This window comes from Ralstonia sp. 22111 (assembly GCF_052045895.1).
GTDB classification, from domain to species: Bacteria; Pseudomonadota; Gammaproteobacteria; order Burkholderiales; family Burkholderiaceae; genus Ralstonia; species Ralstonia wenshanensis.
The window spans coordinates 55,383-169,188 of record NZ_JBQEPR010000009.1 but is presented as its reverse complement, the minus strand read 5'-3'; the positions used below and the strand labels follow the sequence as shown (position 1 = coordinate 169,188).

Genomic DNA, 113,806 nt, shown 5'->3' with positions numbered 1-113,806 from the left:
GCGGTCCCGACGGCGCCACGCTCGATACCGATACCGCAGCCGGCGCGCACTGGATGCGCATCCGCCCCGGTACGCTCGCGGCGCGCTCGGCCGCCTATGTCTGCGGCCGCCGTTAGACACCGCGGCGACTCGACATTGATCGGCGGGCATAGCACTATGGTGTTTGCCCTCACACCACAACAAGACGCCGGCCGCGAGGGGCGCCGGCGCCAGCCGACCGTTTGATGAAACTGACCCTGAAGTCGCAGGCGGCCATCATGGCGACCGTCATCAGCGTGACGGTGGTGAGCGTGTTCGGCTGGTCGCAACGCGAGCCGATCCGCCGCGAGGTGATGGCGCAGATCAAGGCGCAGCAGACGGCCATGGTTAAGGAGTCGGCGGAAGACCTGAAGCAGCGGCTGGACACATACCTGGGCGTGCTCGAGCGCACTGCGCAGCAGATGCGCACCGTACACTTTGACACGCCGGCGCAAGAAGCGGCGTTCTACCGCTCCATCCAGCCGGCCAGCGGCCTGTTCGATGGCGTGTTCCTGGCCTCGGCTGACGGCAAGGTGACAGCCACCTCGCCGCACCGCGCGGGCGTGGTCGGCATCGACATTTCGGATCGGGATTACTTCAGGCAGGTCATGGTGGTCGACCAGCCGACCATCTCCGCTCCGCTGCGCAACCGTGTGGGCGGCGAGCCCATCGTCATCATGGCCGCGCCCGTGCATGATCAGGACGGCAATCTCGTCGGGCTGATCGGCGCGTCGCTGTACCTGCTCAAGCCGAACTTTCTGGGCGACATGCGCGATATGCGCGTGGGCCAGACCGGCCATGTCTACCTGGCTACGCGAGGTGACAACCCCGTTTATATCGTCCACCCCCAGGCCGACAAGACGCTGGCGCCGCTCGATGCCGATCCGGCGGTGGCCGCAGCCTTTTACGCGAATCCGGACGCACTGCCTGATCGCGGTGGCGACGTGGTCACCACGCAAGACATCACCTCGGCCGGCTGGACCCTCGCTGCGGTGTTGCCCGGCGCCGAGGCCAACCGGCAGCTCTTCCTCATGCGCCAGCGTTTTCGCTGGTCGCTCCTGGTGCTGGCGGCGATGATCGGCGCATCGGTGTGGGCGGCGATGCTGTGGCTGTTGCGCCCGCTTGGCCGGTTGCATTCAGCCATGACGCAGCTTTCGGCCACGGACTTGCGCAACGCGCCTCCGCTCGAGCTGGGCAGTACCTCTGCGGAAATCGACGCAGTATCAACGGCGTTCCATAAGCTGATGGACGAGGTCGTCCGCCAGCGCGCTGAACTCGAAGCCGTCAACGATGCGTCGCCGCTCGGGTTGTTCCGCTCGGATGCGGAGGGGCGGACTGTCTATACCAACGAGGCGTATCGCCGGCTGCTCGGTGCAACGCATGAAGAGGCGCTGGCCGACGTGTGGCTTGCACGTCTGCATCCGGACGACCGCGATGCCACCATGGCCGGTTGGCGCGACGCGGTTGCACGCGGGGCCGGCTACAACGCCGAGCAGCGCGTGATCGTGCCAGGCCTGGGTGAGCGACTGCTGGTGGTCACGACAGCGCCGGTGCGGGTGGACGGCGAGGTGGTCGGCCACGTTGGGGCCATGGAAGACATCACCGTGCGGGCGCGGGCGCAACAAGCCTCGCGCGTGCTGACCAAGATCCTCGACTCCACCACCGACTTCGTTGCGCAGAGCGACGTACAGGGCAACGTCACCTACATGAATCCGGCCGGCCGCCGCTTTGCCGGCATTGCGCCGGGTGCCAATCTCCATGGCCTGACGGTTGCAGATTTCTACCCCCCCGAGACAATGGGCTGGCTGCGCGAGGTGGCCGTACCCGCAGCCTCGCGCGATGGCGTATGGATTGGCGAAACCACCGCGCGAGGTGCCGAGGGTCAGGTCGTGCCGATCAACCACATGATCATCGCGCACCGCGATCCTGCCGGGCGTATGGAGTATTTCTCGTCGGTCATGCGCGACATCACGCAGGACAAGGCCGCCAAGGAAGCGCTGCAGCGCAGCCGCGAAACGCTGCAGACCGTGACCGATGCGCTGCCCGCGCTGGTGGCCTTCATCGACACCGAGGAGCGCTTCCGCTTCCTGAATGCCGCCTACGAGAAAGCGTATGGACGATCGACCGTGAGCATGCTCGGGCAGACGCTGCGCGAAGTCGTGGGGGACGACGCTTACAGCAACCTCCGCGATGCGTTGCAGCGTGCGCTGGGCGGAGAGACGATGGTCTTCGAGCGCGAGACCGGGGCCCTCGATCAATACCGGTGTGAAGAGGTCAGCTATCTTCCGCAGTTCGATTCGCAAGGCCGCGTGGCGGGTGTGCATGCGGTCACGCTGGATATTACGGAGCGCAAGAAGCAGGAGCTGCGCCTGCGCGCGCTGACCACCACCGACCACCTCACCGGCCTGGCCAACCGTGCCGGCTTTGAAGCGCGTTTGCAGGCGGCGCTGGACCAGGCACGTGTGAATGGATCGACCGGAGCGCTCCTGCTGATCGATCTCGACCACTTCAAGGTGGTCAACGACACGCACGGGCACGCCGTTGGCGATGCGCTGCTGCGCACCTTCGCGCAGCGCTTGGCGCGCGCCGTGCGCCCGTATGACGGCGTGGCGCGTTTTGGCGGTGACGAGTTTGCCGTCATCCTGGAGCACCTGTCGCACCCGGGCGACGCAAAGACGGTTGCCGCGAATATCCTTGCCGCATGCAACAAGCCGTTTCGCCTGCGTGAGGCGATGGTGCAGGTGGGCGCGAGCATCGGTATCGCAACCTTCGACGCGCGTACGCTGGCGCAGAGCGTCGTCTTCGAAGCCGCCGACGAGGCGTTGTACGAAGCCAAATCGCGTGGCAAGGGCTTGTTTGTCAGCGCCGACGAGCTGCCCACGGGCTGATTTCGCAGTGCGGCAAGGCACGCAGAAACGGGTACGCTCCACGTCGATCTGACGGTGTTGCGCAGGCAATGTTGCGCCGCAATGACTGCCCCCCAGGCCGGGCGGCGGACAATCCCCTATCGCACGGTCGTGCGCTTTCCGGTAAAGTCCCGCGACTGACTGCACGCGCCGGCCACCCCGGCGCGTCGCACAAGAGCGCTGTACCCATGGCGCCTTCGCTTCACACTCCGACGCACTTCCGGTGCACGCATGCCCGATCCGGCATCGCTCGCCCGGCAGGTCTTCCGTCGTTTCGCCAACGTTGTCTTGTCTTCGTGGCGCGAAACCCGGCAGGCGAGCGTCCGGACGCGATGCAGGGCGCATGCGGGGGGAGCGACGGTGTTGGGCCAGCGCATCTTCGAGACGCATCGCATTCAAGCAATCGCGACGGACAAACAAGGAGCAGGTTCGCATGCAAAAAATGATCAAACGGCTGCTGTTGACGGCAGTGGCTGCGGGGGCGGCAATCGCAACGGGCGCGGCAACTGCGGCCCAGGACATCAAGATCGGTGTGGCAGAAGCGCTGTCGGGCGGCGCAGCCCAGTATGGCGTGGCCATCCGCAACGGCTTCCAGTTGGCCGCAGACGAAATCAACGCCGCGGGCGGTATCAACGGCAGCAAGATCGCACTGGTGATCGAAGACGAGCAGGGCAAGAAGGAAGAGGCCATCAACGTCTTCAAGAAGCTGATCTTCCAGGACAAGGTGGCGATGGTGTTCGGCCCCACGCTGTCGAACTCGGCACAGGCGGCCGACCCGATCGCGCAGGCTTCCAAGACGGTCGCCTTTGGCACCTCCAACACCGCAGACGGCATCACCAGCATCGGCGATTTCGTCTTCCGCAATTCCGTGACCGAAGCCGACGTGCTGCCGGCAACGATCCAGACCGTTGTGAAGAAGGCCGGCGTGAAGAAAGTGGCCGTGCTCTACGGCAACGACGACGTCTTCACCAAGAGCGGGTACGACAACTTCAAGAAGGCGCTCGAAGACCTGAAGATTCCGGTGACAACCACCGAGACCTTCGCCAAGGGCGATGTCGACTTCAAGGCGCAACTCACGAAGATCAAGGCGACGAACCCGGATGCGATCGTGCTGTCGGCGCTGATTGCCGAAGGTGGTCCGATCATGGTGCAGGCGCGTCAGCTCGGCCTGAATGTGCCGGTCATCGGCGGCAATGGGATGAACTCGGTCAAGGTGTTCGACCTGGCCAAGGATAAGTCCGACAACCTGTGGGTGGGCAGCCCGTGGTCGATCGAGAACCACACGGCCGAGAACAGCAAGTTCATCACCGCCTACACCGCCAAGTACAAGGCCGCGCCGGACCAGTTCGCCGCGCAGGCGTATGACGCCATGTACATCGCGAGCAAGGCGCTGAAGACGGTCAAGTTCAGCGGCAACCTCGAAGCCGATCGCAAGGCAATCCGCGATGCACTGCCGGCAGTCAAGCACACCGGCGCGACGGGCGCGTTTGCCTTCCGCCAGGTGACGGCACGCGGCAAGCCGGCCGGCTACGACGCCGTGCAGACGCCGATCGTGAGCGTGACCAAGAACGGCAAGTACACCATCGAGAAGTAATCTTCGGTTCTCGTTGAAACCCTTTGAACGAGACAGGCGGGGCGTAGCTAAACCTACGCCCCATCGCTTTTTTTGCGGCTGCTTTGGTGACTGCTTTGGTCCCCTTCGGCCGCACCTCACTCTGATTCATCATGCTGGAACAGCAACTCGTCAATGCGCTGTCGCTCGGCTGCGTGTATGCGTTGTTCGCCCTGGGGTTCACGCTGGTTTTCGGCATCCTGGGCGTGATCAACCTGTCGCACGGCGCGGTCTTCATGCTCGGTGCCTATGCGGCGCTGCAGGTCGTCCTCCACTTCGATCTGCCGCTGTGGGCGGCGCTGGCCGTCGGTTTTGCCGTGAGCGGCGTGGCCGGCCTCATCATCGATGTGCTGCTGCTGCGCCCGCTGCGCCGGCGCAACGCGCCGCACCTGATCCCGATGATCGGCACCATCGGTGCGGGCATCGCCATCAATAACGCCATGCAAGGCGTGTTCGGGGCGGAGAACCTGCGATTCCCGGCGGGGCTTGTGTCTGACGCCTCGCTGGACCTGGGCGGCATTCATCTCACGCCGCTCGAGCTGAGCATCATCGTGCTGTCGTTCGTGCTGATGGGCGCGCTCATGCTGCTGCTCAAGCGCACGCAACTCGGCCGCGCGCTGCGCGCGATTGCAGAGTCGCCGAAGGCGGCGGCGCTGCTCGGCATCAATGTCGAAGGGCTGTTCTTGCTGACCTCGTTTGCGGCCGCGGCGCTGGGCGGGTTGTCGGGCGTGCTGATCGGCCTGTACTCCAACGCCGTGTTCCCGTTGATGGGCCAGCCGATGCTGCACAAGGGCATCGCGGTCATCATCCTGGGTGGCCTGGGCGATATTCGCGGCGCAATGTTGGGCGGCCTGTTCCTCGGTTTTGCCGAAGTGCTGTCGGTGGCCTACATCGGCTCGACCATGCGCGACGCGGTGGCGTTCGGCTTGCTGTTCCTGATCCTGCTGGTGCGGCCGCAAGGCCTGTTCGGCAAGGTGCTGGAACGCAAGGCATAAGGAGACCGACGACATGGAATGGTTCGACAACTTCTGGTCGGTCTACAGCAACCTGGTGCTCACGCTGGGCATCAATGCGTTGCTGGCGCTGTCCATTTACCTGACGCTGTCGTGCGGCTTGCTGGCGATGGCGAATGCGGCCTTCATGGGCATCGGCGCCTACACGGCGGCGCTGCTGACGATGAATGCCGAGATGCCGTTTTCGGTCGCCCTGCTGGGCGGCATGGTGGCACCGGCCGTGGTGGCCGTTGTCATCGGCCGGCCGACGCTGCGTCTTTCCGGCGTGTATCTGGCCATGGCCACGCTTGGTTTTGGCGAAGTCGTGCGCGTGCTGATCCTGAACACCGAAGACTGGACCGGCGGCGCGCTGGGCCTGAACGGCATTCCGCAGCTGACCGAGTGGTGGCACGTGGCGCTGGCCGTATTGGCGACGCTGTTCGTGCTGGCGCGCATGCGTCGGTCGAAGGTTGGCCGCGCTTTCGAGGCCATCAAGGAAGACGAAACCGCTGCTGGCCTCATGGGCATCAACGTGGCCGGCACCAAGCTGCTGGCGTTCACGCTGGGTGCGGCCATCGCCGGGCTCGCGGGTGCACTCAATGCGCATCTGACGTTCTTCATTGGCCCGAACGAGTTCGGTTTTGATCGCGGCGTGGAGATTCTCACGATGACGATCCTGGGCGGCACCAACGGCCTGACGGGCCCGGTGCTCGGCAGCCTGATCCTGTCGCTGCTGCCCGAGTTGCTGCGTGCGTTCAAGGATTTCCGCCTGGTCGTGAACGGCGTGATCCTGATGGTGATCGTGCTGTTCCTGCCCAAGGGCATCTGGGATCCGGCGCGTTTCGCGCGCTGGTTCGGCATCAAGCGCGGCGGCACCATGCCGGGCACGGGCAACACCCCGGCTGCTTCCAATGAATCGCACTGAGGCCGCCATGCTGAAACTCACCTCCATCTCCAAGCGCTTTGGCGGCCTGTCGGTGCTGCAGGACGTCAACATTGAAGTGCCGCAAGGCACCATCTTCGGCTTGATCGGCCCGAACGGCGCCGGCAAGACGACCGTCTTCAACCTGATCACCGGCCTGCTGGCACCCACGGGCGGCTCGCTGACGTTCGCCGGCGAAAATCTTGTCGGCAAAAAGCCGCACCAGATCACGCAGATGGGCATCGCACGCACGTTCCAGAACATCCGCATCTTCAAGGAGATGACGCTGCTGGAGAACGTCGTGGTGGGCATGCACCGGCATCTGGACTACGGGGCACCAGGCCTGCTGCTGTCGCTGCCCAAGTACCGCGCTGCCGAGCGCCGCGCGCGCGACCGGGCGCTGGAGCTGCTCTCGTGGGTCAAGCTCGACCACAAGGCGCACGACATTGCCGACAACCTCTCGTACGGCGACCAGCGCAAGCTCGAACTCGCGCGGGCGCTGGCCACCGAACCCAAGCTGCTGTTGCTCGACGAGCCCGTCGCCGGTATGAACACCGGCGAGAAGGTCGACCTGATGGCCGAGATCGAGAACATCAAGGCGCGCGGCTACACGATCTTCATGATCGAGCACGACATGCGTTTCGTGATGGGCCTGTGCGAGCGCATTGCGGTGCTCAACTTCGGCCGCATCATCGCCGAAGGGCCGCCCGAGGCGATCCGCAATGACCCGCAAGTCATCGAGGCGTACCTGGGCCGCGATGACGACGATGACGCGAACGGCGATGCCGCGCAGAAGGAGACGGCATGACCACGTTGCTGGAAGTCAAAGGGCTCGATGTGTCGTACGGGCACATCGCAGCCGTCAAGGGCATCGATTTTGCGCTCAAGGCCGGCGAGATCACCTCGCTGGTGGGCGCAAACGGTGCGGGCAAATCGACCACGCTGCTTGCGCTCTCGGGCCTGATCCCAAAGTCGCAGGGTGACGTGCGCGGCCAGATCCTGTTTGAGGGCGAAGACGTCACGCAGTGGTCCGCCCACAAGCGTGTGGAGCGGGGCATCGTGCAGGTGGCCGAAGGGCGAGCCACGCTCACCACGATGACGGTGCGCGAAAACCTGGAGCTGGGCGCCTACACGCGCAAGGACAAAGGCCAGATCGCCTCGGACCTGGAGCGCGTGTTCCACCTGTTCCCGCGCCTGAAGGAACGCATCGACGGGCTGGCGGGCAACCTGTCGGGCGGCGAGCAGCAGATGCTGGCCATTGGCCGCGCGCTGATGGCTCGCCCGCGCGTGCTGCTGCTGGATGAGCCCTCGATGGGCCTTGCGCCGATCATCGTGCAGGAGATCTTCCGCATCCTGCGCACCATCAATGCCGAGGGTCTGACGATTTTCCTGGTCGAGCAGAATGTGCGTCAGGCGTTGAAGATCGCGCAGCACGGCTACGTATTGGAAACCGGCGAGATCGTGCTGGCTGACAGCGGCAAAAACCTGTTGGGCAATCCGCGCGTGCTCGAAGCCTACCTGGGCGGCTGAGCGTTCCGAACACGCCTCGGCATGCAATATTGCCGAGGCGTAAGAACCGCATATCCATTGGGTTTGCGGTTCATTTTCATCCAAAAGCGTACCCGTTTCTGCGTACGTTCAAATCCCTGCCAAGACGTGGCGCTGTGCGTCGAACAGCGCGATCAATGCGTCGGCCACGGCCCGCACGCGCGGTGATCGTCGAACGTCGGGGTGGATCACCAACCAGATTTCTCGATGCAACGCAGGGTCGTCGATGGGCAATCGGCGCAAAAGCGTACCCGTTTCTGCGGGCGCGCCGAGCAGGTGAGGCAGCGCCGCGACACCCAGTCCGGCCAGCGCCGCCTGATGCATTGCGGCCAAGTCGCTGCAGCGTAAGACCACGCGACGTTCGCCTGCGTAGTTGTCCAGCCAGCGCTGTTGCGGGACGTGGCGGAGGTTTTCGTCGTAGCCAATGAATTCCCATTCGGCTTCGGGGCGTGCGAGTACTTCTGCGGTGGCGTACAGGCCGTAGCCGAGGTCGCCCAATGGCCGTGTCGCCAAGGTCGACGACGTCGGACGCGACAAGCGCACTGCCAGGTCGGCTTCGTGCGCCATCAGGTTGGCGTTGCGCTTTTCGCCCAGCAGCACGAGGTCGATGCCGGGCCATTGCCGGCGCAGTGTCGCCAGGTTTGGCGCAATGATGTGGCTGGCCACCGTGGGTGGCGCGGAGATACGCACCGTCCCGCGCAAGCTGCCCGCGCCCGCTGCCGCACGCGCAAAGCCGGCGGCTTCCTGCTCCATGCGCTCAGCGCGCTCGGCCAGTGCGTTGCCTTCAGCGGTCAGGCGCCAGCCGCGCGGCAGGCGGTCGAACAGGCGCACGCCCAACGATTGCTCCAAGGCATCGGCACGCCGCGCTACCGTGGTGTGTTCCACCGCCAGCCGCCGTGCGGCGGCCGACAAGCTGCCCTCGCGCGCCAGCACGAGAAAGTAGCGCACGTCATCCCACTGCAAGGAAGAGGAAGGTTCGGCCGCCGCCGCACGCGCCGGGGCGCGCGCATTTTTTGGCCGACCTGGGCTTTTTTGCACAGAAGCTGATCGGTTTTTGTGAATTCCCGGGTGATTCTGAACGGATTACGCTTCTTTCACAACGTGACGAACGCAGTACCCGTCATCCACCAAACCGAAAAGCGTACCTATTTCTGCGAGGACTTTTGTCATGCATGCCAAGGTGATCCAACTGCGCGAACCCGGACCGGCATTGGGTTTGCGGCCCGCCAGCCTGATGTTGGCGCCGCCTGCGCCGAACGCGTTGACGGTGCGGCACACGGCCATCGGCGTGAACTTTGTCGACGTGTATCACCGTGTCGGGCTGTACCCGGTGCCGGCATTCCCAGCGGTGCTCGGGGTAGAGGGCGTTGGCGTGGTGGAAGCGATGGGGTCGGAAGTGCGCGGCTTTGTCGTTGGACAGCGCGTGGCCTGGGCCGGCCTGATGGACGGCGCACCCGGCGGCTACGCCAGCCACCGCAACATCCCGGCCGAACGGGCGATTGCCTTGCCCGATGCGCTGGATGACGAAACCGTGGCAGCCACGTTGGTCCGCGGCATCACTGCACACATGCTGCTGACGCGGGTACGGCAGACGCGCGCCGGCGATACGCTGCTTGTACACGCTGCAGCCGGCGGCCTGGGCGTGTTGCTGGTGCAGTGGGCCAAGCGCCAGGGTGCGCGTGTGATCGGCACGGTTGGCAGCGAAGCCAAGGCCGCCGTCGCGCTGGGCCACGGCGCAGACCACGTTGTGCTGCATCGCCAGCAGGATGTGCGCGAAGCCGTGCTGCAGCTCACCGGCGGGGAAGGCGTCGACTACGTGATCGACGGCATTGGCGGCGCGATGCTGCAGACCTCGTTGGCGGTGACGCGGCCGTTCGGCGTGGTGGCCAGCATCGGTCAGGCGGGCGATGTCGGCAACGCCCAAACGGATGTCGTCGATCTTGCGGCGCTTGGACCGTCGCGCTCCATTGCGCTGGCGCGGCCGGGCGTATTCCGCTACATGGCCAATCTGTCGAACTACCGGGCAGGAGCGCAGGCGGCATTGCAGCGCATGCTGGATGGCGTGCGCGTGCCGGTGGGCGGTACCTATGCGCTGGAAGATGCGGCCGCCGCGCACGCCGCGCTGGAAGCGGGACAGACCTCAGGGGCGTTGCTCTTGCGCCCTTGAGAACCCCGCGCGCCGAAGGGTTTCCGTACAAAGCGTACCCATTTCTGCGGGACACTCAGCATCGTTGCTTCACGCTGCCAGGTCTCGCGTTTCGAAGGTTTGACCTCATCCCACAAGGAGCCATCGCATGCCGTACCTGATTCTTTTCAACTACACCGCACCGCTCGAAGCACTCGATCGGGTGCTGCCTGCGCACCGCGCGCATCTGGACGCGCACTATGCGAGCGGCCACTTCCTGATGTCGGGGCCGTTCTTCCCGCGTGAGGGCGGTGGCATCCTGGCGCGTGCCGAATCCCGCGAAGAGATCGACGACATCGTCGCGCGCGACCCTTTCGTCATCGAAAACCTCGTGCAGGCGCGCGTCATTGCCTGGGGCCCGAATCGTCGGAGTGCTGATACACCGCAGGCGTGGTTGCCAGACGCCCTGGTCGCGACGTCGACTTAAAACCGGTGCGGCGCCGCCGCTATCATGTCGGCTTGTCCTTGCGCGAACCGACATGACCGACACGCCGCCGCCTCAATCTGAAGTGCCGCGCCAGCCATGGTGGCGGCGCGCGACTGCCCGGCTGCCGTTCGGTCGCGAGCATCTGGTGTTCGTGATCGCCGGGGTGATCGGCTGCGCAGGCGCCTTGTCGACGATCCTGTTTCGCGAGTGCCTGCGCCATCTGCAATGGTGGCTTTCCGGTACGGACCAGGGTTTGGTGGCCACGGCACGCGCGCTGCCATGGTGGGCGCGTCTGTTGGTGCCGACGGTAGGTGGACTGCTGGCAGGCATCACCTTGCAGGTGGGCCTGAAGTGGATCCCCCGAAAAGGCTCGGAAGACTATATGGAAGCCATTGCCGTGGGCCATGGCGTGCTCAGCGCGCGCCAGAGCCTGGTGCGCAGTGCGTCGTCGTTGTGCTCCGTGGCCAGCGGCGCGTCGATCGGGCGCGAAGGGCCGATGGTGCAACTGGCAGCAATGTGCGGCTCGCTGGTCGGCCGGGTACTGCGGCGCTGGACGCCGGTGCCGGTCGAGCAACTGCGTCTGCTGGTCGCCTGCGGTGCGGCCGCTGGCATCACCTCTGCCTACAACGCGCCCATCTCGGGCGCCGTGTTTGTCTGTGAAATCGTGTTCGGCGTCATCACCACGGCAACGCTCGGGCCGCTGCTGGTGGCGGCTGTCACCGCCGATATCGTGGTGCGCCAGTTCTTCGGGTACGGGGCGGTCTACGAGATGCCGCACTTCGATTTCGTCTCCGGCTGGGAAGTGCTGACGTATCTGGGCCTTGGTTTGGCGGCGGGGATGGTGGGGCCGCTGCTGCTGGGGCTGATCGACCGCGCGCGTGATGCGTTTGCACAGACCAAGCTGCCGCTCACGCTGCGATTGGCGGCCGGCGGGTTGATTGTCGGTGCGCTGTCCACGGGCGTGCCCGAGGTCTGGGGCAACGGCTACAGCGTGGTCAATAGCTTTCTGCACGAGCCGTGGCTCTGGCAGACGGTGGCGCTGGTGCTGATCTGCAAGGTGGTGGCGACGGCGTCGAGCGCGGGCTCTGGCGCCGTGGGTGGCGTGTTCACACCCACGCTGTTCTGTGGCGCTGCGCTCGGTTTGCTGTACGGCACGGGCATGCACGCGCTGCTGCCGGGTGCTGCGCCGGTGCCGGTCAGCTACGCGGTGGTCGGTATGGGTGCGCTGCTGGCAGCCACCACCCATGCGCCGCTCATGTCGATCCTGATGATCTTCGAGATGACGCTGTCGTATCAGGTGGTGCTGCCACTCATGTTGGCGTGTATTACCGGCTATGTGACGGCACATGCAGCCGGTGCGCCGTCGGTGTATGCGCGTGCGCTGGCGCGCAACCGTGCAGATGCCGGCGACGATGCGCAGCACCTTCCATCGCCGTCACCGAGCACGCAGAAATAGGTACGCTTTGCTGGTTTGGGAGGCGCCTGACCACAGATATTCCTTGAGGGCAAGCTTGCCAAGTCAGCTAAATCCAAGGAAAAGCGCTCTATAAGCCTCTTTGAATTGTGCGTTTCCGGGAACTTTCAGGAGTTTTTGCGACATTTTGTTGCTGTTGCGAATCGTTATCATTTATATTTGCGTCCGCAATTCGTAGTGCGCTCTCGTGCACGGCGGCACGGGCGCAGGAGGGCGTTCCGGAGCGGCTGGCACTCAATAGAAGAGCGCCGCCGGAGAAACCACGCAATGAACCGCCGCACGCCCGTCGCCAGCGCCCTGTTGGCCCTGTTTGCCACCCCCACCGTCGCACTTGCCCAGCAGGCCACGCTTGCGCAGGCACCCGCCACCGCCACGTTGCCGGAAGCCGTTGTAAAGGGCGCCGCCCCGCGCGACGACTACAACGCCGCCAAAAGCTCCATCTCGAAGCTGCCCGAGAACCTGCGCGATGTGCCGCAATCGGTGACGGTCGTGCCCAAGGCGCTGACCGATGCGCAAGGCGGCAGCTCGCTGGCCGATGCGCTACGCAACGTGCCGGGCATCACCATCGGTGCGGCCGAAGGCGGGCAGATCGGCAACAACATCAACCTGAACGGGTTCTCGGCGCGTACCGACATCTACCTTGATGGCTTCCGTGATCGCGGCCAGTACTACCGCGACCTGTTCGCCCTCGATTCGGTGGAAGTGCTGATGGGCCCATCGTCGATGCTGTTTGGCCGCGGTTCAACGGGCGGCGTCATCAACCAGGTGACGAAGAAGCCGAAGCTGAAGGCGGCCACGGAAATCACCGGTTCGGTCACGACCAACGGCCTCGTGCGCGCCACCGCCGACGTCAACACGCCGACGTCCGATACCTCCGCCTTCCGCATCGCCGCGATGGCGCAGAACGGCAAGACGAGCACGCGCGACGAAATGACCGCGCAGGATTTCGGCATCGCGCCGTCGTGGCGTTTCGGCATCGGCACGCCAACCGAGGTGACGCTGTCCGCGCTGCTGCAGCACAACCGCGACATGCCCGATTACGGCCTGCCCAACCTCAACGGCCACCCGGTCAACGTCAGCCCCAAGACGTACTACGGCTACACCGATGACCGCACTACACAGGACGTGGCGTCGTTCTCGGCCAATATCGATCACAAGTTCTCGCCCAACCTGCGGCTGCGCAATCAGACGCAGTTCAATTACGTACAGACCGATGCGCGCGAGACGGCGCCCAACGCGGTGGGTACGGTCAATTCGTCAGGCGTGTTCACGGCATTGACCAACAGCAATCTGCCGCTCTCGGCGCTGTCGGTGCGTCTGCAAAGCCATGACCGCCGCATCCGTGACTATTCGCTGTTCAACCAGACCGAGCTGACAGCCAAGTTCGATACGGGTTCGGTCAAGCACACGCTGCTGGTCGGCACCGAGTTCGGCCACGACGGTTACGACAACCAAAACTATTACCGCAACGGCTCGTGCAACGGCACGCCGCTGGCGCAGTCGAGCATGACAAGCGGCTTCGTCTCGTGCGAGCCACTGGTCAGCCCGAGCTACACCACGTCGCCGGCCAGCACGCCGTCGAGCCTGGGCAACCTGCAGGGCGGCTCGGCCAACACGGTGGCTGCGTACTTCAACGATTCGATCGAATTCACCAAGCAGTGGAAGGCGGTGGCCGGCCTGCGCTACGACCGCTATGTGGCGAGCATTTCGAACTCGCTGAATTCGGCGAACACGCCGGCGTCGGCCAAGATCACCGCGCTGCCGTATGCGCAGCAGACCGTGAACTTTGTCAGCACGCGCCTGGGCGGCATCTGGCAGCCGACGGACTGGCAGTCGTACTACGTGTCGTACGGCACGTCGTTCAACCCGTCATTGGAACAACTCGTGGGCACCACGGGCCAGCAGGGGTTGGACCCGGAGAAGAACAAGTCGTATGAAGCCGGTGGCAAGTGGGATCTGCTCAACGGCGATCTGTCGGTCAGCTCGGCGCTGTTCCAGATCACCAAGGACAATGCCCGCACGCAGATCGACAGCACGACGTACACGTCGGCCGGCAAGATCCGCGTGCGCGGTGCGCGCCTGGGTGCCACGGGCCATGTCACCGACAAGCTGCAGATCTTCGCGGGCTATACGTATCTGGATGCGCAGATCGTCAATGGCATTGCCGCGGGCACGCAGGGCATGACGCCGGCCAACACGCCCAAGCATTCGGCCACAGTGTGGACGAGCTACGCCTTTGTACCGAACTGGGAAGTGGGTGCGGGCGCGTTCTACATGTCCCAGCGGTATGCCAACAACACCAACACCGTGCAGACGGGCGGCTTCGTGCGTTGGGACGCAATGCTGGCCTACCATCAGCCGAAATACGACGTGCGGCTGAACCTGTTCAACGTGTTCAACAAGACGTATTACGATGCGCTGATTCCGTCCGATGGCGGTCGCGCCGTGCCGGGCACCGGCCGTGCGGCGATGCTCTCGGTGGTGTATCGGATGTAATGGCTGGGGGATGGGCCCCCGGCTGCATCCCCGTTTCTTTCGAGCGCCATGCTTGTCTGCATTCCGAACGTTTTCAACGCCGCGCAGGTGGCTGCGCTGCGCGATCTGCTCGATAACGCGGGCGATGCCTGGGTCGATGGCCGCGTGTCGGCCGGATATTCGGGGGCGCCAGTCAAGGTCAACCAGCAGATTGATGAGGGCGCAGAAGTGGCCCTGCAGTGCCAGCAGCTCATCCTGAGCGTGCTGGAGCGGCACCCGCGCTTCATCAGCGCGGCGTTGCCGAACGTGGTGTACCCGCCCATGTTCAACCGCTACGGCGAGGGCATGACCTTCGGCGCGCATGTCGATGGCAGCGTGCGCATCCACCCGCACAACGGCACAAAGCTGCGCACCGACATTTCGGCCACGCTGTTTCTGTCAGACCCCGCCAGCTATGACGGGGGCGAACTGCAGATTGAAGACACGTACGGCATGCACAGCGTCAAGCTCAATGCCGGCGACTTGGTCATCTATCCGGCAACGAGCCTGCATCAGGTGACGCCCATCACGCGCGGGGTGCGCGTAGCGAGCTTCTTCTGGATCCAGAGCCTGATTCGCGATGACGCGCAGCGCGCCATGCTGTTCGACCTGGACAACGCCATCCAGACGCTCAACCAGACCGACGCGGATGCCACCGCGCGCCGCACGCTCATCGGCGTGTATCACAACCTGATGCGGCAGTGGAGCGAGACCTGATCAGCGTCTGCAGCGCCGCACCCGAGATGGAGCGGCGCAGTATTCGCACGAACTGTGCGCTTCGGCTTAGTGGCCCGAACGGCGATACAGCTCGGCCATCATGCCGCAGCTTTCCACGTGCAGCGCGACGGCGCGGCTGGCTTCACGGCGCACGATTTGCCAGAAACGGGCGAGGCGCGAGGCGGGGGCGGCTTTGAGAGCGACGGTGTTCATGGCGATTCCTTCTGAGGACTGATTTAGGGATAACCCTAGTAGGGAATACCCGAATGTTAGTCCGAATATTGCGGCGCAGCAAATCGCATTTGCCAGTGTCGCCTCATCGCCACATATGCGTGCCTAATCGGCCACTCTGCTGACCGTGCCGGCATTGCCGTCCACGCAGATCGTCTCGCCGTCTTCCAACTGTGCCCGGATGCCGGGCAGGTTCACCACCGCCGGAATCCCGAACTCCCGCGCCACGATGGCGCCGTGCGAGAGGTAGCCGCCGGTTTCCATGACGAGCCCGCCGGCCTTCAGGAAAAGCGGCGTCCAGGCGGGGTCGGTGCTGGGGGCGACCAGGATATCGCCCGTTTGCAGCGCGGTGCCGGCAGCCGCGTGATCGACGAGCCGAGCCTGCCCCCGTGCCGAGCCTGCGCCTACGGCGGTGCCGCTCCACGCATCGCCTGTGAGGGCGATTGGCGCGCTGGTCCCGACCCGCGCCTCGCCATGTTCGGTGAGGATGTCCGGCTCCTGCGCGGCGGCCCAATCGTCCAATTGCTGGCGGCGTTCACGCGCGCGCTGGGCGGCGAAGCGCACAGGCAGCGCGCCGGTGCCCGCGGCAACGCATTCGTCCAACGTCAGGTTGAAAATGTCTTCGGGCGTATCGAGTCCTTCTTCGCCGACAAGCCTGTCAGCCAGTTTCAACAGACCGATGCGCAGCGCGTCCAGATACGCCACCAGCGCGCTGCGCGCGGCTTCGCGCTGGTTGCTATCGCGCACGGCACCCTTGAGCATCCCCCGCACAATCGGGCGCAGCCAGAACGGCAGGCGCGCCCACGCACGCTTGGAGGCAGCCAGCTGCCGTTGCCGCACGGCATTCGCGTCGCTGCCGATCAGCCCGACGACGAGGTCGAGCACATAGTCGGGTTGCTCGCGCCAGCGCGGGCGGCGGAAGTAGCTCTCTTCAATGGCGCGGTGCCCGTAGCGCTCCAGAAACGTACTGAAGTGCTGGCGGAACGGGCTGTGCGCCGGTAGTTGCAGCGCCCATTGCGTGCCGATGCGGTGGTGGGCGCGAAGCCAGGCGAGCGCCTCGGCATCGGCGGCGGCCGTTTGCGCCAGGGCCATCAGTTCGTAGCTTTGCTGCGCAGTCACACTGGGTTCAGCGCCGGCCATGAGCGCGGCGGCCAGGGCGTGGCCCTCATCAGGGCACTGTTTTTCGATCACGTCGACCAGGCCCGAAACGGAGCCGCCCGCCGAGCCTTGCAGGAAGAACAGGCCGTCTGCGCGGCGCGCGATGTTGAAGCGTTCGCGCAGGCAGGTGGCCAGCTCTGCGGTCGATTCCGGCCACGCGTCTTCACGCCATTGCGCAGCTTGCTTGCGGGCGCGGTTCAGATCGCTTTGTGCATGGCGGCGCGCGGCGCCGGCGCTGCACAGATAACGCACAAGCCGCGCGCCACGCGCCAGCCGTTGCGGCCATGTGGCGCGCGGCAGCGCAATCTCGGGCTGCGTGCCGCCCAGCATGCGGTTGATGGCCTCTGGTGCAATGCCGAACGCGTCAAAGGCCTCCCACTGCATCAACGAGACATCCAGATACACGCGGCCACCAAACAGCCTGGCGCGCGCCAGCCCTGGCAGCAGTGCGTAGCCTGCCAGCGAGTACGCCAGCATCAGCATCCGGTTGGCCGCGTGACCATAGAGCGTCCAGTCGATGGGCGACAGCGGCGCGGGAAACACCTCGCGCGTGTTGCCGCGCGTCCAGAACGTCGGCTGAGTTTGGAGCGCAGCGTAAGTCTGGCGGGCGGCCGTGGTGATCGGGCGCGCCTGCACGATCCAGAAGCGTTGCCCGTCCCAGACCCATTCGATGTCATAGCGGGGCTGGGCAAAGTCGAGCGCACGGGCCGTGTCGCGCGCGACCGTGGCCAAGGCGATGAGCTGCGCGTCGTCCAGCACGGCGCGGCGGGCGTCTGCAGTCGCGGTGTCTGCGAGTGCGGTGCCGCCTTCGGACAGCGCCCGCGTCATGCGGTGCTTCGTGCCGATCCGGCGTTCGACCACATGCAGCGTGTCGTCTTGCGGCGCAACTTCCAGCCGGTCGACGTCGCCATCGGCATGGCCGCCCACCAGCGCTTCGCCCAGGCCCCAGTGCGCGTTGACGACGATGTGGTCGTCGCGGCCCGTCAGCGGGTCACACGTAAACGCGATGCCTGCGGCCAGTGCCGGCAGCATCGGCATGATGACCACGGCCATCGCCAGGTCTGTCGTGTCGATGCCAAAGCGCTCGCGGTATGCCAGCGCTTGCGGTGCATGCGCCGAGTCCCACACTGCGCGCACCGCGTCCGCCAGCCCCTGCATGCCCATCACGTTCAGTCGCGTCTCGTGAATGCCCGCGAACGAGCGTCGCGCGGAATCCTCCTGCGGCGCGGAAGAGCGCACAGCCAGCGGCGTGTTTTGCCAGCCGCGCGCGGCCAGCGCTTGCGCGATGGCAGCCAGCACCGTATCGGGCACCGCCTCTCCGTGATTCCGCCGGAGGGTGGCGTCCGCGGCCAGCACGAAACCATCGGGCACCGGCACGCCGAGTTTTGACATCCGGCCAAGCTGCCAGCCCTTGCCGCCCGCCACAGCGGCACCAGCCGCCGCTGCAGCCGGCCAATCGAGCACGAGCGGGTTCATCAAGCCTCCTTGCGGGCCATGCCGTGCAGGAACAGGTCGATGACGGCGGAGAAACCCGCGTGCAGGTCTGTCTCGGGACGTGCCAGCCAGCGCATGAGCGCGCCGAGATACAAATACTCGAACAGCCCCGCGAGCTGCTCGGCATCGAATCGGGTGTCGAGCTCGCCCGAGCGCTGCGCCGCGTCGATGAGCGCCATGAACACCGCTTCCAGCCCGCTGCGCTTGTCGCTGTCGCGGTTGCGGGCGGCCAGGTCGGCGCTGGCAAAGCGGTAGCGGAAATACGCGGCCAGATAGGGCCGGCGCACGTTGCACCAATCGGCCGAGGCGGAAAGCAGCACCGCCAGGCGGGAGGCGAAATCCGGCTGTCCCTCGATCTGCGCGCGCAGTTGCGTGCCGCCTGCCGCCAGTTCGGCGTGGAACTGGTGCGCCAACAGGGCTTCCTTGACCGGAAAGTGGTTGTACAGCGTGCCCTTGGACACATCGGCCTGCGCTGCAATCTGCTCCATCGTCACCGCGTCGTAACCGTGCTGCTCGAACAGGGAGAAGGCGGTGGCCGCCAGGTGGTCCAGCGTCTGGTTGCGCTTGCGCTCGCGGCGGCCGGCTTCAATGGGGATCGGGTTGGACGACATGATGGGCACACCATTGTTTAAACGATGTGCAATTTTATACGTCGTTCAAAAATATGTGCAAGCGAGAGCCCCTCTGTAGAATCAGCCCATTCTTCCGGCAACCTTTTGACAGGACCGACCATGACTGCACTGCGCACGCTATATCCGCCCATCGAGCCCTATGCAACCGGCATGCTCGACGTGGGCGATGGCCACACGGTTTACTACGAGCGCGTTGGCACGCCCGGTGCCAAGCCTGCGGTGTTCCTGCATGGGGGGCCGGGTGGCGGCGTTTCGGTTGATCATCGCCGCGTGTTCGATCCCGCACGCTACGACGTGATGCTGTTCGACCAGCGCGGCTGCGGGCGGTCGACGCCGCACGCGGGGCTGGAGGCCAACACCACGTGGCATCTCGTGGCCGATATCGAACGCCTGCGCGCCATTGCCGGCGCCGAGCGCTGGCTTGTCTTTGGCGGCTCGTGGGGTTCGACGTTGGCACTCGTTTACGCGCAGAAGTATCCGCAGCACGTGAGCGAACTTGTGCTGCGTGGCATCTACACCGTCACGCAGGCCGAGCTGCGCTGGTACTACCAGTACGGCGTATCGGAGATGTTCCCCGAGAAATGGGCCCGCTTTCAGGCGCCCATTCCCGAGGCCGAGCGCGGCGACATGATCGCCGCCTATCGCAAGGTGCTCACCGGCAACGACACCGCCAGGCAGATCGAAGCCGCCCGCGCCTGGAGCGTATGGGAGGGCGAGACCATTACGCTACTGCCCGACCCGAGCAACAGCGCCAAGCACGCCGACGACCATTTCGCCCTGGCCTTCGCGCGGCTGGAGAATCACTACTTCACGCATCAGTGCTGGCTGGAAGAGGGCCAGTTGCTGCGCGAGGCGCACAAGCTGGCGGGCATTCCCGGCGTGATCGTGCATGGCCGCTACGACATGCCGTGCCCCGCGCGCTATGCGTATGCATTGCATCAGGCGTGGCCCGATTCAGACTTCCACCTGATCGAAGGTGCCGGCCATGCGTGGTCCGAACCCGGCATCCTCGATCAGCTGCTGGCCGCAACGGATCGCTTTGCCGGCAAGTAACCCATGACGGATTCCGCCGACCTGCGCTTCCTGCTGGCCATCCAGGACAACGGCAGCCTGGTGGCGACGGCGCGCGCGTTGGATGTGACGCCCTCAGCCGTGTCGCAACGCCTGCAGCAACTGGAGAAGAAGCTGGGCACACGGCTGGTCGATCGCACCGCACGCAGCCTGCGCTTTACGCAAGAGGGCGCGCTGCTGTGCGAGCGCGGCGCAGAGCTGATTCGCCAGCTCGACGCATTGTCAGAGGATTTGCACACGCGCCGGGGCGGCTTGGTCGGTACGCTCAAGGTGAATGCGCCGCTAGGGTTTGGGCGACGTTACGTGGCGCCTGTCATTGCCGATTTCCAGCAGCAGCACCCTGATGTCGACATCGAACTGGCGCTGTCCGATGCACCCCTTATCGAAGCGGCGGACCGGTTTGACGTGGTGGTGCATATTGGCGCGCTGCAGGTGTCGAACCTGGTCGGCCATGCGATTGCACCGAACGCACGCTTTGTCTGCGCGTCGCCCGCATTTGTGAAGCGCTTCGGTTTGCCCGAAACGCCCGATGACCTTGCCGCGCTGCCTTGCATCGTGCTGCGCGAGAACAAGGAAGACGTGTCGCTCTGGCACTTCAGCAAGGGCCGCACGAGCCGCAGCGTGCGCGTGCCGAGGCAACTCATCTGCAACGACGGCGATGTCATCCGCCAGTGGGCGTGCGAAGGGCGCGGCGTGATCCTGCGCTCCGAATGGGATGTCGCCGATGATCTGCGTGCGGGCCGCCTCGTGCGATTGCTGCCCAGCTGGAAGGCGCCGGATGCCAACGTGATCGCGCTCACGCACAACCGCGCGGGGTTGCCGCAACGTACGCGTCACTTCATGCAGGCGCTGCAGAACCGCTTCAAGCCGCAGCCGCCGTGGCGCGCATGATGCAGCGTCACTGAATCGTTGATTCAACCTGGCTTCACCGAAAGCCGCTGCGCGGTACCTACAATCGGTGGCATCGATCTCCACCGATTTGCAGGTGACAAGCGTGAACGCTTCCACGGTTTCTCCCGACGCCCGCTATCCCAAGGCCATCCTGTTCGATCTGCTGACCGCGCTACTCGATTCGTGGTCGTTGTGGAACCGTGCTGCGGGCTCCGAGCAGGCAGGCCGCACGTGGCGCGCCGAGTATCTACGGCTGACGTACGGCTGTGGCGCGTACGTTCCGTATGAAGCGATGGTGCGGCAGGCCGCGCAGAACGCTGGCTTGCCGGCTTCCGCCCCGGAAGCACTGGAAGCCAACTGGTTGCATCTCGCACCGTGGAGCGGCGCAGCGCAAGCGCTGGCCCAGCTGCAGCCGCACTGCAAGCTGGCCGTTGTCACCAACTGCTCGGAACGACTGGGCCGGCAAGCCGCCGCGCTGTTGCCTGTTTCCTGGGATGTCGTTGTCACGGCCGAGCAGGCTGGCGTGTACAAGCCCGATCCGAAGCCCTATCGCATGGCGCTTGAACAACTTGGCGTGGATGCGGCTGACGCGGCATTTGTTGCGGGCTCCAGCTACGACATGTTCGGCACGGCGGCCGTCGGTCTGCGCACGTACTGGCACAACCGCATCGGCCTGGCGCCGGTGGAGGGCGCCCAGTTGCCTGAGATCACCTCGCCCACGCTCGAAGATCTGCTGCCCTGGGCCCGCCGTTTTGCCGCATGAGGATGCAAACCATGACCGCCGACACGCACACGCTTGAAACCCTCGACACGCCGGCTGCGCTGATTGACCTGCCGCGCATGCAGCACAACATCGCCCGCATGCAGCACCGCATGAACGCGCTGGGCGTGAAATTCCGCCCGCACGTGAAGACCACCAAGTGCCTAGACGTGGTGCGCGCACAGGTGGCGGCCGGCGCGCAGGGCATTACCGTATCCACGTTGAAGGAGGCCGAAGCCTTCTTTGCCGCGGGCATCAGAGACATCCTCTACGCGGTCGGCATTGTCGCCACCAAGCTGCCGCGCGCGATGGCGCTGCGCAAGCGGGGCTGCGATCTCAAGCTCGTGGTCGACAACGCAGAGGCCGCCCACGCTGTGGTCGACCACGCCCGCGCGCACGGTGAGCGCTGTGAAGTGTGGATCGAAGTTGACACCGATGGCCACCGCTCCGGTATCACGCCCGAGCAAGATGCGCTGCTGGAAGTCGGCCGCATCCTGAAAGACGGCGGCATCGACGTGGGCGGCGTGATGACGCACGCCGGCTCCAGCTACGATCTGAGCGACCGCGCCGGGCTGGCCGCATTGGCTGAGCAGGAGCGTGCCGGTTGCGTGCGCGCCGCGCAGCGCCTGCGCGAAGCCGGGGTGCCGTGCGCGGCGGTGAGCGTGGGCTCCACGCCCACCGCGTTGGCCACCGAGCACCTCGAAGGCGTGACGGAAGTGCGCGCGGGCGTCTACGTATTCTTCGATCTGGTCATGCACAACGTGGGCGTGTGCGCGCTGGACGAAATTGCACTGAGCGTGCTGACCACGGTGATTGGCCATCAGCCCGACAAGGGCTGGGTGATTGTGGATGCCGGATGGATGGCGATGAGCCGTGACCGCGGCACGGCCAAGCAGTCGCAAGACTTTGGCTATGGCCAGCCGTGCACGCTCGATGGCACGCCGCTCGACGGGCTCATGCTGATTGGCGCAAACCAGGAGCACGGCATTCTGGCAGCGAGCGATGGCTCGGTACAAGACGACCTGGTGGCGCGCTTTCCGGTCGGCACGAAGCTGCGTGTACTGCCGAACCATGCGTGCGCCACGGGGGCCCAGTTCCCGGAGTACCAGGCGGTGTCGTCGCGGGGCATGGTGCAGACGTGGGGGCGGTTCCACGGGTGGTGAGTGGTGCGGCCGCGCCCAGCATGAAACCGCGCAGGAGCAGGCTTGACGCGAACAGAGCGGGTGGCCGGCGGTGCCTCGTCGCTGCATCGCTGCGGAGCACAAGCCTCGGCATGCCGAACCCGTCCGGACAACAAAAAACCCGCGAGGCTCATCGCCACGCGGGTTTTTGGTCGCCCCTGAACTGCTTGGGACTGTGTTTGGTGCCCAGGAGAGGACTCGAACCTCCACGGAGTTACCCGCTAGTACCTGAAACTAGTGCGTCTACCAATTCCGCCACCTGGGCTAGGTGAGCGGCGCATTTTACCGACCGCCAAAAAATTTGCAAGCCCCTCTTTTCTGATCGGCTATTCCACCGGCGCGCCGGCGTTACAGCCGTTACGCGTGTGGCGGTCCGCAGGACGGCAACCTCGCTGCTACGCTGCCACGCAGCTATTTGCATTCCCCCCAACATGAGGTTGATTGATGATGAAACTCCGCCACGCCGCCACCGGCGCCCTGCTGGCCGCGCTTGCCACCTTTGCCCACGCCGAGCACCCGATCTGCACGATCGTGGCCGATGCCGCCACGGGCAAGGCCGTCTTGCACGAAGGCAAGTGCGACGAGCGCGTGACCCCCGCTTCCACCTTCAAGCTGGCGCTGGCCGTCATGGGGTTTGACCACGGCTTCCTCAAGGACGAACACACCCCCGTCGAGCACTTCAAGGGCGGCGACCCCGACTGGGGCGGCGAAGCCTGGCACCAGCCCATCGACCCGGCGCTGTGGCTCAAATATTCGGTGGTCTGGTATTCGCAGCGCATTACGCATGCGATGGGCGCGCAAACCTTCCAGGCGTACGTGCGCAAGCTCGGCTACGGCAACATGGACGTGAGCGGCGACCCAGGCAAGAACAACGGCATGGACCGCTCGTGGATCACCTCGTCGCTGAAGATATCCCCGGAGGAGCAGGTCGACTTCATGCGCCGGATCGTCAACCGGCAGTTGCCGGTATCTGCGCGCACCTACGAGATGGTCGACCGTACCGTGCAGACCTGGCAGGTGCCGGGCGGCTGGGCGGTGCAGGGTAAGACGGGCACCGCCGGCCCGGCGCCGGGCAATACGTCGCCCGACGGCACGTGGGACCAGGCGCACGCTTACGGCTGGTTTGTCGGCTGGGCCAAGAAGGGTGACAAGACGTATGTGTTTGCCAACCTGATCCAGGACGACAAGGTTGAACCGACCTCGGGCGGCATCCGCTCGCGCGATGCGCTGCTTGCCCGCCTGCCGGAAGTGCTGGCCTTCGCCGGGCACTGACCAACGACGTCATTCATGCATGACGGTGCGCGGCTTCGCTGCGCACCGTCGTCTCATCCACGCCCAGGCGCTGATGCAATTCCTGCCAGCCCTTGGGCGTGACCAGCACCGCGCGTGAATCCCGTGCGCGCAGCATCCAACCGGCATCGCACAGGCGCCGCAGGAACTGCACCCCCAGCGGACCCGCCAGGTGATGCGTGCGCTCCGTCCAGTCCAGGCATTGCCGCGCCAGACCGCGCCGCGTGGGGCGAATGGCACGCACATCGAGTCCCACATCGCCAAACCAGGTAATGCCAGCGGGCGTGATCTCGTATTGCTTATCTGGCATCGGCAGCAGATAGCCGCGTGATTGCAGCGCGTGCGTGACAGCCACGCCCACCTGGCCCGCAAGGTGGTCATAGCAGCAGCGGCAGAAGCCCAGTTCGCGCGCTTTCGGGCTGGGTGTGGTGCGTCGCACGGCCGCGGCGGGCGTGATGGCGGCAAGGTGCTCCAGCGCTTGTGCCACATGTGCCCCGGCCAGCCGAAAGTACTTGTGCCGTCCCTCGGTTTCCACCACCACCAAGCCACCGTCGAGCAACTTGGCCAGGTGCGTGCTGGCCGTCTGTGCGGTGACGCCCGCAGCATGCGCCAGCTCCCCAGCAGGCAGCGCGCGCCCATCGAGCAACGCCGTCAGCATGGCTGCCCGTGCCGGGTCGGCGATCAGGAAGGCCGTGCCGGAAAAACTGTTCGGATGCGACATGTCGGGCTCCTCGTCATGTGGCCATTCTAGGGAGCCGCGCGCCGCGATGCTTCGACACGCATCGAAGCGTTGCCCAGGGTGCCGGCACTACGCTGGGGCCATCGCTTGCTAAAGCAAAAGCCAGAGGCTCCCAGATGGATGGAATCACGATGCAACAAGCGCATGCCGACACCACGACACATAAACGCGTGGTGCTGTGCGTGCTGTCGATGGCCGTGCTGGTCGCACAGATCGACACCGCCGTCGTCAACCTGGCGGTGCTCCCGATAGGCCAGTTCTTCCACGCACAGGTCGGCCCGCTGCAGTGGGTGATCGACGCCTACAACCTCGCCTATGCCGCGCTGCTGCTCAGTGGTGGCCTGCTGGCGGACCTGTACGGCCGGCGGCGGGCGTTTGTGTCGGGTGCGGCGGTGTTCTCGGTGGCATCGGTGCTGTGCGCGCTGGCGCCGTCGATCGGGTGGCTGATCGGCGCGCGTGCCATGGCGGGGGTGGGGGCGTCGCTGTTGCTGCCGGCATCGCTGGCGATCTTGCGGGTGGTGTGGCGCGACGCAGGCGAACGTGCGCATGCGCTGGGTGTCTGGGCAGCATGCAACGGCCTGGCCATGGCGATCGGGCCGACGGCCGGCGGCGTGCTGGTCACGCACTTCGGCTGGCGCGCCGTGTTCTGGGTGGTGGTGCCGGCCAGCGTGGCCATCATGGTGCTGGCCGTGCGTGTGGTGCCGGAATCGTCCGACGCCGCGCATCGTCGTTTCGATGCGCTGGCCCAGTTGTTAGGCGCGATCACGCTGGGTGGGCTGGCCTTTGCTGCTATCGAGGCGCATCACGCGCCTGCTGTGGCGGCGGCTGTGCTGGCCGTGGCGCTCGTCGCGCTGGCGTGGTTCATCCGCGTAGAGGCACGCCACGGCAGCGAGGCGCTGGTGCCACTGGATCTTTTTCGCGTGCGCGCGTTCCGCGGCGCCATCGTCGCCACGGCCGGCATGACGTTCGGCATGTACGGTGCGCTCTTCCTGCTGCCGCTCATGTGGCAGAGCACCGGCCGCTTCAACGTCATTGGCGCGGGCCTTGCGCTGATGCCGATGGCGCTGGTCTTCATGGCGGTGTCGCCCATGTCGGGCACGGTGGCGCGCCGCCATGGCGTGCGGCTGGCCACGGCGGGCGGGGTGGGCATCATCGCGCTGGGGCTGCTCACGTTGGGGGTATGTGCCGGCGCGGCATCGGTGGTGCCGGCAGCCGTCGGGCTGGCACTCACGGGGCTCGGCATGGGCTTTGCCACCGGGCCGCTGATGGGCGCGGCAGTAGGCGCCGTGGGGCCGGAGCGTTCCGGCACGGCATCGGCGCTCGTCAACGTGGCGCGCATGACAGGGGCGACGTTGGGCGTGGCGATCCTGGGCGCGGTATATGCCGTGTGCGGCAGCGGCGCATCGGGGTTGCGCGTGGCCATGTTGTGCGGTGGCGCGGTACAGCTTGCGTGCGCTGCGGTGGCGTGGCGGCATGGCACTGATCGCCGCTGAGGGTTCTGCAATGTCCCCCGCTTTTACGGCAGATTGGCGCAGGCAAGGCCATCTGACGCGCGGCCAAAAAAATGCCCAGCGAGGGGATTGCCGGGCAAAGTGGGATCTGAATTCGTACGATAGAACTACCTTACAAGTATTTCTTCAATCAGATTGAAAACAAATTCAAAACACCACACGTTTTTGAGGGTTTGCTCTAAAGAAACGGGCGCTTGAATATCCATGCATGTGCGGGTTTCTCCTGATGGCTGCGCCATTTGCGGGTGGATGGCAAACGATTTCTTTTTGAAATGGAAAATCCAATGGCGGTACCTTTCAATAAAAGAGGAATCTAAAAAATGCCAAATGAAACAGACGTTATTGGATTGAAATGAATTGACGAGTGAATTCAATTCTTTCCGAATTGAATTGTCGCTTCGGCCGGGTATGTTGGCCGCCAGTCGCCGTCGGTACGCACACCACTGCATGGGCAGGCATTTGCATTGATCGAATTTCGGGGCGCGTCAGCCGTCAGGAATTCGGGGTTCTGTGTGTTCGTCCAGCACCGAGGGTTTCAGCTGGAAGCACTCGCACGAGCGCCTGCGCGGCGACGACGGCAAGCTCGGCATGCGCTGGAACGGGTAAGCCGGCAGCAACGAATCAGTGCGGCACGCTGCAGAAACCCTGGGCGCGCCAGGGCTTATGCTGCATCACAACAAACAAGGGCCAGCCCCTGCGGTTTCCCTCGGTGCTTGGCGCCATGCGGCACCGTGGTCGCTTGCGAGTTTTGTTCACGCGTTTTGCAGTTGTCTGTCATGACAGGAATTCGTGAAAACCCTAGGAAACCCGCGCCCACCTTAGCGATTGGTTATTTCATGCGAAAAGCCTACGCTTACTACGTAGTACTACGTGTGGCTGCTGCGTACAGGTGCGGATGGTTTTCCAGAAGGCGCTCGATCACAGTGCGCCGGATAACTACAAAGGCGGAAAGCAATCCGTCAGACATCCGTCTGGTCACGCATCGGGCGTGGCGCCTCACCTGTTCAAAACAACATCCGAAGTCCCCGAACTAGGAGACAACCCATGAAGTTCTTGCTCGCACTGCCTTTCATCGGCCTGCTGTGGGTGCCGTTCTACAACCAGGAAATGCCGGCGCTCTTCGGCTTTCCGTTCTTCTACTGGTACCAGTTCCTCTGGGTGCCGATCACCTCGCTGCTGATCTGGATCGTCTTCAAGAACGGTCAGAGCAAAGGAGAAGAATGATGGACGGACAAATCAACTGGACTGCGCTGGCGGTCTTCATCTTTTTCTTCGCGCTGGTCACGGTGATGGGTTTCATCGCCTCGCGCTGGCAGCGTGGCAACTCCGACAAGGGTGCCCACATTGAAGAGTGGGGCCTGGGCGGCCGCAACTTTGGCACCTGGATCACGTGGTTCCTGGTGGGCGGCGATTTCTACACCGCCTACACCGTGATCGCCGTGCCGGCACTCGTGTATGCGGTGGGTGCGTATGGCTTCTTCGCGCTGCCGTACACGATCCTGGTGTACCCGATCGTCTTCCTGATCATGCCCAAGCTGTGGAAGGTGGCGCATGCCAAGGGCCACGTCACGGCGGCCGATGCCGTGTACGGCCGCTACGGCTCGCGGCCGCTGGAGTTTGCGGTGGCGCTGACGGGCGTGGTGGCGACGATGCCCTACATCGCCCTGCAGCTCATCGGCATGGAAGTCGTGATCAAGGCCCTGGGCTTGACGGGTGAGCTGCCGCTGGCGGCCGCCTTCGTCATCCTGGCGCTGTACACGTACTCCGCCGGCCTGCGCGCGCCTGCGCTCATCGCCTTCGTCAAAGACATCATGATCTACATCGTGGTGCTGGTGGCGGTGGTGCTGGTGCCGGCCAAGCTGGGCGGCTACGGTGCCGTGTTTGCCACCGCGCATGATGCGTTTGCCTTGAAGGGTGGCGCCACGGGCCTGACGCTCAAGCCTGCGCAGTTCCTGCCGTTCGCCACGCTGGCGATTGGCTCGGCGCTGGCGGCGTTCATGTATCCGCACACGCTCACGGGCATCTTTGCCGCGCGCAGTGCAGATACCATCCGCAAGAACGCTGTCTTCCTGCCGGCCTATACGGTGCTGCTGGGCCTGATTGCGCTGCTGGGCTTCATGGCCTACTCGGCAGGCATCAAGGTCACCAACAACAACGACGTCGTGCCCGCGCTGTTCAACGCGCTGTTCCCGAGCTGGTTCACGGGCTTCGCGTTCTCGGCCATCGCCATCGGTGCGCTGGTGCCGGCGGCAGTCATGTCGATTGGTGCCGCCAACCTCTTCACGCGCAATTTCTGGAAGCCTTACGTGGCTCCGGACCTGTCGCACGCGGGTGAAGAAAAGGTGGCCAAGGTGATCTCGCTGATCGTCAAGGCGGGCGCGCTGGTGTTCATCCTGTTCCTGCCGACCAAGTTCGCGCTGGATCTGCAGCTGCTCGGTGGCGTGTGGATCGTGCAGACCTTCCCGTCGGTGGTGTTCGGGCTGTTCAACATCTCGAACCGCTTCCGCGCACCGGCGCTGCTGGCCGGCTGGGCGGCGGGCATGATCGCCGGCAGCTGGCTGGCGTTCTCCGATGGCATCAAGCCTGTGCACACCTTCGTGATCGGCGGTGACAAGTACACCATCTACACGGGCCTGGCAGCACTGGCCTTCAACATCATCGTTGCGGTGGTGGTGCAGTTGCTGATGGGCAAGCGCGGGCAGGAAACGGCCGCGCTGCGTCAGGCAGGCTGATCGACGCTGCAACTCGCAGAAGCACGAGAAAGGGCCGGTACCTCAGGGTGCCGGCTTTTTCTTTGGGCGACCGGCACGCCGCGCAGCCGGGAGGTTCAAGCGGACACCAAAAGAGGAATCCGCACCGTGAACGTCGTGCCGTGTTCCGACGATTGCACATCGATCGTGCCGCGATGTGCCTGCACGATGCAGCGGCAGATATACAGGCCAAGCCCAATCCCGGCAGCGCTTCCCCTCTGGTCGGGTTGCGTCGCGCGGGTGAGCGGATCGAACAGGGTTGGGAATGCGGCGGGCGGGATGGGGTTCCCCTCGTTTGAAACGGCAATCGTCATCTGCCCATCGCGCCCGGCCGCTTCAACGGCGACCCGCCCCGACCCATAGCGCACCGCGTTGGTCAATAGATTGACCAGCAACTGGCCGATCCGGCTGCCGTCCCACTTGCCACGCAGTTCGCCGGCCAGGCGCAGGTCGATCTGCGCGTCGGGGTACGACGCACATACCTCGTCGATGGCATCGCTGCACAGTCGCCCCATGTCCTGGGTGCTGAAAGCCGCGGGCAGGAAGTCGCCCAGGCGTGTGCGTGTGAAGACAAGCAGATCGTCGGTCATCTGTTGCACGCGCATCGCCCCGCGCTGGATGAACGCGACCGCCCGCACGCTGCGCGAAGACAGGCCATCGTCGTGCAGCAGCGTTTCTGCCGAAGCCAGGATCGCGCCGAGCGGGGAACGCAGGTCATGCGCTAGCACCCCGGCAAACAGGTCGCGCATGCGCTCGGTTTGCTGGGCATGCTGGCGCACCGATTCGGCAAGCATCTGGTCGATGGCTTCGTTGAACCGGATCATCTCTTGCAGCGCCAGCGCGGGAGCCTGCGGGTCCTGCTGCCACCGGCGGAGCACGCTGGCGCGCAACGCGCGGTATTCCGCCACCAGATCGTTGATGTCGAAGCCATGCGAGAGACGATCGTCTGCATGCTCGTGGGCGGCTTCATTGAAGCCCGAATCGGACGGCGCACGGTCGCCCCACGATTTGGCGTGTTGTTGTGCAGACGTCTGCCCCTCGCGCATATCGGCAGCAATCCGCAGGAGAAGGTCGCGCGCCGAGTTGCGCAGCTGCTGTTCAGACAGACGAGGGCGGCCACCGTTGAGCTTGCGCGCGTAGCCCGTCCAGTCCTCGATGAGGCCCGCCAGGTTTGCCTCGATAAAGTCGGATAGGTTCATGGGTTTCCTTGATGGTGGCGAAAGCCATGGTGGAAAGCCGTCTCGTGCGCCGCGCCGCTGTCATCCCGAGCGTTTGCGGGAACGGCCCATGCTGCGCTTTTGGCTACAAGGTATGCAAACGGCGTTCCTCTTGCCAGCCATACCGGTGTGAAGGAGTGGCGTTTCAGTCGCCCATTGCGCTGGTTTCGGTAAAGATGCGGGCGCGGTCCACTAATTGCTAAGCGCGCCCGACACCCTGCGGAATCGGGACTGATCTGCCAATCCTATGAACCACGACCCCTTGTCTGCTGAATCCGGTTTTGCGTGGCTGCGGTTGTGGGCCGAATCCACCTCTGAGTTCTCCGTCTTTGCCCTGTCGCGCCCTGGCGTGGTCGCCACGTGGAACCCTGGCGGCGAACGGATGCAGGGCTATCGGCCGGACGAGATTATTGGCCAGCCGCTCGCCCTTTTGTATCCGCCAGAGAGCCGAGCCTCGGGTGCGCCGCAGGCCGCGCTGCGTGCCGCCGCAGAGTCAGGGCGGTATGTCGCGGAGGGATGGCACATCCGCAAGGACGGCACGCCCTTCTGGGCGAACGTTGCCATGACGGCACTGCGCGACAGCAACAACGCGCTGATCGGGTTCGGCACCGTGATCAGCGATATGAGCGAGAAGAAGGCCGCCCACGACGCCGTGCTCAATAGCGAGCGGAATTTCCGGCTGCTGGTTCAGGGTGTGACGGACTACGCCATCTTCATGCTGTCGCCCGACGGGCACATTACGAGCTGGAATGCGGGCGCGCGGCGCATCAAGGGCTATACCGAAGACGAGATCATCGGTTCGCACTTTTCGCTGTTCTATACCCCCGAGGACGTTGCGGCCGGTGTGCCGTTCCGTGGCCTGGAAACGGCCCGGCGCGAAGGGCGATTTGAAGCTGAAGGCTGGCGCGTGCGCAGCGATGGGAGCCGCTTCTTCGCGCACGTCATCATCGATGCCATCTACGAAGACGGCCAATTGGTCGGGTTCGCAAAGGTCACGCGCGACATCACGGAGCGGCGGCGCGCGAGTGAGCAACTGGAGCAAACGCAAAGGGCGCTGTTCCAGGCCCAGAAGGTGGAGGCCCTGGGCAAGCTCACGGGCGGCGTTGCCCACGATTTCAACAACGTTCTGCAGGTGCTGCGGGGCAACCTCGAACTGCTCGAAAGCCGCCATGGCCGGGATGGCTGGAGCGCTGAGCGGCTGACTAACGCCATCGATGCCGTCGACCGCGGTGCGAAGCTGGCCGCCCAACTGCTTGCCTTCGGCCGTCAGCAACCGCTTGCGCCCGTCGTGATCAACCCCGCGCGCCAACTGCGCGCCATGGACGATCTGCTGCGGCGGGCGCTGGGCGAGGCGATCGAGATCGAATCAGTGGTCGCGGGCGGACTGTGGAATGTTGCGGTCGATCCGCATCAGTTCGAGAACGTCATCCTGAACCTGGCCATCAACGCGCGTGATGCGATGCCGGACGGCGGCAAGCTCACGCTTGAACTCTCGAATGCCACGCTGGATGACGACTACGTGGTCGCGCTGCCCGATGTGCAGGCCGGGCAGTACGTCATGCTGGCGGTGACGGATACCGGCACCGGCATGGCCCCCGACGTCATGGAGCAGGCCTTCGACCCGTTCTTCAGCACCAAGCCCGAGGGTGAGGGCACGGGGCTGGGGTTGAGCATGGCCTACGGTTTCGTCAAACAGAGCGGCGGCCATATCCGGCTCTACAGCGAGGTCGGTGAGGGCACGACGGTGCGCATCTATCTGCCCCGTTCCACCGATATGGCGGTTGAGCCCGCACGCGTCAAAGCCGGAGCGCTCAAGCACGGCAACGAGACGATCCTCGTCGTGGAAGACGACGCAAAGGTTCGCGAGACCGTGGTCGATCTGCTGAGCGGCCTCGGCTATGCCGTGCTCAAGGCCAACAATGCGGAGCAGGCACTGGCCGTGATCGAGAGCGGCGTGCATATCGACCTGCTCTTCACCGATGTGGTCATGCCCGGCGCCCTGCGCAGTACGGAAATGGTGCGGAGAGCCGTGCAGGCACTGCCCGCGCTGAAGGTGCTCTATACCTCCGGCTACACGCAGAACGCCATCGTGCATGGCGGGCGGCTCGATCCGGGCGTCGAGCTGCTGAGCAAGCCGTACAGCCGCCAGCAGCTTGCATTCAAGCTTCGCCACGTGCTCGGAAACGATGCAGTGGAGGCAACGCGACGCGATGAGGAAATCGCGCAGCCCAAGCTCGACACGGGCGCGGTATGGGAGCCTGCGCGCCTGCGCGTCCTTGTGGTGGAAGACGACGCTTCCTTGCGTGGCGCGGTGTGCGAGCTGCTGATGCTGATCGGGATCACACCCCAGCAGGCGGCCAGCGGCGCGCAGGCGCTGGCCGCGCTGAAGTCGGGGTCTTTCGACGTGTTGTTCACAGACGTGGTCATGCCCGACATGTCCGGCATTGAACTCGCACAGCGCGCGTCCACACTGCATCCGGAACTCCGCGTCGTCTTCGCCTCCGGCAACCCGATTCCCAACCACGACCGCTTTGCGTTCAGGTGGACTGCGCTACGCAAGCCTTACACGCTCGATCAGTTGCAGCACGCACTGCAATCGATGATGGCGCGAGAGCGGTCCGCCACCGATACATAGCCGAGCACCGGGGTTTGAGGGCGGCGTTCGGCCCTCGGAGACCCGTCTTCCACAGTCGGAGGCCCACGCACGGCACTCAGACTGTGGAACGCCGCAGTTTTCGCTCGAAATTTTCGACCTCCGAGAGTCGTGCGCGAGGGTCAAACTGTCGACCGCGAGCGTCAAACCGTGGCGATCGACTGTTTGAGGCTGGATCGCGGCTCTCCGAGGTCGAAAATTTGAAGCTCGAAGAGCCGGGCGTGAGGGGTAGACTGCGGCGCGCGAGTGTCTGACGGTGATGCGCGACGCTCCGAGGGTCGAGATCGAGTGTTTGAGGGTCGAGCGTGGGGCTCGGAGCTTGGTGCTTGCGTGTCTGAGGGTGGAGCTTGAGTGTCTGGGCGTGGGTTCCATACCAACTTCCCTGTAGCCTGGGCCACACCGCTCGCTGACTGGCCCGGAGCGCGTCATTGGCGGCAGGTCCGCTTCGATCAATTCAACGCACCTGCGCCCGCCCCGCGCGAAGCTGCGCCGCAACCATCGCCACCCGTGCGCCATAGCGACGTGCGGTTTCAAGATCTCCTGGCGACATTTCTTCCGGCGATGCATCGGCGGGCGTCTGCGCCATCGGCGCGATGTACGATCCCATGCGGTTCAGGTCGTCGCGCTTGGAGGTCTTTACGTTCGCAGGCTTGATATCCATGCTGACCCAGAGGCCGCCATGCTGCCCCGTGAGCAGAACGAAGTATTCGAGCGTGTTGAGCTTGTCGCCATTGATGCTGGCGCTGTTGGTAAAGCCGCCGAAGACCTTGTTCTGCCACGCGCCTTCAAACCAGGGCTTCGACGAAGCGTCTGCAAACTTCTTGAATTGCCAGCTCGGCCCGCCCATGTAGGTCGGCGAGCCGAACAGGATGGCGTCCGCTGCTGCGAGCGTGGCCCAGGCGTCTTCGGGAATATTGCCCTCGGCGTCGATGGCGACGAGGGCTGCGCCGGCGCCTTCGGCAACAGCGCTTGCCATGCGGGCAGTGTGCCCGTAGCCGGAGTGATAGACGACGGCCGTTTTTGCTGGGGTGGTGGTTTCAGTCATGGTGGCTTCCTATCGTGAACGTGGTCCGCTGCGGACGACATGGGAGGCCACTCTACTGAGCTGTGACGGCGTGATAAACGACGCCGATTTGAACGTTCTGTTCTTCGCCGGATGAACAATGCAAAACCTCGACGCGCTGTTGATCTTTGCCCGTGTGGCCGAAATGACGAGCTTTACGCGCGCGGCGGAAAGCCTCGGCATCCAGAAGGGACGTGTGTCAACAGTGATCCGCACGCTCGAGCAGGATGTGGGTGTCGCGCTCCTGCACCGGACCACGCGGAGTGTGCAGCTGACCGAAGACGGCCGTGAATTCTATGCACGTGCCCGCGACCTGCTGGCCGAAGCGCAGGAATTGCAATCGATGTTCCTGGCGAATGGCGGGCCGGTACGCGGGCGGTTGCGCGTCGATCTGCCGACCGAGTTGGCACGCAGTGTCGTGGTGCCTGCGCTGCCGCAATTGATGGCGGCGCACCCGGAGCTGCAACTGGAGCTTTCCAGCACAGACCGGCGCGTCGATCTTGTCCAGGAAGGCTTCGACTGCGTGATCCGTTTCGGGCCGATTACCGATGAAACGATGATTGCGCGGCCGCTGGGCAAGCTGCGCATGACCAATGCGGCAAGCCCTGCCTATCTGGCGCGGTATGGCGTCCCGCATACGCTGGAAGACTTGGTCCGCCAGGGGCATCAGATGGTGCATTACACGCTCACGCTCGGCGCCAGGCACGCGGGGTGGCAATACCCCGATGGCGATGGTTATGCGTGGCTTCCGCTGCCCGCCGCCATGCAGGTCAACAGCGTGCAGACGTATCACGCGGCCGGGTTGGCGGGCATTGGATTGATCCAGGCGGGCTACACCGCGCTCGCGCCCCATCTCGAGAGCGGTGCGCTGGTTGAGGTGCTGCCAGACCTGCGCCCTGAGCCGCTGCCTGCGTCGTTTGTGGTGGCGCATCGGCGCAACCTCTCGCCGCGCGTCCGGGTCTTCATGGCGTGGATCGAAGGGCTGTTGAAGCCCTATCTGGATTGAGCGTTGGCGCGCCGCTGCGCTGCCAGTCAGGTTATCCCGCTCGATTCATCAGAATCGCGCCGGCAATGATGCTGAAAATCCGGTCGGTGCGCGGGGCGTGCGAAGGCTGCTCCCGCAGCCAGGCGAGCGCGGCGATCAGGTCGAACAGCTCGGCGCCGTCCAGATCGGGCCGCGCTTTTCCGTCGGCCTGCGCACGGGCAAGAAGTGCCGCACCGGCACTGCGCAGGGTGACGCACGAAGCATGCAGCGCGGAGTCGGGATCTTCGATGGCGCCCATCATCGGCCCGAGGATGCCGCGATGTTCGTGCGTAAAGGCGACGATTTCCTGCAGCCAGGCCAGCAAGGCCTGATCCGAAGCTGCCGACGTTTCGAGTTGCTTGGCCCTGTCCGCCAGGGCCTCGAAGCTTGCGCGCAGCAATGCCTCGAGCAGGGCTTCGCGCGTGGGGAAATGGCGGTACAGCGTGCCCAGCCCGACCTCGGCCCGGCGGGCGATATCACGTAAAGAGGCCTCGGCGCCCTGTTCCATAAAGACGTCGCGGGCAGTGGAAAGCAGCTGGGCGTAGTTCTTCTTTGCGTCGGCGCGCATGGTTTTCCTTGACAAAGCGGAGCACCGCTCCAATTATACGGAGCACTGTTCCGGTCACGATAGCCGATTTCGGCTCAAGGAGAAAGACATGTCACCCAAGACCATGAAAGCCATCCAACAACATACGTTCGGCGGTCCGGACGTGCTGCGCTACGAAGACGCCCCGGTGCCCGAACTGCGTGCGGGCGAAGTGCTGGTGCGTGTGCATGCGGTGGGTCTGAATCCGCCCGATTGGTACCTTCGCGAGGGATACAAGATGCTGCCGCCGGAGTGGCAGCCGAAGGTCGAATTTCCCCTGATTCTGGGGACGGACATTTCTGGCGTGATCGAGGCCGTGGCCGAGGATGTGGACGGCTTCTCGGCGGGCGATGAGGTGTACGCGATGGTGCGGTTCCCGACCGGCCTCGCGGGCGGCAGCCGCACCTATGCGGAATATGTCAGCGTGCCGGCGTCTGAAGTGGCACGTAAGCCAGCCGGTATCGACCACATGCAGGCGGCGGCTGCGCCGATGTCTCTGCTGACGGCATGGCAGTTCCTGGTCGACCTGGGCCACGATGCGCCCAATCCGCTGCAGCCGAACCAGCATGTGCCCGTGGCACTGGCGGGCAAGACCGTCCTCGTGAACGGCGCCGCGGGCGGTGTTGGCCATTTCGTGGTGCAGGTCGCCAAGTTGAAGGGGGCGCGGGTGATTGCCGTGGCCTCGGGCAAGCACGAGGCGCTGCTGCGCGGGCTGGGTGCGGATGAAGTCATCGACTACACCACCTCGGCGCCGGAGGATGTTGTCCGCGATGTCGATCTCGTGGTGGATGCGGTGGGCGGTCCGACCTCAGGGCGATTCCTGCGCACGCTCAAACGCGGCGGGGCGTTGTTCCCGATCTTCCCCCTGGGCCTTGCCGATGCCGAGGAGGCAGAAAAGCGCGGCGTGACGGTTTCGGCCACGCAGGTCCGCTCGAATGGCAAGCAGCTCGGAGAACTCGCCGAGCTGCTCGACAGCGGCGCGATTCGCGTCGTGATCGACAGTGCTTATCCGCTGGCGCAGGCAAGCGAGGCACACGCGCGGGCGGCGCGCGGACACATCCAGGGCAAGCTGGTGCTGCAGGTTCGCTGAGGAGCAACGTCGATGACCCCCATCAAAGACGCGATCGATGATCTGTTCAACAACCCGATGCTGACAACAGAAGAAGCGGTCGAACGGCACTTCGATTCCGCATTTCGTCAGCGTGTGAATGGAACGTGGAGCGACCGTGTGGCGTTTGTTGCCCGCATCGAGCAGCTTCGGGGTGCCGGCGCGCAGGCCACGATGACCGTGCTGGACGAATTTTCCGAGGGCGACCGCTATGCCGAGCGACACGTGATCGAGCTGCGCGTGCGCGACGGGGCACGCGTTTGCCAAGAGGTGTCTCTCTTTGCAATGCGCGGCCCCGACGGACGTTTCCTCCGGATTGAGGAGACGACGCTGGCGCTTGAACCCTGCGCTGCAACGATTAGCTGAACATCGAATCGTCATCCGAGTAATCACTGCCGCCCAGGTCGCTATCGTCGATCAGCCCAAGGCTGTCGTCGCGCGACGCGGTGTTGGTATTGCCGTTGTTACCGCCGCTGTCGCTGTCGTAGTAGTTGTTGATGACGGTTTCCGTGGCGCCGCCCATCACCGGCTGCTGGCCGAAGAAGCCGCCACCGCCACTGTTGTGGTGGAACATGTTCTCGATGCCCTGGAACAGCAGCGCGCCGCCGGCCACGCCGGCTGCGGTGGTCGCGACGCTGCCCAGCGTGCTGCCCAGGCCGCCGCTGAAGAAACCCGAGCGCGCCGGTTGCGCCGGGGCCTGTTGGGCCTGGGGCGGCATCTGCGGCATCTGCGCCGGGGCGGCCTGCTGCGGAGCGTATGCGGGCGTGGGCGTCGGGCTGCCGGCGTGGCTGCCCCAGTTGTTGGCCGAGTCCATGAACGACGCGCTGCGGCCGGCTTGCGCCGCCTGCAACTGGTTCTGCAGCGTGGCGATTTGCGCCTGCGCCGAGGCCAGCGCCTGGTCGAGCAGCATGGCGCGCTGCACGAGCAGATAGGCCGCGTCCGGCTGGCGGGCCACGGCGTCGAGGATGCGGGCTTCGGCCTGCGGGTCCTTGGCTGCGGCGCGGGCTTGCGTCAGTTGGGCCAGGAAGTTTTCCAGCGCTTGCTGTTCTTGCGGGGACATGGTGTGTGTTCCTGTCTGGGTGGGTGCGACGTGACCAAGGTAGGCGTCAAGTCTTAAACGAAAATTAAGGCCCGGCAGCTTCTTGTGTAACGGCCTGTAACCCCAGGCCCCTAGACGGCCGGGCGGTATTGGCTGGGATTGGCGCCCGACACTTTGCGCATCAGGCGCCGCAGCGCGGTGGCGTCTTCGTAGCCTACGGCTTCGGCCACGCGGTCGATGGTCATGCGGCTCGATTCGATCAGCATGCGGGCGCGGTTTAGGCGCACGCTCTGCACCAGGGCGAGGGTGCTTCTGCCGGTGGCCTCCCGCACGTGCCGCGACAGCGTGCGTTGCGACATGGCCAGCTCGTCGGCCAGCGTCTGCACGCTGGGCGGGTTGGGCAGTGCGGCTTCAATGCGTGCCACCAGTCGGGCAATCAGCGCGTTGCCGTTGGCCAGCATGGCGGGCACCACAAACGGCGCCTGCGCGTGACGGCCGTCGATCAACAGCACGCGCCCCACGGCATCGGCCAGCGCCACGCCAAAGCGCGTGCGCAGCAGATGCAGCATCAGGTCGGTCTGGGCAAAGGCGGCGCCAGCGGTGGTAATCGGGCCGTCGGCGCACACCATGCGATCTGCGTCGACCGTGCATGCGGGTTCCCACTGCTGCAGCGTCGGGGCCAGCCACCAAGACGTGGTGACGCAGCGCCCGGGCAGCACGCCGGCCGCCTGTAAGAGAAACACCGCCGAGCACGATGCGGCCACCTGCCCGCCCGCTGCGACCTGCGCGGCCAGGGCGCGCGCTGCTCGCTGCGCATCGTCCTGCGCCAGGCGCGTGGCTATGACGCCGGCATGGTCTAGGCCTACGCCCGGCACGATCCAGGTGCTGCCATCGGGGCGCGGGCGTTTTGGCAGCGCAGCAGTCTCCACCTGCATGCCGTTGCTAAGGCGCACGCTGGGCGCGTCGGCTGACAGTACGCGCCAGGTTGCGCGCGGGGCCTTCACACGCGGGGCGAGTGTCGACGCGGCTTGCAGAATGTCCAAGGTGGCCGCCACGCTGGTGGCGTACGCGCCGGAGAGTACGAGGATGGTGAAATCCGCCATGACCGAAGTTGCCCGAAAGATGTCGAAATCGACACTGCCAGTCTAGCGGCTGCGCGGGTTCAATGCAGGCATGTCAACGACGCTCACGAGTGCCCACATGCCGAACATCCTCGTCAAGATTCCTGCAAACACCTTTGACGGCGACGCACGCGCGACGCTTGCCCGCCGCATCACCGAGGCGGCTGCGCAGGCCGAGCAGATTCCCGATGATCCGCGCAAGCGCGCCACCACCTGGGTAATGGTGGAAGAGGTGCCGGCCGCCTCGTGGTGGTGCGGCGGGGCGGATGTGACAACGCAGATGGTGCCGTGTCTGGTCGTCGCCCATGTGCCGGCCGGTGTGCTGGATGCTGCTGCGCGTACGCGCTTCGTTCAGCAGATGCGCGAAGCCTTTGCGCTGGCGTTGCCAGCCGATGATGCGCGGCGCGTGGTGACCTCCGTGATGCTGCATGACGTGCCCGACGGTACCTGGGGTGTGAACGGCGCGCTGTGGACGCTGCCCGATTTCGCCAGGGCGGCGGGTTATGCGCATCTTCAGCATCTCGTCGCCTGAGCCAGGCCATTCCAACGGAGCCCACGCATGACAAGCCAGCACACGCAGCAGGATGACAGCCTGGAAGACTTCACGCGCCGCCAGATCACCCTGGATGGCATCGCCAAGACCGTGTACGTGGCAGGCACCGGGCCGGGTGTGATCGTCATGGCCGAGATGCCGGGCATCAGCCCGCATGTGGCGCGGTTTGCACGCTGGGTGCGCGATGCGGGGCTGACGGTCTACATGCCGTCGTTGTTCGGGCGCGATGGCGCGGTGCCCGAGGCGGAGGCGGGCGCGGAGGTGTTCCGCCATGCGTGCGTGAGCGCGGAGTTCCGTGCCTTTGCCGCCAACCAGTCGAGCCCCGTCACGCAATGGCTGCGCGCGCTGGCGCGGCGGGCCCATGCGGAGTGCGGCGGCCCGGGCGTGGGCGCCATCGGCATGTGCTTCACCGGCAATTTTGCGCTGACGATGATGCTGGAGCCGGCCATGCTGGCGCCGGTGCTGTGTCAGCCTTCCTTGCCGCTGAACGCGCCGGGCGGGATCGAGATTGCGCCGGAGGACGCGGCCGCCGTGCGCCAGCGGTTGGAGCAGGAAGACCTGACCGTGCTGGCCTACCGCTTTGAGGGTGACCGCTTCTGCCGTGCCGAGCGCTTTGCCGCGTATGCACAGGCGCTGGGCCCTCGTTTTGTGGCGCGCGTGCTGCCCGACAGCGCTGCGCACCCGAATCCGCCGTCGTTTTTTGCCCAGCATGTGCCTTGTCCGCACAGCGTGGTGACCGCCCACCTGATCGACGCGGCCGGCGAGCCCACGTTGGCCGCTCGCGACGAGATCCTGGCGTTCTTCCGGCAGCGCCTGAGCTGAGTGGGGGCTCACATGCGGGTGTGAGCCCGGCGCCGCCCGGTTCGGTGTAAACCCCGGGGCGACGTCTGAGCAAATTGCTTTACAACTAAACTATTCATGACTAAGGTAATACCGCATCAAACGCGGAGCCGTTGTCATGAAGATTGTCTGTATTGGTGGTGGGCCGGCCGGCCTGTACTTTGCCCTGCTGATGAAGCTGCAGGACCCGTCGCACGACATCACCGTGGTGGAGCGCAACCGCCCGTATGACACGTTCGGCTGGGGCGTGGTGTTCTCCGACCAGACGCTGGGCAACCTGCAGCGCGCCGACGCCAAGAGCGCCGCGCAGATCCTCGACGCCTTCAACCACTGGGACGACATTGAAGTCCACATCCGCGGGCAGGTCGTGCGCTCCGGCGGCCACGGCTTCTGCGGTATCGGGCGCAAGCGCTTGCTGAACATCCTGCAGGCGCGCTGCGAGGAAGAGGGCGTCAAGCTGGTCTTTGAAACCGACGTGCAGGATGACACGGCTTATGCCGATGCTGACCTCATCATCGCCAGCGACGGCCTGAACAGCCGCATCCGCACCAAGTACGCCGCCACGTATCAACCCGATATCGACACGCGCCGCTGCCGCTTTGTCTGGCTGGGCACGCACAAGCTGTTCGAGGCCTTCACGTTTGCGTTTGAAGAGACCGAGCACGGCTGGTTCCAGGCGCATGCGTACCGCTTTGATGACGAGACCTCCACCTTCATCGTCGAGGCACCTGAAGAGGTATGGCGCGCCGCCGGGCTGGACACCATGGAGAAGGAAGAGGCCATCGCGTACTGCGAGCGGCTCTTCGCCAAGTACCTCGACGGCAACAAGCTGATCTCCAACGCCACGCACCTGCGGGGCTCTGCCCAGTGGATTCGCTTTCCGCGCGTGGTTTGCCGGCATTGGGTGCATACCAACACGCACGGCACGCCGGTGGTGCTGATGGGCGACGCCGCGCACACGGCGCATTTCTCGATCGGGTCGGGCACCAAGCTGGCGCTGGAAGATTCGATTGAACTGGCACGCAGCATCGGCCAGCACTCGGGCGATTTGCGTGCCGCGCTTGAGCACTACGAGGCGGTGCGCAGCGTGGAAGTGCTGCGCATCCAGAACGCGGCGCGCAATTCGACGGAATGGTTTGAAAACGTCGCGCGTTACGCCAACCTGCCGACAGAGCAGTTTGCCTATTCGCTGCTCACGCGCAGCCAGCGCATCAGCCACGAGAACCTGCGCCAGCGCGACAAGCGCTATCTCGAACAGTTCGAAGACTGGATTGCTGAACAAGCTGGCGCCCAGCGCGGGCCGCAGCACGGCCCGGTGCCGCCGATGTTCACGCCCTTCACGGTGCGCGGCGTCACGCTCAAGAACCGCGTAGTGGTGTCGCCCATGGCGCAGTACTCGTGCGAAGACGGCCAGCCGGCGGATTACCACCTTGTGCACCTGGGCGCGCGCGCCATGGGCGGTGCCGGCCTGGTAATGGCGGAGATGACCTGTGTGTCGCCCGATGCGCGCATCACGCCGGGCTGCCCCGGCTTGTGGAACACCGACCAGCGCGACGGCTGGGCGCGCATCGTGCAGTTCGTCCATGCCAACAGCGATGCGAAGCTGGGTATCCAGCTCGGTCATGCCGGCGCCAAGGGCTCGACGCGCGTGGCATGGGAAGGCATCGATCTGCCGCTCGAAGACGGGCAAAACTGGCCGCTGATCTCCGCATCGCCGCAGCAGTATCTGGATGGCGTGAGCCAGTGGTCGCGGGCCATGACGCGCGACGACATGGACCGCGTGCGTGACGATTTTGTCCACGCCGCGAGGCTGGCGGCGGACGCCGGATTCGATTGGCTGGAGCTGCACTGCGCGCACGGCTATCTGCTGTCCTCGTTCATCTCGCCGCTGACGAATCAGCGCAATGACGAATATGGCGGCTCGCTGGAAAACCGGCTGCGCTTTCCGCTCGAGGTCTTCCACGCAGTGCGTGAAGTGTGGCCGAGCAACAAGCCGATGTCGGTGCGCATTTCGGCGCATGACTGGGTGGAGGGCGGCATCACGCCGGACGATGCAGTGGAAATTGCGCGGGTGTTCAAGGCCGCAGGCGCGGACATGATCGATTGCTCATCGGGCCAGGTCAGCAAGAAGGAGCAGCCCGTGTACGGCCGCATGTTCCAGACGCCGTTTGCCGACCGCGTGCGCAACGAAGCGGGCATTGCCACCATTGCGGTGGGCGCCATCTCCGAGGCGGACCACGTCAACAGCATCATCGCGGCAGGCCGTGCCGACCTGTGTGCCGTGGCGCGCCCGCACTTGGCCAATCCGGCCTGGACGCTGAACGAGGCCGCCCGCATCGGCTACCTCGACATGCCGTGGCCCAAGCAATACCGCGCAGGCAAGCTGCAGTTGGAGCGCAACCTGGAGCGCGAACGCGCGATGGCGGCGCAGGCGGCGGGTTTGTCTCCGCTGGAGCAGGCCAACCGCATGCAGGGGGTTTGAGATGGCGACACCTGCAATGCTCACCGGGCACCACGCTGTCGTTACCGGCGCTGGGCGCGGGATCGGCGCTGCGATTGCCGCGCAACTCGCGGCGCAAGGCGCCACGCTCACGTTGATGGGCCGCAACGCCGATGCACTGCAAGCCACTGCCAAGACGTTGCCCGACAGCGCCCGCGCGCAGGTCGTGACGTGCGATGTGACCGACGAGGCGAGTGTGTCGGCAGCGTTCGAATCTGCACGTGCGGGGCTCGGCGCCATCTCCATCCTCGTCAACAACGCAGGCCAGGCTGAGAGTGCGCCGTTTGCCAAGACCACGCTTTCTCAATGGCAGCGCATGTTGGCCGTCAACCTGACGGGCACGTTCCTGTGCACGCAAGCGGCGCTGGCGGATGTGCAAGCCAGCGGCCGTGGCCGCATCGTGAACATTGCCAGTACGGCAGGGCAGCGCGGTTATGCATATGTGTCGGCGTATGTGGCGGCCAAGCATGGGGTGATCGGCCTCACGCGCTCGCTGGCGCTGGAGCTGGCGGCGCGCGGCGTCACCGTCAACGCAGTCTGCCCCGGCTATACGGAAACCGACATCGTGCGCGAGAGCATCGACCGCATCGTCGCCCGCACCGGCCGCAGCGCAGAAGAAGCCCGGGCCGAACTGGTGAAGGGCAACCCGCAGGGCCGGCTGATCACGCCGGACGAAGTGGCGAACGCCGTGGTGTGGCTGTGCTCCGATGGCGCGTCTTCCATCACCGGGCAATCCATCTCGGTATCCGGCGGGGAGGTGATGTGAGCACCGAACGCACCCGGCGCAAAACCGCACTCGCTACGCGCGCCTCCGGCCACCACGCCGTCGTGCAGGCGCTGGGCGACCAACATATCGGCCTGGAAGCCCGCGCGCATGTGGACGACCACATGGACGTGAAGATCTGGCTGCGCCTGTTGGCCTGCAGCACGCAGATCGAACAGCAGATCCGCCAGCGCCTGCGCACGCGTTTCAACACCACGCTGCCGCGCTTCGACTATCTCGCGCAGCTCGACCGGCATCCGGACGGCCTGCGCATGAACGTGCTGTCGCGCTACCTGATGGTGACCGGCGGCAACGTCACCGGCCTGACCGACCAGCTGGAGAAGGAAGGGCTTGTCAAACGCGAGGCGGATCCGGATGATCGCCGGTCCTTTCGCGTGCTGTTGACGGATGCCGGCCGCCGCCACTTTGCCGAGATGGCCGCCGAGCACGAACGCTGGCTGATCGAGATGTTCGATGGCCTGGGCATGACCAACAAAGACGCGCTGTATGCGCAGCTCGGCCACCTGCGCGTGCACCTCGCGCACCGCGAGCAAGAGCTGGACGCCCGCGAAGATCAACCCTGAACGAATCCGACCCAACCATGACCGACCCGAATCACCGTGTGGACCCGGCCCTGCTGGCCGGCAACCGCCGACCGCTGGCGGGCTATCAAGCGAAGCATTTCCTGTGGAGCGTGGAGGGCGGCGTTGCCACCATCACGCTCAACCGGCCCGAGCGCAAGAACCCGCTTACGTTCGATTCGTACGCCGAGCTGCGCGACCTGTTTCATCAGCTCAAGTGGGCGGATGACGTCAAGGCCATCGTGCTGGCCGGTGCGGGCGACAACTTCTGCTCCGGTGGCGACGTGCACGAGATCATCGGCCCGCTCGTGCAATTGAAGGCGCCCGAGCTGCTGATGTTCACGCGCATGACGGGCGAACTGGTGAAGGCGATGCGTGCGTGCCCGCAGCCCATCGTCGCTGCCATTGACGGCGTGTGCGCTGGCGCGGGCGCCATCCTGGCAATGTCTTCCGACCTGCGCCTGGGCACCGCGCGCAGCAAGACGGCGTTCCTCTTCAACCGCGTCGGCCTGGCCGGCTGCGACATGGGCGCCTGCGCGATCCTGCCGCGCATCATCGGTCAGGGCCGCGCGAGCGAACTGCTCTACACCGGCCGTTCGATGAGCGGAGAAGAGGGCGAGCGCTGGGGCTTCTTCAATCGCCTGTGCGAACCGGCCGAGGTGCTGAGCCAAGCGCAAGCCCTGGCCGCCGACCTGGCCGCCGGCCCGACCTTCGCCAACGGCATCACCAAGACGATGCTGCACCAGGAATGGACGATGACGATCGAGCAGGCCATCGAGGCCGAGGCCCAGGCGCAGGCCATCTGCATGCTGACCGAAGACTTCTCGCGGGCGTATCACGCGTTTGTCGCCAAGCAGAAACCGGTATTCGAGGGCAACTGAGATGAGCGACAAAGACTATCTGCAATGGCCCTTCTTTGACGACAAGCACCGCCAGCTCGAAGCCGAACTCGACGCCTGGGCCACGAAGCACATCCCGCACGATCACGGTCCCGATGTGGATGCCGAATGCCGCGCGCTGGTGAAGCTGCTCGGCCAGGCCGGCTGGCTGCGCCACGCCGTGGGCGGTACGGCGCACGGCGGTGCGGGCGAGACCATCGACACGCGCGCCATCTGCCTGATCCGCGAAACGTTGGCGCGCCATTCCGGCCTGGCCGACTTTGCCTTTGCGATGCAGGGGCTGGGGTCGGGCGCCATCTCGTTGCACGGCACGCCGGAGCAGCGCGAGCGCTATCTGACGAAGGTCGCGCACGGCGAGGCCATCTCTGCATTTGCGCTGTCCGAACCCGATGCTGGCTCCGATGTCGCGGCCATGGCTTGCGCCGCGCGTGAAGACGGCACTGATTACGTGCTCGACGGCGAGAAGACGTGGATTTCCAATGGCGGCATCGCCGACTTCTACGTCATGTTTGCCCGCACCGGCGAGGCGCCGGGCTCGCGCGGCATCAGCGCGTTCATCGTCGAAGCCGGTACGCCGGGCTTTGAGATTGTGGAGCGCATCAACGTGATTGCACCGCACCCGCTCGCGCGCCTGCGCTTTACCAACTGCCGCATTCCGGCCAGCCAGCGCGTGGGCGCGGCAGGCGAGGGCTTCAAGGTGGCAATGCGCACGCTCGATGTGTTCCGCACCTCGGTGGCCGCAGCCGCGCTGGGCTTTGCGCGCCGCGCGCTGGACGAAGCGCTGGCGCGTGCCACCACCCGCAAGATGTTCAGCGGCGTGCTGGCCGATTTCCAGCTCACGCAGGCCAAGCTCGCACAAATGGCCACCGCCATCGACAGTGCCGCGCTGCTGACGTACCGCGCCGCGTGGCAGCGCGACCAAGGCCGCACCGTGACGCGCGAAGCCGCCATGGCGAAGTTGACCGCCACCGAGAGTGCGCAGCAGGTGATCGACGCCGCCGTGCAGATGTGGGGCGGCCTGGGCGTGGTGAGCGAGCAGCCGGTCGAGCGCCTGTACCGCGAGATCCGCTCGCTGCGGATCTACGAAGGCGCGACGGAAGTGCAGCAACTCATCATCGCGCGCGAACTGCTGCGTGCGGCGGCGCCCGCCAAGTCCTGAATACGCCACGTCCACGCCAGAGACGGAGATTCCTCCATGCCCAGCGCCCATATCGACACCTTCGCCCGTGACCGGCTGCCGCCGGCAGAGCTGCAACCGGTGTATCGCTTCGACCTGCCGGCGCTGCAGTTTCCGCCGCAGCTCAACTGCGCCACCGAACTGCTCGACCGCCGCGTTGCCGCGGGCGAGGGCAGCCGCCTCTGCATCCAGGCGCCCGGCATCCGCTGGACGTATGCCGATCTGCAAGAGCACGCCAACCGCATCGCTAATGTGCTGGTCAATGAGATGGGCGCCGTGCCGGGCAGCCGCGTGCTGCTGCGCTCGCCCAACAGCCCGATGCTCGCCGCCTGCTGGTTTGCCGTGATGAAAGTGGGCGCGATTGCGGTGACGACCATGCCGCTGCTGCGCGCCAAAGAGCTTGGGCAGATCCTGGGCAAGGCTGAGATCGGATTCGCGCTGTGCGATGCGCGGCTCGTCGACGAGCTACGCGATGCCGTGGCGCAAGCGGCCACGCCCGTGCAACTGCTGTGCTTTCACGATGACACGCCGGAAGGGCTGGAGGCTGCGATGGCGCGCCAGCCGGCCACCTTCACCAACGTCGATACGGCGGCGGATGACACGTGCCTGCTCGCCTTCACGTCGGGCACGACGGGCGTGCCGAAAGCGACGATGCATTTTCATCGTGACATCCTCGCCATTTGCGCGTGCTGGCCGCCGCATGTGCTGCAGCCGCGCGCGGACGACATCTTCATCGGCAGCCCGCCGATGGCGTTCACGTTCGGGCTCGGCGGTCTGCTGCTGTTTCCGATGAGCGTGGGTGCTTCGACGGTGCTGCTGGAAAAGGCATCGCCGAACGATCTGGTCGATGGCATCCGCACATTTGGCGCGACGGTGCTGTTCACGGCGCCCACCACGTACCGCAACATCGCGGCGCGCGGAGACGAGTTGCGCGCCACGCCGCTGCGCCGCTGCGTGTCGGCCGGCGAAGCGCTGCCGGTGGCCACGCGCACGCTGTGGAAGAACGCCACCGGCATCGAGCTGATTGACGGCATTGGCGCGACCGAGATGCTGCATATCTTCATCTCCGCTGCCGATGCCGACGTGCGCCCAGGCGCCACCGGCAAGGCCGTCCCCGGCTATGTCGCACAAGTCGTGAATGACGCAGGCAACCCTGTGCCGCCGGGCACGGTGGGCCGCCTGGCGGTGCAAGGCCCGACCGGCTGCCGCTACCTGGCCGATGACCGCCAGCGCGCCTACGTGCGCAACGGCTGGAACCTCACGGGCGATGCCTATGTGATGGATGAGGAAGGCTACTTCCACTACCACTCGCGCACCGATGACATGATCATCTCGTCCGGCTACAACATTGCCGCGCCCGAGGTGGAAGACGCGCTGATGCAGCATCCGGCCGTGGCCGAGTGTGGCGTGATCGGCGAGCCTGATGAAGAGCGCGGGCAGATCGTCAAGGCCTTCGTTGTATTGCACCCCGGCCACGCGGCGGGGCCGGAGATGGTCAAGACGCTGCAGGACTTCGTGAAGCAGACCGTGGCCCCGTACAAGTATCCGCGCGCGATCGAATTTCGCGCGAGCCTGCCGCGCAGTGAAGTCGGCAAGCTGCTGCGCTATCGCCTGCGCGAACACGACAAATCATGAGTGACTACCACTTCGAGCGTGCCGCCCGCATCCGCTTTGCACACTGTGACCCGGCCGGCATCGTTTACTTTCCGCAGTACCTCGTGCTGTTCAACGGCCTGGTCGAAGACTGGTTTACCGACGGCCTGGGTGTTTCGTATGCGCAGATGCTGGGCCCGCGCCGCATCGGCCTGCCCATCGTCAAGCTGCATTGCGAGTTCAGCGCCATCAGCCGCATGGGCGACGACGTGCAGTTCAAGCTGAAGCTGGAGCGGCTGGGCAATGCGTCGCTCACGTTGGGCCTGGATTGCTGGGCCGGCGACGAACAGCGCGTGCGCTCGCAGCAGGTGCTGGTATTTACCGATCTCAATACGCATCGCGCGATGCCGATGCCGCCCGATGTGCGGCAGGCGATCGAGGCGAGCGTTCAACAGTAGTCGCAATCGAACTAGAAGGAATTGCATCATGGAAGTACTCCTCCCTCCCAACTGGCCGCGTCCGAAGGGCTATGCCAACGGTGTGTCCGCACGCGGACGCATGGTGTTCGTGGCCGGCATGATCGGCTGGGATGCGCAGGGCGTGTTCCACACGGATGACCTGGCCGGTCAGGTCCGCCAGGCGCTGCAGAACATCGTCGAGGTGCTGGCCGCCGGCGACGCCAAGCCCGAGCACATCGTGCGCATGACGTGGTACGTGACCGACAAGAAGGCCTACGTAGCGGCCCACCCCGAGATCGGCAAGGCGTTCCGCGAGCTGATCGGCAGCTTCAGCATTGCGATGACGGCAGTGGAAGTGGCCGCGCTGGTGGAAGACCGCGCGAAGGTGGAAATTGAGGTGACGGCGGTGGTGCCGGATTAGCCGTTTTTGGTGCCTAACGAGAGACAAAAAAGTCTGTACGTGGACAAAAAAGTCTGTACTTAGACAAAAAATTTCGTACCTAGACAAAAAAATCTGTACTACGTTCGCTCTTGAAACGTATAGGCACCGGTTAGTCCAGATTAAGCGGCGGGACCGGTGTTTTTCGAATAAGTGCTGGCTAGTCGGAGGCGGGCGCGGTCGCCGTTTCCCAGACCTTAGTCGTATGATGACCAGTGGGCCCGGTCGTAGAAGTCCGATGGCAATTCGAGGCTCAACGTTCCGAATTTATCCAACAGCCTCTTGGCGAGCTAGGGCGAAGCGACTTGTTCCGCGTATAGGATGTGGTGAAGGCGCTTCCCGAACTTGCACTCTTGGGAGGGCTGGGCTCAGCCTCAGCACCCGGGGCCTCAAACCCCGAAGAATGGCTCAGGGCTGAGCCTTATTGACGACATTCAGCATCGAGTGCTTCAGCTCGGTTGCTGCGAAGATGTGCAATCTGGCGAATTCGGTGACGGTAGGTAGGTCCGTCTCCTCGGCGCTCAAGTGTTAGCGATTTGCATTAGTTGTTGCACCGCGTTTCAGGAGTTGTTGCGCCGCTGTCCCGGAATCTCTGGTGAGCACTGGGTTTCGGGGCGGTGCAACAACTAATTGAAACGCCAAGTTGGCGTGGCAGACCTCCGGGTTTGCGTCTGCAGTTCTCCCTGCCGAGGCCGTCTCGTGGGCTCACGTGCCCCCAGCGCATCCCAATGCGCCTCCCAGGCTCCGGCCCAAACTTTACTCGCGCATCGAGATGCGTATATAGCCGAATACTCTTTCGTCGACTAACAGAAGACTCTTCCGCGCTCTCGGTTTATGGCCCGGTCTGCGTGTCCGGCTAGCCAGGCCCTGTCGCCAACTTGGCTCCCATAATCGCCTACATGCATTCGCGTGCGCTACGGAATCTGGAGAGCGGTAGCCGCTCGTCGCTACACGCTCTCATCCAAGTCGTTCGGGCTCTCGACGCGAGCAGCGGTTCGATACCATTGCTCCAGTTCCGACCGCTAATCTGCCCATGCTGGCACGAACTGCTGGGCCACGTGAGCGGGAGAGTAAGTCGCGAGTCACGAAGTCTGCCTGAACGCAGTCTGGCATTCACGTTCAGCTAGTGACGAAATATCCGCAGCAAGCGGCGAACTATCCTTCCACACCCAGACGGCTCTGGCCCCTTGGATCAAGAGGCGCCGCAGATAGGCGTTGCCTCGCTTTGTGATGCCTGCCAAGCGTGTCGTGCCACCGGTGGAAAGCTGCCTGGGGACGAGCCCCGCCCACGAGGCAAGATCGCGCGCGCGTTTGAATTCGCTGCCATTGCCAATCGAAGCCACGATGGCCGTTGCAAGCAAGGGCCCTACACCGGGAATCGATTGCAGGCGTTGACACACATCACTGGCGCGGGCCAGTTGCTCGATCTTCGCATTGAGTTCATCGATGGCCCGCTCGGTCTGGTTCCACGCCTGCAGCAGAATTCCGAGTAGGTCACGCATCATGGGTGTGAGCAGACTGGCGTCATCTGCCAGCAGCTTCGGCAGCATAGTGCGCAGCGCGTAAAAGCCCTGCGCGATCTCGACGCCTCGATCCAGCAGCAGGCCTCGAATCTGATTCGTCATGGCAAGCCTCTGACGTACCAGGCGCTCTCGTGCCCGATGAATTGCTTGCACGTCCATCTGCTCTTCGCTACGAATCGGGACAAACCGCATGGTGGGCATCCTGACCGCCTCAGCGATCGCGAGCGCATCATTGAAGTCGTTCTTCTGTGACTTCACGAACGGCTTGACGTACTGAGCAGGCAGCAACTTCACGTTATGGCCAAAGCCCAGGAATTTGCGCGCTAGGTACTGACTGCCGCAGCATGTTTCCATACCGATCAGACACGGCGGGTGACGTGCCACGAACTCGATGAGCTGAGCGCGATTGAACTTCTGGCGACAGATGACATGGCCTGTGTGATCTGTGCCCACAACGTGAAACCAGCGCTTGCCGAGGTCAATTCCGAGAGTGATCGTGCCCATGATCGGCTCCTGAAGTGAAAATGCCACGATAGAACAAGCGGGCGGACCATTCCATTAGTCTCCGATGCCCTGTTCGATGGCTGGCGCGTGCGCGCGTTGACGGTCGTGGACAACTACACCAGAGAAAGCCTGGCCATCGAAGTCGGCCAGAGCCTGAAGTGGGAAGATGTGGTGCGAGTACTTGACGCAGTGATTGCCGAGCGCGGCACGCCTCAGACTATCAAGGTGGACAATGGCAGCGAGTTCATCTCGAAGGCCATGGACCGGTGGGCATACGAGCACGGCGTGGAACTCGACTTCAGTCGGCCAGGCACGCCGACCGACAATGCCAAGGTAGAAAGCTTCAACGGGCGCTTCCGGCAGGAATGCCTGAACGAGCACTGGTGCTTGTCCTTGAACGATGCTCGGAGCAAAATCGCCGACTGGCGGCAGTACTATAACGAGAGTCGTCCCCACTCCGCACTGCGATGGGCGACACCCGCCGAATTCGCCCGTCAGGCAAGGGAAAATGCCTCGACGTACGAATCAACGACGCCGGAAATCTCCACTTCTGGACGGTACTAATTCCGGTGTAGGGTCAAGGGAGCCGAGTCTTTGGCTGAGTCGATGACGGTTCGCGGGGCAGCAGAAGACTCAGACAGGCCAAGTCCGTCCGGTTCAGATGGCCGTGTTGCGCTAAAGGTCATGTTGATCCTACCTGCGCAGGCTGGCGGTCCTCGCAGCGTTTGACCCTCAGCGCACGGCAGCTCGCTCAAAAGCACGGGATTCCCGTTTCATCAGATGTCCACAATGGACATAGGATTGGGCTCGCCGGTCGCCATTCTTTCTCGGCAGAACGAAGATCTGCTGTGGAAGGGGAGGGCGGCCGGACCTGGCTCCGCGATTCTCGATGCGGATTATTGTTGAGATTGACCCGAATCAAACGTGGGCATAGCTCACGAAATCCGTACGCAGCTGGTCGCCTTGGCAACTGATCGTCGCAGCTGCCCGTTGCCCCTCACAGCGCATTCGGCGCTGTCGTTCCCCGAAGCACCGCAGCGATGTTATCGAGCGCGGTTAATCCCATCTGGTCGCGCGTCTCGAACGTCGCGCTCGCCATATGCGGCGACAGAAACACATTGTCGAGTGCTGCAAAGCGCGGATCGATATTGGGCTCGTTCCGATAGACGTCGAGCCCCGCTGCGAAAAGTCGCTGCGACGCCAACGCATCGTAGAGCGCATCCTCGTCGACGAGACTCCCGCGCGCTGCGTTGACGAACACCGCGCCGTCGCGCAACAAGCCGAACTCGCGGCGCGTCATCAACGGCGTGCTGCCGCCAGGCACGTGCAACGTGAGGATGTCGCTCTGCGGCAGCAGCGTGTCGAGATCGGCGCAATAGCGCGCGCCGGCCTCGACCTCGGGCGGCGCGGGCCGCCGGTCCGTATAGAGGATCTGCATTCCGAAGCCGCGCGCACGCTGTGCGACCGCCCGGCCGATCCGGCCGAAACCGACGATCCCTAGCGTCTTTCCGTTCACGCGCATGCCAAGCATGTCCGTCATGCCGAACGACTTTCCCCACCCCGCGCGTACGATGCGCTCGTACTCCGACGCACGCCGGCACGCGGCGAGAATCAGCAGCATTGTGAAATCGGCAGTGCAGTCCGTCAGCGCGTCGGGCGCGTTGCTGACAACGATCCCGCGTGCGTGCGCGGCCGCCACGTCCATGTGGTCGTAGCCGGCGCTCGCGTTCGCGATGATCTTCACGCTCGGCGGCAATGCCGCGATGTGCTCGGCCCGCAGCCCCGATTTCTTGCCGATCAGCACAGCCGGCGTCTCGTGGCGGATGCAGAAGTCGACGACCGACGGCGCGTCCATGTCGGCGTCCGTCACATACGCGTGAAACTCGGCTTCTGCACGTGCGGCCACCGCCGCGGGAACCCGTCGCGCTACTAGGAGACGGGGGCGATTGTCATGAGGCATGGTCTCGTCCTTGGGTCGGAAAACGGAGCACAGCCTACGAAGCACGGTCGGCGTGGGTCAATATTGATTGTTTCGATCAATGTATGTGCGCGGGGCGCCGCCGCAGGCTTTCGGCCTCACTCCGGCTGCGTCGTGCGCCGCCCATCCGGCCGCGCCGGTCCGCGAGCGACGTCTCGTCGAACTCAGGAAAACCCTGACGCCGCCACGTCGCGACGGGGCCGTTGATATTGATTGAAAGAATCAAGATTGCTGGGGAATCGTCACCGCGCAATGCTTTTTGCATGTTCAACGCACTGAAGACGAGGTCGTGAAGATGCAGGCAGAAAAAAGAATCGCGGCGGTGACGGGCGCAGGCACCGGCATCGGCCACGCGGCGGCCGTCGCGCTGGCGCGAGCCGGGTTCAGCGTCGCACTGCTCGGCAGGCGTATCGATCCGCTGCTCGAAACGAAAGAGATCATCGAGGGGGCCGGGGGCGTGGCGGCGGCTATTCCGACCGATGTTTCCGACGAGGCATCGGTGGATGCCAGCTTCGCGCAGATCGCACACGAGTTCGGGCGTCTTGACGTGCTGTTCAACAACGCGGGCCGCAACGCAGGCGCCGTGCCGCTTGACGACTACTCGCTGCAATTCTGGAACGACGTGGTCGCGACCAATCTGACGGGCGTGTTCCTGTGTGCGCGCGCCGCGTGGCGCCAAATGAAGCGGCAGACGCCGCAAGGCGGCCGCATCATCAACAACGGCTCGATCTCGGCGCACACGCCGCGTCCGAACACGATTGCGTATACCGCCACCAAGCACGCCGTTCTCGGCATCACGCGCTCGCTCGCGCTCGACGGCCGGCCATTCAACATCGCGTGCGGCCAGATCGACATCGGCAACGCTGCCACGTCGCTGACCGAACGCATGACGAGCGGCGTGGCCCAGGCCGACGGCCGTATCGCACCGGAGCCGCGCGTCGACGTCGCGCACGTCGCGAATGCCATCGTGCAAATGGCGAGTCTGCCGCTCGAAGCGAACATTCTGAACATGACGATCATGGCGAGCGCGATGCCCTTCGTTGGGCGCGGCTGACCCGACGCGCGCCGGCACATACAACAACCATACGCCGGCCCATCCATCAGACAACAGGAGACAACATTGAAAACTGCAGAAGAACAGGTTGCGGTCATGCGCGAGTTCGACGCGCACGCAGGCGCCGCCAGGCGATCGCGGGTGCGCTATGGCGTGCTGTCGATGCTGCTGGTAGCGACCGTCCTCAACTTCGTCGACCGCTCGGCGCTTGGCATCGTTGCGCCCGCGCTATCGAAGGATCTCGCGCTCACCCGCGTACAGATGGGTGAGCTGTTTGCCGTGTTCGGACTCGCGTACTCGATCGCGCTGGTGCCCGCAGGCGTGCTAGCCGACATGCTGGGCTCGCGCGTCGCGTATGCGCTGTCGCTCGTCGGCTGGTCGCTGGCCACGCTGACGCAAGGGCTCGCGCACGGTTACCACATGCTGCTCGGCTCGCGGCTGGCAATGGGAGCGCTCGAGGCGCCCGCATTTCCGTCGAACGCGCGTGCGGTCACGATGTGGTTCCCGGTCCAGGAGCGCGGCTTCGCAACCAGCGTATACGTGATGGGCCAGTACATCGGCACACCGCTTTTCACCGGACTGCTGTTGTGGATCTCGTCGGCGTTCGGCTGGCGGGCCGTGTTTTTCTCGACGGGTGCGTTCGGCATCCTGTTCAGTGTCATCTGGTATCGGTTCTATCGCGATCCGTCACGGCATCGCAGCGTCAACGCGGCCGAACTGCAGTACATCACTGAGGGGCGTCCCGTGGTGACCGCGCGCGATCGCTTCGACTGGCGCATGGCGTTGCGCCTGCTCAGCTACCGACAGATTCTCGCGATCTGTCTGGGCAAGTTCTGCAACAACACGCTGCTGGTGTTCTTCACCACCTGGTTCATGACCTATCTGGTCGAGGAACGGCACATGTCGATGATCAAGGTCGGATTCTTCCAGGCGATGCCGTTCATCGGCGCGACGTTGGGCATCCTGATCGCAGGCTATCTGTCTGATCTCTGCATCCGCCGCGGCGCGTCGATGTCGTCGTCGCGCAAGGCGCCGCTCGTGATCGGCACCTTCCTCGGTGCATCGATCGTGCTGGTCAACTTTGTGCACTCGAATGGGCTGGTGATCGCGATCCTCACTGTCGCGTTCTTCGCCCAGGGAATCGGCTCGATGTCCTGGGCCGCTGTGTCCGAGATTGCGCCCAAACGCTATGTTGGGCTCACCAGCAGCATCACGAGTCTCGCCGCGAATATCGCAGCCGTCACCACGCCGCTGATGATCGGCTACGTGACGCAGCACACCGGCAGCTTTTTCTGGGCGCTGAACTTGATGGGCGCGATCTGCCTCGTCGGCACGCTGTCGTACTCGGTGCTGCTTGGCAAACTGTCGCGTATCGAGCTCTGACCCCGTACATGCCCTTTATCCGCCAACCCGCGGACTATTTTACCCGCGCACCACGATCATGATCGAATTCAAATGGGATCACCTGCAACTCTGCTCGGCCGATGCCGAGGCCACCGCCGTGTGGTTCGCGCGCTGCCTGAACGCCAAAATCGTGCGACGCCCCGGCCGCGTCGACCTGCGAATCGGCGCTGTCAACCTGTTCATCACGGCACAGCCGGACGCCCGTTCGGCGACCGTGACGGAGGGGCGTCGCGTGCAAGGCATCGACCACTTTGGCGTGCTGGTCGATGATTTGGACGCCGCTTACGCGCACTTGGTCGCGCAGGACGCCGAGATCGTCCAGCCCATCACACGAATCCGCGCCGGTGTGCGCGGCTGTTTCGTACGCGCGCCAGGCGACATACTCGTCGAGGTGCTTGAGCGGCGCGCAGCTGAAATGACATTCAACTGAACCCGGTCTATAGTCGGCGCAAGCGGCCAGACACCGGCCGCATCGTCATCACGATTCCCCATGCAGAACTGGATCACCCTGACGGAAGCAGCGCGACGGCTCGGCGTGCGGGCGCAGACCGTCTATGCGTATGCGAGCCGCGGCAGTATCGCCGTGATGCAGGACCCCGACGATCCACGCAAGAGCCTGTATCGCGCGGAGGACGTGGTCACGCTGTGCCGCAAGAAGCAGGTCGGCCGCAAGCGTGCGGCGCTGGCAGCCAGCACGATCTTTGGTGCTGAGCCGTGCATCTACAGTGGCATCACCACGTTCTCCAAGGGCCGCGCCTGGTATCGGGGCCGCGACAGCATTCAACTCGCTGATACCGCCACGCTTGAGGAATCGGCTGCTCTGCTCTGGCAGGCCACCACGCCCGTGTCGTTCGACCCGCCCGCGATCGCACTGCCATCCGGCGAGCGCGATCGGCAATGCGCGTTCTCGGTACTCGCGATGCTGGCCGCGCACGGCCACTCGACGCTCGGCCGGCTCGACAGCGCATTGCACATCGAAGCCGGGCAACTCGTCGCGATCGTCTCGCGCGCGTTCGGCGCGCATGACGATGTCTGCGCAAGTCCGCTCAGGACCCATCAGCGGCTCGCAGCCGGCTGGGGCCTCGACAGCGATGGCGCGGACCTGCTGCGCCGCGCGATGGTGCTGGTTGCGGATCACGAGATCACGAGTTCGGCATTCGCCGCGCGCATCACCGCGTCGACCGGCGCATCGCTCGCGGGCTGCCTGCTGACGGGGCTCGCAACGTTGTCGGGCCCGCTGCACGGCGATGCATCGGGGCGCGTGCGTGCGCTGTTCGACGACGTGCAGAGACTGGGCGCCGAGCACGTTGTCGATCACCACCTGAAGTCAGCGGTCCCGATTCCCGGCTTCGGCCATCATCTTTACCCAGACGGCGATCCGCGCGCGGCCGCGTTGCTCGCACGACTCCATCCGCCAGCAGAACTGGCGCATTTCGTCGACAAGGTCACGGAACTTACCGGCCAGCGGCCGACCATCGATGTCGCGTTCGCGATGCTGTCAGTGCAGCTCCAGTTGCCGCGCGATGCGGCGTTCGGCCTGTTCTCGATCGCGCGCAGCGTAGGGCTGCTCGCGCACTGCATCGAGCAGTTACGTGTGGGCAGGGTAATTCGGCCGCGCAGCCGTTACACGGGTCCGGCGCTCGACGAGCGGCATCTGCGCTCCGACACTGAGGACAAAGGCAAATTGCCGAAAGCCGGTGTGATCGAGAAGAATCGGGTATTCAAGATCGTGGAGTAGCCCGCATGGCGACGTCTCGCGACAGCGAGTCGGGGCATCAGGCACCACGAGCGGGCCAACGAAGCTGCCAAAATTCCGTTCGACAGGATTGGGTATTTCTACCATAGTAATAAGTCGGGTCTTGTCATTTCAGAGGGCAGCCTGAACGGGCCGAGCGCTCCGCTATCTGTCTATCTGTCCTTGCGCTGTCGGCCCGGCGATCGGCTGGTTTGTATCGGTTACGGGCGGCCGTACTGGGTAACAGTCGGCCAGAAAGGGGCGGCTCCAACGCCCCGCATCGGCACGCAAACCGGGACGGCAATGTGATTTCCTGCCGAACCATCTACACCACCGCACCAATCAAATCCGAAATCTGCGCCGACGCCCACGCAAAGTGAGTCAGCGCGCGGGCGCGCTTGTGCCGATAACTGCCGACGAAGATGACGACCGACTGTTTGGCGTTGTCGGCCTGCAGGACGATGAGCATGTCCGTGTAGCGGTGTTCCTGATGATTGTGCTTGTCGAACAGTTAGAGCGCGCGCTCGATGTCGGCGGGGCAGAGTCTGGCGAGGTCGGAAGGTGCGCGGGCACCGGCCTAGGCGATGGAGCCGCCGGCCGATGTGAGTTATCTGGAGAGGATGCGGCGGATCTTGTCGATCTCTTCGCCGGGGCAGAGCGGGATGCGGAGAAACTGAGGTATTTGCAGGGGAGGGAGCGGGCGTTGGAAGCCGCGCTTCGCTGACCTTTCGAGTGGCGCACTCGGTCCTATGGCCGAGCTAAGTCAGTTTGTCCAGACTGGCGCCATACCCTTTTGCAAATTGGCCTGAGCGCACCATGACTAAATTACTTGTTGTCACGTCCAGTGGATGGCTCAACAAAGTCCCGGAAGTCACCCTGTCGTTCTGGATTATCAAAATCATGTCCACCACCGTCGGGGAGACCGGTGCGGATTTCCTGGCAGTGAATGCAGGCCTGGGCCAAGGGCCGACCGGCGCGGTGATGTTAGCCGTGCTGGCGGTGGCTTTGTTCGCCCAGTTGCGCACTAGCCGCTACACGCCTTGGATTTACTGGTTGACAGTAGTGTTCGTCAGCATCGTCGGTACCCAAATCACTGACATGCTGACCGATAGTCTGGGCGTCAGCCTGTACATCAGTACAACGGTGTTTGCCAGCGCGCTCGCTGTGATCTTCTGTCTCTGGTATCGCGTCGAGCGCACCCTCTCCATCCACGACGTTGTGACGCGGCGGCGGGAGCTGTTCTACTGGGGCGCCATCCTCTGCACATTTGCACTGGGTACCGCTGCTGGTGACCTTGCGACCGAGGCATTGGGGCTCGGCTTTGTCTGGGGTGCAGTGGCATTCGGTACGCTGATTGGCATCACATATGCGGCATGGCGGATGGGTGGCAATGCAGTGTTGACGTTTTGGATCGCCTACATTCTGACCCGACCCCTCGGAGCCGCGCTGGGCGACCTGCTCACTCAGGCAAAGACCTATGGCGGCTTTGGCATGGGTGCCATGTGGACCAGTGCGTTGTTCCTGTCGGTAATCGTCATGTTGGTGGCCGTCGCGCAGCTCAGCATAAGCGGTCGCCGCTCTGCCGAAGTTGCTGAATAGACCACTTTCTACTCCACAAGGAGGGAAACATATGCTGATTAAGCACTCCCTCGCGCGCCCCGTGGTGGCCGCGTCGGTCGCCGTGCTCGTGGCCGTCGCGGCAGGTTGTTCTAAACAAGCGGATCAGAACAACCCCGCAGTACAAACAACGGCATCGCAGGGCGGAGCGCAATCGCATCGTAAAACGGCCTCCAAACTCGGAGATTTGTCGGCGTTCCGCAGCATCGCCAGCGACGTTGCCACCATCGTTGACAGGGGGGATTTGGTCGCAGCCAAGGCACGCATCAAGGATTTAGAGGTATCTTGGGATGCCGCTGAGGCCGGACTGAAGCCTCGTGCAGCAGACGATTGGCATGTGCTCGACAAAGCTATCGATAGGGCATTGGCCGCGCTGCGTGCCGATACGCCAAACCAAGCCGATTGCAAAACGGCGATGGTGGACCTGCTGAAAACCTTCGATGCGCTCGAAGGCAACGCCTAACCTCGGAACGCGCCCTCATGAAAACATCGACCGAACATGCGCTCACCAAAGTGCCCGAAGTGACGCTAGGGTTCTGGCTCATCAAGATTGCCGCCACTACACTCGGCGAAACCGGTGGAGATGCCGTCTCAATGTCCATGAACCTCGGATACTTGGTCGGCACAGGCATCTTTGCGGTGATTTTTTTGGCTGCCGTGTTTGCGCAGACCAAAGCCAAGCGGTTTCACCCATTTCTTTATTGGGCCACCATTATTGCGACTACCACCGTCGGTACTACATTGGCCGACTTTGCGGATCGCTCGCTGGGCATAGGCTACGCTGGCGGGTCTTGCTTGCTGCTCGCTCTATTGCTCGGCTCACTTTTCGTTTGGCATCGCACGCTCGGCTCTGTATCGGTGAGCTCTGTGAGTTCGCCCAAGGCTGAGGCGTTCTACTGGCTAACAATCATGTTCTCGCAGACCCTGGGGACTGCGTTGGGTGATTGGACTGCAGATGCAGCAGGCTTGGGCTACACCGGAGCGGCTGTCGTTTTCCTCGCGCTGCTTGCCATCGTCGTGGCTGCCTATTATTGGACTACCGTGTCGCGTACGTTGCTCTTCTGGGCCGCGTTCATCTTGACGCGCCCGCTCGGTGCGGTGGTCGGAGACTTCCTCGATAAGCCGCATAGCTCCGGCGGGTTGGCATTGAGTCGCTACTCTGCATCGGCCGCGCTTCTGGCATTCATGTTGACGGCAATCCTGTTGTTCCGGCAGAGAGCAGCCAGAACGGCACACTAACGGCGATCTCAGGAGGCAGGGAAGTGCGAGTATCCACAACGCAGCAACGAGTTTGTGCTGCCTTCGAGAATCCGCATTGTGCGACCACTGATAGAGCCGGATACTCGTCTTTCAAAGAACCGTCGCCCCTCGGATGCATACGATGCCGCTTTAGGGAGCAAGTTCGAGAGTGGCCGATAAGAAAACACCCCTGCGAGAGGGGTGTGAGATAGGTGAATGGACTTCTGGTGCTGCCCAACACTGCAACTATGTATGTGTGGCAGGGGGTAAGAACAACCGGCTGCCCATCCTACCCATGCGCCATCAGCTCCATAGCCGCCCGAGCCAAAAGCCCGCTGCGTGTTTCATGCCGTTTCTCGGCAAACCGATCCAGCTTTCTGAGCACGAAGCGGGGGAGTGACACGTTGATGCGCTCCGGGGAGCGGTCAAGCTCCTCGTCGTCGATTTCAACGATCGCCCAGATGGCACCCGCGTACTCGTCTTGCTTGATCAGGTCTTCAATTGTCGAGCAGGTTACGTCTACGTCTTCGCCGAGCTCTGCCAGTGTCTGCAGATGACCCGCGATGGCCTCCCGCGTGTTGCGGATGGCTTCATCGACGGTATCGCCCCACGAGTGCACGCCGGGAATATCCGGCACCGTGACGCCATAGACGCTCCCCTCGTCTTTGTGAATCGCGATGGGGAATTGCATGGCCTTTCTTCCTAGGTTGTTACGCGACCGGTTTTGCACCTCTGCGAAAAACCGCCGGCCTCATTTCAGGCCGGCGGATTTCTGGATGCTTCGAACTGTTCCGATTGGCAGGTCTTTCTTCGGGTGTGGCACCGTCACAAGGCCCCGCTTTTCCGGATGTTTGTAGTGATGATGGCTGCCAGTGATGCGCACCAACTGCCAGCCGTCATCGAGGAGCATCCGGATTAACTGCCCAGACTGCATGGGGGTCTCCGGTTGTTCTGTGTGTAATTCTACACACGGATGCGGCGGAGGCAAGAGGAAATGTGTAGTTATGTGTGTCGTGTGGGGTGGTGCACGTGGGGAGCGGTTCTGGCGGACGCCGACACGCAGCCGAATGACCCTCAGTTGAACTGAGGGCGACCGCTATCGCTGAAAGGCAGAGGGATATGCGATGTGGTCCAACGGCTGTATTTGGCCAAGAGCAATGCAAGGCCTGATCACGACGCGGCGGCAACTGGAAGTCGGAACGGCGCACCGAGTCGGTTGAACGCATTCATTGCGGCGATGGTGATCGTGAGGTCGACAAGGTCTTTGGGCGTGAACGCAGCCGAGGCTGCGGCATACGCTTCATCTGAGGCATGCGTTTCGCTGACGCGGGTCACTTCCTCCGCCCAGGCGAGCGCGGCTCGTTCCTGGTCGGAGAATAGGTGGTGCACCTCGTCCCAAACCGGTACCAACGTGATCTTGTCGATCGACATGGTTTTTCTGAGGTCGCGGCTGTGCATATCGATGCAGTGTGCACAGCCGTTGATCTGGGAAACGCGGAGGAAAACAAGGTGGACGAGTTCCTCTGGAAGGTTCGTCTTCTTCGTGACGTAGTGGTGGATAGCAAAAAGTGCCTTCGCGCCGTCAGGTGCGATCTCTTGCCAGTTCAATCGGGTCATCTCGGTCTTTCCTGTTGTTGAGGGATGAGTAATTTGCGCTCGGCGCGGCTGGGCCGCATATCGACTCGGGCGACAATCCATGTCATAACGCCACGTTACTCCGTCGAGTTTTTGAGAAACAGGCCCAAAAATTGGCAAAACGACTGGTCCAAGATGACTGACTCGAATACGCCCGCTGCGATTTCCATCCAGGTGGACCGTGCTACCGCCGTGCCCATCAGCGACCAGATCCATGCGAGCCTGCGACGGGCGATTGTCGATGGCCGGCTGGCGCCCGGACAGCGTTTGCCGTCCGGCCGTGACCTCGCGGCACAGCTTGGTGTCGCGCGCGGCACTATCCGCGTGGTCTACGATCGGCTGATCGCTGAGAACTTGGTGTTCGGCGCCGGCTCTGCAGGCACACGCGTAAGCGCGCAGCTGCCTGCAGGCCGAGCGGACGACGAGTCGCCACTCGACCGGCCGTTGGCAGCGTTCACGCGCCCATATTCAAAAGCGCCGCTACCGTTCCAGATGGGCGTACCCGCCCACGACGCGTTTCCCGCCAAGCTCTGGGCCCGCATGCGGATGCGCGCCGTACGCGCCGATGCCGTCGCCTTCACGGCCTACGCCGACCCGCGCGGCGAACCTGAGCTGCGGGCCCAGATCGCAAGCCATCTGGCCGTTAGCCGGCAAATGCAATGTCATCCCGATCAGATCATCGTCACCAGCGGATATCGGCAGGGCCTGATGCTTGCGCTGACCGCGCTGCGTGTGCACGGACGCAAGGTGTGGATCGAGGAGCCCGGTTATCCGCTCGGAAGACGGGCGCTGGAACTGACGGGAGCCGTGATCGAACCCGTGCTTGTCGATGCCGAGGGGCTGCGCGTGGAAGATGGCATCGCAAGCGCGCCAGACGCCCTGCTGGCCCTGGTCTCCCCGGGGCAGCACGCACCGCTGGGCGTGACCTTGTCGCCGGCTCGTAGACGCGCCTTGCTTGAATGGGCAGTGGCAACGGGCGCCTGGATCATCGAAGACGACTATCTGGGGGAACTGCAGCTCGACGGCCGGGCGGCACCGGCCCTTGCCGCAGGCGAAGGTGCCGAGCGTGTGATTCACATCGGCGCGTTCAGCAAGACGATGAGTCCAGCGCTGGGGCTTGGGTTCGTCGTCGCACCACGCTCGGTGGCGGAGCGTCTGGTCGAGGTCGCCGCCGTGCTGGCACCGGCGCCGAATCGGACCACGCAACTGGCAGTGACGGAGTTTTTGGAGGACGGGCATTTCCTGCGGCACCTGCGCCAGATGAAGGCGCTCTATGCCGAGCGCCGCAGCCGCGCCCTCACGCATATCAATGCGTTTCTGCCTGGCACGCTGACCGCCGGCCTCGGCCTGATCGCGCCGCTCCCCCTGTCCGCCGACGACAGCGCTATTGTCAGCATTGCCCGCGCGCGCGGCCTCGCGCCTTCTGCTCTCTCGGCCTGGTACCTTTGCCGCAGTCACGCGCAACGCGGCTTGCTGCTCAGCGTGACGAACCTGCGTACTGACAACATCGATGCCGTCTGCGAGACGCTTGCGGAAATCGTCGCGGCTCAATGAGCCGTGGCCACAGCCTGCCGGACCTCGTCGGTCGCGGCACTATCATCCTGCAAGCTCCCGCCGCCAAACCGCACGGCATGCGTGAGTTTCTGGTGGGCACGCCTAATGGGCACCGAATGATGATTGGACGGGGACTGTCGTAACCTGTGTCAGTACCCGAGGTACTGGCAAATTTCACATCCACAAACATCGACATCATGGATACCAGGCTACGTGAATTGGGCATCGAACTTCCACCCGTTCTGCCGTCACCCGGGAATTTTCTTCCTTACATGGTCCGTGGCAACTATCTCTATCTGTCTGGGAAAGGAGCACCGCGCAGGCAGCTGCAACCTGGGCAAACAGTGCCCAAAGTCGGAAGGGAAGTCAGCACCGAAGAAGCAACAGCCCACGCCAGGGAAATCGGCATCTACCTGCTCGCGTTGATGAAGGATGCGTTGGGCAGCCTGGATCGTGTGGAGCAGGTCGTCAAAGTGCTGGGGATGGTCAATGCGGTGGACGACTTTACCGAGCACACCGAAGTCATTAACGGCTGTTCTGATCTGCTGGTGGAAGTGTTCGGCGCACGAGGCCAGCACACTCGGTCAGCGGTTGGCGTCAAGTCGTTGCCAAAAGGCTTTGCCGTTGAGATTGAAGCCATGGTGGAGATACGCGACTCTAAGTAGACGCAACCCGCATCGCCAGCCACCCGACCAGCGATGCGAGACCCATCCCACCCTACACCCCCGCCTCAAACAAATCCTAAATCTGCACCGACGCCCGCGCAAAGTCAGTCAGCGCGCGGGCGCGCAGAACAACCGTGCGCAGCAACCAGCCTGCGCACGCTTGAATCGGCTGGCATCCACGCCCAGCCGTAAAGACGGGCGACCGCGATGGTGCTGGAACACCATCAAGGCCGCCGGACCCACTGTCAGTACCAGTGAGCCAAGCCAAGGCCCGCCTACCTTCCTAGGAGGCGCGGCGATTCTAGCAAAGCACTTAGGCTCAATTGATACCAATGGCAACACCGATCATTCCATGGATCGGCGGCAAGCGCCGCCTCGCGGATCTCCTGCTTTCCCGCTTTCCCGCCCACAAGTGCTACGTCGAAGTCTTCGCCGGCGGCGCCGCGCTGTACTTCCTGCGACCCGCCGCCAGCGTCGAGGTCATCAACGACATCAACGGCGATCTGGTGAACCTGTACCGCGTCGTGCAGCATCACCTCGAAGAGTTCGTGCGGCACTTCAAGTGGCTGCTGACCAGCCGAGAAATGTTCAAGATCCTGCAGGGCACGCCGCCGCACACGCTCACGGACATCCAGCGTGCCGCGCGCTTCTATTACCTGCAGCACACGTGCTTAGGCGCCAAGCTGGAAGGGCAGACGTTCGACACCGCAACGACGGCGCCAGCGCCAAACCTGCTGCGCATCGAGGAGTCGTTGAGCGCCGCGCACCTGCGCCTGGCGGGCACGTACATCGAGAACCTGAACTGGGCCGACTGCATCGAGCGCTATGACCGCCCGCACACGCTGTTCTACCTCGACCCGCCGTATTGTGAGGCCGTGTATGAACACGGAGAGTGCAGCGTGTACCACGATATTGCCAAGGCATGCTCTGAGTGCTGCTTGAGCGCGGTGCACGCATCGGGCATCTGGAAGACGTAGTCGAATCGTGCAAGGCGCAACACGTTACAGAAGTCTCGAGTCGAGCACCTGAAACTGCTGAGCGCGAAACTGCGCCGCGGCCGAAAGAGCACACCACCTGGCATGTCAAAGCAGGCAGAGAAGACTATTGCTCGAACGTTATCTGGTGACCTATGCCGGTCCGCTACCATTTTGCATGATCGCCATCGGCAGCAACTGGGCCGTATGCAGTGCTGTCACGCCCGTTCGTTGGCGAATCTGCTCCCTGCAGCTGAAGCCGTCGGCAATGACCAGCGTGTCGTGCGCCGCCGACCGGATCGCCGGCAGCAGTACCCGTTCGGCACATGCCGACGAAACCTCCTGCTTCTCACGCATCAACCCGAATGCGCCGGCCATGCCGCAGCAGCCGGAATCCAGCAAGTCATAGTCGAGCCCAAGTGCATCGAGCAAATGCCGCTCGCCATCGAGCCCGAGCACGGAACGGTGATGGCAATGTGCGTGCACCAGCGCCGTGTCGTTCAGATGCGGGAATCGCGCGGTCTTGTTCTCGTTGCACAGAAAATCCGCCAGCAAAAAGGACTGCCGACGCAGGCGCAGGGCCTGTTCGTTGCCGGGCAGCAGCTCGGGCATTTCATCCTGGAAGACGGACAGACAGGCGGGTTCGAGCACCACCACCGGCGTGCCGCGCTTGATGTCTTCTCCGAGCACGCTCAGCACACGTTGCAGGTAGTGCTTCGCGCGGTCGAGCATGCCGTATTCATAAAGCGGCCGGCCGCAGCACACCGTGGCGGAAGGAATGTCGACGCTGTAGCCGGCAAACGCCAGGGCCTGGGTCGCGTCCCGGGCGATCTCCGGCTGGAACGCGTTGTTGAACGTGTCAGGCCAAAGCAGAACGCGAGGCCCGTTGCCATGTGGGCCGTGCTGCCGGAACCATTGGCGGAACGACACGGGCGCAACGCGCGGCAGGCTTCTTTCATCGGCAACGTTGGCGACGGAGCGGACCAGCGCGGCGAGTGGCTCCGTCTGCGTGAACGCATTGACGAGCCACGGCATGCGCGTTGCCAGTTGGGCCCAGCGGTCGATCAGGCCGAAGGCGTAGGCCTCGCGCGGGCGCACGCGGCCAGCGTAGTGGTGGGCCATGAATTCTGCGCGATACGTGGCCATGTCTACCTTAACCGGGCATTCGCCCTTGCAGCCCTTGCACGACAGGCAGAGGTCCAACGCCTCGCGGACGGCGGTCGACCGCCAGCCGTCACGCAGCACGCCGCCATGCATCATCTCGAACAGCATGCGTGCGCGGCCGCGCGTGGAGTGTTTCTCTTCACCCGTGGCCATGTAGCTCGGGCACATAGTGCCGCCGGCCTTGCGGCATTCCCCTACGCCCACGCACCGCAGCGTGGCGCGCGCAAAGCTGCCCTGGTCTGACGGATAGTGGAAATGCACAGGCACGGCAGGCGGATCGTAGTCGGTACCAATGCGCAGGTTTTCATCGACGCGGTATGGGTCGACGATCTTGCCCGGGTTCATCCGATTCTGCGGGTCCCAGATGTGTTTGAACGTGCGCAGCGCCTGCATGATCGTGGGCGGATACATGATGGGCAGCAGCTCGGCTTTGGACTGGCCGTCGCCGTGCTCACCCGAGATCGAGCCGCCCAGGCTCACCACTAGCGTGGCCGCTTCGTGCAAGAAGGCGCGCCAGTGGCGGATGCCTTCCGCGGTCTCCAGGTCGAAATCGATGCGAGTGTGTACGCAGCCCTGGCCGAAGTGGCCGTAGAGGTCGCAACCGTATCCGTACTTGTCGAACAGGGCGCGCAGCTTGCGCAGGTATTCGCCCAGGCGCGCGGGCGGCACGGCAGAATCTTCCCACCCCTCCCAAGTGATCTTGTGGTTGGGCACATGGGCGGTGGCCCCCAAGCCCGATTCGCGCACGCGCCAGAGGTGTTTCTCACCCTCGGGGTCATCGAACAGCTTCATCGATGGTGGATGCTTGTCCTGCTTGAGCGCATCAATCAACCGCTGGGCGGCCACGTCGGCGTCGTCCTTGGTGCGGCCGCCAAACTCGACCAGCAGCCAGCCTTTGCCGTCGGGCAGCAGGCTGATGTCGTGCGGGCGCATGTGGATGGACTGCATGTCGGCAATCAGCCGATCATCCATCCCCTCCACAGCGATGGGCTTGTGCGCCATGACCACTTCAACGTGATCAGCCGCGCTATACACGTCGGGGTATCCAAGCACGAGCAGCGAGCGCGCCCGTGGGCTTTCCACCAGGCGTACCACGGCTTCCAGGATGACGACGCAGGTGCCCTCCGAGCCCACCAGCGCATGCGCAATATTGCTGTCGTACTCGGGAAGCAGCGCCTCCAGGCTGTAGCCCGATACGCGGCGCGGAATGCGTGGCAGGTGGCGCCGGATGTCGTCGGCTGTACTGTCGCGTAATGTGCGCAGGGCGCGGTAGATCTCGCCGACACGCCCCTCCTGTGCGGCGAGGGCCTCCCACGCTTCGGCCGTAGTTGCGCCTACCGTCATGCGCGTGCCGTCGTAGGTCAGGATATCTAGCTCGACAACGTTGCGGATGGTCTCGCCTCCCATGACGGAGTGCGGGCCGCACGAGTTGTTGCCGATCATGCCGCCCAGCGTGTTGTGCGTATGCGTGGCAGGGTCGGGGGCGAACGTGAGGTGATGTTGCTCGGCAGCGTCGCGCAGGCGGTCGAGCACCACGCCGGGTTGCACGCGCGCCGTGCTCGCCACCGGATCGATCGACACGATCTGGTTCATGTACTTGGAGAAGTCCATGACGACGGCCACGCTGCACGTCTGGCCACACAGGCTTGTACCGCCGCCGCGCGAGAGCACCGGGGCGTTGAAGCGACGACAGACCGCCACGGTCTCGATCACGTCGTCGGCGTCGCGCGGGATCACCACGCCCAGCGGCACTTGGCGGTAGTTCGATGCATCAGTGGCGTACAAGGCGCGGCTGCCGTCGTCAAAGCGGACCTCGCCGCGCACCGCCTTGCGAAGGGCCACGGCAAGCGCCGCAGAATCTATTGGCGTGGAAGGCTCGCCACGAGCGCTTGCCGAAGGCGCGTCTGGCATCAGGTTAGATAGCATCGTGCATCCTGCTCCTTGAATGTCAGGCCGAAGCCCGGTGCGCCCGGATCGGGAATGAGGCAGCCGTCACGCAGCCGCGCGCTGCCGTCGAAGAACCGGGCTTCGATGCGCGCGTGGTCCTCGAAATGTTCGGCATGCACGGCTGCGGAGGTTGCCGCACACAGCGAGGCGTGCAGCGCCGGTGCGCAGTGGCTGGACATCGGCACGTGAAAGGCATCGCACAACGCCGCCGCGCCCAACCACCCGGTGACGCCGCAGCGTGTGGCGTCGGCCTGCAATACGTCAATGCAGCGGGCCTGCAGAAGGTGCAGGAAATCGTCGGGGACGAAGCCGTATTCGCCTGCGCTGATCTGCATGCCGGGTGGGGCATGCTCGCGAACTTGGCGCAAGCCGTGCAGATCGTCGGATGAAACGGGCTCCTCGAACCAGCTGACGTCCAGCGCGGCGAACCGGTGTGCCATGCGGATGGCGAGGGCGGGCGTATACCCGCCATTCGCATCGACGAAGACTTCCGTTTGTGCAGGCACCGTGCTGCGCACCGCTTGCACGCGCGCCACATCCTCTGTGTTGTGACGGCCGATCTTGATCTTGACGCGTGTGAGCCCGGCCTGGGTCCATTCGCGCGCCTGCTCGCGAAGCGCGGGAAGCGTCATGCTGGTAAAGCCGCCGCTGCCGTACGCAGGCACGGCAGCGCGCACGATACCCAGCAGGCGTGCAACCGACACGCCCAGCAGCCGTGCCTTCAGATCCCACAGGGCGATGTCGACAGCGGCCATGGCTTGCGCGCACAAGCCGGAGCGCCCGAGGTTTCGCACGCAATCGGCCATGGCACGCCAGCATGTATCGACAGCCAGCGCATCGTTGTCTTGCATGGCAGGCGCGAGTCTGGCCGCGATGAGCGCAGCCGCGGTGGCATCGGAATAGCCGTAGCCCATTCCGATACACGGCCCGGCCGATACGTGCACGACAACGAGCGTGGTGCTGTTCCACTGCAGCGTGCCGTCGGACTCCGGCACTTGTGTCGGGATGCGGTAGGCATGGACTTCGACTTGCCGGATCGGCGCCGTGGAATCTTGCACCATGACATGTCCCTTTCTTGTTGAGCGCGCGACGCGAGCCTCAGTGGCCCGTTGCACGGCGCAATCGGATACGCATCGGTCGTGCCGCGCCAAAGCGCGCCGGTCTGCCTTTGTTCTTGTCGTCGTGCGTGCAATTTCTACAAGACGAGTCATGCCTGGCGGTATGCGAATGCGCCGCGCCGACGCGCAAGTCGATCCCGCTACACATCTTGATGGCGAGAGATGGGCATGTCGCTTGCGTTGGCTGCTGCGCCTCTTCTTCCTGCCCGGGAGAGCCCGGCGCCACGCGCATTCCCGGCTTACGCATTCATGGCACAGGCCTTCAGCCGTCAGGCGGTTCTTCTCATCAAGCTGACGGCGGCAGCCGCGGTTGCACTTGTCTGCGCAGGCATCTGGCTTTGGCGTCTGTCAATCACACCTGACATTGCGATGGACGAGCCTGCCGACCAGCCGATCCCCTTCAGTCATAAGCATCACGTTGGCGATGACGGCATTGACTGCCGCTACTGCCACACGACGGTCACGACATCGTCCTCTGCCGGCATGCCCGCCACGTCGATCTGCCTGTCGTGCCACGCGCAGCTGTACCGCGATGCGCCGATGCTCGCGCCGCTGCACGAGAGCCTGCGGCGCAACCAGCCGCTGCAATGGACGCGCGTGCACAAGCTGCCCGATTTCGTGTACTTCGATCACAGCATTCACGTGAACAAGGGCGTGGCCTGCGTCGAGTGCCATGGCCGTATCGACCAAATGCCGCTGACACGCCGCGTGGCGTCGCTCGACATGAAGTGGTGCATCGGCTGCCATCGGGACCCGAGCTCGCATATCCGCCCGGCCGACCAGGTGTTTTCGATGTCGCCGACGCCAGCATTGTCCGAGCAGGACATGGCGATGCTGCATCGGCTCTATCAACTGCAGGACAGCCGGCGCATGACCGACTGCTCAAGCTGCCACCGTTGACGCGCCAATGCCGACACGCCACACCATCCCCATCCATCCAACGCCGGGCGACGACGAGCCGGACAGCCCGGGCCGCCGGCATTTCATGCGCTGGATGGCGGCATCGGTGGCGCTGGGCAGCGCAGCTTGCAGCGGCCCACCGGCCGAAAAGATCGTGCCGTACGTGCACATGCCAGAGGGTCTGACGCCGGGCCATCCGACGTTCTATGCGACCACGCTGACCCGGCATGGCTATGGATGCGGCGTGCTGGTCGAAAGCAACATGGGGCGGCCGACCAAGGTGGAGGGCAATCCCCGGCATCCGGCCAGCCTGGGGGCGACGAGCCCGTTCAGTCAGGCAGCCATCCTGCAGTTGTGGGACCCGGACCGGTCGCAGATGCCGCGCCGGGGCGGTGCGCCGGCATCGTGGAACGCGTTTGAGGCTGCACTTGCGGAGGGGGCGCGTTGGCAGCAGGCCGGGGGTGCGGGGCTGCGCCTGTTGACGGGGCACATCAGCGCGCCGACGCAGCTCGACCAGGTCCGCCGCCTGTTGGATCGCTATCCCAAGGCCGTCTGGCACAGCTACGACCCGCTCGACAACGGGAGTGCGATGCGTGCGGCACTGCTGGCCTTTGGGCGGCCGCTCGACATGGTGCTGAATCTGGAACACGCCGAGACCATCGTTGCGCTGGATGCCGATGTGTTCGCCTCAGGGCCCGGCCATCTGCGCCATGCGCGTGATGCGATGACAGACCGCCGCGCCAGCGCGCCGCGCTTTACGCGTCGCCTCTACGTTGCCGAATCGACCGAGGGATTGACTGGTGCCGTCGCAGACCACCGCATCGCACTCGCTCCGCACGAGATCGAGCGCCTGACATGGCGCCTGGCCGCGAAGCTCGGGGTGCCGGGCATGCCGGCACTGACGGTACCGGCGTCCACGAGATTGGCCGTGGCTTGGGAAGACCACTTGACCGAGCGGCTGCGCGCGGCGCCGCAAGCGGCCGTGCTCGTTGCAGGGCCAACGCTGTCTGTGCAGACGCAAGCGCTCGTGCATCGCCTGAATGTGCATCTGGGCGCGATGGGGCATACCGTCGTTCCCATCGAATCCGTGTTGGCAGACACGCATCAACTGGCGCGGCCGTTGCCGGAACTGGCCGATGCGATGCACGGCAACGATGTCGACACGCTGTTGATGCTCGATTGCAACCCCGTGTATGACGCGCCGGCCGATCTGCATTTTGCCGAGGCGTTGAAGACGGTGCGGCTGCCCGTTCATCACGGCCTGTACTACGACGAGACGGGGCAGGCGTCTGTCTGGCACGTGCCACTGGCGCATCCGTTCGAGCAATGGGCAGACGCGCGCGCCTGGGACGGCACGGCATCCATCGTGCAACCGTTGATCGCGCCGCTTTATGGGGGGCGGCACATCCATGCTGTGCCGGCCATGTTGCTCAGACAGACAGACCAGTCGGATCACGATCTGGTGCGTCAGTACTGGCAGCGCCGCTTGGATGTGACCGGCGTCAAGTTTGAAGCTGCCTGGCGCACGGCGTTGCAGGACGGGGTGATTGCGGGCACGGCATCGTCTGCCGCGAGCGTCCAGCCATCTACAACGCTGTTGGTGTCGCCCCGCTTTGATACTCCGGCCCTGCGGCCGGTCTTTGTGGAAGACCCCGCCGTGGGCATCGGCGAATTCAGCAACAACGGCTGGCTACAGGAGTTGCCCCGACCCCTGACGGGCCTGACGTGGGACAACGCTGCATATATGGGGCCGGCCACCGCGCGCAAGCTCGATGTGCGCACCGGCGACGTTGTGCGTTTTACTGCGGCAGATGCGCCCACGCTGAGCATTCTTGCGCCCGTATGGGTGTCCGATCGGCAGGCGGAAGGCGTGGTCGTCCTGCCGCTCGGTTACGGGCGGGGCGCCGCCGGGCGCGTGGGCAATGGCGTGGGTTTCTCCGCCTATGGGCTAACGCGTGCGAGCACGGTGCCAACGCTGACGGCAACCGCCGTCGGCCGCCGTCATCTATTCGTCCATACGCAGCAGAACAACGAGATGGAGGGCCGGTCCATCATTCCGGTGGCGTCGGTCGCGCAGTTTCGGGACGATCCGCGCTTTGCCTCCGCTGGAGTCAAGGCGCCGGAAGCATCGCTGTATCCGCCGTGGCCATACCCGAACTACAAGTGGGGCATGGCGATCGACCTGAATAGCTGCATCGGCTGTGGAGCGTGCACCATCGCATGCCAAGCGGAGAACAACATCCCCGTGGTCGGCAAGGACCAGGTGATGCGCGGCCGCGCGATGCATTGGATCCGTGTGGACCGCTATCGCCCGGAACCCGGGACCGCTGCATCAAGACAGCGGCTTCTGTTCCAACCCGTGCCCTGCATGCACTGCGAGGATGCACCGTGCGAACTGGTCTGCCCGGTCGGCGCCACCGTGCACGACAGCGAGGGGCTGAACGTGCAGGTCTACAACCGTTGCGTCGGTACGCGCTTCTGTTCCAACAACTGCCCGTACAAGGTTAGGCGCTTCAATTTCCTGGATCACCTCGACACGGCACTTGCGCGCCCGGCCCCGGCACAGAACCCCGATGTGACCGTGCGGCGCGGCGGCGTGATGGAGAAGTGCACCTACTGCCTGCAACGCATCACCCGCGCGCGGTTGGCCGCTGAAGAGTTGCGTCGGCCACTGCGTGATGGCGAGGTGGTGACTGCGTGCCAAGGGGCTTGCCCCACCCAGGCCATCACGTTCGGCAACCTGAACGACGCCGATAGCGCGGTGGTGCGGGCCAAGGCTTCCCCGCTGGACTATGGGCTGCTGGCCAATCTGAACACGCGGCCGCGCACAAGCTACGCAGCCGTGGTGGTCAATCGCGATGAGGATCTCGCGCGGGCCGAAGCGCAGGAGCAGGGCGATGCCTGAAGAACGCGTCGCAGCGAGCTCGCAGGAAGCCGGTGCGTTGCCGCCCGAGTGGGGCTATGCCAGCGTGTCGGACAAGATCGCCGGCCTGGTGCTTCAGCACCCATTTCGGTGGCGGTGGTGGACCGCCTTTTTGGTCACGCTTGCTGGCTCGATACTCTTCTTCGCGGCCGTGGCGTGGCTGTTTGCGCACGGTGTAGGCATCTGGGGCGTCGACATGCCGGTTGCGTGGGGCTTTGCCATCGGCAACTTCGTGTGGTGGATCGGCATTGGGCATGCGGGCACGTTCATCTCGGCTGTGCTGCTGTTGCTGCATCAGCGCTGGCGCACGTCCATCAACCGGTTTGCCGAGGCGATGACGCTGTTTGCGGCCGGCATTGCAGGCCTGTTCCCGATCCTGCATCTGGGGCGGCCCTGGTTCTTCTATTGGCTGGTCCCGTATCCGGACGTGATGGGCCTTTGGCCCCAGTGGCGAAGCCCGCTGGTGTGGGACTTCTTCGCCATCAGCACGTATCTGACGGTGTCGCTGCTGTTCTGGTATGTCGGCATGATTCCGGACCTCGCCACGCTGCGCGACCGTGCCTGCGTGCAAGGCAGGCGCACGGCGCGTCATGTCTATGGACTGTTGGCGCTGGGCTGGCGCGGCGAGGCGCGACACTGGGCGCATTACGAAAGCGCGTATCTGCTGCTGGCTGGTCTTGCAACGCCCTTGGTGGTGTCGGTGCACTCGGTGGTGGCGCTGGATTTTGCGGTGGGCAACACGCCGGGCTATCACTCCACCGTATTCCCGCCGTTCTTTGTAGCGGGCGCGCTGTTCTCCGGTTTTGCGATGGTCCTGACGCTGGCCATTCCGCTGCGGCGCGCGTTCGGGCTGCACGACTTCATCAGCAACAAGCATCTCTCGAATGCCGGCAAGGTGATGCTGACAATGAGCCTGCTGGTGGCCTACGGCTACGCCACGGAAATCTTCACCGCGTTCTACAGCGCCGACGAGTTCGAAATCTACATGACGGTCAACCGCTTGACGGGGCCGTATGCGGGGCCGTACTGGATGATGCTCGTCTGCAACGTCGTGCTGCCGCAGATGCTGTGGTCACGGCGCGTGCGCCACAACGCGCTCGCGCTCTTTCTCCTGAGCCTGGCCATCAACCTTGGCATGTGGACGGAGCGCTTCCTGATCGTGGTGACGAGCTTGCACCGTGATTTTCTGCCGTCGAGCTGGGGCATGTTCTATCCGACCGCGTGGGACTGGATCACGCTGTTCGGCTCCATCACGCTGTTCGTTTGCCTGTTCCTGCTGTTCGTGCGGTTTCTGCCGGTCATCTCCATTGCAGAGATGCGCGAACTGGTGCACGAGCGCGACCCGGAGACGACATGAGCGCAGCGGCCTCGCCCCCGTACGGTGTCGTCGCCGAATTGCGCAGCGCCGATGCATTGCTCGATGGTGTGCGCAAGGCGCGCGCCGCAGGCTTCGAACACGTGGAGGCCTATGCACCTTATGTAGTGCCTGGCTTGGCGGAGGCCGTTGGCGCGAGCGAGAGCCACGTCCCCGCGTGGACGTTCACCGGCGGCGTGGTGGGGGGTGCCGGCGGCTACTTCATGCAATGGTTCGCAGCCACGTTGGATTATCCGATCAACGTCGGCGGACGGCCGTTGCACAGCTGGCCAAGCTTCGTTCCCGTGACGTTTGAACTGGCGATTCTGTGTGCCGCGTTGACAGCGGTAATCGTCATGCTGGCCAGCAACGGGCTGCCCAAGCTGCGGCACCCCGTGTTTGGCGTGGAGGACTTTGCGCAGGCGACGCGGCACCGCTTCTTTCTCTGTCTGCCGGCAACATCGATCCGGCCCGACCTGGAGGCAGCACGCCGCTTCCTGGAGGGCCTGGAGCCGATGAGCGTCCAGGAGGTGCCGGCATGACGGCCGTACTGCGCCTGGCAGCGCTGCTCGCCGTCGTGCTTGTAACGAACGCATGCGAACGTGCCAAGCAGGACATGTACGACCAGCCGAAGCTCAAGCCCTATGCGGCCGCGGGCCAGTTTGCCGACGGCAGTGCGTCACGATCGCCGCTTCCTGGCACTGAGGCAGCTTCCGCCGGCCCGTTTGCGGGAACCAGCAGCGGCCGCGTTGGCGCAGGCGCGGCACGGGATCGCGCAGCGCTGTTGGACGCCACACAGGCCCCGCCACCAACCCTGCAGCGACTGCAACGCGGGCGCGAGCGCTACGAGATCTACTGCACCCCCTGCCACAGCGTTGCCGGCGACGGAGATGGGTTGGTCGTGCGCCGAGGCTTTCCGAGCCCGCCGTCGTTTCATATCGACCGCCTGCGCCACGCACCGGACCGTTACCTGTTCGATGTGATCACGCAGGGGCACGGCGTCATGCCGCCCTACGCCGGGCAGATCGAGCCGGATGATCGCTGGGCCATCGTCAGCTACGTGCGTGCGCTGCAACTGAGCCAGCATGTGCCTGCCGATAGGCTCACGCCGGCGGCACGCACGCGGCTCGACGGAGCATCGGGGGCCGGATCATGAAGGCCCCACTTGGCGTTGTGGGCGTGGTGCTCGCCGCAGTCGGCATTGCAGTCGCCTGGCTCGGCCATGCCGCTTTGCTGGCCGCGTGGCTTGCAACGTGGTGGTGGTGCGCCGGCCTGGTGATGGGCGCGTTGGCCAATCTGTGGATTCACAACCTGACCGGTGGACGCTGGGGCGAAGGCATCCGCGCCGACATCCTGCAATGCAGCCGCATGATGCTGCCGCTCGCTTTGCTGTTCCTGCCGGTGCTGCTCGGCATGCATGCGCTTTATCCATGGACGCAGCACGCCAGTGATGGCGCTGCACGCTGGACGGGAGCGCTGCCATCGCATGCCGCCAGCTTCAAGAGCGTATGGCTTTCGCCTTGGTTCTTTGCGGCGCGCAGCATCATCTGGCTGGTTGCGTGGACCGTGCTGGCGACGCTGAGCCGCTTGCCTGCGTACGAGCGCAGCAGGCGCTTTGCCGCTCTGGCGCTGATCGTGTATGGGCTGACGGTCAGCCTTGCGGCGGTGGACTGGATCATGTCGCTGATGCCGCTCTGGTATTCCAGCGGCTTCGGCCTCGTGGCTGCCACGGCGCAGATGCTGAGCGGCTTTGCATTCGTGCTGTGGCGCAGCGTCAGCCGTACCACCGCGCTCAATGCACAGCTCGGCCGCGACCTTGGCAATCTGCTGCTGATGTACCTCATGACCTGCGCCTATCTGACCTACATGCAGTTCCTGGTGATCTGGAGCGCCAACCTGCCGCATGAGATCGCCTGGTATGTGGCGCGCCGCGACCATGCGTGGCCCATCCTGGCGTGGGGGTTGTGGTTGTGCCAGTTTGCCGCGCCGATGGGCATTCTGCTGTTCCGCCGCGCCAAGCAGGCGCCGCGCACGCTGGCCGCACTGGCGCTGACAGTAGTGATGACGCAGTTGCTCTGGGCGTGGTGGCTGGTGCTCCCTTCGGTGAGCGTGTCGCTTCACGGCATGTGGAGGGTGGCCATTCCGATGGCCGTCCCGTTTGCCGTTGGGGTGCGGTACTGGCCGGCGCCTGTGCGCGTTGCTCGCGCTGGCAACGAAGAGGTCAACCATGCCTGACAGACCCCAACCGCATCGCATGCCCGAGGACGCCGTGCCGGGCGCACACCGCGCCGCGATTGTTGGTGGCGGGCTGGCCTTGGTTATCGTGCTTGTCGCGGTGATGTCGTACGTGATCTGGCACGCGTTTGGAACACCGCACACCGCAGCAGCACCCGAAGCAGGTCCAAAGCTGTTGCAGCCCGCGCCACAACCCGCTCGCGAGCGCTATCAGCGTGAGAAGGATCGGCTCATCAATAGTTACGGCTGGGTGGACCGCCGGCAGAACATCGCGCGCATCCCCATCGACGAGGCCATGCGCATGCTGGCTGCGCCGCAGAACAAGGATGGCTCGTGATGTGGCGCGCGTTCCTGCTCGGCTGCGTCGCAACCTGTGCGAATGCCGCCGTCGACGCACCGCTGAGCTTGCCGCCGCAGCCCACGGTTTCGCTAGCGCCGCAGGCCGGCGCAATGCTGCCGCTGGATGCGCAGTTTGTTGACGACAATGGCCGCCCGGTTCGGTTGCGCAGCTTCTTCGGCATACAACCGGTCATCCTCGTGCCGGGCTACTACCGCTGTCGCAACTTGTGCACGACGGTGATGGACGGTGTACTCCAGACACTGACGGCGGTAGGACTGCCTCCGGGTTCGTATCGCGTGCTCGGTATCAGCTTCGATCCGGCAGAGGGCTGGACGCTGGCGCACGACAAGCTCGCCGCTTATGCCCCGTTGCTGGCCCACGCCGGCGCCGATCTGCGTCTGCTGACCGGCGCGGCCCCGCAGATCACGCAACTGACGCGCAGCATCGGTCTGCGGACAACACGCGACCCGCAGACCGGCGATTTCGCGCATGCCGCAGGCTTTCTGGTGGTGGCGCCGGACGGCCGTGTGTCGCAGGTGTTCGACGGCGTTCGCTTCGCCCCACGAGATGTCCGGCTGGCTCTCGTGGAAGCATCGGCCGGCCGCGTAGGCAGTCTGCGTGACAGGCTGGTGCTGCTGTGCTCGCATTACGACCCGCATGTCGGCCGGTACAGCGTGACGGCGCTTTGGTTGGTGCGAGTCGCCGGTCTGCTGGCGCTGGCAGGGCTGCTGTGGTTTGCCGTACGACACATGCGCAGGAGCCCGCGATGAGGCTCGCCCAGGTGTTTCCTCCCGCGGCATCCAGCGCAGCAACGCGCTACGACACGCTGATGCTCACGATGACGATCGTGCTCGGCGTCATCGCGCTGGCGCTGCTGCTCGCCACCATGTGGCTGTGCATCCGGTATCGCGCCGCATCGTCGGTGGACCGGCGTGATCCACCCGTGGGCAATCGCACGCTGGAGCTGAGCTGGTTCATCGGTTTGCTGGTGGTGTTTGTCGCCGCCTTCACTTGGGCGGCAGCCGACTTCGCGCAGCTGTATCGCATTCCACCGCAGGCTACGCCGGTGTTTGTCGTCGCACGCCAGTGGATGTGGAAGCTCGAGCATGCCAACGGCCGGCGCGAGATCAACGAGTTGCACATCCCAGTGGGGCAACCGGTGCGTCTGCAGATGACCTCGCAGGACGTAATCCACAGTTTCTTCGTGCCGGCGTTCCGGCTGAAGGCGGACGTGGTGCCGGGGCGCTACACCACGCTGTTCTTCACGCCAACGGAAGTCGGCGAATTTCACCTGATGTGCGCCGAATACTGCGGTACCGACCATGCAACCATGGGCGGCCGGGTGATCGTCATGCCGCCGGCAGATTTCGCGCGGTGGCTCGACGGCGGCAATACCGAACCCGACATTGCCGCACGCGGCTTTGCGCTGTTTCGGCGCTACGGTTGCAGCGGCTGCCATGCGGCCGGCTCCACCGTGCACGCACCCGACCTCGCCGGCCTGCCCGGGCGATTGGTGCACTTGGACGACGGCCGCATCGTCAAGGCCGACGACGCCTATCTGCGCGACGCGATCCTCCAGCCGAACAAGGACATCGTGGCCGGCTATACGCCGATCATGCCGTCCTTTGCCGGGCAGATGCCCGAGGAGGATCTGTTTGAAATCCTCGCGTATCTCCATTCAACAGGGGCTGACGATGCCGGCAACGCGCACTGACACGCCATTACCGGGCTACTTCAGCGGCGGCGACACGCTGCGGTCGTGGTTGCTCACGCGTGATCACAAGCGCATCGCGTGGCTGTACATGGTGGCCATCACCGGGTTCTTCTTTGTGGGTGGCCTGGCGGCTACGCTGATTCGGCTCCAGTTGCTGACGCCCAACGGCGCGCTGGTGTCTGCCGCCAGTTACAACCGGCTGTTTACTGCGCACGGCGTGATCATGGTGTGGATGTTCCTGATTCCGTCGATTCCATCCGTGCTTGGCAACTTCCTGGTGCCGCTGATGGTAGGCGCGCGCGACATGGCGTTTCCGCGCCTGAATTTGATGAGCTGGTATCTGTATGTGCTGGGCGGCGCGGTCGCACTGTGCGCGTTGGCGTTTGGCGGGGTCGATACGGGCTGGACGTTCTATACGCCGTTCTCGACCATGTTTTCCAACAGCAATGTCGTCCTGACACTGGCTGGTGTGTTCATGGTCGGGTTCTCGTCGATCCTCACCGGCTTGAACATCATCGTGACGGTGCACACGCAGCGCGCGGAAGGCATGCACTGGATGCGGCTGCCGCTGTTCGTCTGGGCCAGCTACGCCACGAGTGTGATCCTCGTGCTTGCCACCCCCGTGCTGGCAATGACGTTGCTGCTGCTCGCGGTGGAGCGGCTGGTCGGCATCGGTATCTTCGACCCTGCACTCGGTGGCGATCCGCTGCTGTTCCAGCACCTGTTCTGGTTCTACTCGCATCCGGCGGTCTACATCATGATTCTGCCGGCGATGGGCGTCGCCAGTGAGATCATCCCGTGCTTTGCGCGGCGGCCCGTGTTCGGCTATTGGGCAATGGCCTGTGCCATTCTGGCGATTGCCGCGATCGGCTTCCTGGTGTGGGGGCACCACATGTTCGTGAGCGGCCAGTCGGTTTACGCCAGCATGACGTTCTCGCTGCTGAGCTTCCTCGTGGCGGTGCCCTCGGCCGTGAAAGTCTTCAACTGGACGGCGACGCTGTACAAAGGCCACATCCACCTGTCGGCGCCCATGCTCTATGCGCTGGGTTTTGTCGGGCTCTTCACCGTCGGTGGGCTGACGGGGTTGATGCTGGCCGCACTCGCGCTGGATGTGCACCTGACTGATACGTACTTCGTCATCGCACATTTCCACTACATCATGGTCGGCGGCGCAGTGATGGCCTATCTCGGCGGGTTGCACTTCTGGTGGCCCAAGCTGACGGGCCGCCTCTATCCCGAGACGTGGGCGCGCGTGGCTGCCGTGGTGATCTTCATCGGCTTCAATCTCACGTTCTTTCCGCAGTACCTGCTTGGCGTGGCCGGCATGCCGCGCCGCTACCACGCGTATCCGCCGGAGTTCCAGGTGCTCAACATCCTGTCTTCAGCGGGGGCGGGCATTCTTGCGGTGGGATATTTCCTGCCGATGGGGTATCTGATCTGGTCGCTATTTCGCGGCGAGCGTGCGCCGGCTAACCCATGGGGCGCGACAGGGTTGGAATGGGGGGTGGCATCGCCGCCGCCCGTGCACAACTTCGATGTGCCGCCCGTGGTCACGCGGGGCCCGTACGCATACGACGTGCAGAGCGGCAAGGAGCACATCCAATGAACCCGTGCCCAAGTGCCAGCGCGCCCTTCAGTGACGAGCCGCCGCACATGGTGGCAAGCCTCGGCATGTGCGTGTTCCTGGCCAGCGAGGCGATGTTCTTCGGCCCGCTGATCCTCGGCTACCTCTACGGACGGTTGCACTACCCCGATGCCTTTGCCGCAGCGGGCCGACATACCGAATTCGCACTGGGCACGATCAATACCGCGTTGCTACTGACGGGCAGCATGCTAGTGGCGATGGCATCCGCGGCCTGCGAGTCGAATCGCCATCGCCTGGCCGCACGGTTGCTCTGCGGCGGGGCGGCACTCGGCGCGGCCTTCCTCGCCATCAAGGCGACAGAGTATCGGCTGGAATGGCTGCACCACTTTGTGCCCGGTGCGGACTTCGCGCTGGATGTGGCGGGGCGTGCCATCGGGCAGCCGGCACAGTTGTTCTTCCTGCTGTACTTCGTCACTACGGCGTTGCATGCCGTGCATCTGACGATTGGCGTGATGGTGATGCTGGTTATGGCTGCGCGGCTCAGACATGCGCAGGCAGGCTCTCCGCAAGTGCATGTGGCAGGCTTGTACTGGCACTTTGTCGATGTGGTGTGGTTGTTTCTGTACCCGATGTACTACCTGCTGGGTCGGAGCGGGTCATGAAGACCACGTACGGCGCGATTGTTGGCGTTTGGGTGCTGCTGATGGCGTTGCTGGCCGCGACAGCGGCTTCTACCTTCCTGCCGCTCGGCATCTGGAACAGCGTGATCAATATGCTGATTGCAACCGCCAAGGCACTTCTGATCGCCAAGGTCTATATGCAGTTGCGCGGTGTCTTGCTGAGCGTGACAGCAGCGGCGCCACTGTTTTTGCTGGCAGTACTGATTGCGCTGTCGACCAGCGACTACGGCACGCGCCTGCCATAGAGAGCAGTGAGTTCTCTCGAAGGAGAGCCTGCCATTGTGCTGAAGCGATACAGCGAGGCGCACACTACCAACACAGAAACCCCATGTCTCGCTGCGAATTCAGCGCTGTTTGCGGAGCCATGTTTGTGGGGCCGACCGATTGACTGGTCGACAAAGAAAAAACAGGCGTTGAAGCGCTTGTCGCGGGGTTGGCGGTAGCTCATAGGTGTTGGCTTTTGTACCGCAAGCAGGCATTGAACAAGACTTTGTGCCCACCCATGGCGTCCTAGACGCGCGCGTGGCCAGGCTCGTAGGCACGGCGTCCGACGAGTACCGGCTGAAAAAGAACGTTGTCCAGGCGCTGCACTTCATGCAGACCGACCTCGCGCATCAGTTCTTGCAGGCGGTCGGTGGTCACTGCGTAATAGCGACTTGTAAGAGCCTCCGTTGCGCAGCGGCCATCGGGCTGTTCGGTAGTGAGGTACATGCGCAGGTCGTAGCAATTGCCGTCCCATTCCCAAACCTGGACAGCAAGGAAACGTCGTCCCTCTGAATCACGATGAAGCCCATATGGGCGCACGTCAGGTGAGCGCCGTTCGATGATGGCGTAATCTCGAACGGAGAGCACCAGCAGACCACCCGGGCGGAGCACGCGATGAGCACTGCGCAGCGCCTGCAGAATCTCTGTGTCTGTGAGCAAGTGTGGCAAGCTGTTGTCGCAGGCAAGAACAGCAGCACAGCTTTCGCCCGCAGCGCAATGCAGTGTGCGAAGGTCGTCTACGCGTACGCTGGCCTGTAGATTGCGCGCATCCAGTTCTTGCCGCAACCTTTCGACCGCGCCGGCCGACAGGTCCGAGGCGGTCACTGAATACCCCTCGGCCACCAATCCCAACGTCTGGGTGCCAATGCCACAAGCTGCATCAAGAACAGGCTCTCCTGGTCCAATGCCCCACCCTTTTAGAAGCTGCGCCAGTGCCTCGCCTTGATTGCGAACGGCGGCGTCCCAATCGCCATAGAGCAAGTGATAAAAGGGGGCGAGTCGGTCGTAGAAGTTGCTGCTCATTTGTGCTCGTCGTCGGTGGGCTGTAATCAAGGTCAGCATAGGCGCCTCGGCGCCGCCTTGCGTCTATAGGTCCGTCGGTCCGCTCACCTTGGTTCGCTTGGACTCATTTCCTGCGGCCACCAGCATCATCAAGATGATCGCCCCCTCTGTAGTTGCTCGACGAAGCGAATGAGCGCCGGATTGCCGTCGTCGGCCCTGCAGACGAATGACACCGGATGGGTCATCGTGAGGTCGGGATGGTCGAGCAAGATCACGTCTTTGGGGCAGGTATGTTGAGAGACGTCCGACACAATGGAATATCCCATCCCGGCTGCAACCAGTCCAAGGATGGTCAACACATCGCTACCAATCTGGACCTTCTTGGGCGAAAAGCCTGCCTGCTGGCATTGGTACGTAAGAAAGTCATCGTACGCTGGCGCAGTCTCGCGCGGAAACCATATGCAGGGCTCATCTTTTAACTGCGCGAGTCGCTTAGGCACCTTTTTCGCCAGCACACTGCCACGCTGCAGTGCAAGCTTCAGGCGGCAATTGAAGAGGGGCGTTTCTCGGAGACTCTGATCGTCCGGCTTATCGTGAGGCAGGTATCGCCATGTGAGGAAACCTCCGTCGAGTTCGCCGGCAATAATCCTTGCAATCTGGCGGGTCGATAGCGTTGGCTCCAGCATGAGAGCAACCTTTGGGACAGCTGCCGTGAACGACCGCAGCGCCCCCAGTATCTGAGGGTGCCAGCTGTAATTTGGTGCTATGCCAATCCGCAACGCTCCTTCCACGCCGCTTGCGATGCGCGAGAGCCGCTCCTTGGCCGCATTAAGCTGAGCAAGCACCGCCCGCACGTCAATTGCGAACTGCGCCCCAGCAGTAGTCAGCGCGCTTCCTCTCGCTCCCCGCTCGAACAGCACCACGCCGAGCTCTTCTTCCAGGTCCTTCATCTGCCGGCTTAGCGCGGGTTGAACGACATGCACGTGCCGGGCAGCTTCAGAAACGCTGCCGTGGTCCGCAATCGCCAAAAAATATCTGAGTTGACGCAGCTCGATCATGATTCACCCCATACCGCAGAGATATGGCCCATATCTCAATTCAGCATTTCTTGTTATAGCTTCCCCATCCTACACTGCCGCGCACTCTCATAACAAATAAGGAGACTGCCATGCACGACAGTGTGCTTGCCGAAGACATGAACAGCCCTAGCGTGCTTGTTCAACGACGTACGATTGTTGCCGCAACAATAGGTAACGTCCTTGAGATATACGACTTTCTGGCATTCGCCATCTTCGCGGTACCGATCTCGAAGGCATTCTTCCCATCGGGCGATGAGTACGTCGCGCTCATACTGACGTTCATGACGTTCGCCGCAGGCTTCATAGTGCGTCCGCTGGGTGCGCTGATTCTTGGTCGCTACGCTGACCGTGCCGGCCGCAAGAACGCACTGAGCCTCACACTGCTTCTCATGGCGCTGGGCACACTGGTACCGGCAATCTGTCCGACGTACGAAGCCATTGGAATTGCTGCACCCCTTATTCTGGTTCTCGGACGCCTGGTACAAGGTTTTTCAGCAGGCGGGGAAATCGGCAGCAATGTGGCAATGTTGATTGAGAACGCGTCCCAATCGAACCGCGCGCTTTTCAGCTCATTTCAGCAGGTGGCACAAGGTGGTGGTGTACTTGTAGCCGGGTTGATCGGACTTGGCCTGACTCAGTATTTTGGCGAGCAACAGATCCTTACCGAGTATTGGCGGATTGCCTTCCTTGTCGGCTTGCTCATCGGCCCCGTCGGTTGGTATATCCGCCGCTCAATTCCTGAAACGCAAGAATTCGTGCGCGCCGAGGCATCCGGCCACACGCACACCTCTTTCATCTCCGGATTGCGCGCACACTCGGGCCGCATTTTTCTAGGCATCGCAATCATGGTCTTCTGGACCGTAGCGGCACAGGTGTCCAATTACTTCACAACCTATGCTGTGCGCGATCTTCACCTGCCGCTAGTGGCAAGTTACGTTGGGCAGATCGCGTGTGGCATCACGTTGATAGTGGTCTGTCCGTTGGTCGGCTCTTTTGCAGACAAAGTCGGACCATTCAAGCCAATGGCATGGGGCGCTGGGCTTGCGGGTGTGCTGGCATACCCATTGTTTTCAGTGCTCGCCTCCCACCCGAGCTTTCTGACGTTGGTCGCCGTGCAGTCAATCATTTCGGTTTTCCTTGGTTTGTATGCTGCCTGCGCACCGTTGGTCTTGGCTGACATTTTCCCCACCGAGTACCGCGCTACCGGTGTCGGCACTTCCTACGCGCTGGGTGTGACGATTTTTGGAGGTCTCACTCCGCTTGCAGTCACCACCCTCATCCATATCAGCGGGGACAAATTGATCATTGGCCTCTACCTGTCAGGAGCAGCCCTCGTCAGCCTCGTGCTCATCGGCGTTATGGCGCTCGGCAGGCTGGCTTACGGCACCCGATCGGTCTGAAGCGACTCCACCTGACGCAAGAAGCCGCGCCTGCAGACGCGGCTCAACCTGCAAGCCTAGAAGCATGAAAAGCCCCAAACACGAACACGTTGACTATTCGGAAATCGTTCGCATCCGACGCTGTCTCCACGCACATCCCGAGCTCAAATTCGAGGAGGAAAAGACGTCCACCTTCGTTGCCAAGATGCTCCGCGATTGCGGTATTGAAGTCGTAGAGCACGTCGGCGGGTACGGCGTGGTGGGCACGCTCAAGAAGGGAAGCTCTGATAAATGCATTGCGCTACGCGCAGACATGGATGCCCTGCCGTTGCAGGAAATGAACACGTTCCCTCATGCGTCACAGTTAGCGGGGAAAATGCATGCCTGCGGACACGACGGGCATACGGCGATGCTGTTGGGCGCTGCGATGCAACTCAGCAAAGGCATCGACTTTGACGGCACGGTGCAGTTTGTATTCCAACCTGCCGAGGAGGGCGGCGCAGGCGCCCGACGGATGATCGAAGACGGGCTGTTCGAGCGCTTCAAGATCGACGCTATCTTCGGCATCCACAACTGGCCGGGCATGCCGGCCGGCTCATTTGGCGTGCGAGCCGGCCCTCTCATGGCTTCTAGCAGCACCTTTAACGCGAAAATCATCGGCAAGGGTTCGCACGGCGCTCAACCGCACCACAGCCTGGACCCGGTTGTCGTGGCAGTGCAAATCGCCCAGGCATGGCAGACCATCGTCTCGCGAAATGTCGATCCAAACCGCGCCGCCGTCCTGTCCGTCACGCAGATCCATGCTGGTACCACGGACAACATTATTCCGGAGGTCGCCACACTTTCTGGAACGGTTCGCACCTTCGACGCCGCCACACTGGATCTGATCGAACATCGGATGTCGGCGATTGTGGAGAACATCGCCGCCGCCTTTGGTGTCAATGCAAGCTTTGCTCTTGAACGAATCTACCCGGCCTTGTTCAATCACGAAAAAGAGACCGGCGACGCAGCTGAGGCAATGCTATCCGTTGTCGGACACAGCAGGCTCGATACGAACGTCGACCGCGCGCTGGCCTCCGAAGACTTCGCATTCTTCCTTGAAAAGAGGCCCGGCTGCTACGCATTCTTGGGCAATGGCGTACTACCTGGCAGCCAGAGCGAAACCGGCCTCACATCTCATCAACTCCACAGTCCCCACTACGATTTCAATGATTCGATCATCGGGACTGGCATCGCCTATTGGATATCCCTGGTCGAGCAGCTCCTACCAGTGAAAGTGGCTGCTTGAGGGGAGATCGTCCGCGGGGAAGGCACCAAGTCACCAATACCACTTCAAGGTAGACACTGTAGCTCCAGGTAGGGGACGAATATATCGCCACGTTCTCGGCGAGCGGGCCGGCCGTATCTGCGATGCGCCCGGCAGTCGAGTTCAGTTGCGTCGGCGTATAGACAAAGCGGAAGTTGCGCAGTCCAGATGTGGAGATTCAGGTAGGCGATAAAGAGCCCGGCCAACCAGGCACCATGCGGTTGGCCAGGCTTTGTGTTTCTTGCTTGTTCGTCGAAGAGCCCCCTTGGTACAGACTTTTCATTTCGCCAAGGTGGAAGCGGCTCAATCAGATCAACACCTTACGGGCGATTTTGGTACAGCCTTTTTTGTCTGCCATTAGCACCCCCTGGAAGCCGTGGCGCGCGCTTTGCCGCCGCGGATCGCGATGGCCGGTCATCTTCGACCGGCTTTTTCTTCCCTGCTAGGGCTATCAAAGATGAGATGCAGGAGGCGTCCGGTAGCCGGGCAGGCTTAAGCAGGCTTTTCCCTAAACAGGAACGTTGTGCCGGCCTCTCGTCCGCGCCGGTATGACTGCTCAGAGGGCGATCATCTGCAGTCCGATGCTGGGTGACATCCGTCGAGTTCGCACGTCGGGCAATGAAAACGCCTCAACGGACGAATCAACGGCACCGGACATATCCCCGTCCAGGCAGTGCCCATTCCAATGGGGAGCGTTCCCTGTGCGGGTTATCCCGAGTTTCGATGGACGCATGCCTACCCTAGCATGAAGTTCATTTTGAGAACAATTGTTCGCAATTAGAACTTCTCGCTTGTCAGTGAAGCGAAGGGATGGTGCTGGTAGAGGCGGTATGCCTTGGTCCATTCCTATGAAGTATTGACCGTCCGTTCAAGCCATAGCGCTCCTTGGAGCCTGTTGAAAGTCGGCACGGATTGTTGCGGCTTCTCTCTTGGAAACACCATGAGTCAATCTAACGTCGACGCACAGAGCATCATCAATGGCAGCCGGTTCGGCCCGTTCCAGTGGCTTATCTTTGGGATGTGTTTCTTTATCGTCCTGTTGGATGGCTTTGACACAGCAGCCATAGGCTTCATTGCGCCATCGCTTGTGTCGGAGTGGGGCATTTCGCGCCCAGCTCTGGCCCCCGTTTTGAGTGCCGCGCTCTTTGGCTTGGCAGTGGGTGCTCTCGTCGCCGGCCCACTGTCAGACCGGATCGGGCGCCGCCTTATGTTGATCGTCTCCGTGCTGGTCTTCGGTGTCGCTTGCCTCGCATCTGCGTATGCGAGCAGCATCACGAACCTGACAGCGTTGCGCTTCGTAACCGGTATCGGGCTTGGTGCCGCAATGCCGAACGCAGTGACCCTGATGAGCGAATTCTGTCCTGACAAACGCCGCGCGGTCATTGTGAACCTGATGTTTTGCGGCTTCCCTCTAGGTGCCGCGTTCGGAGGGTTCTTGGCCGCCTGGATGATTCCGCATTTCGGCTGGCGTAGCGTTCTCATGCTGGGCGGTGTTGCGCCGCTAGTGTTGCTCCTGCTGCTGGTGTCGCATTTGCCGGAGTCAGTTCGCTACATGATTGCGAAGAGCCAATCCGTAGAGAAGATTCGCCGTACGTTGGCGAAGATCAATGTGGCCGCGCACGACGCGTCATCGTTCTTCATGACCGAGCAGACCCAGGCACCCTCGGGCCAAGGCGGTATTGCGTTGGTTCTGTCCCGATCCTATGTTGTCGGATCGATCATGCTTTGGTTGGCGTACTTTATGGGGCTGGTGATCTTTTATGCCTCTATCAATTGGATGCCCATTCTCTTGAAGGAGGCTGGGCTCACGCCCAAGGCTGCAACGTTGATTTCTGCGCTCTTCCCGCTGGGCGGCATTGGGGCTGTTCTGTGCGGCGCCCTAATGGACAGATTCAACGCCAATCGGGTGATTGCAACTTGCTACGCGCTGACTGCCCTGACCGTGTATGGCATTGGCCAGGTCGTTGGCAACGTCGGACTGCTCGTTGTTGTTGTTTTTGCTGCCGGCGTTCTGATGAACACAGCACAGTCGTCTATGCCCGCGCTGGCCGCCGCTTTTTACCCGACGCAAGGTCGGGCTACAGGCGTTGCTTGGATGCTTGGAATTGGGCGGTTTGGTGGCATAGCCGGTTCCTATCTTGTGGCAGAGCTCACCCGTCAACAAGTCGGGTTCAGCGGCATCTTCTCAATCATTGCCATTGCGGGCTTGATCGCGTGTGTCGCTCTCTTCATCAAACAGCGCGCGCTTCCGCAGAAGTCGGAGCCAACAGGGATTCGCTCAACCGAGATAGTCGGTCACTAAGCGCCCGCCTTGGGCGTTCTCTTCCTGAAGGAGCGCATTACTGGCGTTTCACTGGCCGTGATCGGTGCCCGATTGCACTGAAATGAAAGTGCAGTCGGGACGCTCCCGCTTCGTTCCTTCTCTCTGATCGTCCGGTTTGCTTCGGTCGATCCTTCTTTACCGGGCGCGCTGGCTGTAGACACGCGGTACTGCGTCGGGCTGCAGCCGAACGTCGCCTTGAACCAGCGGGTGAAGGCACTGGGTTCCGAGAAGCCCAGCAAGCCCGAGATCTCCGCGCATTGGCGCTCGCCTCGGTCCAGGTGCCGCACGGCCAGCTCGCTGCGCACGGCGTCGAGGATGGACGAAAACGTCGTGCCCTCCTGCGCGAGATGACGATGGATGGTGCGCCGATTGACCCCCAGATGATGTGCGATATGGTCGATCGTGCTGCGTCCGGACGGCAGCAGCATCAGCATCATCTGCCGCACTTCATTCGACATCCGCTTGCCGCCTTTGGGGTCAAGATCCTCCAAGTACCGGCGAACATACCGCGCCATGACGGGATCGGCCGATGGAAGCGGCAAATCGAGGTCGCGGGCATTACAGACGATGCCGCTGAACGCGTGGCCGAATTCCACTTTCGTGCCAAAGACCCGGGTATGCACGGAGCGGTCTTTCGGCGCGCCATGCGCAATGAAGATGGCCTTGGGGTGCCACTCATCACCAAGGAAGAAGCGCAGCAGCCGGAACAGCACCCCTACAACCAGCTCGGTCGCCTGCTTGAGCGATCCACCGTCGCTGGCCAGCACCTCGTCACGGATGACCGCAATGCCGTCTTCTTCTTCGACGTGAAGAAAGATCGCCTCGTTGTGCAGATGGCCGTAGCGCGCCATCGCCTGCAATGCCTGGCGCAGCGTCGGCTCGTCACGCACGAGGAGGATCAATGGACCGAGGTTCGACGCGCGCCGTGTCTCCGCCATCCGCAGGCCAAATGTTTCGATGCCGCTGCGCTGGGCAGAAAGCTCAAGCAGCCTGCCCACCTTGTCGGCCGGAATCTTGAGGTCGACATCAGACAGGCTGTCCGCCGGAAGCCCCACCTCCGCCAGCATGCGGAAGGGGTCCAGCCCGCCCGCGCGGGCGGCTTCGGCGTATCCGGTCAGGCTGGCGCTGCGGACAAGGTAAGGCATCAGGGTCTTCCCAGGGTGTCCCGAGATGTTAACAAAATGTCCCGGAAGGTCAATCGTAAAACGCGGGCGGTACCTAGAATCCAGACATCCCCAATGTGCTGCAGACCCGAGCGTGACAGCTCTGGCAAGGAACTTCGCAATGACGACAAACGCCCCGATTGACCCATCCGCAACCCCGGTCTGCGACAGCATGCGCGCCACCGGCAACTGGAATCCCAACTGGGAGCCCTTTGCAGAACTTGACCCGGCATGGACTGAAAAATTCATGGCCATGGGAGTCATGCCGCATAGCGTGCTTGATCCGAAAACGCTGGAATTCCTTGCCATTGCAGTCGATGCGTCGTGCACGCACATGTACGCGCCCGGCGTGCGTCGCCACATCCGCAAGGCGCTTGAACTGGGTGCCGCCAAAGAAGAGATCACGGCGGTGCTGCAGGCCGTGTCGGTGCTCGGCATTCACAGCATGAGCCTGGGCGCGCCCATCCTGCTGGAAGAACTTGCCGCCCGCGAGAACAAGACCGCCACCGTGGAATAAGCCTCGGGGCGAACTGATACCGAAAGGAGACACACATGCAATTCTTTGACGATTCGATGCTGCCTGAGAACCAGGAGCCGCTGGTGATTCAGGTGGCGCCGTTCGGGCCGCAATTCCTTCCCAGCGACTCCGACGACATCGCCGTCTCGATGGACGCGCAAATCCAGAAAGCGGTGGATTGCTACAACGCCGGCGCGACCGTGCTGCACGTGCACGTGCGCGAGGAAGACGGCAAGGGCAGCAAGCGTCTGTCGAAGTTCAACGAAATGCTGACGCGCCTGCGCGAAGCCGTGCCGAACATGGTGCTGCAGGTGGGGGGCTCGATCTCATTCGCGCCGGAAGACGAGGGCGCTGCGGCCAAATGGCTCAGCGATGACACGCGCCACATGCTGGCCGAGCTGTCGCCGAGGCCCGACCAAGTCACGATCGCCATCAACACCAACCAGATGAATGTGACCGAGCTGCTGACGCACGACGATTGCGCCGGCACCTCGATGGCCGAGCCCGCCTATTTCCAGGCCTACAAGGAGATGTGGATTCCGTCGGGCCCGACCTTTGTCGAGGAGCACCTCAAGCGACTGCAGGCGAGCGGCATCCAGCCGCACTTCATGCTGGCCGATGTGGGGCAGCTCGAGACCGTCGAGCGCCTGATCCGGCGCGGTCACTACACCGGCCCCGTCGTGCTGAACTGGGTCGCCATCGGCGGCGGCGCGGACGGCCCCAACCCGCGCAACATGATGGAGTTCATTAACCGCTGTCCGCAAGGTGCGGTGCTCACGATCGAAAGCCTGATGCGCCACGTGCTGCCGCTCAATACCATGGCCATCGCCATGGGCCTGCATGTACGCGTTGGCATCGAGGACAACCTGTGGGGCAAGAAGGGCGAACGCATGACGTCGGTGCAGCAGGTCGAACAGATGGTGCGCATCGCACGCGAACTGCATCGCGATGTGGCGAGCGGCACGGACGCCCGCCGCATCTACAAGATCGGCGAGCACTACAACGGCATCGACGAGACGCTTGCGGCCGTGGGTTATGAGCCCAATCGCAAGCCGGGGCAGCGCGGCTTCCAACTGGCGGCCTGAGAGCGCAGCAAGCGGCGGGCGCACCATGGTGGCGCGCCCGCTTTGGTGTGTTGACGCTGGTGGACGTTGCCGCAACGGGATGCCTGCCAGTGACGGTTTGTTCGGGACATGACGCATGAAGCTGGATAAGAAGGTTGCCGTGGTGACAGGGGCGGCTGGCGGTTTGGGGAAAGCGATCGCATTGGCCTACGCCGATGCGGGTGCCAAGCTCGTCGTTTGCGACATCAACACGACTGCGCTGGAAGTGACCCGTGCCGAGATCGAATCCCGCAACGCTGAATGCCTGGCCTTGCACTGCAATGTGGGCTCGAGCACGGCCGTCGCGAACATGTTTGAACAGATCGACGCGCACTTCGGAACAGTGCACGTCCTCGTCAACAATGCGGCCGTGATTCCATCCCAGTCGGTTGACGAGCAGCGCCGCTTGCAGCACTACGCCTACCTCACAACGCCGCAACCGCGCCACGCGCTGGGCTTTACCAGCAGCATGACCGACGATGATTGGCATCGCTTCTGGGATGTGAACGTACATGGCGTTTTCTACTGCACGCGTGAGGCGCTCAAGCGGATGGAGCCGCAGCGCGACGGCAAGGTCATCAATATCGCGTCGATTGCGGGGCTGTCGGCTTTCAGCGCGCACAGCCCGCACTATTCAGCGACCAAGGGCGCCGTCGTGGCGTTCACCCGATCGGTGGCAGCCGAGGTGGCCGGCGCCAATATCTTCGTCAACGCTATCGCCCCGGGTGGTGTGCATACCGACCATTTCGAAGCCTTTCTTCAGGGTATCGGCGAAGAGAAGCGCAACCAGCTCTTCCAACTCGTCCCGCTGGGCCGACTGGGCACGCCCGAGGAATACGCCTCGCTTGCCGTCTATCTGGCTGCGGACGGGCATTACATCGCGGGTCAGATCATCAGCCCGAATGGCGGGATGTTCTAGCCGGAGTCGATCGGCCGGTGCAGGCGTGTTCAGAGGATGAGTCCGGAGCTTGGCTGGCACAACAGCAAAACCCAAGAGCAAGACGCAGCTCAAGCGGCGCAATCTCAGGAGACAAGCATGTTTCAGAAACGCCCCATGATCGCTTTGATTGCATTGCTGGTCATCCATACGCTGGCGCATATCGATCGCAACATGCTGCTGGGTTTTTCGTCGCAGGTGATTGCCGATCTTGGCCTGAGCAATGCGCAATACGGTTTCCTGGTGGGTGCCGTCTGGGTATTGAGCTTTGGGGTGATGGCCGTCTTCCTCGGTACGCTGGCGGATCGCTTCAGCCGCACACGCGTGATTGCGGGTGGGTTGCTGGTCTGGAGCGCTTGCACGGCGGCATCCGGTTTTGCGCAGAACTTCGAGCAAATGGCGGCGGCCCGCTTCCTGGTCTCCAGCGGCGAGGCTGCGCTGGTACCCGCGGCAGTGGCGATGCTGGGCGAGTTGTTCCCAGAGAAGCAGCGCGGCACCGCGATCGGGCTGTTCTTCATGGGCATCCCGGCCGGCATCGGTTTCAGCTTCCTGCTGGCGGGCACCTTTGGGGCCACGCATGGTTGGCGCTCCACATTTCAGGTGCTTGGGGTTGTCGGCGTGGTGATCGCTGTATCGCTCGCCTGCATGAAAGAGGCGCCCAAGAGTGCCGGCCCGCAACAGCGGGGCGCACCTTTCTTTACGCAAATACGCGGCGCGTTGCGCGTGCTGGCTGGCAATCCGGCCTTGCTGGCGGTGACGATTGGCTTTGTGCTGGTGCACATGGTGTTTGCCGGCTTGTCATTTGCGCAGTTGTGGCTCGTGCGTGAGCGTGGATTCGATGCCGCCGCCATCGCGCGGACCATCGGCACGCTGCAACTGATTGTCGGCACCATTGGATCGGTCGCGGGCGGTGTCATGGGTGATCGCCTCGCCAAGCGCATGCGGGGCGGACATGTGGGTTTCATGGTGTTGCTTGTCGCCATCTGCGGCCCGCTGATGATTGCGTATCGCTTCGCGCCCCCCGGCTCGGCGTTGTTCTACATGGGTATGTGCGCTGGCTTTTTCCTGCCGTTGGCACTGTATGGCCCGACCAACACGGTCATCCTGAGCCAGGTGCCTGTGCACATGCGTGGGACGATCTCCGGTTTGAGCATGCTGCTGATCAATGTGTTTGCCATCACGCTCGGCAACCTTGCGGTCGGCCTGATCAGCGATTGGCTCGCCCGATCGGGAGCCCCAGCGCCCCTGACCTTCGTGCTATTGGGCACCGACGTGCTTGCCATCCTGTCGGGCGTTTGCTTCCTGGTGGCTGCGCGCGTTGGACTTCGCACATATGCGGCGCCCGGCCAGGTTCATTCCCTGGTATCCCACCCCCACGCCTGACGCGGCTTTTTGCGCCATCTGGAAGACAGATTCGAGGCGAGGAATCTCCCGACTTGCTGAAGCGGATGATTGATGGTGCGCGGTGCATGGTCGAAGATCACGTGGCCTGTGCAGATGAAATCGCGCGGCCCACCAAGCTTCGCTTTAGATGCCGCGGGTTCGGACGGTGCACGTCGGCCTCACCTTGGTGCAAGCAGACTTGAACGCGTTCCAACCTGGTTCAATGTGTTCTGCCGCCCCATGCCACTCAAACTGCCCTGCATCTCGTCCAGTGCGCCTGCCGCCCATCCCTCGTCGTCCCAAGCGACTGGCGGCGAGACGAATACGCCATCCACATCTGCCAGACAGGCGTCTCGCCGGCGCGGCGAACTTGACGGGTTGAAGAAGGCACCGCCAGCGCCGCCAGCGCTGCCGGGCGCACCGCAGGCCAACGTCGGCATAGCGAAACGGATAGGCAAGGCAATGCGTGCGCAAGTCAAAAGCACATTCAGTGGCGTGACGAAGGACGGCGCGAGCCGGCTCGACTGGAACACGCCGTTTAGCGCCCACTCGCGGGCCGGCAGGCCCACTACGTTGCGTGATTTCGCGCACGTCAAGCAAGCTGCGGCGCGGATCGCCGCCGCGCGTGAGGACGCACCCCAGCCCGGCAGCCCTTCGGGTTCGGCACGTAGAACGGAGCAGGCGCTCAATCAGGCAATGACGGGACTGCGCACCCAGATTTCAGCGATCACCAATGCCAGCGCCAGTCTCCACGGTGGCCAGATGCAGGGGGCGCAAGCGCTGCAGCACGTTGATGATGTCATTGCCTACTGGGAGACGGCGCAAGGGCAGGCGCTTGCCGCGAAAGTCAGCAGCGAACCGGCGGCATTCGTGGCTGGGGTGCAGGAGATGGCTGCGGCGCATTCGCCCGCCGTCGCCATGGCGGTATCGCTGGCGCTCGTGTCGGCCAAGGAACGTCTCGACCCGGAGAACGCCACAAAGCTCAATGGCGACGTCTTCTCTTATCTGAAGCATGCGGACCTGGGCGCCGAAATCGGACAGGCGAAAACGCATTCCGAGACATCGCGCGACTCCCATATCCTTGCCCTGCGTGGCGCGATGGAGCAGACGCGCGATGCCTTGATGGCAAGCCGGTGCACCACGGGCGCCGGTTCGGGCGGCGAGTCTTCCGCGCCGTCACACGCGATCGACGTGAAGGCGCTGCAGACCTTCATCCAGACGGTGCGCGATTTCCCCATCGCCATGCGCGGGGCGGCACGACAGGCGCCGCAGGCCCTTGCCGATTGGCCGGGTGTGCGCGACAGCCACGCGCAGTTCGATGCGCGCAACGCCGAGGCGGCTGCCGCATGCTTGGCGACGCTCGAAGCGGTGGCTGATGAAATCGGCTCGCAACCGCCTGCGCACGCGCAAAAGGGTGCGGTTGAAGTTTCCGCCCACACCGCCGAGAAAATACGCGAGGCGCAGGAGGCGATGATCTCGGTGGTTTCGACGCCGGCACACCTGCACGCACACGACCAGCAGCTCAAGCATGCCGAAACGGGGCGAGCCGTTGCGTGGGGCGCCCTGCAGCATGCCGCGACCACCGGTAATTTCGAGGCAATGCTCGCCGCCACCGGCAACCGCAATCTTGACGCAACCGCTCAAGGAAACCTGCGCGTCCATCTGCAGGCGGGCGCTGTGATTGCCGCAGCGCTGAAGGCCAAGCCGACCCCGGAGGCACTGATTGCAGCGCGGCTTGCCCCGCACGAGGCCGTGTCGAGCGCGACGAATTTCGCCCAGCGCGTCAGCGACGCAAGCGCCAAGCTGATCCACGGTGTAGGACCGTCGACGTTGAGCGCCGCCGACAAGAGTGATCTGGTCGCATGGCGCAACGGCTTCACCGATGACGCACCGGGTTCCGACCTGAGCCAGTTCAAGGCGCGTATGTTCAAGTCGCTTGCCTGGGTTGACCGGATGGACGACGACCGGCGCGCGACATTGCCAAGCCACCACAAATCGCCGCTCTCTGCGGCGCGCTCTGGTATGGCGCAGGGCGATCGCGCCGTCCTGGCGAACGAGCAGAAAGCGTTGATGGCCGAGCTGGCGAAGCCGGCGGTCAATGAAGTGGTGCAGGCGGTGGCTGTCGAGATGGAACGCCTTTGCGGTAGCACCCCGCCCGCTGAGGTTGCCTCCGGAGAGGGGGCGCCCACTCGTCCGGAAACGTTGAGCGACACCCATTGCCAGTGGATCGCGCTGCGGGTCGCGCTTGAAGACTGGATGCCCGAACACCAGGCCGCCCGCCAAGGGCATCAGCTCGTGCTGGGCCGCGAATTTTCGCCAGCAGCGTTGCCGGAAGCGGTCGAGCAGCGTATTCGCAAGTTCACGGAGGATGCTGCTCACAAGGTGACATCGGGCTCGCCCGAGGCCCTTGAACAGGCGATTGCAAACGTCCGGCAGCATCTTGGCAATGTGCGCCTTGGCTTTGAAGATGTGCATGCGCTTGCAAATTTCCTCAATGTCGAGCAGCCCGAGCCCTTCCAAAAGGCAATGGAGGCGGCCCGAAAAATTGCCACGGCGCCGCCGCTGGCCCCCGCAGACAGATCACAGCACAGCGTGCGTGCCATGCTGGTGGATTACCTCAAGACGATTCCGGGTGGCAACACGGTGCGGTTCAGCCGCGGCACCACCGGCGGGTTCAGTACCAAGGGCATTACCAAGGCGCTCGTCAACGCCAAGAAGCGGCTGCTGGGCGTGCCGGTGGCCGGCAATGCCCGTGTCGATCTGCGTTATGAGAAAGGGCGTGAAGCGGCGGTCTCCATGTCGTACCCCGTACACGCCGCCGAGTTGTTTATCGGCACGGAAAAGCGCCACCGTGGCCGCATCGGCGCGGGCTGCTTCTTTGGTGCCAAGCTGTTCAAATGCTGCCGCACGGGTGCCAACGTCGACGTGAACCCGTACGAGCACGAGCGCACGGATGCCACCGGCATCATGGTCCGCATCCCGCGTCGGACGGCGGCCAAAGATGCGGAAGTCCGCGCGCTGTTCTCGCGCGTCACCGACTTCATGTTCTCGGCCGCGGATGCCCGGCGCCGCTCGCCTGAGGGCATGCCCGACGCAGACGCGCTTTTCCACGCCTTTGCCAGCGAGTTCTACGCCGAGCACGATCTCTCGCTCAGCTGGATCAACCAGAAGACGCGCGCGCATCGCAGCGAGATGTCGGTCGGGATCGGTGTGTCCGTCACCAAGCTGCTCAACCCCGGCCAGCACCGTAAAAGCCAGCAAGAGACTGGCGCTCTTGGCACGAGCCTGGGCTACTCGTTCGAGAAGCAATGGCTGTCGACATTCAAGCAGCTCGACGCCACCGGCACCTACCGGATTGCCAACCTGCGCGAGCAGAAGCTGAGTCGGCACAAGGTCAACCTCGGGCTCACCACATCGGCAGTGACTGGCACGACGGGTAATACGTCGGCCGATCTCTTCGGTGGGGGCGCGGTGGTCAAGGAGCGCGGCACGAACGTGAAGCTGCGCCTGGCGATCGATCGGGACAACGTGCTGCCGACAAAGTCGGTGGCCGATTTCGAGTTCGACAGCTTCCACGATTACGCCCGGTATGTTGAAGCCACCAAGCAGGAGTGGGTGAAATTCTTTGCCTATCCGCACCGGAACGATCCGGATGGCGGCCTGGCGAAGGGCCTCAAGGCGGTCAACGACAACCTCGATACGGCGCGGCTGCTCGACAGCCCTTACAACGCCTTCTTTGTGCGGCGCGCCCTCACCGCGGATGCTGCGAAAACGCTCAACGATCTGCAGCAGCTTTCGCTGGTGACGCCGCAAAGCGAGACCAAGCTGCACGAGCAGCTCGCTGCCTCCTACACGAAGACCATCAACGCCCCCAATTCCTGGATGCCGATCGGCTTGCGTGCTTACGAAAAATACAGCGAGGCCGACGGGTTCAACGTCAATGCGGGGCTGCGCCTGACGCAGAACACCGGGCTCAAGGTTGAGCGGCAGATCGTGTTCGATACGATCGATGCCAAGCTGCTGAAAGAGTACGAAGCGCAGTTGAAAGAAGGTCAGAACACGCCGCCACATTCAGCGGCAACACAAGACCCGCCCCGCGTGCCGCCATCGACTCGCCCGCTGCAGCGCCAGGGTTCTTCGGACATACCGCTGTATCAGAGCGTGCAAGGTGCGCGTTCCGAAATCGAACGAGCGGACGAAGAGGTTGACCGCGAATCGGCTTCCGTCCCGCCGCGCGGGCAGCGGTCTTCGTCGCTTGCCGACATGTTGGCCATGTCTCCGCCGCGTTCGCGACCCGACGACACACGCGCGCATCTGGAGCGGTTGAAACAGCAAATGGATGCGAAGGCCGGCATTGCTTCCGCTCCCAAGAAGTCCGGCAGTCTGTCCAGCAAGCTGTTTGGGCAGCGCAAGCCCAAGCCGCAATCGGTCGGGTCGCGTGTGCAGGAGCGGCCGGTCAGCACGGGCTCCGGCTCAAGCCGTCAAAAGGCGGTGGTGTTGCCGGAAGCGACTGCGGCGACGACTTCGACCGCCAAACCACGGACATCCGAGACATCGTCCACCTGACTGGAATAACACATCGAATACTGCTGGGCGCCCTCCGTATTGAACCGGCCTTGGTATGCGCTCTTCTTGTCCGGTCAACGGTCATTCAACATTACGATCGCGTTGTTAAATCGCTTGGTGAATTAAATGATGAATGCTTCATGAAGGTGATGCTCCCATTGTTCAATTAATCTCATCGACGTTTGTTCGCAGGCAATGCTCCGATAAACTAGCCGGTAGCCATGATTCACGTGCCTCCGTGAAGAGCGGTCAAGAAGCCCCGGGCGGTTACAAGCTGCCTGGGGCTTTCTTTCTTTGGATGGCGCAGCTCCAACGCTCCGGCCTTCAGCACCACGTCGATCACGCGAAGAACGTTCGCCCTCTTTCTGCATATTGCCGCAGCAATCGCGGTGAACCGAGTTTTGAAAAAAATACCAATCAATACTTTCGTATCGCATTGGTTCCTTCAAAAAAACTTCAATTAACCTCACCCGTCATTCATGCGCACCAAGCGATGGTAGTCTCGCCATGGTGGTTGGCATACGTTCTGATCATGTTTATATGGAACATCAACTTTATTTAAAAGTTTTGATGTTTGTTCTGCTCGCGTCCTTTGTGAGTAATTAAAGGACGGATGTATGCGCCGCTGGATTCAAATATTAAACAAATTTGGCGAGGTCGGGATCATGAAAAAAGAGGGTGGTGCAGGCAATGCGCGAGAAGCGCGCTATGCGGCAGATTCGTGCATGAAGGGGCGCGGATATTCTCATCGGTATGCGGCGGCCGCTTTGATTTCGCTTGCGCTGTTCGGTTGCGGGGGCGAAGGCGACGGCACGAGCGGTGGTAGCGCGGGCACGCAGGCGGCGAGCAGTGCGTCGGCAACGGCCCAACCGGGTGCCAGCCAGGGGGGGCTCAAACACACGCAGGGCACCGAGAGCGCCCCCGCAACCGCCATCCTCAACAAGATGGGTCGCGTGCCGCGCCTGCAGGTCGGCTTGGGTTCCGGTCAGTCCACCGATGACATGAAAGCGCAGAATATTCGCCCCGACATCGTCGATACCTACCTGGTTGGCGTCGGACAAAACGCCTGGCCTAACTGGAACACGGACGGCGCCTACGTGACCTACACCGCGCAGCGCGTCCAGGGCATGGGCGCAACGCCGATGTTCACGCTTTACCAGATGGCCTCCAATGGCGACGGCAACATCAGCGGCATCAACGACGCGACGTTCATGAACAGCTACTGGTCGCAAGTGCGCATGATGTATGACCGCATCAACGCACTGGGTACGCCGGTGCTGGTCAATCTGGAGCCGGATTTCTGGGGCTACGTGTGGTCGAAGGCGCCCAATCATGATCCGGCGCAGCTTGCTGCGTCTGTGAACAACCAGCAGGAATGCAGCTGGCTGCCCAATACCGCAGCTGGCATCGGCATGTGCCTGGTGTCGATGGGCCGCTGGCACGCACCCAAGGCGTTGCTCGGGTTCCCGCCCTCGTTCTGGACTGGCACGCCCGACGTGATCGGCAAGGAAATGCAGGCAGTCGGCGCGAACCAGGCTGACTTCATCGTCGCCCAGGCTGGCGACCGTGATGCCGGCTGCCTCGAGGCCGCCGCAGTTGGCGAATGCATGGGCCGCACCGGCCCGTTCTATCTGGACGAGAACAACGTGCAGACGCCGAACTTCCACCAGGAGCAGAACAAGGTCGAAGCCTACCGCGATGCGCTGGGCAATGGGCTGCCGATCCTGTGGTGGCAGACGCCGTTGGGTGTGCCGTCCGACACGCCGGGTGGCACCCCCAACCACTACCGTGACAATCACGTCGATTACATGTTGCGCAACCCGTGGGAGTACGGCGGCCTGCATACGTTCGCGATCGTCTTCGGCGGTGGCGGTACGTATTCGACAAATATCAACACCGATGGCGGCCAGTTTGCGCGCCTGTTCGGCCAGTACCTGTCGTACGGTGGTGTTGGCGTGCAGTAAGTGAGGTGCCCGCCAGAGACATCCTTTGTCTCAAGTGCGGTTCAGCACGCCCGGCGTGGCCAAGCGACGCCGGGCGTGACACGTTCCAAGTCGCGGCGGGCGTGCGCAGCGGTACGCCGAGCTTCGCTATGGGGTGGGTGCGACGTAGCGGATCATGTTGTTTGCCAGGTCGGCAACGTACAGGTTGCCGTTTGTGTCGACCGCGATCCCGGAGGGTTGATTGAACATCGCGGTGCTCCCAGGGCCGTCGGCGCTGCCCGCGTTGATGGAGCCCGCCAGGGTGGCAACCACGCCCGCCGGGGTCACCATGCGGATCAGGTTGTTGCCGTCGTCGGCGACATAAAGCACGCCGTTGGTGCCGATCGCGAGGCCCACCGGCAGCGAGAACGTTGCCGCGGTACCCACGCCGTCATCACTGCCGGCCGCGCCGGAGCCCGCCAATGTCGAGACGACACCTGCCGGCGATATCTGCCGGATATCGCTGTTGAACCACTCCGCCACATACAGCGTGCCCGACGGAGAGAGTGCGATGCCCGACGGGCCGTTGAAGGTGGCGAGCGCGGCCGCGCCATTGTTGCTGCCCGCTGTTGTTGTGCCGGCCAGTGTGGTCACCACGCCGGCTGGCGTGATCTTGCGGATCATGTTGTTGCTGTAATCCGCCACGTAGACGTTTTCGTTGGCATCCACCGCGATGCCCAGCGGGTTGTTGAATGAGGCGCTTGCGCCGATGCCGTCGGCGCTCCCCGCAGTTGCCGAACCGGCAAGCGTCGTCACGATGCCGCCCGGCGTGATCATTCGAATATCGTTGCCGTAGAACTCCGTCACATAGATGTTGCCGCTGGCCGCCACGGCAATGCCGACAGGCGTCGCGAACTTGGCGCTGCCCGCCATGCCATCGACGTGGCCCGGGCTGCCCGTGCCCGCCAGGGTCGTGACGACGCCGCCCGGTGCGATTTTGCGAATGACGTGGTTGGCGTAATCCGCTACATACAGGTTGCCAGAGGCGTCCCGTGCAACACCGCTCGGCTGTCGGAACGACGCAGCCGAACCCGTGCCGTTCGCATACCCCGCAGTGGTCGAACCGGCGATGGTGGACACCATCGATTGTGCGACTGCACAGTTCACGCTCACGTTATTGACATTACCGTTGGCCAGCCCGCTGCCGTTTGCAATGGAGCAGGACTGCCAAAGCGGTTCGGCGTTGACGGAGACAGCGTAGGCGCTGCCTGCCGCTACGGAAACGGAAAAGCTGAAGCCGCCGTCGGTGGCTTGGACAATCGGATCCGCACCGTTGTTAAGCAACGTGAGGCTGCCGTAATCGAGCAAGCCTGTGACCGTTCCCGCAATGGAGTAAGTGGCCGGGGCCGTTGGGGCCACCGGGCCGACCGGTGCTCCAATTGGCGCGCCCGGCTGCGTTGCACTGGGGGGTGGCGTGGTGGCCGCATCGCCGCCACCGCCGCATGCGGCCAGGATCAGGCAAATCGGGATGGCTTTCAGAAGCGGAGGGCACGCGGAGGGCATGGCTTGGTGCTGGCTAGACGTCGATCAGGTTGGATTGGGCCATCGACCCCAGCGATCAGGGGCGCGGCATGTGCCTTTTGCGCCGCCATATAGACCATCTCCGATATGACGCCAGACTCGGCAATGTGACGCAAACGATTGAGCATTTGCGTGCCCCCCTCGCTTTGACGCTTGGCTGGAAGTATCAGGGCTCGTTTTACATCGACGCGGATCAGACGATCTGAAGCGGCTTTTTCTAGAAAAAACGTTTGCGTGCGGGTTTCCACTGCCTGGGCGTCCAATGTGAGGGCGCCGTATACATACGATCCTGCACATGCTGCGGCATGCGTGATGCGGCGGGCTCGCGGTGCGTGCGCTTCCCGTTGCCTCCCAAGTTCCACGTCCTCTGCGATCTACCGTGATGACACCGTCTCGTTATTGCGTCGGGCGCGCGGGCCGCGCTCGGTCAGCGGATCGCCGTTATCGTGGAGTTGGGTGTAGATCGCAGCCAGCGCAGATTGAACCTTGCGCATGCGCATTCGGTAGAGCATCAAGGCGGCCATCAGCAAAGCCAGCAAGACTCCCAAGACTGGGTCGATGATGTGGGCACGCTTCCAGGGTGCCGGGTCATCGGTCGTAATCGGACTGCGGCTTGCAAGCCCACCGTCTGGCGTGTGGCTCTCTTCCCCGGCCGTCGCCGATGCTGCGGCAGGCTGTGCCGAGGCATTCTTCAAGGCTGCGAGCCGCCGCATATCGGCCAGGTTCTGCTCAACTTGCGCAAGGCGCGATTCGAGCTCATGGATCGCCTGCCGGGCTGCAACCAACTCCTCGTTGAGCTGTTCCACCTTCGCCTGCTCTTGCGGGCCTGTAGCGGAAATGCGCAGCGTGTTTTTGTCCGCCGCATCGGCTGGCACCGATGGTGGCCGACTGCCGGCAATGGCGTTGGCATTTGCCTCGGGCACAGGCGGTGCGCGGTCGGTAGCCGCAGTCTGCGTCAGCAAGCGGAGCTGGCGTTTGGCTTCAACGCTCGCCACCGCCGTTGCTTCCTCTGCCGTGGGCACACGTAGCGTGGCGCCGACGCGCAGTTGGTTGATGTTTCCACCAATGAAGGCGTGCGGATTGCTGCGGTAAAGCGCCAGCGCGGCTTGTCCGGCGGACACGTACGCCCGATTCTGCACGGTGCCGAGCGCGATCTGTGAGAGGTTGTCACCCGCTTTGACGGTATAGACGGCTTCGGCGTGCCTGTCGTCTTCACCTGCAGACGGCGCCGTGGCAGCAGCCGATGGATGCGTGCCGTCTGCCGTGTTGACGGCGGGAGCCGATGCGACTGCCACTGCTTGCGTCTGCGGGCGGTCTGCCGGTGCACTGCTGGGCGGCGACACTCCCGAAGCGGGCGCCGATTTGCGTTGCGTCTGCAGGAACGTGGTGGGGGCGCTTGCCGCGCCCGGCGGACTGAGCAACACCGTATAAGTCGCCAGCGTGTTTCCACCTGGCCCCGCAAGGCGCACGACGATATCCGCAATGGCGTCTGCCTGCGGAACGGTCGAGTACACGCGAACGACATAGCTGCCGTCTTGCCGCTGTACCAATGTCGTATGCAGCGAAGTTGCGCTTGCGCCGTAAGGCACGCCGGCGGCGAGGTAGCTTTCGCGGGTGCCGGGCTGCAGCACCAGCGCTTGTGCGTCGTGCGGCTGCAACCCCGTCAAGTCGATTTCAGCCTCAAGCGGCTGGCCAATGTTCGAATGCAGATGTAGCACGCCCAGCTCGACTGCGTGCGCAGCCGGCAGGAAGGCCCAAAGGGCGGCGGCCGCCCCTGCAGCTAGCGACCGACGGACTGGCCCATGCGCAATTCCTCCACGAAATCGCTTGTTCATTTTGAATGCTCCCCTTGTATTACTGACACCCGATTTATTGGTTTGGGGGGTGGCCGGGAAGGATAGAGCGTTTCGTCTGCGGACCGCCATGGACGACGGGGCAGTTGAGAAAAATTCAGAGTTCGAGCGTCGTGCCTGTTCGGACCCTGGGGCGGCAAACGCAACGCGGCATGCAGGGCCGGTCGGGCCACGCAAGCAAGCGATGGCGCCCGGGCTTACCGGCTGAACCGGTCTCGCAAGCTTGCACTCTGGTTCAGGCTGGTCAGCATGGCATCGAGCCAATGTTCATCTTCACCTGCCGTCGGGGCGTTCAACACATGCCTGCTGTGCTCGGGTGGCGCATCTGTCGCGTGCTTGAGAACGACGGCGTGCATGGGTTTGGCGGCATCCTGCATGGGTTGCGGCGCCGGCTCTTGGGCACGCGTTTGCCCGGCAACGGGCAGCGGCGCGCGTGCTGCGAGCTTGCGGTTCAGGATGCCTTCCACGGCCCGGGCATAGATGCCGTTTTCCCCTGGAGACTCTGAGTGATAGGCGCCGATGGCATGCCAGCTGTTGCCGTGCAAGTGCACCTTGCGCGCCAGATGCCAGGCGGCCACATAGGCGCTGACGCACGGGTCATAGAGCATCTGGCGGCCGATGCCGTAGCGCGACAGCTCCGGCAGGTGGATGGTGTTGATCTGGAACATGCCCAGGTCTTCACTGCCGTTGCGGTTTCGGTTGTGCGCTTGCGGATTCAGGTGCGATTCCTGATAGCCGATGGCACGCAAGACTTGGGCGTTGACGCCGTGGTACGCGGCGGCATCGTCGATGCAATCTGCCAGGGCTGCGGCAGGCAGGCAGCCCAGCAGCGCAATGGCGAAAACCAGACCCCGCCGCAGCACCGCGGCAAGCCGGTCACGCCCGCGCATGGTCTTGCCTGCCAGCGCAGGCGCGCGTCACGGGGTGGCGTTGTTGCAGGCGTTGCTGCTGCCAGTTGTGACGTGTTTCGCGACGTGTGGGCGGGGCTGCATGGGTAGTTGCGCGACGCTCCCGCGCAGCCATGATGCGAGACGATGGGGCATGCATTGCGGATCTCCGGTAACGAGCATGCGCGCATCATAGAAACGCGTGCCGGGCGATGCGCACGCGCCGTGCGAATTTGCCGGGCTTGCAGCGAAACCGGATCGAGAGCGTGCATGGGCACGATGGTTCGCCGCGGGCGCAACGGGTTCGTCCGGCCACAAGTCGTGTTGCGCGGTGGTCCATACGATCAGCAAACAGGCGGAAAGGGCGTGTGGCCCGCCGCCGATTGCCACTTCATCTTTTCTTGGGCCCATCATGCAATCACATTACGGTAGTGCCCCCATGCCGCCCGATACCCTCGCGCAGACCCGTGCCGATCACGGTGAGGCGGATGCAGGTGTGTCGGTGACCAACAAGCTGTCGCGCGCATTGCGGCGCGTGCTGCAACGTGTGCGGACCGGACACGCCGAGCCGTCGCCAGCCGCCAGCCGATTTCACGTGCCGACACCGCATCATGATCGACAGGTCGCGGCGACTGCTTCGCGCACACAGCATCAACAGCGCGCAGGCGCGGCGCGCGATGCGTTGCGCATCCAGCAGGCCATGCCACAAGGCCACGGCCTGCGTGCCCCCGTTCCTCCTACTGATGCCAGCCGCTGGCTGGCCGTATGCGAGGCGGTGGCGGGTTGGCAGCAGGAGATGGCGCGTCGCCTGCACCGCTACAGCGGCCCGTTGCTGACCGACGCCGCACGGCCCACGGAGCAAGGCCTGGCCCTGGCGGCCACGCGCATGCTGCTGGCCATGCAGCAGAAGAGCCGGCACCTCGTGCTCGACGGTATTCCGGTGATGCGCCTGCCAGCGGCCCTGTGCCTGGCCGAAGAGCTGGAGCGGCTGACCGTGCACGATTGCGATCTCTTCGAGTGGCCGGCATCTGGTGGTTTGCCGGTCAACCTGAGCGCGCTGCATTTCGCGCGCAACCCACGGCTGTCAGCGTTGCCCGGGCGGATCGGCAAGCTGTTGCAGCTGCAGGAGGTTGTCGTGCTCGATTCGCCGCTGCGCGCGCTGCCGTCGTCGTTGTCGCAGTTGCCGAAGCTGGAGCGACTGGTTCTGCAGGGCACGGATCTGCGCATCGTGCCGGTCGAGCTTGGCTCGCTGGCCGCATTGCAAACACTGACGCTGGCCTCCAACAAGCTGCTCGTGCAACTGCCCATCAGCCTGGGCCAGCTTGCGCAACTGCGAGAGCTTCACTTGCGCGGCAATCCGCTGCTCTCCGTGCTGCCCGATACCTTGGGCAACCTGGCTGAACTGGAGCGGCTGGACCTGCGCGAGAACAGCGCCATGACCACGCTGCCCGAGTCCTTGGGGCGACTGCACAAGCTGCGTCATCTGGATGTCTCCGGCATGGCGAGCCTCGTGGCCGTGCCGGAAAGCATTGGCCATTGCACACAACTCCGTACGCTGCGCCTGCGCGATTGCGGATCGCTGCGCTGCTTGCCTGCGTCCGTGGGTGACCTGAAGGCGCTGACGCACCTCGATTTGCGTGGCTGTTACGCCTTGTCGGGCTTGCCCGATACGCTGCGCGATCTGCCGCCAGCGTGCCGCGTCGATGTGCCGGCGCACTTGTCCGCTCGGTTGGACGAATTGCGCCCTGCAGCCGGTGCCGTCTCGACGGCAGGTTCCAGCATTGCGCCAGATTGGATGGCACTGCGCCAGGGCTGGCGCGCGCGCCTGCAGCCCTATGACGCCGAATATGGCAGCGATGCCTTGTGCATCTGGATGGAGCGCTATATCAACGCCATCGCGCCCGACGCCATGCGTGCATACCGCGACAGCCGCCGTCTCGGCCAACTGGTGGATGGCCTGTGCGACCTGCCGGCGCTGCGCAGCGCCGTCTTTCAGCGAGCCCAAGAGCGCTATGCGCTGGGTTGCCTTGACGAAGAGGCCCTGCCGCTTGACGCGCTGATGGCGCTGTTGGTGAGTGAGCGCCTGCGCGAGCCCGGGTTGCCCGAAGACGCTGCCGCGCGAATGGTGCGCGCCGAGGCTTTCGCAGCGTTGTTCGAATATGGCGCCGCTGGCGGATCGATCGACGAGGCGGTCCAGAAGCTCGCGGCTTGGCCGCCGCTGCAGAGCTACGTGGCACGCTACGTCAGGGCCGGCGAGGGCGTGGCACAGCGGCACGTTGCCGTTGCGCGCGACTGGCTGCACGCTGGCTAATACGGCCGTTCAATCGTGTATTCCATGGGCCGGCTCGATGCCGGCCTTTGTCTTCTTGAGCCTGGCAACGAAACCAGAATGCTTGCGGGCAGGTAAAAAAAAGCCAGCCCGGGCGCATCCCGAGCTGGCGGTGGAACGTGAAGTCAGCAGCCCTTACGTCTGCGATTCGCCCTCGTCGGTCGGGAATGCGTTGCCGAGCACCGCTTTGCGGCGCTGCAGCTCCTCCTGCGCCTGTTGGCTGATCGGCAGGTTCATGGCGGCGAGCCGCTGCAGGTCCGCCAGGTTGGCCTGCTTGACCGATGCCCTGGTCGGCTCCAGGCGTGTGCGCAGTTGGCCGATGGTGCCCGTGGGTTGTGGTTTGCCGTGCAGGGCCGCTTGGGTTCGGTTGTTCTCGCGTTGCAGCGCCTTGGGGTTGCGCACCAGAGACTGGATACCGGTATTGCGCTCCTCGGTATGGAACAGCGCGGCCGAGTTGATGGCGCGCGTGTTGCCGATGATCTTCGAGAACGCATCGAGCAGCGGACGCCCCTGGTTGGAGTCGCACAGATAGTCGGCGCGTTCCTCGATGGTGGTCATGGCTTGCAGGCGCGCACGCATCGCGTTCACGTCGATGTGGCTCACGTCGATCGGCTTGGCCAGCGGTTCGGCAAGCTTGAACAGCGGTTCGCCGTTGGCGGTCGAGCCTGGAGCGTGCGCAGCCACCTGCGTCGACACCTGGGCCGCACGTGCAAACGGTGTTGCGGCGTGGTAGCGCACGAACTCGTTCTTGATCTGGACGGGGCGGTTTTCGGCAGCCGCGGCGTTGATCTCCTGCGTGGCTGCTGCGTACTTGGCCACCACGTCGACCATCAGGTTCGGGTTGGCGAGGTAGCGATCGCGGTGTACCGGATTCGCATCGAACGCCTGCCGTAGCGCGGCATCTTCCTGGTGGGCTTCTGCGTCGACGATCTTGGCCAGGAACGGGTGCTGCATGATGAGGTAGCTCGTGTCGGAGCCCATCACCTCGCCAGCGTAGCTCTGCGTGCTGTCCGTATGCGAGACCGACGGCGTGAACGTGCCGTGCGGTGTCGGTACCGTTACCGCCAGGCTCATGCCGCTGTTCTTGTTGCGCAGGACGCGCGCGTATTGCAGCTCCATCGGCGCGTTCTGCACGTCAGGGGCCTGACGCAACTTGACGACCAGGCTGGTGCCGTCGGTCACATTGAGCAGCAGGCCCTGCGTCTGGCGGATCACTTCCTGCGGATCGAACTTGTCGTCCTGCAGCCGCATGTTCGGCGCGAATTTCTCGATGGCCGCTTCGATGGCCTTGTTCAGTATCGCGCCGGTAATGGGTGCACCGCCCTGCGCCGTGAACGTCAACTGCAAGAACTTGCCGGTACGGCTGGGGTTGGGTTGATTATTGGCGTTCATCAGGCGTGCCTCGGCGGAGAGGGAAATTTGCCCCGCGCTATTGCCGACCGAGATGGAGCCCGTGAAAGGCCCCAGCTGCACTTTGCCGGTGGACCGACCGAAGCGGTTGACGATTGCGTTGAGCGCACTGCTCTGCGCGCCGCCGGAAACCGTTGCCTTCAGTGCTGCATCCCAGCGCTGCCACAGCGATTTGTCTTTCAGCGGGCCGTTCTTCTGCACGTCGTAGTTCTTGAGCGGCAGGTACGTCTTGTCCAGCATTTCACGCGCGGTCTTGTACATCGAATCCGCGGTCAAGATGGCTTCGGCCGCCGCCATACCGTGCTCCTCGCGCTGCGCCATCTGCTGCTTGACGACAGAGATATGCGCACCCACGCAGCCCAGCGCCAGGCTGATGGCAGCGTGGCTCTTGGCGACGAACGCTTCGGGGTGGGCCAGCGCATCCTTCTGCGGGTAACGGCCCTGCCACACGGTCTGGTTGATGTGTGCGAAGGCGGCTTCTCGATGCTGGGTCAACGTACTGCGCTCGCTGACAGGCATGAAGCGATCATTCCTGGCGAGCACGGCGCCGGCCTGGTTGGCAAATTGCAGATACGTGCCGATGAGATGCTCCAGCTGGTCCGTCGCGTGATTGAGCTGTTCCGGGCTGGCGTGCGTGATGGCGTTGCGGAACTGCGCGGGGATGCTGGCTTCTTCACCGTAGTGCAGGCGCTCGGTTTCGGTGAAGGGCAGCGCGGGTCCCGCATGCAGTTCCTGCGTCAGTGCCTTGCGTGTCTCGTTGTACAGATGGAGTTGCGCGGGCGGCGGTTCGGCACAGGCCGCATCGAGCTGCTGATGCAGCTTGAACGTGGACTGGTAATCCTTGTGATAGCCGGGGTCCAGCAGCGTGTGCGGTGCGGCTGCGCTTTCTGTGAAGAACTGCGCGACGTTGCCGCGCAGATTCACATCAAAGCTGCCGGCGGCTTCCAGGTTGGTGCCGCCGTGGGTCTCGTTGCCGACGTTGGCATCCAGGCTGCCGGTCACCTGGCGATAGGCCAGGATGCGGTCGCCATAGGCCACCGAATCGGGCACGTCGCGTCGCGGTTGTGCGGGCAGCGGCTGTCCGCTGCCCATGCGGTCCGTCACGACGTCGGTGATCGGCGGATACGCGGCCTTCATCAGCGTGCTGAAGTGCTCGCCGCCCACTTTCTGGTCGATGGCGCCCGCCAGCAGCGTCATCTTCAAGGTGTTGAAGCCCTTGGCAATCTTGGCGTCGTTCAGGAAGTAGGGCTTGCCGGCGGCTTCCGTGTAGTTGCGGCCCAGCGCGTGAGACACGAGGTTGGCCAACGATTCCAACTGCTGCATCGCCTGGCGCGCATGCGGCCCGGCAGACTTGACCCAGGCATGGTTGGCATCGTGATTGGCAACGAGCTTGACGAGTTGGCGCAAATCCTCGTGTTCGAGGAAGACATTGCCGCCGGACAGGTCCAGCCGGCCCGTGAGCTTGGCGGCCCACTCGCCCAGCTTGCCGCCCAGCGCAACCTTGGCAAAGGCTTGAGCCGAGGGCCAGTAATCCACGTCGCCGTCGTCGTCGGCAAAGTAGATGCGGCCCTTGCCGCCACCCGCTTCCACCGACACGTGCGCGCCGGCGTAGCGGTTGGTGGGGAAGGCCGACACTGCCACGCTGCCAGACGTGCCTGTGCTCACGTTGGAGCCGGGCTTTGCCGTGCTGATGCCGGGCGCCTTGGCTTCGAGGTTGGCGGTTTCCTTCTCGGCATAGTGGCTCATGACCTCGTGCGCGCTGCCGCTCAGGTGCGTGCGCTTGAGCTCGGTGAGGAGCGCCGCGATGCCCTTGTATGCATCAGCCGGATCATGATTGCCCAACGATTTGGCAAGCTGGCGCGCGGTCTTGGCCGCCGACGCAAATGCATCACGCACGGCCATGCCGACCTCATGCGGGGCCTTGCGGGTGTTGTCTGCGGCAATCGTCTGGATGGAGCCCAACTGATGCTGGAGCTTGGCGAGCAGCCCGTCGCTTTGCGGGTGCGAGTGCATGAGCTCCACCGGTACCCTAGGCAGCGCATCCTTGAGCGCCAGCGCCATCTGGCGTAACTGTGGCTTGTTCAGCGCGCCGGTATCGGGATCGAATACGGGCGCATCCGGCGGCGTGTGACGGCCGTGCTCGCGCTCGCTGGACAAGGGATTCAACGGCGGTTGCGCCGGCTGTTGGGGCGGCCACTGCAGCTTGCCGTTGCGAATACGCTTCTGGGCTTCCCGGTGCGCGGCGCGCGTTCCGCGTCCGCTCAACGTGGTGCTCGACAGCGCAACCTTGAGCTGCTCGTTCGTCAGCGATGCGGCGCTTTTCTTTTGGCGGCTCGCCGTCACCATGTCAGCAAGGTCACGCAGGCCGCCAGGCAACTGCGAAGTCTTGCGCACGCTTGGCAGCGAGGACTGCGATGCCGACGTACTGGACGACGTCTGTGCCGGAGGCGTCGCACTGGAGTGGCGGGAGAATATCTTCATGACGGGCGAGGGCTCCGAAGGTTGGCATGCCGGGGCAACGCGGTTTCGCCCGAGCACAATTGAACCTTGCAAGCGTAGCCAGCCCCCGCCGGCCAATGTTGCGGGCGCCGAAGTGCTGCGTCGGCATCCGAAGCGACCGGCTCGGCGGCTCAATATCGTGGGGGCGCGCCGCCGTCGTCCAGCTCAGCCGTGAGCGCAGCGATGGCGTCAAGCAAATCGGCCGCTTCGGGATCGTCATCCAGCGCATAGCGGAAGCGATAGATCATCTGGCCGGTCTGCGGGTGTCGCACGACGCTGCCACGTGCCGCGCCGTCCACTTCCAGGCAGAGACTAAGCAGTAAATTGAGCGTCAACGCCACGTCCAACGTGTCGCGCGGGCCAAGCTCGACATACGCCGTCAGCATGTCGGGCTCGGCGTAGCTGTCATAAGCCAGCCAGACGTTGCGGCTGCCAATGCGCAGGGCATGCGCGGGCAGTGCGTCGTTGTCAAACGGGGGTTGGGGCAATTCTTCGGGGGGCATGGGCGGGCGCCGTGGCGGTTGTTGCTGCAACGAATTGCAGCAACCGGGTTGCACCGCTCAACGATGCCAGCAGGGGGCTTCCGGATGTCGTGGGTGTGCCGAAAAACTGCGATAAAAGCCGAAAAAATGCGCCCCTGAAATATCAGCGGTAGGTAAAATCTCGACATCTGGGTGTGGGCTTTCTCGCCAACAGATCGGGCCGTTTGCCGACGGACGGCCAGCACAGATTTTCGCGGAGGGTACCGTGACGCAAACCTGCCAGCCAGTTACCGAACTGGCCTCTGACTGGTTCCGACAACACTATGCTTGGCTCGCCCGCCGTATGGGCTGCAAGACAGGCTGCCGCTTTGGCGCCGAAGACATCGCGGCGGAAGCCTTTGCGCAATTGCTGCAGAGGCCAGGGTGGCAAGACACCCGTGAGCCGCGCGCCTTGCTGACAACGATTGCGCAGCGCCTGCTCTATGACATCTGGCGTCGTCGTGATCTGGAAGAGGCCTATATGGCCTGGGCCGCCACGCAACCGCAAGCGACGCTGCCATCGCCGGAAGAGCGCGCGTTGATCCTCGAGACCCTCACCTCCATCGATCGCGTGCTCGATGGGTTGCCGCCCAAGGCGCGCAGCGCCTTTCTCTATAGCCAACTCGATGGCCTCACGTACCCGGAGATCGCCGAACGCTTGCAGGTGTCTGTTCGCATGGTGCAGAAATACATGACGCAGGCCTTGCGCCTGTGCTATTTGGCCGAATCATCGTGAAGCACGTGCTGGACGATCGGATTGCCGAGCAGGCGATCCAGTGGCTTGTCATACTGCGTTCGGGTACGGCGTCCGAGATGGAGCGCCAGCGCTTTGCCGCCTGGCAGGAGGCCGATCCCGCGCACGCCGCCGCCGTGCAACGTTTGCAAGGCGCGTTGGGCTCGATGGCACTGCCGTCCGTGGCAGAACCGCATCGGCGCGCCGCGCGACGGCTTCTCGATGCGCCTTCGTCGACAGCACGGCATGTGCGCCGCGCGCTGATCTTCAGCGGGCTGGGTTTGGGCGTTGCCGCCCTCGTTGACAGAGAGATTCCGCTGACCGACCTGGCTGCCGACATGCGCACGGCGACCTCGGAGCGTCGCGACTTCACGCTGGCTGGCGGCTATCAACTACGCCTGAATGCGCGCAGCGCGGTCGATGCCTCTGCGGTTGCGCGCGGTTACGACGTGCGTCTGCGCAGTGGCAGCGTGCTGGCCGTCGCCGGGTCGCCGTCGGGTCAGTTGCGGTTGTGGTCCGCCGCGGGCGCGGTGGAATGCACGGGCGGCATGATTTGCGCAACGCTGGAGCCCGATGGCGCGATGAAGGTTGCCGTGCTCGAAGGCACCGCGGCGTTGTCGACGCCGGCCGGTGCAGTTTCCACGGCGCGTACGGGCGAGGTACGGCGCCTTGGTGACGGCGGCATCGAAAAACTGACGCTGATGGCCCGCAACGTGGCGGCCTGGACACGCGGCATGGTCGAGGTCGAACACCAGCCCTTGTCAGACGTGATTGACGCATTGCGCCCTTACCACCGTAGCCTGATCGAGCTGCTCCCTGACGTGGCCGATCTGCGCGTGACCGGGCGGTTCCCGCTCGACGGCCATCGTGCCCTGCACATGCTGGCCGAGACACTCCCCATCCAGGTGAAGGAGCTTGCCGGCGTGTGGGTGCGCATCGGCCCACGCTGAGCGCTGGTCTGCCGCAAAAATTTTTTTTGCGATCGGGGTTCCGGTTTTTCTTTCTCGATGCACAGAGAGAGTAAGAGGCTGCCGCGGTACCCATCCGCGAGCGCCACTGCATCCAGATGCATAGCTTTCACGAGAGCGAAGGACGACATGAACGCCCGGGTCCAGAACGACGTGCTGCTACACGCAGCCGACAGCACGGCAGAAAGCCGGTATTTCTCCCCTTTCCCTGCAGCTGCCGCTTGGCGGGCGCAGGCGGTGGTGCCTCTCACGATCGCGGTTCGGCAGGTTTCGCCCGCCCCAAACGGCGGGATCCTGGTCGACTTGACCGAACTGGCCGAGGCCGCCGGCGAAGAGCCGCCCGCCCAGCCCGTTACGCTGGAGCAGGCGCATGCGATGCTTGGGCGGATGTTGGAATCCAGGCGGCGGGCGCCTGCCCGTTCGTCCGGCAAGGGGGCGTTGCTCTCCGCGCTGACCCCGCGCCAACGCGACATCCTGCGAGAGGCGGCATCGGGAAAATCCAATGTGGAAATCGCGCAGGCGCTGCATATCGGCGTAGAAACCGTGAAATCGCACGTGCGCCAAATCCTGATGCGCTTACAAGCACGCAATCGGACCGAATTGGCAGCGCTATATCAGCAATGTGCGGGTGAAAACCGCTCGCACGAAAATCACTAACGCGATAACCATTAACAAGGCAATATTTTTTAAACCGGCACTGAATTTGTTAAGCCGATACTGAAATTATCTGCCTTGAAGCGTTTTATTAAGAAATGCTAAAACAATCTGCCGTGGTTGCGGTGGGCCCCGCGGTGCGCAATCGTTTGCGCAAAAAGGCCGCTTAGGCGGCCAGGATGGTGCGCGCCTCGGGGCCTGCGGGCTCGTTGCTGGCGGCTTGCACGGCGAGCTGATAGCCGCGTGCATAGACGGTCTTGAGTTCCACGCCGGTCTCGGGGCCGAACTGCAGTTTCTTGCGCAGCTTGTAGATGTGCTGCTCGATCGAGCGCTCGACGATGCTGGCGTCTGCGCCCCACACGGCGGATGCGATCTGCTGGCGCGAGAGAAACGACCCCGGCGACGAGAACAGCAACCATGCCGTCGCAAACTCCCGCGCGGTCATGCGAATGGGGATGCTGTTGACGGTGGCCGTGCGGGTCAGGCGGCAAAGGCGATATGGCCCCACCACGACGTGGATGCCGGCATTCTGGCGCACTGGCTCGGCTCGGCGCAGTGCTCGTTGCACGCGGGCCTGCAGCTCTTCAGCGGTGAAGTGTCCGGTCAGCACGTCGTCCACGCCGGCATCGAAGGCCGACGCCATGTCCCCCCGGTCGACAAACTGCCCGAACACCAGGGTGGGCCAACACATGTCGGCATTGCACTCCCGCCACGACAGCACCAGCTGCCCGGCCGTACGGAAATGCTGGGCATCGATCATCAACAGATCAAACGTTTCCGTGCGGCGCGCGCGGAGCAGCGACAGGGCGTCGTCAAAGCGGACGCACTCCGCCTCCTGGGTGGATAGACAGCTCGCCACGTAGGCAAAGCTGGATGGGTTCGAGGTCAATACGGCGAACTTCATGGCGCTCCCCTTTCAAGCCACTGCACTACAGAATCGAATCGTTG

The 113,806-nt window shown here is 63.7% G+C and carries 96 protein-coding genes, 1 tRNA gene and 3 pseudogenes (1 of these 100 running past the window's edge); 71 read left to right on the top strand and 29 right to left on the bottom strand.

The genetic code is table 11. From position 1 onward, the window contains the following. The 7 genes from ACTJK4_RS20865 to ACTJK4_RS20835 all read left to right on the top strand — a co-directional run. Positions 1–116: the final stretch of a surface-adhesin E family protein gene (locus tag ACTJK4_RS20865; RefSeq protein WP_232038809.1), read on the top strand. Its footprint begins 325 nt before the window's first position; the window shows 116 of its 441 coding nt (coding positions 326–441); the start codon falls outside the window, past its left edge; it ends in the stop codon at positions 114–116. A 108-nt stretch (positions 117–224) separates the two neighbouring features. Then, positions 225–2,906: a diguanylate cyclase domain-containing protein gene (locus tag ACTJK4_RS20860; RefSeq protein ID WP_316869279.1), complete on the top strand. Its 2,682-nt coding sequence runs from the start codon at positions 225–227 to the stop codon at positions 2,904–2,906. Between the two features lie 451 nt (positions 2,907–3,357). Further along, positions 3,358–4,518, top strand: a complete 1,161-nt coding sequence (locus ACTJK4_RS20855; RefSeq protein ID WP_252694067.1) for an ABC transporter substrate-binding protein — start codon at positions 3,358–3,360, stop codon at positions 4,516–4,518. A 131-nt stretch (positions 4,519–4,649) separates the two neighbouring features. Beyond that, complete coding sequence (locus ACTJK4_RS20850; RefSeq protein ID WP_232038806.1) at positions 4,650–5,531, top strand: branched-chain amino acid ABC transporter permease; 882 nt, start codon at positions 4,650–4,652, stop codon at positions 5,529–5,531. Between the two features lie 13 nt (positions 5,532–5,544). Continuing rightward, on the top strand, positions 5,545–6,453 hold the full coding sequence (locus ACTJK4_RS20845) for a branched-chain amino acid ABC transporter permease (protein ID WP_232038805.1): 909 nt from the start codon (positions 5,545–5,547) through the stop codon (positions 6,451–6,453). 7 nt (positions 6,454–6,460) lie between these two features. Further along, entirely contained in the window at positions 6,461–7,258 is a 798-nt protein-coding gene (locus tag ACTJK4_RS20840) for an ABC transporter ATP-binding protein (protein ID WP_440077693.1), read from the top strand. Then, positions 7,255–7,980, top strand: coding sequence for an ABC transporter ATP-binding protein (locus tag ACTJK4_RS20835; RefSeq protein ID WP_004632384.1), 726 nt, complete (start codon positions 7,255–7,257; stop codon positions 7,978–7,980). The genes ACTJK4_RS20840 and ACTJK4_RS20835 overlap by 4 nt, the downstream gene beginning before the upstream one ends. A gap of 108 nt (positions 7,981–8,088) precedes the next feature. On the opposite strand, the gene ACTJK4_RS20830 is transcribed toward ACTJK4_RS20835, so the two are convergent. Continuing rightward, positions 8,089–8,961 (bottom strand): LysR family transcriptional regulator, encoded by an 873-nt coding sequence (locus tag ACTJK4_RS20830; RefSeq protein WP_232038803.1) that lies wholly within the window; start codon positions 8,959–8,961, stop codon positions 8,089–8,091. Between the two features lie 205 nt (positions 8,962–9,166). Between ACTJK4_RS20830 and ACTJK4_RS20825 the strand changes: the two genes are divergently transcribed. The 5 genes from ACTJK4_RS20825 to ACTJK4_RS20805 all read left to right on the top strand — a co-directional run bounded on the left by ACTJK4_RS20825 (position 9,167) and on the right by ACTJK4_RS20805 (position 15,315). Beyond that, a complete protein-coding gene (locus ACTJK4_RS20825; RefSeq protein WP_440077692.1) occupies positions 9,167–10,165 on the top strand; it encodes a quinone oxidoreductase family protein in 999 nt (332 codons plus the stop codon). A gap of 127 nt (positions 10,166–10,292) precedes the next feature. Further along, positions 10,293–10,610, top strand: a complete 318-nt coding sequence (locus ACTJK4_RS20820) for a YciI family protein (protein WP_440818836.1) — start codon at positions 10,293–10,295, stop codon at positions 10,608–10,610. Positions 10,611–10,662: 52 nt separating this feature from the next. Continuing rightward, complete coding sequence (locus ACTJK4_RS20815; protein ID WP_232038800.1) at positions 10,663–12,066, top strand: ClcB-like voltage-gated chloride channel protein; 1,404 nt, start codon at positions 10,663–10,665, stop codon at positions 12,064–12,066. Between the two features lie 285 nt (positions 12,067–12,351). Continuing rightward, positions 12,352–14,580 carry a TonB-dependent receptor gene (locus ACTJK4_RS20810; RefSeq protein WP_440077691.1) on the top strand — a complete coding sequence of 743 codons (2,229 nt, stop codon included), beginning with the start codon at positions 12,352–12,354 and terminating at the stop codon, positions 14,578–14,580. Positions 14,581–14,628: 48 nt separating this feature from the next. Continuing rightward, positions 14,629–15,315 (top strand): Fe2+-dependent dioxygenase, encoded by a 687-nt coding sequence (locus tag ACTJK4_RS20805; RefSeq protein WP_027679602.1) that lies wholly within the window; start codon positions 14,629–14,631, stop codon positions 15,313–15,315. Positions 15,316–15,381: 66 nt separating this feature from the next. Here the strand turns inward: ACTJK4_RS20805 and ACTJK4_RS20800 are convergent, their stop codons facing one another. The 3 genes from ACTJK4_RS20800 to ACTJK4_RS20790 all read right to left on the bottom strand — a co-directional run bounded on the left by ACTJK4_RS20800 (position 15,382) and on the right by ACTJK4_RS20790 (position 18,809). Next, entirely contained in the window at positions 15,382–15,528 is a 147-nt protein-coding gene (locus ACTJK4_RS20800) for a hypothetical protein (RefSeq protein WP_252694076.1), read from the bottom strand. Between the two features lie 123 nt (positions 15,529–15,651). Next, a complete protein-coding gene (locus ACTJK4_RS20795) occupies positions 15,652–18,180 on the bottom strand; it encodes a PEP/pyruvate-binding domain-containing protein (RefSeq protein WP_440818835.1) in 2,529 nt (842 codons plus the stop codon). Continuing rightward, positions 18,180–18,809, bottom strand: a complete 630-nt coding sequence (locus ACTJK4_RS20790) for a TetR/AcrR family transcriptional regulator (protein WP_322018198.1) — start codon at positions 18,807–18,809, stop codon at positions 18,180–18,182. Before ACTJK4_RS20790 ends, ACTJK4_RS20795 begins: the two co-directional genes overlap by 1 nt. Before the next feature lie 120 nt (positions 18,810–18,929). Here ACTJK4_RS20790 and pip point away from each other — a divergent pair, with 120 nt between their 5' ends. The 4 genes from pip to ACTJK4_RS20770 all read left to right on the top strand — a co-directional run bounded on the left by pip (position 18,930) and on the right by ACTJK4_RS20770 (position 22,715). Further along, positions 18,930–19,883 (top strand): prolyl aminopeptidase, encoded by a 954-nt coding sequence (pip, locus tag ACTJK4_RS20785; RefSeq protein WP_440818834.1) that lies wholly within the window; start codon positions 18,930–18,932, stop codon positions 19,881–19,883. A 3-nt stretch (positions 19,884–19,886) separates the two neighbouring features. After that, the gene (locus ACTJK4_RS20780; protein ID WP_414561461.1) at positions 19,887–20,792 is read left to right on the top strand and encodes a LysR family transcriptional regulator; all 906 of its coding nucleotides are present in this window, start codon (positions 19,887–19,889) and stop codon (positions 20,790–20,792) included. A gap of 94 nt (positions 20,793–20,886) precedes the next feature. Further along, complete coding sequence (locus tag ACTJK4_RS20775; RefSeq protein ID WP_440077687.1) at positions 20,887–21,555, top strand: HAD-IA family hydrolase; 669 nt, start codon at positions 20,887–20,889, stop codon at positions 21,553–21,555. Between the two features lie 11 nt (positions 21,556–21,566). Then, positions 21,567–22,715: a DSD1 family PLP-dependent enzyme gene (locus ACTJK4_RS20770; RefSeq protein ID WP_440475775.1), complete on the top strand. Its 1,149-nt coding sequence runs from the start codon at positions 21,567–21,569 to the stop codon at positions 22,713–22,715. Positions 22,716–22,913: 198 nt separating this feature from the next. On the opposite strand, the gene ACTJK4_RS20765 is transcribed toward ACTJK4_RS20770, so the two are convergent. Beyond that, positions 22,914–22,998 (bottom strand) — tRNA-Leu (locus tag ACTJK4_RS20765). A gap of 179 nt (positions 22,999–23,177) precedes the next feature. On the opposite strand from ACTJK4_RS20765, the gene blaOXA reads away from it, so the two are divergent. Next, positions 23,178–24,005 (top strand): OXA-22 family class D beta-lactamase, encoded by an 828-nt coding sequence (gene blaOXA / locus ACTJK4_RS20760; RefSeq protein ID WP_440077685.1) that lies wholly within the window; start codon positions 23,178–23,180, stop codon positions 24,003–24,005. 13 nt (positions 24,006–24,018) lie between these two features. Here the strand turns inward: blaOXA and ACTJK4_RS20755 are convergent, their stop codons facing one another. Continuing rightward, complete coding sequence (locus ACTJK4_RS20755) at positions 24,019–24,744, bottom strand: ArsR/SmtB family transcription factor (protein WP_316869297.1); 726 nt, start codon at positions 24,742–24,744, stop codon at positions 24,019–24,021. 134 nt (positions 24,745–24,878) lie between these two features. On the opposite strand from ACTJK4_RS20755, the gene ACTJK4_RS20750 reads away from it, so the two are divergent. The 3 genes from ACTJK4_RS20750 (at position 24,879) to mctP (ending at position 29,005) form a co-directional block, all read left to right on the top strand. Then, positions 24,879–26,255: an MFS transporter gene (locus ACTJK4_RS20750; RefSeq protein ID WP_440818833.1), complete on the top strand. Its 1,377-nt coding sequence runs from the start codon at positions 24,879–24,881 to the stop codon at positions 26,253–26,255. Between the two features lie 1,062 nt (positions 26,256–27,317). After that, positions 27,318–27,497 (top strand): DUF3311 domain-containing protein, encoded by a 180-nt coding sequence (locus ACTJK4_RS20745; RefSeq protein ID WP_024978098.1) that lies wholly within the window; start codon positions 27,318–27,320, stop codon positions 27,495–27,497. Next, on the top strand, positions 27,497–29,005 hold the full coding sequence (mctP, locus tag ACTJK4_RS20740; protein ID WP_440078081.1) for a monocarboxylate uptake permease MctP: 1,509 nt from the start codon (positions 27,497–27,499) through the stop codon (positions 29,003–29,005). Before ACTJK4_RS20745 ends, mctP begins: the two co-directional genes overlap by 1 nt. Positions 29,006–29,100: 95 nt before the next feature. Here mctP and ACTJK4_RS20735 read toward each other — a convergent pair whose 3' ends face one another. Beyond that, entirely contained in the window at positions 29,101–30,222 is a 1,122-nt protein-coding gene (locus tag ACTJK4_RS20735) for an ATP-binding protein (protein WP_440475773.1), read from the bottom strand. A 265-nt stretch (positions 30,223–30,487) separates the two neighbouring features. On the opposite strand from ACTJK4_RS20735, the gene ACTJK4_RS20730 reads away from it, so the two are divergent. Continuing rightward, a complete protein-coding gene (locus tag ACTJK4_RS20730) occupies positions 30,488–32,875 on the top strand; it encodes a PAS domain S-box protein (protein WP_440818832.1) in 2,388 nt (795 codons plus the stop codon). Between the two features lie 472 nt (positions 32,876–33,347). On the opposite strand, the gene ACTJK4_RS20725 is transcribed toward ACTJK4_RS20730, so the two are convergent. Then, positions 33,348–33,938: a flavodoxin family protein gene (locus ACTJK4_RS20725; protein ID WP_440818831.1), complete on the bottom strand. Its 591-nt coding sequence runs from the start codon at positions 33,936–33,938 to the stop codon at positions 33,348–33,350. A 118-nt stretch (positions 33,939–34,056) separates the two neighbouring features. Here ACTJK4_RS20725 and ACTJK4_RS20720 point away from each other — a divergent pair, with 118 nt between their 5' ends. Continuing rightward, on the top strand, positions 34,057–34,962 hold the full coding sequence (locus ACTJK4_RS20720; protein WP_414561470.1) for a LysR family transcriptional regulator: 906 nt from the start codon (positions 34,057–34,059) through the stop codon (positions 34,960–34,962). Positions 34,963–34,993: 31 nt separating this feature from the next. Here the strand turns inward: ACTJK4_RS20720 and ACTJK4_RS20715 are convergent, their stop codons facing one another. Beyond that, entirely contained in the window at positions 34,994–35,548 is a 555-nt protein-coding gene (locus ACTJK4_RS20715) for a TetR/AcrR family transcriptional regulator (protein WP_440077679.1), read from the bottom strand. 88 nt (positions 35,549–35,636) lie between these two features. Between ACTJK4_RS20715 and ACTJK4_RS20710 the strand changes: the two genes are divergently transcribed. Further along, positions 35,637–36,656 (top strand): NADP-dependent oxidoreductase, encoded by a 1,020-nt coding sequence (locus tag ACTJK4_RS20710; RefSeq protein ID WP_440818830.1) that lies wholly within the window; start codon positions 35,637–35,639, stop codon positions 36,654–36,656. Positions 36,657–36,668: 12 nt separating this feature from the next. Next, positions 36,669–37,040 (top strand): nuclear transport factor 2 family protein, encoded by a 372-nt coding sequence (locus ACTJK4_RS20705; RefSeq protein ID WP_440818829.1) that lies wholly within the window; start codon positions 36,669–36,671, stop codon positions 37,038–37,040. On the opposite strand, the gene ACTJK4_RS20700 is transcribed toward ACTJK4_RS20705, so the two are convergent. Continuing rightward, entirely contained in the window at positions 37,033–37,734 is a 702-nt protein-coding gene (locus ACTJK4_RS20700) for a DUF2076 domain-containing protein (protein WP_440818828.1), read from the bottom strand. The genes ACTJK4_RS20705 and ACTJK4_RS20700 overlap by 8 nt on opposite strands. A 110-nt stretch (positions 37,735–37,844) precedes the next feature. Beyond that, complete coding sequence (locus ACTJK4_RS20695) at positions 37,845–38,816, bottom strand: GlxA family transcriptional regulator (RefSeq protein ID WP_440818827.1); 972 nt, start codon at positions 38,814–38,816, stop codon at positions 37,845–37,847. Between the two features lie 97 nt (positions 38,817–38,913). On the opposite strand from ACTJK4_RS20695, the gene ACTJK4_RS20690 reads away from it, so the two are divergent. The 10 genes from ACTJK4_RS20690 to ACTJK4_RS20645 all read left to right on the top strand — a co-directional run bounded on the left by ACTJK4_RS20690 (position 38,914) and on the right by ACTJK4_RS20645 (position 48,619). Then, positions 38,914–39,366, top strand: a complete 453-nt coding sequence (locus ACTJK4_RS20690; protein WP_440818826.1) for a tautomerase family protein — start codon at positions 38,914–38,916, stop codon at positions 39,364–39,366. Between the two features lie 27 nt (positions 39,367–39,393). Further along, positions 39,394–40,209 carry a dienelactone hydrolase family protein gene (locus tag ACTJK4_RS20685; RefSeq protein ID WP_440818825.1) on the top strand — a complete coding sequence of 272 codons (816 nt, stop codon included), beginning with the start codon at positions 39,394–39,396 and terminating at the stop codon, positions 40,207–40,209. A gap of 136 nt (positions 40,210–40,345) precedes the next feature. Beyond that, the gene (locus ACTJK4_RS20680; protein ID WP_440818824.1) at positions 40,346–42,709 is read left to right on the top strand and encodes a bifunctional salicylyl-CoA 5-hydroxylase/oxidoreductase; all 2,364 of its coding nucleotides are present in this window, start codon (positions 40,346–40,348) and stop codon (positions 42,707–42,709) included. A 1-nt stretch (position 42,710) separates the two neighbouring features. Further along, complete coding sequence (locus ACTJK4_RS20675) at positions 42,711–43,493, top strand: SDR family NAD(P)-dependent oxidoreductase (protein ID WP_440818823.1); 783 nt, start codon at positions 42,711–42,713, stop codon at positions 43,491–43,493. Beyond that, positions 43,490–44,074: a MarR family winged helix-turn-helix transcriptional regulator gene (locus ACTJK4_RS20670; RefSeq protein ID WP_440818822.1), complete on the top strand. Its 585-nt coding sequence runs from the start codon at positions 43,490–43,492 to the stop codon at positions 44,072–44,074. Before ACTJK4_RS20675 ends, ACTJK4_RS20670 begins: the two co-directional genes overlap by 4 nt. 17 nt (positions 44,075–44,091) lie before the next feature. Then, complete coding sequence (locus tag ACTJK4_RS20665; RefSeq protein WP_440818821.1) at positions 44,092–44,952, top strand: enoyl-CoA hydratase family protein; 861 nt, start codon at positions 44,092–44,094, stop codon at positions 44,950–44,952. A gap of 1 nt (position 44,953) precedes the next feature. Further along, positions 44,954–46,129 carry an acyl-CoA dehydrogenase family protein gene (locus ACTJK4_RS20660; protein ID WP_440818820.1) on the top strand — a complete coding sequence of 392 codons (1,176 nt, stop codon included), beginning with the start codon at positions 44,954–44,956 and terminating at the stop codon, positions 46,127–46,129. Between the two features lie 36 nt (positions 46,130–46,165). Continuing rightward, entirely contained in the window at positions 46,166–47,782 is a 1,617-nt protein-coding gene (locus ACTJK4_RS20655; protein WP_440818819.1) for an AMP-binding protein, read from the top strand. After that, positions 47,779–48,198 (top strand): acyl-CoA thioesterase, encoded by a 420-nt coding sequence (locus ACTJK4_RS20650; protein ID WP_322018172.1) that lies wholly within the window; start codon positions 47,779–47,781, stop codon positions 48,196–48,198. The genes ACTJK4_RS20655 and ACTJK4_RS20650 overlap by 4 nt, the downstream gene beginning before the upstream one ends. A 28-nt stretch (positions 48,199–48,226) precedes the next feature. Next, positions 48,227–48,619, top strand: coding sequence for a RidA family protein (locus ACTJK4_RS20645; RefSeq protein ID WP_440077668.1), 393 nt, complete (start codon positions 48,227–48,229; stop codon positions 48,617–48,619). Positions 48,620–49,785: 1,166 nt separating this feature from the next. On the opposite strand, the pseudogene ACTJK4_RS20640 reads toward ACTJK4_RS20645, so the two are convergent. Beyond that, positions 49,786–50,664 (bottom strand): annotated as a pseudogene (locus tag ACTJK4_RS20640) (IS110 family transposase); the annotation flags it as partial. Between the two features lie 45 nt (positions 50,665–50,709). Between ACTJK4_RS20640 and ACTJK4_RS20635 the strand changes: the two are divergent. After that, positions 50,710–51,228: pseudogene (locus tag ACTJK4_RS20635) on the top strand (integrase core domain-containing protein); the annotation flags it as partial. A gap of 433 nt (positions 51,229–51,661) precedes the next feature. On the opposite strand, the gene ACTJK4_RS20630 reads toward ACTJK4_RS20635, so the two are convergent. Together ACTJK4_RS20630 and ACTJK4_RS20625 are read right to left on the bottom strand one after the other, a co-directional pair. After that, on the bottom strand, positions 51,662–52,624 hold the full coding sequence (locus tag ACTJK4_RS20630) for a 2-hydroxyacid dehydrogenase (protein ID WP_440818845.1): 963 nt from the start codon (positions 52,622–52,624) through the stop codon (positions 51,662–51,664). 76 nt (positions 52,625–52,700) lie between these two features. Further along, positions 52,701–52,907 (bottom strand): hypothetical protein, encoded by a 207-nt coding sequence (locus tag ACTJK4_RS20625; protein ID WP_440818818.1) that lies wholly within the window; start codon positions 52,905–52,907, stop codon positions 52,701–52,703. Positions 52,908–52,937: 30 nt separating this feature from the next. Between ACTJK4_RS20625 and ACTJK4_RS20620 the strand changes: the two genes are divergently transcribed. The 4 genes from ACTJK4_RS20620 (at position 52,938) to ACTJK4_RS20605 (ending at position 56,838) form a co-directional block, all read left to right on the top strand. Then, entirely contained in the window at positions 52,938–53,696 is a 759-nt protein-coding gene (locus ACTJK4_RS20620; RefSeq protein ID WP_440818844.1) for an SDR family oxidoreductase, read from the top strand. 96 nt (positions 53,697–53,792) lie between these two features. Then, complete coding sequence (locus tag ACTJK4_RS20615; RefSeq protein ID WP_322018247.1) at positions 53,793–55,079, top strand: MFS transporter; 1,287 nt, start codon at positions 53,793–53,795, stop codon at positions 55,077–55,079. Between the two features lie 58 nt (positions 55,080–55,137). Further along, positions 55,138–55,530 (top strand): VOC family protein, encoded by a 393-nt coding sequence (locus tag ACTJK4_RS20610; RefSeq protein ID WP_440077666.1) that lies wholly within the window; start codon positions 55,138–55,140, stop codon positions 55,528–55,530. A 60-nt stretch (positions 55,531–55,590) separates the two neighbouring features. Then, complete coding sequence (locus tag ACTJK4_RS20605) at positions 55,591–56,838, top strand: citrate/2-methylcitrate synthase (protein ID WP_440077665.1); 1,248 nt, start codon at positions 55,591–55,593, stop codon at positions 56,836–56,838. A gap of 322 nt (positions 56,839–57,160) precedes the next feature. Here ACTJK4_RS20605 and ACTJK4_RS20600 read toward each other — a convergent pair whose 3' ends face one another. After that, positions 57,161–57,304 carry a hypothetical protein gene (locus ACTJK4_RS20600; protein WP_322018168.1) on the bottom strand — a complete coding sequence of 48 codons (144 nt, stop codon included), beginning with the start codon at positions 57,302–57,304 and terminating at the stop codon, positions 57,161–57,163. A gap of 347 nt (positions 57,305–57,651) precedes the next feature. Between ACTJK4_RS20600 and ACTJK4_RS20595 the strand changes: the two genes are divergently transcribed. From ACTJK4_RS20595 to ACTJK4_RS20585, 3 genes are read left to right on the top strand one after another with little or no spacing between them, the layout of a single operon-like run. After that, positions 57,652–58,434 carry a COG4705 family protein gene (locus ACTJK4_RS20595; RefSeq protein ID WP_440818817.1) on the top strand — a complete coding sequence of 261 codons (783 nt, stop codon included), beginning with the start codon at positions 57,652–57,654 and terminating at the stop codon, positions 58,432–58,434. Positions 58,435–58,465: 31 nt separating this feature from the next. Next, positions 58,466–58,915: a hypothetical protein gene (locus ACTJK4_RS20590; protein WP_440818816.1), complete on the top strand. Its 450-nt coding sequence runs from the start codon at positions 58,466–58,468 to the stop codon at positions 58,913–58,915. Between the two features lie 17 nt (positions 58,916–58,932). Beyond that, entirely contained in the window at positions 58,933–59,691 is a 759-nt protein-coding gene (locus ACTJK4_RS20585; protein ID WP_433866974.1) for a COG4705 family protein, read from the top strand. Positions 59,692–59,980: 289 nt separating this feature from the next. Here ACTJK4_RS20585 and ACTJK4_RS20580 read toward each other — a convergent pair whose 3' ends face one another. The 3 genes from ACTJK4_RS20580 to ACTJK4_RS20570 all read right to left on the bottom strand — a co-directional run bounded on the left by ACTJK4_RS20580 (position 59,981) and on the right by ACTJK4_RS20570 (position 61,308). Continuing rightward, entirely contained in the window at positions 59,981–60,382 is a 402-nt protein-coding gene (locus tag ACTJK4_RS20580; RefSeq protein WP_440818815.1) for a type II toxin-antitoxin system HicB family antitoxin, read from the bottom strand. Positions 60,383–60,442: 60 nt separating this feature from the next. Further along, a complete protein-coding gene (locus ACTJK4_RS20575) occupies positions 60,443–60,625 on the bottom strand; it encodes a type II toxin-antitoxin system HicA family toxin (protein ID WP_316669295.1) in 183 nt (60 codons plus the stop codon). A 236-nt stretch (positions 60,626–60,861) separates the two neighbouring features. Next, on the bottom strand, positions 60,862–61,308 hold the full coding sequence (locus ACTJK4_RS20570) for a carboxymuconolactone decarboxylase family protein (RefSeq protein ID WP_316891054.1): 447 nt from the start codon (positions 61,306–61,308) through the stop codon (positions 60,862–60,864). 153 nt (positions 61,309–61,461) lie between these two features. Here ACTJK4_RS20570 and pdxR point away from each other — a divergent pair, with 153 nt between their 5' ends. The 3 genes and pseudogenes from pdxR to ACTJK4_RS20555 all read left to right on the top strand — a co-directional run. After that, positions 61,462–62,880: a MocR-like pyridoxine biosynthesis transcription factor PdxR gene (gene pdxR, locus ACTJK4_RS20565; RefSeq protein ID WP_440818814.1), complete on the top strand. Its 1,419-nt coding sequence runs from the start codon at positions 61,462–61,464 to the stop codon at positions 62,878–62,880. Positions 62,881–63,077: 197 nt separating this feature from the next. Then, positions 63,078–63,545: a RidA family protein gene (locus tag ACTJK4_RS20560; protein WP_316877710.1), complete on the top strand. Its 468-nt coding sequence runs from the start codon at positions 63,078–63,080 to the stop codon at positions 63,543–63,545. Positions 63,546–63,877: 332 nt separating this feature from the next. Continuing rightward, positions 63,878–64,417 (top strand): annotated as a pseudogene (locus ACTJK4_RS20555) (DNA adenine methylase); the annotation flags it as partial. A 255-nt stretch (positions 64,418–64,672) separates the two neighbouring features. On the opposite strand, the gene ACTJK4_RS20550 reads toward ACTJK4_RS20555, so the two are convergent. Together ACTJK4_RS20550 and ACTJK4_RS20545 are read right to left on the bottom strand one after the other, a co-directional pair. Continuing rightward, positions 64,673–67,525, bottom strand: coding sequence for an FAD-binding and (Fe-S)-binding domain-containing protein (locus tag ACTJK4_RS20550; RefSeq protein ID WP_440818813.1), 2,853 nt, complete (start codon positions 67,523–67,525; stop codon positions 64,673–64,675). 68 nt (positions 67,526–67,593) lie between these two features. After that, positions 67,594–68,691 (bottom strand): enolase C-terminal domain-like protein, encoded by a 1,098-nt coding sequence (locus ACTJK4_RS20545; RefSeq protein ID WP_440077658.1) that lies wholly within the window; start codon positions 68,689–68,691, stop codon positions 67,594–67,596. Between the two features lie 306 nt (positions 68,692–68,997). Here ACTJK4_RS20545 and ACTJK4_RS20540 point away from each other — a divergent pair, with 306 nt between their 5' ends. Genes ACTJK4_RS20540 through ACTJK4_RS20485 form a run of 12 tightly spaced genes read left to right on the top strand, consistent with a single transcriptional unit; the run spans position 68,998 to position 80,724 of the window. Next, a complete protein-coding gene (locus tag ACTJK4_RS20540; RefSeq protein ID WP_440818812.1) occupies positions 68,998–69,648 on the top strand; it encodes a cytochrome c3 family protein in 651 nt (216 codons plus the stop codon). 7 nt (positions 69,649–69,655) lie between these two features. Continuing rightward, complete coding sequence (locus ACTJK4_RS20535; RefSeq protein WP_440818811.1) at positions 69,656–72,553, top strand: 4Fe-4S dicluster domain-containing protein; 2,898 nt, start codon at positions 69,656–69,658, stop codon at positions 72,551–72,553. Further along, positions 72,546–73,928, top strand: a complete 1,383-nt coding sequence (gene nrfD / locus ACTJK4_RS20530) for an NrfD/PsrC family molybdoenzyme membrane anchor subunit (RefSeq protein ID WP_322018160.1) — start codon at positions 72,546–72,548, stop codon at positions 73,926–73,928. Before ACTJK4_RS20535 ends, nrfD begins: the two co-directional genes overlap by 8 nt. Continuing rightward, positions 73,925–74,467, top strand: coding sequence for a DUF3341 domain-containing protein (locus ACTJK4_RS20525; RefSeq protein ID WP_322018159.1), 543 nt, complete (start codon positions 73,925–73,927; stop codon positions 74,465–74,467). The genes nrfD and ACTJK4_RS20525 overlap by 4 nt, the downstream gene beginning before the upstream one ends. After that, positions 74,464–75,081, top strand: a complete 618-nt coding sequence (locus ACTJK4_RS20520; RefSeq protein ID WP_440077653.1) for a c-type cytochrome — start codon at positions 74,464–74,466, stop codon at positions 75,079–75,081. Before ACTJK4_RS20525 ends, ACTJK4_RS20520 begins: the two co-directional genes overlap by 4 nt. After that, complete coding sequence (locus ACTJK4_RS20515; protein ID WP_440077651.1) at positions 75,078–76,160, top strand: hypothetical protein; 1,083 nt, start codon at positions 75,078–75,080, stop codon at positions 76,158–76,160. The genes ACTJK4_RS20520 and ACTJK4_RS20515 overlap by 4 nt, the downstream gene beginning before the upstream one ends. Continuing rightward, entirely contained in the window at positions 76,153–76,497 is a 345-nt protein-coding gene (locus ACTJK4_RS20510) for a hypothetical protein (RefSeq protein WP_440077650.1), read from the top strand. The genes ACTJK4_RS20515 and ACTJK4_RS20510 overlap by 8 nt, the downstream gene beginning before the upstream one ends. Continuing rightward, a complete protein-coding gene (locus tag ACTJK4_RS20505) occupies positions 76,497–77,270 on the top strand; it encodes an SCO family protein (RefSeq protein ID WP_440077649.1) in 774 nt (257 codons plus the stop codon). Before ACTJK4_RS20510 ends, ACTJK4_RS20505 begins: the two co-directional genes overlap by 1 nt. After that, positions 77,267–78,214 carry a cytochrome c oxidase subunit II gene (gene coxB, locus ACTJK4_RS20500; protein ID WP_440818810.1) on the top strand — a complete coding sequence of 316 codons (948 nt, stop codon included), beginning with the start codon at positions 77,267–77,269 and terminating at the stop codon, positions 78,212–78,214. The genes ACTJK4_RS20505 and coxB overlap by 4 nt, the downstream gene beginning before the upstream one ends. Next, positions 78,156–79,820, top strand: a complete 1,665-nt coding sequence (gene ctaD / locus ACTJK4_RS20495; protein ID WP_440818809.1) for a cytochrome c oxidase subunit I — start codon at positions 78,156–78,158, stop codon at positions 79,818–79,820. The genes coxB and ctaD overlap by 59 nt, the downstream gene beginning before the upstream one ends. Continuing rightward, positions 79,817–80,461 carry a cytochrome c oxidase subunit 3 gene (locus ACTJK4_RS20490; RefSeq protein WP_440077644.1) on the top strand — a complete coding sequence of 215 codons (645 nt, stop codon included), beginning with the start codon at positions 79,817–79,819 and terminating at the stop codon, positions 80,459–80,461. The genes ctaD and ACTJK4_RS20490 overlap by 4 nt, the downstream gene beginning before the upstream one ends. Continuing rightward, the gene (locus tag ACTJK4_RS20485; RefSeq protein ID WP_322018151.1) at positions 80,458–80,724 is read left to right on the top strand and encodes a cytochrome C oxidase subunit IV family protein; all 267 of its coding nucleotides are present in this window, start codon (positions 80,458–80,460) and stop codon (positions 80,722–80,724) included. The genes ACTJK4_RS20490 and ACTJK4_RS20485 overlap by 4 nt, the downstream gene beginning before the upstream one ends. Before the next feature lie 265 nt (positions 80,725–80,989). On the opposite strand, the gene ACTJK4_RS20480 is transcribed toward ACTJK4_RS20485, so the two are convergent. Further along, positions 80,990–81,766: a class I SAM-dependent methyltransferase gene (locus tag ACTJK4_RS20480; RefSeq protein ID WP_440818808.1), complete on the bottom strand. Its 777-nt coding sequence runs from the start codon at positions 81,764–81,766 to the stop codon at positions 80,990–80,992. A 128-nt stretch (positions 81,767–81,894) separates the two neighbouring features. Beyond that, positions 81,895–82,803, bottom strand: coding sequence for a LysR family transcriptional regulator (locus ACTJK4_RS20475; RefSeq protein WP_440818807.1), 909 nt, complete (start codon positions 82,801–82,803; stop codon positions 81,895–81,897). 110 nt (positions 82,804–82,913) lie between these two features. Here ACTJK4_RS20475 and ACTJK4_RS20470 point away from each other — a divergent pair, with 110 nt between their 5' ends. The 3 genes from ACTJK4_RS20470 (at position 82,914) to ACTJK4_RS20460 (ending at position 87,811) form a co-directional block, all read left to right on the top strand. Continuing rightward, positions 82,914–84,224 (top strand): MFS transporter, encoded by a 1,311-nt coding sequence (locus tag ACTJK4_RS20470; RefSeq protein ID WP_440818806.1) that lies wholly within the window; start codon positions 82,914–82,916, stop codon positions 84,222–84,224. Between the two features lie 64 nt (positions 84,225–84,288). After that, complete coding sequence (locus tag ACTJK4_RS20465) at positions 84,289–85,491, top strand: M20 aminoacylase family protein (protein ID WP_440818805.1); 1,203 nt, start codon at positions 84,289–84,291, stop codon at positions 85,489–85,491. A gap of 958 nt (positions 85,492–86,449) precedes the next feature. Continuing rightward, positions 86,450–87,811, top strand: a complete 1,362-nt coding sequence (locus ACTJK4_RS20460) for an MFS transporter (RefSeq protein ID WP_440818804.1) — start codon at positions 86,450–86,452, stop codon at positions 87,809–87,811. Here the strand turns inward: ACTJK4_RS20460 and ACTJK4_RS20455 are convergent. Beyond that, entirely contained in the window at positions 87,808–88,977 is a 1,170-nt protein-coding gene (locus ACTJK4_RS20455; RefSeq protein ID WP_440077638.1) for an AraC family transcriptional regulator, read from the bottom strand. The two genes, ACTJK4_RS20460 and ACTJK4_RS20455, sit on opposite strands and share 4 nt — an antisense overlap. A gap of 139 nt (positions 88,978–89,116) precedes the next feature. Here ACTJK4_RS20455 and ACTJK4_RS20450 point away from each other — a divergent pair, with 139 nt between their 5' ends. The 7 genes from ACTJK4_RS20450 to ACTJK4_RS20420 all read left to right on the top strand — a co-directional run bounded on the left by ACTJK4_RS20450 (position 89,117) and on the right by ACTJK4_RS20420 (position 99,465). Then, positions 89,117–89,512: a carboxymuconolactone decarboxylase family protein gene (locus ACTJK4_RS20450; protein WP_440077637.1), complete on the top strand. Its 396-nt coding sequence runs from the start codon at positions 89,117–89,119 to the stop codon at positions 89,510–89,512. A gap of 35 nt (positions 89,513–89,547) precedes the next feature. Further along, the gene (locus ACTJK4_RS20445; RefSeq protein ID WP_012429999.1) at positions 89,548–90,597 is read left to right on the top strand and encodes a 3-keto-5-aminohexanoate cleavage protein; all 1,050 of its coding nucleotides are present in this window, start codon (positions 89,548–89,550) and stop codon (positions 90,595–90,597) included. 115 nt (positions 90,598–90,712) lie between these two features. Beyond that, on the top strand, positions 90,713–91,534 hold the full coding sequence (locus ACTJK4_RS20440; RefSeq protein ID WP_440077636.1) for an SDR family NAD(P)-dependent oxidoreductase: 822 nt from the start codon (positions 90,713–90,715) through the stop codon (positions 91,532–91,534). Positions 91,535–91,570: 36 nt separating this feature from the next. Further along, positions 91,571–92,935 (top strand): MFS transporter, encoded by a 1,365-nt coding sequence (locus ACTJK4_RS20435; protein WP_440818803.1) that lies wholly within the window; start codon positions 91,571–91,573, stop codon positions 92,933–92,935. A 462-nt stretch (positions 92,936–93,397) separates the two neighbouring features. Continuing rightward, positions 93,398–97,501 (top strand): hypothetical protein, encoded by a 4,104-nt coding sequence (locus ACTJK4_RS20430; protein WP_440818802.1) that lies wholly within the window; start codon positions 93,398–93,400, stop codon positions 97,499–97,501. Between the two features lie 238 nt (positions 97,502–97,739). Then, positions 97,740–98,063, top strand: coding sequence for a hypothetical protein (locus ACTJK4_RS20425; protein ID WP_322018140.1), 324 nt, complete (start codon positions 97,740–97,742; stop codon positions 98,061–98,063). 103 nt (positions 98,064–98,166) lie between these two features. Continuing rightward, positions 98,167–99,465 carry a hypothetical protein gene (locus ACTJK4_RS20420; RefSeq protein WP_440818801.1) on the top strand — a complete coding sequence of 433 codons (1,299 nt, stop codon included), beginning with the start codon at positions 98,167–98,169 and terminating at the stop codon, positions 99,463–99,465. A gap of 126 nt (positions 99,466–99,591) precedes the next feature. On the opposite strand, the gene ACTJK4_RS20415 is transcribed toward ACTJK4_RS20420, so the two are convergent. The 3 genes from ACTJK4_RS20415 to ACTJK4_RS20405 form a co-directional block, all read right to left on the bottom strand. Beyond that, positions 99,592–100,986 carry an NHL repeat-containing protein gene (locus ACTJK4_RS20415; protein WP_343619543.1) on the bottom strand — a complete coding sequence of 465 codons (1,395 nt, stop codon included), beginning with the start codon at positions 100,984–100,986 and terminating at the stop codon, positions 99,592–99,594. A 392-nt stretch (positions 100,987–101,378) separates the two neighbouring features. Continuing rightward, the gene (locus ACTJK4_RS20410) at positions 101,379–102,839 is read right to left on the bottom strand and encodes a type IV pilus assembly protein FimV (protein ID WP_440818800.1); all 1,461 of its coding nucleotides are present in this window, start codon (positions 102,837–102,839) and stop codon (positions 101,379–101,381) included. Positions 102,840–103,054: 215 nt separating this feature from the next. Next, positions 103,055–103,747: a lytic transglycosylase domain-containing protein gene (locus ACTJK4_RS20405; RefSeq protein WP_440077627.1), complete on the bottom strand. Its 693-nt coding sequence runs from the start codon at positions 103,745–103,747 to the stop codon at positions 103,055–103,057. 436 nt (positions 103,748–104,183) lie between these two features. Here ACTJK4_RS20405 and ACTJK4_RS20400 point away from each other — a divergent pair, with 436 nt between their 5' ends. Further along, positions 104,184–106,055 carry a leucine-rich repeat domain-containing protein gene (locus ACTJK4_RS20400; RefSeq protein WP_440818799.1) on the top strand — a complete coding sequence of 624 codons (1,872 nt, stop codon included), beginning with the start codon at positions 104,184–104,186 and terminating at the stop codon, positions 106,053–106,055. 153 nt (positions 106,056–106,208) lie between these two features. Here the strand turns inward: ACTJK4_RS20400 and ACTJK4_RS20395 are convergent, their stop codons facing one another. After that, a complete protein-coding gene (locus ACTJK4_RS20395) occupies positions 106,209–109,964 on the bottom strand; it encodes a type III effector protein (RefSeq protein WP_440818798.1) in 3,756 nt (1,251 codons plus the stop codon). Positions 109,965–110,113: 149 nt separating this feature from the next. Beyond that, on the bottom strand, positions 110,114–110,485 hold the full coding sequence (locus tag ACTJK4_RS20390) for a hypothetical protein (RefSeq protein ID WP_440818797.1): 372 nt from the start codon (positions 110,483–110,485) through the stop codon (positions 110,114–110,116). Positions 110,486–110,729: 244 nt separating this feature from the next. On the opposite strand from ACTJK4_RS20390, the gene ACTJK4_RS20385 reads away from it, so the two are divergent. From ACTJK4_RS20385 to ACTJK4_RS20375, 3 genes are all read left to right on the top strand, one after another. Further along, entirely contained in the window at positions 110,730–111,239 is a 510-nt protein-coding gene (locus tag ACTJK4_RS20385; RefSeq protein ID WP_232038759.1) for a sigma-70 family RNA polymerase sigma factor, read from the top strand. Continuing rightward, positions 111,236–112,186: a DUF4880 domain-containing protein gene (locus ACTJK4_RS20380; RefSeq protein WP_440818796.1), complete on the top strand. Its 951-nt coding sequence runs from the start codon at positions 111,236–111,238 to the stop codon at positions 112,184–112,186. The genes ACTJK4_RS20385 and ACTJK4_RS20380 overlap by 4 nt, the downstream gene beginning before the upstream one ends. Before the next feature lie 321 nt (positions 112,187–112,507). Further along, entirely contained in the window at positions 112,508–112,861 is a 354-nt protein-coding gene (locus ACTJK4_RS20375) for a response regulator transcription factor (protein WP_373407704.1), read from the top strand. Positions 112,862–113,024: 163 nt separating this feature from the next. Here the strand turns inward: ACTJK4_RS20375 and ACTJK4_RS20370 are convergent, their stop codons facing one another. Beyond that, complete coding sequence (locus ACTJK4_RS20370; RefSeq protein ID WP_232038756.1) at positions 113,025–113,762, bottom strand: response regulator transcription factor; 738 nt, start codon at positions 113,760–113,762, stop codon at positions 113,025–113,027. Positions 113,763–113,806: the final 44 nt, after the last annotated feature.

Excerpts from the sequence above, each read along its gene's own strand:
- ACTJK4_RS20860 (WP_316869279.1), top strand. The coding sequence starts at position 225 with ATGAAACTGACCCTGAAGTCGCAGGCGGCCATCATGGCGACCGTCATC.
- ACTJK4_RS20855 (WP_252694067.1), top strand. The coding sequence starts at position 3,358 with ATGCAAAAAATGATCAAACGGCTGCTGTTGACGGCAGTGGCTGCGGGG.
- ACTJK4_RS20850 (WP_232038806.1), top strand. The coding sequence starts at position 4,650 with ATGCTGGAACAGCAACTCGTCAATGCGCTGTCGCTCGGCTGCGTGTAT.
- ACTJK4_RS20845 (WP_232038805.1), top strand. The coding sequence starts at position 5,545 with ATGGAATGGTTCGACAACTTCTGGTCGGTCTACAGCAACCTGGTGCTC.
- ACTJK4_RS20840 (WP_440077693.1), top strand. The coding sequence starts at position 6,461 with ATGCTGAAACTCACCTCCATCTCCAAGCGCTTTGGCGGCCTGTCGGTG.
- ACTJK4_RS20835 (WP_004632384.1), top strand. The coding sequence starts at position 7,255 with ATGACCACGTTGCTGGAAGTCAAAGGGCTCGATGTGTCGTACGGGCAC.
- ACTJK4_RS20825 (WP_440077692.1), top strand. The coding sequence starts at position 9,167 with ATGCATGCCAAGGTGATCCAACTGCGCGAACCCGGACCGGCATTGGGT.
- ACTJK4_RS20820 (WP_440818836.1), top strand. The coding sequence starts at position 10,293 with ATGCCGTACCTGATTCTTTTCAACTACACCGCACCGCTCGAAGCACTC.
- ACTJK4_RS20815 (WP_232038800.1), top strand. The coding sequence starts at position 10,663 with ATGACCGACACGCCGCCGCCTCAATCTGAAGTGCCGCGCCAGCCATGG.
- ACTJK4_RS20810 (WP_440077691.1), top strand. The coding sequence starts at position 12,352 with ATGAACCGCCGCACGCCCGTCGCCAGCGCCCTGTTGGCCCTGTTTGCC.
- ACTJK4_RS20805 (WP_027679602.1), top strand. The coding sequence starts at position 14,629 with ATGCTTGTCTGCATTCCGAACGTTTTCAACGCCGCGCAGGTGGCTGCG.
- ACTJK4_RS20800 (WP_252694076.1), bottom strand. The coding sequence starts at position 15,528 with ATGAACACCGTCGCTCTCAAAGCCGCCCCCGCCTCGCGCCTCGCCCGT.
- ACTJK4_RS20795 (WP_440818835.1), bottom strand. The coding sequence starts at position 18,180 with ATGAACCCGCTCGTGCTCGATTGGCCGGCTGCAGCGGCGGCTGGTGCC.
- ACTJK4_RS20790 (WP_322018198.1), bottom strand. The coding sequence starts at position 18,809 with ATGTCGTCCAACCCGATCCCCATTGAAGCCGGCCGCCGCGAGCGCAAG.
- pip (WP_440818834.1), top strand. The coding sequence starts at position 18,930 with ATGACTGCACTGCGCACGCTATATCCGCCCATCGAGCCCTATGCAACC.
- ACTJK4_RS20780 (WP_414561461.1), top strand. The coding sequence starts at position 19,887 with ATGACGGATTCCGCCGACCTGCGCTTCCTGCTGGCCATCCAGGACAAC.
- ACTJK4_RS20770 (WP_440475775.1), top strand. The coding sequence starts at position 21,567 with ATGACCGCCGACACGCACACGCTTGAAACCCTCGACACGCCGGCTGCG.
- blaOXA (WP_440077685.1), top strand. The coding sequence starts at position 23,178 with ATGATGAAACTCCGCCACGCCGCCACCGGCGCCCTGCTGGCCGCGCTT.
- ACTJK4_RS20755 (WP_316869297.1), bottom strand. The coding sequence starts at position 24,744 with ATGTCGCATCCGAACAGTTTTTCCGGCACGGCCTTCCTGATCGCCGAC.
- ACTJK4_RS20750 (WP_440818833.1), top strand. The coding sequence starts at position 24,879 with ATGGATGGAATCACGATGCAACAAGCGCATGCCGACACCACGACACAT.
- ACTJK4_RS20745 (WP_024978098.1), top strand. The coding sequence starts at position 27,318 with ATGAAGTTCTTGCTCGCACTGCCTTTCATCGGCCTGCTGTGGGTGCCG.
- mctP (WP_440078081.1), top strand. The coding sequence starts at position 27,497 with ATGGACGGACAAATCAACTGGACTGCGCTGGCGGTCTTCATCTTTTTC.
- ACTJK4_RS20735 (WP_440475773.1), bottom strand. The coding sequence starts at position 30,222 with ATGAACCTATCCGACTTTATCGAGGCAAACCTGGCGGGCCTCATCGAG.
- ACTJK4_RS20730 (WP_440818832.1), top strand. The coding sequence starts at position 30,488 with ATGAACCACGACCCCTTGTCTGCTGAATCCGGTTTTGCGTGGCTGCGG.
- ACTJK4_RS20725 (WP_440818831.1), bottom strand. The coding sequence starts at position 33,938 with ATGACTGAAACCACCACCCCAGCAAAAACGGCCGTCGTCTATCACTCC.
- ACTJK4_RS20720 (WP_414561470.1), top strand. The coding sequence starts at position 34,057 with ATGCAAAACCTCGACGCGCTGTTGATCTTTGCCCGTGTGGCCGAAATG.
- ACTJK4_RS20715 (WP_440077679.1), bottom strand. The coding sequence starts at position 35,548 with ATGCGCGCCGACGCAAAGAAGAACTACGCCCAGCTGCTTTCCACTGCC.
- ACTJK4_RS20710 (WP_440818830.1), top strand. The coding sequence starts at position 35,637 with ATGTCACCCAAGACCATGAAAGCCATCCAACAACATACGTTCGGCGGT.
- ACTJK4_RS20705 (WP_440818829.1), top strand. The coding sequence starts at position 36,669 with ATGACCCCCATCAAAGACGCGATCGATGATCTGTTCAACAACCCGATG.
- ACTJK4_RS20700 (WP_440818828.1), bottom strand. The coding sequence starts at position 37,734 with ATGTCCCCGCAAGAACAGCAAGCGCTGGAAAACTTCCTGGCCCAACTG.
- ACTJK4_RS20695 (WP_440818827.1), bottom strand. The coding sequence starts at position 38,816 with ATGGCGGATTTCACCATCCTCGTACTCTCCGGCGCGTACGCCACCAGC.
- ACTJK4_RS20690 (WP_440818826.1), top strand. The coding sequence starts at position 38,914 with ATGCCGAACATCCTCGTCAAGATTCCTGCAAACACCTTTGACGGCGAC.
- ACTJK4_RS20685 (WP_440818825.1), top strand. The coding sequence starts at position 39,394 with ATGACAAGCCAGCACACGCAGCAGGATGACAGCCTGGAAGACTTCACG.
- ACTJK4_RS20680 (WP_440818824.1), top strand. The coding sequence starts at position 40,346 with ATGAAGATTGTCTGTATTGGTGGTGGGCCGGCCGGCCTGTACTTTGCC.
- ACTJK4_RS20675 (WP_440818823.1), top strand. The coding sequence starts at position 42,711 with ATGGCGACACCTGCAATGCTCACCGGGCACCACGCTGTCGTTACCGGC.
- ACTJK4_RS20665 (WP_440818821.1), top strand. The coding sequence starts at position 44,092 with ATGACCGACCCGAATCACCGTGTGGACCCGGCCCTGCTGGCCGGCAAC.
- ACTJK4_RS20660 (WP_440818820.1), top strand. The coding sequence starts at position 44,954 with ATGAGCGACAAAGACTATCTGCAATGGCCCTTCTTTGACGACAAGCAC.
- ACTJK4_RS20655 (WP_440818819.1), top strand. The coding sequence starts at position 46,166 with ATGCCCAGCGCCCATATCGACACCTTCGCCCGTGACCGGCTGCCGCCG.
- ACTJK4_RS20650 (WP_322018172.1), top strand. The coding sequence starts at position 47,779 with ATGAGTGACTACCACTTCGAGCGTGCCGCCCGCATCCGCTTTGCACAC.
- ACTJK4_RS20645 (WP_440077668.1), top strand. The coding sequence starts at position 48,227 with ATGGAAGTACTCCTCCCTCCCAACTGGCCGCGTCCGAAGGGCTATGCC.
- ACTJK4_RS20630 (WP_440818845.1), bottom strand. The coding sequence starts at position 52,624 with ATGCCTCATGACAATCGCCCCCGTCTCCTAGTAGCGCGACGGGTTCCC.
- ACTJK4_RS20625 (WP_440818818.1), bottom strand. The coding sequence starts at position 52,907 with ATGCAAAAAGCATTGCGCGGTGACGATTCCCCAGCAATCTTGATTCTT.
- ACTJK4_RS20620 (WP_440818844.1), top strand. The coding sequence starts at position 52,938 with ATGCAGGCAGAAAAAAGAATCGCGGCGGTGACGGGCGCAGGCACCGGC.
- ACTJK4_RS20615 (WP_322018247.1), top strand. The coding sequence starts at position 53,793 with ATGCGCGAGTTCGACGCGCACGCAGGCGCCGCCAGGCGATCGCGGGTG.
- ACTJK4_RS20610 (WP_440077666.1), top strand. The coding sequence starts at position 55,138 with ATGATCGAATTCAAATGGGATCACCTGCAACTCTGCTCGGCCGATGCC.
- ACTJK4_RS20605 (WP_440077665.1), top strand. The coding sequence starts at position 55,591 with ATGCAGAACTGGATCACCCTGACGGAAGCAGCGCGACGGCTCGGCGTG.
- ACTJK4_RS20600 (WP_322018168.1), bottom strand. The coding sequence starts at position 57,304 with ATGCTCATCGTCCTGCAGGCCGACAACGCCAAACAGTCGGTCGTCATC.
- ACTJK4_RS20595 (WP_440818817.1), top strand. The coding sequence starts at position 57,652 with ATGACTAAATTACTTGTTGTCACGTCCAGTGGATGGCTCAACAAAGTC.
- ACTJK4_RS20590 (WP_440818816.1), top strand. The coding sequence starts at position 58,466 with ATGCTGATTAAGCACTCCCTCGCGCGCCCCGTGGTGGCCGCGTCGGTC.
- ACTJK4_RS20585 (WP_433866974.1), top strand. The coding sequence starts at position 58,933 with ATGAAAACATCGACCGAACATGCGCTCACCAAAGTGCCCGAAGTGACG.
- ACTJK4_RS20580 (WP_440818815.1), bottom strand. The coding sequence starts at position 60,382 with ATGCAATTCCCCATCGCGATTCACAAAGACGAGGGGAGCGTCTATGGC.
- ACTJK4_RS20575 (WP_316669295.1), bottom strand. The coding sequence starts at position 60,625 with ATGCAGTCTGGGCAGTTAATCCGGATGCTCCTCGATGACGGCTGGCAG.
- ACTJK4_RS20570 (WP_316891054.1), bottom strand. The coding sequence starts at position 61,308 with ATGACCCGATTGAACTGGCAAGAGATCGCACCTGACGGCGCGAAGGCA.
- pdxR (WP_440818814.1), top strand. The coding sequence starts at position 61,462 with ATGACTGACTCGAATACGCCCGCTGCGATTTCCATCCAGGTGGACCGT.
- ACTJK4_RS20560 (WP_316877710.1), top strand. The coding sequence starts at position 63,078 with ATGGATACCAGGCTACGTGAATTGGGCATCGAACTTCCACCCGTTCTG.
- ACTJK4_RS20545 (WP_440077658.1), bottom strand. The coding sequence starts at position 68,691 with ATGGTGCAAGATTCCACGGCGCCGATCCGGCAAGTCGAAGTCCATGCC.
- ACTJK4_RS20540 (WP_440818812.1), top strand. The coding sequence starts at position 68,998 with ATGGCACAGGCCTTCAGCCGTCAGGCGGTTCTTCTCATCAAGCTGACG.
- ACTJK4_RS20535 (WP_440818811.1), top strand. The coding sequence starts at position 69,656 with ATGCCGACACGCCACACCATCCCCATCCATCCAACGCCGGGCGACGAC.
- nrfD (WP_322018160.1), top strand. The coding sequence starts at position 72,546 with ATGCCTGAAGAACGCGTCGCAGCGAGCTCGCAGGAAGCCGGTGCGTTG.
- ACTJK4_RS20525 (WP_322018159.1), top strand. The coding sequence starts at position 73,925 with ATGAGCGCAGCGGCCTCGCCCCCGTACGGTGTCGTCGCCGAATTGCGC.
- ACTJK4_RS20520 (WP_440077653.1), top strand. The coding sequence starts at position 74,464 with ATGACGGCCGTACTGCGCCTGGCAGCGCTGCTCGCCGTCGTGCTTGTA.
- ACTJK4_RS20515 (WP_440077651.1), top strand. The coding sequence starts at position 75,078 with ATGAAGGCCCCACTTGGCGTTGTGGGCGTGGTGCTCGCCGCAGTCGGC.
- ACTJK4_RS20510 (WP_440077650.1), top strand. The coding sequence starts at position 76,153 with ATGCCTGACAGACCCCAACCGCATCGCATGCCCGAGGACGCCGTGCCG.
- ACTJK4_RS20505 (WP_440077649.1), top strand. The coding sequence starts at position 76,497 with ATGTGGCGCGCGTTCCTGCTCGGCTGCGTCGCAACCTGTGCGAATGCC.
- coxB (WP_440818810.1), top strand. The coding sequence starts at position 77,267 with ATGAGGCTCGCCCAGGTGTTTCCTCCCGCGGCATCCAGCGCAGCAACG.
- ACTJK4_RS20490 (WP_440077644.1), top strand. The coding sequence starts at position 79,817 with ATGAACCCGTGCCCAAGTGCCAGCGCGCCCTTCAGTGACGAGCCGCCG.
- ACTJK4_RS20485 (WP_322018151.1), top strand. The coding sequence starts at position 80,458 with ATGAAGACCACGTACGGCGCGATTGTTGGCGTTTGGGTGCTGCTGATG.
- ACTJK4_RS20480 (WP_440818808.1), bottom strand. The coding sequence starts at position 81,766 with ATGAGCAGCAACTTCTACGACCGACTCGCCCCCTTTTATCACTTGCTC.
- ACTJK4_RS20475 (WP_440818807.1), bottom strand. The coding sequence starts at position 82,803 with ATGATCGAGCTGCGTCAACTCAGATATTTTTTGGCGATTGCGGACCAC.
- ACTJK4_RS20470 (WP_440818806.1), top strand. The coding sequence starts at position 82,914 with ATGCACGACAGTGTGCTTGCCGAAGACATGAACAGCCCTAGCGTGCTT.
- ACTJK4_RS20465 (WP_440818805.1), top strand. The coding sequence starts at position 84,289 with ATGAAAAGCCCCAAACACGAACACGTTGACTATTCGGAAATCGTTCGC.
- ACTJK4_RS20460 (WP_440818804.1), top strand. The coding sequence starts at position 86,450 with ATGAGTCAATCTAACGTCGACGCACAGAGCATCATCAATGGCAGCCGG.
- ACTJK4_RS20455 (WP_440077638.1), bottom strand. The coding sequence starts at position 88,977 with ATGCCTTACCTTGTCCGCAGCGCCAGCCTGACCGGATACGCCGAAGCC.
- ACTJK4_RS20450 (WP_440077637.1), top strand. The coding sequence starts at position 89,117 with ATGACGACAAACGCCCCGATTGACCCATCCGCAACCCCGGTCTGCGAC.
- ACTJK4_RS20445 (WP_012429999.1), top strand. The coding sequence starts at position 89,548 with ATGCAATTCTTTGACGATTCGATGCTGCCTGAGAACCAGGAGCCGCTG.
- ACTJK4_RS20440 (WP_440077636.1), top strand. The coding sequence starts at position 90,713 with ATGAAGCTGGATAAGAAGGTTGCCGTGGTGACAGGGGCGGCTGGCGGT.
- ACTJK4_RS20435 (WP_440818803.1), top strand. The coding sequence starts at position 91,571 with ATGAGTCCGGAGCTTGGCTGGCACAACAGCAAAACCCAAGAGCAAGAC.
- ACTJK4_RS20430 (WP_440818802.1), top strand. The coding sequence starts at position 93,398 with ATGCGTGCGCAAGTCAAAAGCACATTCAGTGGCGTGACGAAGGACGGC.
- ACTJK4_RS20420 (WP_440818801.1), top strand. The coding sequence starts at position 98,167 with ATGAAAAAAGAGGGTGGTGCAGGCAATGCGCGAGAAGCGCGCTATGCG.
- ACTJK4_RS20415 (WP_343619543.1), bottom strand. The coding sequence starts at position 100,986 with ATGCCCTCCGCGTGCCCTCCGCTTCTGAAAGCCATCCCGATTTGCCTG.
- ACTJK4_RS20410 (WP_440818800.1), bottom strand. The coding sequence starts at position 102,839 with ATGAACAAGCGATTTCGTGGAGGAATTGCGCATGGGCCAGTCCGTCGG.
- ACTJK4_RS20405 (WP_440077627.1), bottom strand. The coding sequence starts at position 103,747 with ATGCGCGGGCGTGACCGGCTTGCCGCGGTGCTGCGGCGGGGTCTGGTT.
- ACTJK4_RS20400 (WP_440818799.1), top strand. The coding sequence starts at position 104,184 with ATGCCGCCCGATACCCTCGCGCAGACCCGTGCCGATCACGGTGAGGCG.
- ACTJK4_RS20395 (WP_440818798.1), bottom strand. The coding sequence starts at position 109,964 with ATGAAGATATTCTCCCGCCACTCCAGTGCGACGCCTCCGGCACAGACG.
- ACTJK4_RS20390 (WP_440818797.1), bottom strand. The coding sequence starts at position 110,485 with ATGCCCCCCGAAGAATTGCCCCAACCCCCGTTTGACAACGACGCACTG.
- ACTJK4_RS20370 (WP_232038756.1), bottom strand. The coding sequence starts at position 113,762 with ATGAAGTTCGCCGTATTGACCTCGAACCCATCCAGCTTTGCCTACGTG.